The organism is Paenibacillus shenyangensis, from assembly GCF_000346635.1.
GTDB lineage: Bacteria > Bacillota > Bacilli > Paenibacillales > Paenibacillaceae > Saccharibacillus > Saccharibacillus dauci.
Map to the genome: position 1 here is coordinate 57,672 of NZ_AOIG01000017.1, position 115,343 is coordinate 173,014.

Genomic DNA, 115,343 nt, shown 5'->3' on the forward strand with positions numbered 1-115,343 from the left:
ATCCAGATGGGTGGCATAACTGGGACAAGCCTGCCAACGAACAGACGGTAGTGTATCAGGAATATGATCCAATTCATGCAGAGCAGCTGCGTAACCATCGGGTGACATGGGCAGATTGTCTGATCGATGGATCAGAAGAATGGGCGAAGGACAGGATATTTGCCGGAGATCATTTCTGGAATTTCTAAAATCGGAAAGGAAGTGCTTTATGAAAGCAGCAGACACGACGATCGCAGAAACCACACAGCAGATGATTACCAATCCGATTCTGCGCGGATTCAATCCGGATCCATGTATTTTGCGGGTAGGTGAGATGTATTATATTGTAGTCTCGTCTTTTGAATGGCTGCCTGGGGTAAGGGTATATGAATCTCGCGACTTGGTAGAGTGGACCTATTGCACAGATGTTCTGACTGATCAGGTAGACCTGAGAGGCAATCCCAAAAACTGCAGCATCTGGGCGCCACAGCTAAGCTATCGGAATGATCGGTTCTATCTGCTCTATACCGATGTCAAAAGCACCAAAAGTCCTTTCAAAGATGATCACAATTATCTGATTACAGCCCCTGATATTCGTGGCCCCTGGTCCGAGCCGGTATATCTGAACAGCAGTGGATTTGATCCTTCTCTCTTTCATGATGACGATGGACGGAAATGGCTGCTTAACGCACTCTGGGATTACCGGATCACCGAAGGTAACAAATCCAGCGGGATTGTTATCCAGGAATATGATCATGAGCAGGGCAGACTGATCGGCGAGCCTGTCAAATTGTTTGACTGTACCCCGCTCAAGAAAACGGAAGCTCCGCATATTTATAAAAAGGATGGTTATTACTATCTGATCACAGCCGAGGGAGGTACCGGCAGCGGACATTCGGTGACAGTAGCACGCTCCAGAGAACTGCTTGGTCCGTATGAAGTCGATCCACATAATCCGATGATGACCTCCAGCAGTCATCCCGACTGGCCGCTGCAATGTGCAGGACACGGGAGTCTGGTCGAGACACCTGATGGAGAATGGTATATGGCTCACCTGTGTACCCGTCCGGTAGAAGGGCAGTATGCAATCCTGGGCAGAGAGACAGCTCTGCAGCAGGTGTACTGGGATGAGCAGGGATGGCTGCGTTTGACGGGTGGTGGTCATCTGCCTCATGTGCAAATTGCTGCTCCGCGCAGCTATCATACAGACCAATCAGCGGATACAACAGCCGATTTAAGAGAAGCTAATGGAGCTACAGCATCGACGGCTGCTAGCGACCCTGCTGCACAGGAGTCACAGTGGACATTCGAAGATTCCTTTGACAGTCAACAGTTGCGACCGGAGTGGAATACCCTGCGTATTCTGGCAGATGAGAGTTGGTGTGCTCTGACGGCAAGACCTGGCTATCTACGTTTGACAGCCGGTGAGTCAATCCAGACCCTGTTCCACCATCATCTGCTTGCCTTACGCCAGCAGGACAAGCATTTCCGTGCAGAGACCGCGCTTGATTATGATCCACAACAGTATTTGCAAATGGCCGGGCTGCTGCTTTATCTAAATGAAGACAATTATCTCTATGTGTATGTGAGCCGTGAAGACCATCGCAGGGTGATCCGTCTGATGAAGTGCGCTGCCGATCAGTTCAGTCTGCTCCCGGAATATATTGTAATTCCGGATCAAGGCATGGTTCATTTGGGTGTGGAGGTCCATGAGACGCAGGCACAATTCTATTATGGCATCGGTACAGCTTCTGAGCAGCTGGACTGGCAGCCACTGTATGCGCCGGAAAATATCCATTTTTTGTCGGGCGGCTTCACAGGCAATTTTGTAGGCATTGCTGCCCATGATATGTATCAATTCAGAGGAAGTCATGCGGATTTTAGTCATTTTCGCTATCAGGGACAGGATCGGTAAAGCAGACATTTTCGCTCAATCGACTTTGCTGTCCTGAACACAAACGGTAATTGGAATTAAAATAATAGGTATTATCCATCAAGACATATCTCTGGGTATGTCTTTTTGGCGTGCTTGTATTCAGTTTGTCCATATAAGATGAACAAGGCAAATAATAAAAAGTGTAACTTTTCGTTGCCTTGAAGTGTCTTTCTTTATATACACCTGTCTGCACATGGATCAGGGCACAGTCAGGAATAGCCACACAAGGAGGAAATAGAGATGAAAATCAACCATTTGTATACGATAGGACTGTCTGCGCTGCTGCTGAGTACAGTACTTACCGCATGCAGTGAAAAAGCGTCGGCGCCAGTTCCTGCACCACCTGCAGCAGATTCCGGTACAGCCGATCCTGCAGCATCGGACAAAGAGACCGGCAACACTAGCGGGGAACAATCCGGAGAAGCTGGTATGGAAGTACAACAGAACAATAGTGAATCTGCATCTGCCGAGCGTCCACAGACCCGGACTAATGAAATGCTGATTAATGGCGAACTGAGCAAGCATCGTGCCGTGTTGACAGAGGGAGATGGTTATTCACTGTATGTATATGAGGAGCTTCAATTAAAGAATAATCGTCTATTTTTGAAATCCAATCCTGAATACTATGCCGAGATTGAAACACTTCCGGCAGACTTCAACCTGGACGAACTCCGCCAACAGGGTAAAAAGGAGCTGGCTGCAACGAGTGAAGTACGGGAATACAGCGGTGATACCATCGGAGAACCGCTGACCAATGCACCTCTGTTCCTGCAAGCGGGTAATGAAAAGCTACTGAAAAATTATGTCGTTTGGGAACCGAAGGGAGAGCAAGGTTATATTTTCCGCATGAACCAACCAGTTGGAGAAGAAGGCGGATTGTTCAACCCGCTCGCTTACGATTCTCTTGCGAGTATTCAGGCAAAATAAAAAAATAGGGCACTTTGATCTCGCTATTTGTATAGCAATTCGGAATATATAATGGGACAATTAACGGCAGAACCTATAACTTGTTCTCCGGAATGGAAGACTGTCTGCTGTTTATTTTTTCATAATGAGTAGATCTTTATCAAAGTTTATTGCCTAATCTTTTTGCTTCTGTAGGTTACAATTGCCGACGGCTGCTGCTGTTGGCTTTTTTTGTATATAAAACTATGAATTACCTCAGTTTCTGCCGATAAATACATAATGAAGTGTAAGTTTTTTCCTTGTGTTCAAAATTGTGAACGAAAAACGTCGAACCGTGAAACTTTTTGAATATTTTTGAAGGAGAGTGATTGTTTTTTGTCAGCTTTGTGGTAGTATTAAAAGCAGTTGGAGGAATGAATATGCTTACAGAGGAACGCTACAATCTGATTATAGAGCGCTTACAGGAACGTGGTATCGTCAAATTGCAGGAGCTTGTTGATGTACTTGGAGCTTCTGAATCAACGATACGACGCGATTTGATCGACCTAGAAGGACGCCAGCTGCTCAAGCGTATCCATGGGGGCGCCACACTGCTGAATCAGAAAACGCAGGAACCCGGCATGGAAGAAAAAACATTCACAAACGTTCACCAAAAGAGTATAATTGCCCGGTTGGCTGCTTATGAGATTGAAGATGGCGAATGTGTCTATCTGGATGCAGGTACTACGACCCTGGCGATGATACCTTATATTGAAGCCAAGGATGTTACCGTAGTGACCAATGGTCTGTCTCATGTCGAAGCGCTTGTCAGCAAGCGAATTCGCAGCTATCTGCTTGGCGGTATGATGAAGATTCATACCAAGGCAGTGATCGGCAGTATGGCTTTGCAAAATATAGATAACTTCCGGTTTGACAAATGTTTTCTGGGAGCAAATGGTGTAGACGCGGATATGGGCTATACAACGCCTGATCCGGAAGAAGCCATGATCAAGCGTCGTGCTCACGAACTGGCTGCTCATACGTATGTGCTTGCTGATTCGAGCAAGATCGGCGAAGTTACTTTTGCCAAACTGCTGGATCTGGATGATGCTGTACTTATTACCGAATCGGTGCCGGAACATTCGCGCCCGACCATCATGAATAAAACTAAAATAATCGAGGGATAACTATGATATACACAGTGACACTCAACCCTTCTATCGATTACATCGTGGAAGTGGACGAACTCAAGCTTGGCGATTTGAATCGTATGAAACGTGATCTGAAGCTTCCCGGCGGAAAAGGAATCAATGTATCCCGTATCCTGAATCAACTCGGTGCGGATAATACAGCGATTGGATTCCTCGGCGGATTTACCGGTCGTTATATTGAAGACAAGCTGCAGCAGGATTCCATCAAGACAGATTTTGTTACAATTGCCGACGATACACGGATCAATGTCAAGCTCAAGCACGGCGACGAAACCGAGATCAATGGTCTGGGTCCTGCTATTACAGCAGCAGAAGCAGATCAGCTGGTGAGCAAATTGTCCACTCTTACCAAAGGTGATGTGCTCGTCTTGTCCGGTAGTGTACCACCTTCACTCGGCAGCGACTTCTATGATCGTCTGATCGAAGTTTGCCATCAGGCTGGTGCCGAGTTCGTAATTGATACGACAGGCAAGGCACTGCTGGAAGCTCTGCCGCATGGTCCGCTTCTCGTGAAGCCAAATCATCATGAGCTGGCTGAACTGTTTGGCGTAACGATCAGCACTCGTGAAGAAATCGTTACCTACGGACGCAAGCTGCTGGAAGCAGGAGCCAAAAACGTACTCATTTCCATGGCAGGCGAAGGGGCCTTGTTTATCACGGCTGACAAAGTCTATCATGCCAATGTTCCCAAGGGACAGGTGAAAAACTCGGTTGGTGCAGGCGATTCGATGATCGGTGGATTTGTCGGTACGCTAGTATTGAATGGTGATCCACTGGAAGCTTTCCGTACAGGAGTAGCCTCGGGCAGTGCGACTGCATTCTCCGATGATCTGGCCGATCGTGCCAAGATTGATGAACTATTGCCACAGGTAAGTATTAACAAAGTCTAAAAAGTATTCATATTAACATCTTCCGCCGCCTGTACAGCGGCAGAGGATGATTGACATTAAGGGAGTGTACACAATGAGAATTACAGACCTGATGATCAAAGAGGTCATGATCATGGACCTGCAGGCGGTAACAAAGGAAGCTGCTATTGATGAGCTGATCGCTAGCCTGACGTCCAGCGGCCGCATTAACGATCCGATCCTGTTCAAGGAAATGATCCTGAAACGTGAAGGGGAATCCAGTACGGGTATTGGCGGAGGCATCGCAATGCCGCATGCGAAGACCAGAGCAGTAAATGAACCAACGGTTGTATTTGCCAAAAGCCCGCGTGGCGTTGATTATGAATCCCTGGACGGCGAACCGGCGCATCTGTTCTTTATGATCGCAGCTCCGGAAGGCGCAGCGAACACACATCTGCGTACACTTGCCGCATTGTCCAAGCTGCTCATTGATAGCGATTTCATTGCCCAATTGATGAATACGCAGACACCGGATGAAGTCGCTACCCTGTTCGATGAGAAGCAGGCAGAAGCCGATGCGAAAGAAGAAGCGAAAAAAGCAGCGAAGGCTGCCAAAGAGGCGGAAGCGGCCAAAGCCAGCGAACAGCAGCAAGAAAATACACGCGAGCAGCAGGCAGGTGAGATGCTGACCGGCAATGCGGCAAGCCAGCCATTCGTTGTAGCCGTTACGGCATGTCCTACCGGTATCGCGCATACCTTTATGGCAGAAGATGCACTGATCAAAAAAGCCCAGGAAATGGGCGTGGAAATACGCGTAGAAACCAACGGTTCCGAAGGCGCACAAAACGTGCTGACTGAAGATGAGATTCGTCGCGCAAGCGGTGTTATCGTAGCAGCCGATAAAAAGGTCGAGATGGATCGATTTGACGGCAAACCTGTATTGCAAAGACCGGTAAGCGACGGTATCCGCAAAACCGAAGAACTGATTACCAAAGCCATGAAAGGTGATGCGCCAACATACCGCAGCTCGGGTGGTAAATCGTCTGGCGAAGCAGGAGCATCCCAGGAGAAAACAAGCGTAGGCAGCAAAATCTACAAAGACTTGATGAATGGTATCTCCCATATGCTGCCGTTCGTTGTCGGTGGTGGTATCCTGCTGGCAATCTCCTTCCTGATCGAGCAGACAGCCGGTGAGAACAATCCACTCTTCCAACTGCTGCAGACAATCGGTGGCGGAGAAGGCGCATTCTTCTTCCTGATTCCGATTCTGGCTGGTTTTATCGCAATGAGTATTGGTGATCGTCCGGCACTCATGCCTGGTATGGTCGGCGGTCTGATGGCCGTTCACTCCAATGCCGGTTTCCTTGGCGGTCTGGCTGCCGGTTTCCTGGCTGGTTATGTAGTTATTGGTCTTCGCAAGCTGCTGGCCGGTCTGCCCAAAGCCATTGACGGATTAAAACCGATTCTGCTGTACCCTGTACTGGGTCTGTTAATTACCGGTACAATTATGTTCTATCTATTCGATCCGATCTTCGGATGGATTAACACTTGGCTTGTTGATGTACTGAACAATCTGGGAACTGGTAATGCAATTATTCTCGGTCTGATCCTGGGCGGTATGATGTCAATCGATATGGGGGGACCTTTCAACAAGGCAGCCTATGCGTTTGCTATCGGTGTATTCACTTCCAGTGGCAATACAAATGGTCTGATGATGGCTGCTGTTATGGCAGGGGGTATGGTGCCTCCACTGGCAATTGCCCTGGCTACAACCTTCTTCAAAAATAAATTCACTGAGCAAGAACGCAAATCCGGTGTAACCAACTATGTACTCGGTCTGTCCTTCATCACCGAAGGTGCGATTCCATTCGCGGCAGCTGATCCGCTGCGCGTACTGACTTCATGTATTATTGGTTCTGCTGTAGCAGGCGGTCTGACCCAGTTCTGGCATATCAATCTGCCGGCTCCACACGGTGGTATCTTCGTAGCTGCCCTGGCGAACAACGGAAGTGGCAGCAATCTCGTAGCGGCAATGTTATTCCTGCTGGCAGTTATTATCGGTGCTGTTGTCTCTGCATTGGTGCTGGGTATCTGGAAAAAATCAGTACAGCAAAAAATGACTGAAACCAAGAAAACAGCTGCATAACACTAAAAAATAAAATCTCCCATACACCAATATCCGATTGGATAAAAGGTGCCGGGAGATTTTTTTTGTTCATTTTTAAAAAGGATGTTCCCGAACCAATTCGATAAAATGGCGGGCTGCCGCAGAAAGCGGCTCTTGACTGCGTGTGCAGACAGCAATCGTATTATGCAGCTGAACGTCATCTACATACACACGGCATAATTCGCCGCGTTTGACTCTTTCTCGCACAATCACGGAAGAGACAAAGTTGGCTCCATAACCGGCAATAACCGCTTCAATCGCTTCATACAGTCCATTGAACTGCAGTGTAATACGCGGTGCTGCCAGATTATAGGTGCGGCAAAGAGACAGTAGACGCTCGCGTGTAGAGCTGCCCTGTTCCCGCATCACAAAAGGCTGCTGCATCATCTCGGCCAGTGAAATATGCCGATCGGCAAACGGATGATCCGGCGCCACGACAAACCAAAGCTCATCCCGAAAAAGCTCCTCCATATCAATCCATTCATTGGCACGTTCTGGTACACCGCCGTAGATCGCCAGATCAACCTGCACATGGGTCAGCATATGCAATGCATCGGCCGAGTTGGTCGTATGAATGGTCAATTCCACATCTTCGTACTGCCGTTTGAAACGGGATAGCCAGCCCGGCAGCAGAAAGTGCGAGGGCAGATAAGTCGCTGCCAGAGTAATCTGTCCGGCGATCCCCTGTTCGTACTGCTCACAAAACTGCTCGATCTGCTGCTCTACTGCAAACAGCCGAGCCGCCATACTGGCAATATCTTTTCCAGCAGCTGTCAGGGCAATCCCGCGACCCATCGGCTGCAGCAGCTGAAGGCGGAGTTCTTTTTCCAGCTTTTTGATCTGAGCGGTAATCGCAGGCTGACTAATATTGAGCTGTTCAGCAGCGCGCGTCACATTACCGGTAGCTGCGATAGTATGGAATAAACGAAGTGCATGCAGATTCATTGGAGATACTCCTTTCCCTGGAAGACAATTATTGAGTATAACTACAGTCGCTGATCTATTAATCATAACCTATATATATGAATAATTAATAAAGATATATTATATTCATCATTTTACAAGCGTTATGCTGGTAGTAGAGATTAGAAGCATGGCAGGGAAAATGATCGGACTACTGTCCGGGCTGCTGATCTCGATCATAACAGTATAAGGGAGCGATTATTATGAGTATTGGATATTCGACAGATCATGAACAGCAGTGGAGCGAAGTAGACCATTATGTAGAGCAGAAATTGATTCCCATCGATCCGGTGATGCAGGAGGTACTGGACAATAATCATCAGGCAGATTTGCCGCCATTTGATGTGTCTCTGGTTCAGGGTCAGTTTTTGCAGTTGTTGATTCGCATGTCCGGCGCACGTCGTATACTGGAGATTGGTACACTGGGTGGGTACAGCACGATCTGGATGGCGCGTGCACTGCCGACAGACGGTAGAATTATCACCTTGGAGCTGGATCAGCATCATGCCGATACAGCGCGGGCCAATTTTGAGCTTGCCGGTGTTACCCCGCAGATCGAACTGAGACAGGGAGATGCGCTGGAGCAGCTGGCCCGGCTGGAGGAGGAACAGGTAGAGCCGTTTGATTTTATTTTCATCGATGCGGACAAACCGAATAATCCCCATTATCTGAAATGGGCACTGCACTTTTCCCGGCGGGGTACTGTTATTTTCGGCGATAATGTGATTCGTGAAGGAGAGATTATTAATCGTCACAGCAGTGATCCGCGTATCAAAGGGGTACGGACATTTTATGATATGCTGGCAGACGAACCGCGTATTACCGCTACAGCTATACAGACGTTGGGCAGAAAGGGTTATGACGGATTTATGATTGGGATTGTTAATGAAGATGTGCAGACACCAGTAGCAGATCTTGAATACAATATAAAATAAATCGTCTCGATTCTGTTATAGTGTATACCTTTCGATTCTGCCATAATGTATGTCTTATATGCTGCTGAACATACCGATGTACGACAAAAAACAAGCACTTCCCGAATTCTCCTGTCAGATACGATGGAGAACACTGGGAGGTGCTTGTTTATGCAAAGCCGATTAGCATATAGATAATTGCATTATGCCGTAGGCTCTTCGGTCGTTTCTTCAGCCGTCTGTACCTGTGGAGCTACACGAATCATAACTGCTGTAGGCTCGGATAGAACCTCCACGCCTTCATGAAGCTGCAGATCGGATACGAGCAGGCTATCGCCAATTTCCATACCACTGATGTCCACTTCAAAGGAACTCAGCAGTTTGTCGGGCATGCAACGCGTTTCGATTTCATACAATTCCGTTTGCAAGCTGCCGCCGGCTTTGACGCCTGCCGGTTCGCCGACGAAATGAATAGTAACCATAGAATCCATGGCAGCGTTCATATTCAACTGATGGAAGTCAATGTGGATAATTTTATTAGTCAAAGCATCCCGCTGGATATTCTGAATGACCACTGGCTTATTGCCAATCTCAGGAATACTGGCATTTAGAATAGCATGTCCATTTTCCTTGATCGCAAGCAGCAGAGCTTTCTCACCGACGCTGACAGAACGACTGCCAAATTCTTTACCGTATACGATCGCCGGGATTTTGCCTTCTTTTCTCAGGTTTTTGTTCTGGGATTTCTGTTCATGTGTGCGTGTGCTTAGTTCGATTAGATTACTCAATAGGTTGCCTCCTGGCATATGTTACAAGATGGTAGTTGGTTAAAAAAATGCCCATAAAAAAGACGGATTCAGAGATGTACATCATCGTTCCAATCCGCCGTATCTAATATGTGAATAGGTATGTTTGTACGTGTATGACTTCCTTAAGCTTAACACAGGTTTCGGAATTGTCAATTTTTATTACATAGTAGGTAAAATTAATTATCTTAATTGTTTACATAATATTATAAATGATTGACTTTCCAATAAATGGATGTTACAGTTTAGAATAATAAATATTGATTTTGTTTCTATATTCTTTACACATCTTGTTTTAATTTCATATTACTATCTTCCAAGGGGAATAAAGTTTACTTTATTTCCCTTTTTATTTTGTATCGATTATTATGTCAACCGACAGCCCTGCAACATTGTACAATATTCGATCAGAGGAGGAATTAATAATGAAAAGCAATAATGGCAAACTGAATATAGGCTTTTTGGGTACAAGTCTTCCGAGAGAGTGCGGATTGGCAACATTCTCCCATGATATGATGAGCGAATTAGGCAAGTTAAAGGATTTCAACAATCCGCGGATGATTGCGGTGAACAACAGTCATTCCTATACGTATGGGGATGAAGTGATTGGACAGATTCGTCAGCAGCACGAGAGCGATTATATTCAGGCTGCTCAGCATATTAATGCCGGAGATCTGGATTTGCTGGTTATTCAGCATGAATTCGGAATCTATGGTGGAACAAGCGGAGAGTATTTGCTTCAGCTGGCTGAAGCGCTCACCATACCATTTGTCGTCATTTTCCATACTGTATTGGCAGAGCCGGACAGCAAGCAGCGTATGATCATGAACCGATTGGGGCAATTGAGCAATACGGTTGTGACCATGGCACAAAACAAGGTTGATGATCTGATTAATGTTTATGATATAGCTTCAGAAAAAATAAAAATGTATCATCATGGCGTCCCATTTGTCGATACCGGTTCTCGTAGTGAACTCAAGGAACGTTATGGTTATACAGACCGGAATGTATTATCTACGTTTGGATTTCTCAGTCCCGGCAAAGGGATCGAATATGTGATTGAAGCGATGAAAGGCGTCATTCGCAAGCATCCGGAAGCCCTCTATATTATCTGGGGCAAGACACATCCCAATATCAAACAGGAATCTGGAGAGATTTACCGCGAGAAGCTTATGAAGCTGATATCCAAATTTGGTCTGGAGCAGCATGTTCAATTTGTGGATAAGCATCTAACCCAGGAAGAAGTTGTGGAGTCACTCGTACTATCGGATATTTACCTTACACCTTATTTGGGCAAGGATCAGGCGGTAAGTGGAACGCTTGCTTATGGAGTCGGCTACGGCCGAGTAATTATTTCCACACCTTATCGGTATGCCGTAGAAATGCTAGCCGATGGTAGGGGACTATTGGCTAAGTTCCATGATAGTGCTTCACTTGAAAAACATATTATCGATGTACTGGATCAGCCGGATCTGAAAGCGGATATGGAATCGAAAACGCTTAAACTAGGAAATTCCATGAGATGGAGCGAAATCGCCAAAGCCTACTCTGTGCTGTTCCGTGAAGTCTCCCAATTGGAGCGGAGGCTGAAAGGAAGTGTCGTATAATGCAGCATTCCCTCGAACAGACATTGCCTGCTCGATATTTAATTCGTCTGACAGATGATACGGGCATTTTCCAGCATACCAAGTTTGGCATTCCTGACCGTTCCAAAGGCTATACAACCGATGACAATGCCCGAGCACTTATCGCAGCAGTGATGCTCTATACCGATCAACAAAGCGAGGAAACGGCTCGCTTGATGCGGACGTATCTGGCCTTTGTATATCATGCTCAGAATGAGGACGGGACCTTCCGCAATTTCATGGATTATAATCGAGTATTTAACGAGACTGTAGGATCGGACGATTGCCAGGGACGATGCGTCTGGGCACTGGGCTGGACTATAGCACAGCCTGAAATACCGAATGATCTTCGTAATACATGCCGTTATATGATCAATCAGGCTATTCCGCAGCTGGCCAAGCTGCGCTCACCGCGAGCGATTGCTTATGCCCTGGTAGGATTAACGACCATGCTGGAATCGACGGAATCCCTGCATTATGTTTTCCCATCGGCCGATCAGGGAGAATATGATGCCGGATTTTTGCCGAGAGCCGAAGTGGAGCAGCTGATTGAGACTATGTCGACAGGCTTGTACGATCAGTATCAGGTATATCGCGGAGAAGATTGGCACTGGTATGAGAATAGTATGACTTATGGTAATGCGATGCTGCCCTGGGCAATGTACAAAGCTTCGCAATTTTTGCGAACCCGTGACTTTGCCCACATCGCTGAAGAAAGTCTGGATTTTCTGGTCAGGATGACTATTCCGAACCGGGATTATTTCAAGCCAATTGGTAGTCACGGCTGGCTGGAGCGCGGAGATGATCCGGCACCTTATGATGAGCAACCTATTGAGGCCAGCGAGATGCTGATGGCCTGCATGGAGGCCTATCAGATTACCGGACGACAGTTATATTATGATTATGCGCTGCTCTGTTACGAATGGTTTCATGGGCGCAACTCCATTCAGACATCATTGATCGACAAGCAGACCGGCGGCTGTTATGACGGAATACACGTCTGGGGGCTAAATCTAAACCAGGGATCGGAAAATGTTGTATCGTACTGTATGGCGCATACAATAATGCATGGCAGATAGCCATTAATGCACGCGGGGAAGGCTGATATAAGGCTGATGATGAGATTGGAATGGAAGCCTAGAACCTGTCTGGAATTATTGGAATCCTATACATCTACCGGACGCAATCCACAGAAACTGCAGTTTACTGATGTAGGAGATCGAGATGTATACAATATTACGGCTCCATTCTGGAATGAAGGAGAATGGTATCTGGCTGGCAGAGTAGAACAGCGGGATTCCGAGGACTCGGAAGTGATTTTCTTTACCTGTATCGAAGATGTTTGGACACCCTGTCTTCATTTGCCCCGTTACCAGCTTCAGGATCCTTTTATTACAAAGATCGATGAAGAATGGATAATGGGCGGAGTGGAACTGTACTTTGAACCATCTGATACGGAGAAAAAGATCAGAGGATGGAAGACTATACTATATAGAGGGACAACCCTGCATCAACTGAAGCATGCCGGTTCAGGACCGTGGAATATGAAAGATATTCGTTTTATTCAGATGTACAATGGTGAAGTAGGATTATTCTCCAGACCGTTCAGTGTCGATGGACGAGTAGCGGTGATCGGTTTCAGTACTGTGGAATCGTTCGATATTCTGTGCGAGATGATTATTATTAATGCCAAGGTATTCACAGACCAATTTGTCAAAGAGGAATGGGGCGGAGCCAATGAAGTCCATCTGCTTGGTAATGGACTGCTTGGGGTGCTCGGGCATATCTCTTATATAGATGAGCAGGGAAATCGTCATTATCACTCGATGACCTTTGCTCTTAATCCATTTACCCGCGAGAAGACTAAAATCAAGATTATTGCAGTTCGGAGTGACTTTTTGCCTGGCCCGTCCAAACGTCCGGATCTGACAGATGTTATATTCAGCGGAGGACTGATCCGCCAGGGGAATCAGCGGGCAATGCTGTATGTAGGCGTTGGTGATGCTGAGGCTCACTGCATGGATATTGAAGATCCTTTCACTGAGTATGAGACTATAAACGTACAGATAAGTGATAAATCATAAGCGCTGGGCCGAAAGCACGACCTATTACTACAGTTAGCCAATAGCAGGCCGTTTCTACCGGTACTCGGGGAAACGGCCTGCTTTGATATGGATGAACGGTGGAGCGGATTAAAGAGAATATTGCTTCAGAAATTGTGTGATTTCAGTTGATTTTTTACCGCCTGATTGTTCAATCAATTTCAGATATTCCTGTAAATAAATCAGCAGTTTACTGTTTTGAATCTGGGCATTAGTTTTGCTGTCGAGGATTTTTTGATAAGCTTTTTTTGCTTCTGGATCAATCGTGAGCGTTCCATACTCGAACAGTGGTGTATTCTCTATTCCGTGAAAAACATACATTTGCCCACGGTCATACCATTCCTGCATCAGCATTCTACGATTGGAAGAAGAATACGTATTCAGGAACTTTTCCATAGCCAGTGTACGATTTAGCAATTCATCCCATCCGATGATCAGACCGGCATCCTCGCTGGTTGGCTGATCGGTTTCGGCAGCCATGATATTGATGTAATCCCGGATATCCGGTTTGATATAAGGATTGAACACCTTGAAGCTTTTATAATCTACAACTGGATGATAGGTGCCTTCTGTAACTTCCAATTTGTAGCCCATATAAGCCAGATCCGTTAGAATCAGTCGATGTTCCTTTTTCTTGACCTGGCCAGCCGCAGTGAGCATGGTCATGCCTGGTTTGGAAATCTCACTGATCGCCTGCTGCAGATTGGGCTCTATTAGCTGCTCCATAGCGGTTGTCCAGTAACGGTTGTAGGCATTTTCCAATTTGAGGACCGCCAGTGTGGCCTGGGCTGGTGTGAATTCATCGATTCGGTTCACGAGCGTCGCCCGTGCCCATCCAAGAGTAGCGGGTTTTTGTAGACGCTGTATAAATAGATTGTAAGAGGTATCCGCCTGCTTGGTCTGTTGGCTAATGGCTGCTTCTGCATGTTTTACAGGCAGAAGGGAAGGCGTAGAAGTAATCATGCTGCTACCTAGCAACGCAGACGTTAATCCAATAATAGTTAATGTACGCGGGAGTCGCTGTTTACCCGGATCTGTTGATGTTTGCTTTGAAGTATATTTCATAGATGAGCCTCCTTGGAAATGATGGTTTGTATACTTATTCAGACGCTATCCGGCTTCAAAAGTTCCAGTAGCTTTATTTCTGCACCGATTATAGACAGCTTAATAAAGAAATCGACAGTCAAATCGGTATTTCGATTTTTATTTCTTTGTAAGGCGGTTTTTAATAAGAATGAGCTCAATTTTATTAAAAATGTACAATGATGACCGTTTGTGATTGAATGTTACCGTTTGGTGGTTTGAAAAGCCCGAAAATAATCTTTTAGATCGCTTTAAAGCCTGTAAATATAAAGGCTTCCGCGGACGATATACACTATACAGATGCCCGCTATATGACGCGATAAAAAAACAAAAATAATGTTATTGACAGGTAATGAAAGCGTTATTATAATCATAATCAATCAAGGATGATCATAAATGATCAAAAGTAATCAACACGCATCTATACTACGATCAGCCTCGATACAACAGGTTATGATTATAAATGGAACGAGCAGACAGGCGGTGATGTCCCGGTGCTTTTTGAAGAAGAACGAAAGCATAAAATAGTGGAGTATTTACGTCAAAATCATCGTGCATCCGTACAAGAACTGGGTGAAGCATTTGAAGTATCCGATTCGACCGTAAGGCGCGATCTCAAGGAACTGGAAGATGCCAGATTGTTGAAAAGAACCCACGGAGGAGCGGTCTCCCTGCAAAGTGTAAACTTTGAGCCTAATATGGGAGAGAAGGAAGATTCCTACCGTGAAGAGAAAGAACGGATTGCTCGCAAAGCAGCCGAAATGGTCAACCAGGGAGACACCATATTACTGGATTCCGGCACAACCACACTGCCGCTTGCGAGAGAATTGAGACATCGGTCAGGTATTCGGGTCATTACCAATTCGGTTATTGTACTGGGGGAACTCAAGGACTGTCGCAATATCGAGCTATCGATTATCGGGGGGCTGCTAAGACCGGATACACAGGCTTTTGTAGGACCGATGGCAGAGCGTGCGCTGGATATGGTGCGAGTCGACAAAGCATTTATGGCAACCAATGGTTTGAATCTCCGAGAAGGTATTACCACGCCGAATCTGACGGAGGCAGCGATCAAACGCAAAATGATCGATATTGCCAAGCAGGTGATTCTGCTTGCTGATCACAGCAAGCTGGGTGGTATCGCTTATGCCAAGTTTGCCGATTTGACGGATATCGATTACTGCATTACTGATGGGGGAGCACCAGTACAGGTTGTAAATGAACTTCGCAGAATGGGTATGGATATGATTGTGGTCTGAGTGAGCGGTTAACAATTAATAGGTGGGCGTATAATCGATAGGTTCCATGTGTCCATGAATGATATGAACAGAAGGGGATATGAACATGAAAAAATTACTGGCTGTTACCGCTTGTCCGACAGGTATTGCCCACACGTATATGGCCGCCGAATCGCTGGCCAAAGCGGCTAGAGAACGGGATATCGAAATCAAGGTAGAGACGCGTGGTGCTGTAGGAGTAGAGAATGGGCTGACTGCCCAGGAGATTGCCGAAGCTCATGCCATTATCGTAGCCGCAGATACCGATGTGGATGAAGAACGCTTCGCAGGTAAGCCCGTGGTTCGTGTACCGGTCGCACAGGGAATCAAAATTCCGGGTGAATTGATCACACGTGCATTGAATCTGGAAGCCTCCAATGGTACCGCTCCTGCCCGTGCAGAAGAAGTGATCGGAGGCGGCAAGCAGCAGAACATGTTCTATAAGCATCTGATGAACGGCGTATCCAATATGCTGCCACTCGTTATTGCAGGTGGATTGATCATCGCATTTTCCTTCCTGTTTGCCTTTACCAAAGGTGGCGTGGATCAGGTAGAAGGTTCATTCGGAGCAGCGTTGTCTACTATTGGTGGCGCTTCCATGGGACTGATGGTTATTATCCTGTCCGGTTTCATTTCATTCTCGATTGCCGGTAAGCCGGGTCTGGCTCCTGGTCTGGTCGGTGGGGTACTCGCCAAAGATATGGGTGCAGGCTTCATCGGTGGTATTATCGCCGGTTTTATTGCTGGATATGTAGCACACTGGCTGATCAAAAATATCAAAATGCCCAAAAACTTTGAAGGTCTCAAACCAATTCTGATTGTTCCGGTATTGTCTGTTCTGATTATCGGTCTGCTGATGGTCTACGTTATTGGCGAACCAATTCAATGGATCCTGGCGCAACTGACAGCATGGCTGACCAACATGGGCGCAGGTAATGCCGTACTGCTGGGAGCAATTCTCGGAGCCATGATGGCGCTTGATATGGGTGGTCCATTTAACAAAACGGCATATACGTTTGCAGTAGGTCTGCTGGGTGCTTCGATCTTTACACCAATGGCAGCTGTAATGGCAGCAGGTATGACACCTCCGCTGGGTATCTGGCTGGCTACGCTCATTGCCAAAAATCGTTTTACCAAAGAAGAACGCCAAGCAGGCAAGGTAGCTTCCGTACTCGGTCTATCCTTTATTACCGAAGGTGCGATTCCGTTTGGAGCGGCCGATCCGATCCGGATTATCCCTTCCTTTATGGTCGGTTCGGCAGTAGCAGGTGGCTTGTCCATGCTATTTGGCTGTGGACTGCATGCACCACATGGCGGCATATTTGTACTCCTTATCCCGAATGCGATCGATAACCTGGGATACTATGTACTGTCCATTGCGATCGGTACAATTGTAACCGCGCTAATGGTACTGCTGCTCAAACGCAAAGCAACTGCATAAGCGTAAAACACACAGGCGGTCGGTATAACAAACAGCCGGCCGCTGTCCATACAAATTAGAAGCTCTTTCCCCATTCTATTCCATCATTTCAGACAAGCCGTATAATGGCTAGCCCAAAGGAGCCTAACCCGATGAATATCCGTGAACTGTTGAGCCTGGACAGTATTTTCCTCCCTTCAAATGCCACTACACGTGAAGCAGCTATTCAGCAAATGGCAGAAGGTATGCATGCTGCTGGAGCAGTTACCGATACGTCTGCTTTTGTACAAGCTGTGACAGCACGCGAGCAGCAGAGTTCGACTGGTATCGGCTTTGGTGTAGCTATTCCTCATGGCAAATCAGCAGGTGTAGCGCGTGCCGTACTCGCTTTCTCCCGTTTTGAGCAGCCACTAGAATGGGAGTCGCTGGATGACCAGCCGGCAGTGATGGCTTTTATGATCGGTGTACCCGAAGCGAATACAGGTAATGAACATTTGCAGATTCTGGTCGCTCTGTCACGCAAGTTAATCCATGACGAATTCCGTGCAGAACTGCTGAACGCTGGCAGCAAGCAGGACATTATCGATATTTTAAGCCGTCATATTGGTTGAAAAAGGGCTTCTTCGTTCTTCCCGAGACAGCATTCTGGTGATGCTGTCTTTTTCTATTTTTCTCTCTAAAGTTGGCTTGACGTTTATTCATTTAACAAGCTGTTTAATGATGCATGTAGCTGTAGACCGATTCGTTATATACATATCCAGCAAACAGCCTGTTTTGAAAAGGATGATTACATGATATACAGCTGTTATGAAAGCATTTTGGATTATGGAACAGCCGCGTATGATCAGAATAGAAAGGTGGAATATAATGAATAAATGGCAGGAGTTTCGGCAGGCTTCAAGAATGCACTTTGTTCCGTTGATGGCGATCTGTATCGTACAGGGGACACTGGCAGCCTGGGTGTGGAACGGAGAGTTTAATGTATGGATTGCATTGATTACGATGATAGGAGCCTGTGCCGCGCATATTTTCTCCATGATGATCAACGATCTATGGGATTATCGCAGCGGAGCAGACAAAGCTGCTTTTGAATCGGATGAGGCGATCTCGACGGATTCGGGTTACCTTACCTCCGGTAAATGGAGTGAGCGTAGCTATGAGATTGTCTCGTGGTGTGTACTTGCAGTTGCGCTGATCTGTGCCGTGATATTGTATATGCTCAGCGGCTGGGGAGTACTGTTACTGGGAGGTCTGGGCTGTTTTATGGCACTATTTTATGTGGTGCCCCCTGTACGGTATGGATATGTCGGCAAAGGCATGAGCGAGATGGCGCATCTGCTATCATTCGGGATTTTCCCTGTGATGGGATCGTATTACGTGCAGACAGGTTATTTTGATCCGAGATTATGGATCTTGTCGCTGCCGATGGGTATTCTGACAACATTGACCTTTTTTAATCATCACTTTTTGCATTGGAAAACAGATAAACAGGTGGGCAAACGTACACTGGTCGTTCGGTGGGGAGTGACCAAATCCTTTTATTTCTCTATTGTACTGTTGTCGCTTGCACTGCTGAGTATCATTATGTGCGCCATTTTCGGTGTGATTCCGATTTATGGTATATTGGCACTGATTGTTGCCTGGCCGCTGTGCAGAATGTACAGCGAGATGAAGGGTGAGAAGCGCAACCTGCAGAATCACCAGCGATTATTGTGGCTGTCTCTGCGGACATCGCTGCAGTTTGGCGGCTTGCTTATTCTGCTGCAGCTGATCACCTGCTGGTTTAATACCTGATTGTAAGCTTGGTATTTGGTCACGTTCGCAGCGGTGAATCCTTTTATTGCTGCTACCTTTACGAATTGTATAAATAATAAACGGCGCATTCTGCTTTTCACAGGAATGTGCCGTTTTAGCATGCGTTACCTGTAGAAGGATGTATCTAATTTTCTGATTTCGTAGCAAAGTTGGGAATTGCCATGGACATCCCTTCAAAAGTTTCTTAAAATGTATGTACAACTATTTTTAATTGTAATCTATCCAAAGAGTCATACATACAAGTAGAGCTGTTTGGAAATGTAAGCGATATCTTATTCGATTGGATAAGATACTCCTCTATTGAAATTCAAGTATATATTCAATGAATAAAATCCAAATTGATACGTTCGGAGGAATCATGGCTGCAAAATACAGACAAGTAAGAGATGAAATATTGTCCTGGATTCACTCTTCCCGATTGCTGCCGGGCAGTCGTCTGCCATCGGAACATGAGATCGCTGATCAATTCAATGTCAGCAGGCAGACAGTACGTCAGGCACTTGGAGAGCTGGTACGTGAAGGCTGGTTGAATCGGATGCAGGGAAAAGGGACATTTGTAGCCGATCCGGCAGTAAAGCCTCAGGAAGATAATCGAATTGTAGGTGTGATTACTACGTATATTTCCGATTATATATTTCCGCAGATTGTACAGGGGATTGAGACCAGACTACGCGCCGAGGGATACCGATTGCTGCTAGCAAGTACGGAGAATGATCCGGGTAAGGAACGGGAATGCCTGGAAATGATGCTGAACCACTGTCCAGCTGCATTGATTGTAGAACCGACACGCAGCGGCGAACGAAGTGCCAATCTTAATTATTTCCTGACGATGGAGAATCGCGAGATTCCCTATCTTATGATTAATGCCAGCTATGAGGAGATGGATTCTCCCTGCCTGCGTATGGATGATGAGCAAGGTGGATTCCTGGCAGCCGAGCATCTGATCGAGCTTGGTCATCGCAAGATTGCCGGCTTCTTCAAAACGGATGATATGCAGGGGGTACGGCGGATGCGTGGATTTGTAGCGGCTCACCGTAAATATGGGATTCCGCTGCAGCCTTCGCTGATCTTTACCTATACAACCGAGGACAAGCATATTGCTCCAATGGAACAGACCCGTCAGCTGATTCGGCAATCGGCACCTGATCGGGCAACCGGTTGGGTAGTGTATAACGACGAATTGGCGATTAATCTGCTGCAGATTGTCCGTGAAGCAGGATTGTCCGTACCCGATGATCTGTCACTGGTCGGATTTGATGATTCATTTCTGGCAACAGCTACAGAGGTAAAACTCACTACACTCAGCCATCCCAAACATGCACTGGGTACAGCTGCCGCGGATATGATTCTGCAGATGATGAGCGGGAACAGCAGCTGGGAAGAGAAGATTCATACTCCCGAATTGATCCAACGTGATTCTACATCAGCTCCAGCCGTTATATCCAGTTAAGCCTGATACTGTCGATGATTGATTTGGCTCCGCCAAGAAATATCGGATAAGCATTCGATTGTTGGTGTGTCATTAAATGTCCAGACAAGTAAAGCCCCGCCTGGCACCCATAATGGTGTGAAGGACGGGGCTTTCTTTTTTATCCGAACAGAAGGCTCTATAGACACCTCTGCGTATTACTGTATTTCTGCAAATTCGGGTTCGACTTCTTCTCCCAACACGCAATCAGCAAACAAAACGGATTTGGGAATGCGGAAAAACTGTTCCGTTTTCTCCTGGAATGCAGGTGATGGCAGAGTAGCCTGATGCAGCCATTTGCGGAAGGTTCCCGGATGAACACCGATCCAGTGGCTCACATCCGTAACAGACAAATCATGGACCATACATAAGCCGGTAAGAATATGATTACGCACTGGTGAGCGGGTAATTGTCCGTTTCATAAAACGGGACGGGGCTTGCTGGCAAATCACCGGGCTGTTATTGATGACCTGTTGATTGAACAGGATATGATGGGGATATCCAAGTTCCCGGCAAACTTTTTCAAGATTGGCTTTGCCCGGTAAACGGCCTTCGTAGACCCAGGCGCTAACACTGCGTGATGAGACCGATAACCGTTCCGCAAGCTCGGATAATTTAATATCCTTCACCATCAGTACAGCCAGTAAAACGCGATTGCGGACCTGGCAGCGTGTAGGTCTGCGGAATCTCTTGACGCGGACACCCTTGCCGAGGTATTTACGGTTGATCAGAGACCACGCCTCTATAAAATGTCGTTCTGGTTGATTAGGCATATTTCCTCCGATAAATAATTATTCATATTTGTGCAGGTGGTTTTATGGTCCTTTCAACATCCTACAACACCCGGACGCTTGTTTCAAGAAGACTTTTACTAAAATAATTGCCATTCTTAAAGGAAATTTAACACTTTATTTTGTCCTGGATACAAAATGACATAAACCTGAGTATTAATGTCCGACAATAAATGTTTATTGGCAGGGGAGGAGGAAAATGGATCTATTAATTGATCGTAATTAGATTGCAAAAGGTTATTCTACATTTTATTAACTGTCTGATTAATACTATCTATATCCAGTGTGAAAAAGACTAGCATCAAAGGAATTCTTACAACGTATTTTGAAGCTGATGCATAGGCAGTGTTTATTTATTCAGTTATCAGCAAATGGATTCACCATTTTAAGAAGGAGTAGAAAGTAAAGGAACCCTATAAAACAGAGGGTTCCAAGCTTCCGATCTTCAAAAAAATTCGGCAAAGTGATACAAATCTTGTCTATGCGGGTACATAAGAATAATGACCAGTAGCTCTATCGCTGGATCGATTGCACTATGTATATAGCAAATATCGTTCATAATTTAGGGAGGTCAATACTTATGAGTACTAATACGAAAATTCAAGCCGAAAAACGTGAAGCAACAAAACATTCCGCCATCCGTGAGCTTCGTGAGCAAGGGCGCACACCTGGCGTAGTATATGGACCCGATCTGGGTAGCGTACCGGTACATGTAGACAGCAAGCAGCTGCAGGCACAGGCTCGCCGCGGTGGAGCAGATATCTTCTCGCTGACAATGGACGGCGGCAAAGATGTACAGGTGCTGCTCAAGGATATTCAGCGTCAGGAAGGACGTATTCTGCATGTTGACTTTATGCAGGTATCTTCCAGCAAGTCGATCAGCATTAGTGTACCACTGGATTTCCATGGTACAGCTGCTGGTACCAAAGCAGGCGGTGTATTCCAGCATCAGACCACTGAATTGGCATTGTCTGGTCTTGCAAAAGATCTGCCAAGCATCCTGACTGTAGATATCTCCAAACTGGAAATTGGTGACAGCATTACAGCCGGTGATGTAGAACTGCCATCCGGTGTTACTCTGGATTCCAGTCCAGAAGAGATTATCGCTTCCGTAGCGGTACCACGTGTAGCCGAAGAAGATGTGGAAGCTTCCTCCGAGGAAGACGCACCAGCAGCTGAAGGCAGCGAAAGCGCCGAGTAATCGGTATCAGGTAAACAACTTGCTGCAGCTCGGTATGATCTTACCGGGAGATAACTCAATAAAGTCAATCAGGAACCTCTTTTAAAGAGGTTCCTTTTGCTGTTGTTCATCATGTTTGTCTGGTCGTATTTTATATTATTTTCTGTTTTTCTGCTGACTTTATTAGTACGCTTTTCGTTATAAAAGCATGGGTTTTTCTCTACAAAAGGATATAAAAGATTTCGTGTAATAAATCTGGGCGGAATATGATACCATAATAAAGTACATATTCCGGTGAACCGCATGCTGGAATGGAATCCCATTAGCCAAAGGAGACATTCTTGTTATGATCAAGCATATTGTATTGTTCAAATTCAAAGAAGCTTCCCCAGCCGTTATTGATACTGCCGTGTCCAAATTGCGTAATCTGGAAGGCAAAGTAGAATCCCTTCGTTCCATCGAAGTAGGGATCGATCTGATTCGCAGTGAGCGTTCCTATGATGTAGCTCTGATTACTACATTTGATGATATGGACGGACTGCAGGCTTATCAGGTTCACCCCGAGCATGTTAAAGTAATTGATTATATCGCTACGGTCAAAGAATCAACGATCGCTGTCGACTACGAATATTAAGGCGGTGCTTCACCATGTATTATGTAAATCGTGAACAGATCGAGCGTCGTATTCATGCGCTGGATGAAGTCCGTACAGCATTGACACAGGTGGCTTCAGCCTGGGATGGCAGCCTGACTTCTGGCATGGTACAGGAACGGGCACTTCATCTGGCGGTAGAATGTGTAACAGATATCGGTAGCTACTTGATCGATGGATTCATTATGCGCGATGCCAGCAGCTATGAGGATATTGTAGATATTATGCGTGACGAGAAAGTAGTAGACCCGGATACAGCTGCACAGCTGATGGAACTGGTTCGTCTGCGCCGTCCACTGGTTCAGGATTATTATGACTGGCCACGTGGTGAACTTCATGCGCTGACACCGGTAATGCCCGAGATCCTGCATACCTTTATTGGACAGGTCAGCAGCTATCTTGATCAGGAGTTGGGTACTTCCACATCGTCCTGATCTATGTGTAAATGGGTGAAATCTGCTGCTTTTATACAGTTTTAAATTTACATCCCCAGCCGGATAAGCTACAATAACGGTATTATTAAAGGGATGATGTGACCCTTGTCGCTGACAACAGCGAACAGGGTCATTTTTTATTTTGATGCAAGGGGGTCAGGGAATGAAATCCAACCAGGAGCCGTCGACCCGGCGTACAATCATGATGATTTTAAAAACCCGGGGCCCGGCGAGCGTCTCGGATCTGGCAGGGGAACTGAATATTACCGAAATGGCGGTCAGACGTCATATCCAGGCTCTGGAGCAGGAAGGAATGCTGTTGGCAGAGACAGTGAAGATTCCGACCGGAAGACCTTATCTGCGCTTTCGTCTCAGCGAGCGGGCAGAAGAGTACTTTCCGCATAATTATCATCAACTGGCGATTGATTTGCTGGATGAATTGGATGAAGAAGATATTGCCAGGGTATTCGAAGGTCGCAAACGCAAACTGTTGAGCCGTTATCAGCCGCTGATGGAACAGCAGACGCTTGGTGAGCGGGTAGCTACGCTAACGGATATTCAGCAGAACAGCGGGTATATGGCAAGTTATGAACAGACTCGGCCGGATGAATTTACAATATATGAATTTAACTGCCCGATTAACCGGGTAGCCGATCAATATAATGTTGCCTGTCACTGTGAGCAGGAGTTATTCGAGACACTGCTGGGTGCCAAAGTCACGCGTACCGAATGTATTGCCAAAGGTGGACAATGCTGCGTCTATCGTATACAGAAGTAATCATAGCCCTTTCTCCGTTTACCGGGAAAGGGCTATTTGTTATAAAATAATCGATATGTATAGTTTGCTATAGGCGCAGTAGTAGAGAATCTGCGTCTGTAATCCCTGTATGGACTGTTTTTCTGCTCCGAAAGATACAAATATGTGTACGTTTTCACAAAAGTGGGATAATTGCTGTCTCTGTGGGTAATAGAAAGCAGAGTACACTATACGAGAATGGGAGAGATAATAATGGAACAGCAAACATCGAAATTGGTATATGGCATGATCGCAGGAGCATTGATTGGCGCAGGGGTAGCAGCACTGCTGTCTCCAAAAACAGGCAGAGAAATGCGTGCAAGTCTGGTCGAACTGGCTGAACTGGTGAAAGAAAAAGGACCGGTTATGAATGAAAAAGGTCATGAAGTTACCGAAAAAGGCCGCGAAGTAGTCGAAGTAGTCAAAGAATCGATCGGTGTAGCCAAAGAATGGAAAGAGCAAATTCAGACTGCTACCGAAGAAGTGAAAACCGAATTGGCTGAATTCAAAGAGCATCAGGACGAAGACAGCAGCTCTGACAAATCTTCTAATTCCGGCTCTACAAGTGCTACTGCTTCCTCCAACAGCAATACTGGATCTTCCACACCAACAGGCGGTGCAAAAACAGGAACTACACCACCGACTGGAAGTAACAAAAGCAGCAATTTCAGCGTCTAATCCAGCAACTGAGTGACAGACATAACAATATGTATACAAAAGCGCCCATCGATCCGGTGAGGCGCTTTTGGTTTGGGAAAATTCTTAACATAAAAAAACATATGGCGTTTACATTACCAACTACTATGGTTAATTATGTAAGTAATTAAAAGTATCGGACTATACGACTGAAGGAGGTGTAATGCTGGATGAAATACAGGATTATCGCATTATTAATGGCCTTGTTCCTCTATGCATTCGTACGCATTAATGACACCGGTATCATTCACAAGTCGTATATGTATAAACAGGCTGCGGCCAGTCCTTCGTACAGCAAGTCCTCTTCTGTCGAACAGGATGGGCCGTTTTATTATCCCAAACGTCTATGGAAGCAGTTATTTGGCTCGAATTAATTGAACTGAAATGTATAAGTCTATGTGAAATAATGAAACTTTTTGATATTCAAACGTATTATATAGAAGATGTCCTTGTATCAGCTACGCTATTCGGTGTGCAGTGAGGATATCTTTTTTTATATATTACAATTTGTTTGCTATTCACATATAAGGGAGAGATACGCTTTGTCTAAATGGACCCGATTATTTTCAGCCAAACAATGGATGAATGTATTTAGAAAATTGCCCGGCTTGCTGACCTCCAAACAGCTTCCTCTGCGGGAAAAATTGCTGTTCGCCATACCGGTACTCGTATACTGGGTAATGCCTGATGTGATGCCTTTTATGCCGATCGATGATATTGGGGTTACGCTGCTCATGATGAACTGGTTCGTATCCAGAGCGGAAAGCAAGATGGCCTTGGTCGACTATACTCCGCAGCGATAAGGTCTGGTTTGTCCTTGCGTAATGCAGATGCCAGTTATACAATAGTAGTATTGTTTCCTGCCTGCTGCAGGCAAGTTGATCCCAAGGAGCTGATCTCATGAAAGTCAAAATCACCCGTAATGCTGCCAAAGTACTGAAAAAAGAAATAGACAAGCCTGAAAATGAAGGCCTGAAACTGCGCGTGTTTGTTACGCATTCTCACGGAGACCATGTACATTACGGTCTTGATCTGGGCGAGCCCCAGGCTAACGAAGAAATCGTAACTACCGATAAAGAAATTGATGTGGCTGTTGATCCTAACGAATCCTGGCTGGATGGCGTCAAAATCGACTATCTGTACACCGGAGAAGAAGGCTTTGTAATTACCAATCCTTCTAAAGGCGACCACGGTCATCATCATCACTAAGATGATCAAGAAGGGACATTTTCATGGCTAACGATATACGCGTATGTGATGAATGCAATCATATCCGTCTGAAAACGATACTACCCAAGCTTGAAAAGCTGGCACCGGATGCCGAGATCAAAATCGGCTGCAAATCCTACTGCGGACCTTGCGGCAAGCGCGCCTTTGTGTTTATCAATGGCCGCTATGTCAGCGCTCCGACCGAAGATGAAGTACTGGAGAAAGTCGCCAAGTTTGTGAAGAAGCCTTCGGCTCAAGCCTAAAGGATCGCGATTCATTCGGTTATACTCAATATGTGTACGGCAGTAAGTGATTCTGCTATTTACAGCTTAATTTGGCTGTTATGATTCAACAAAAGCCTCCATTTCTTTACTCCCGCAGGAGTAGGAAATGGAGGCTTTTGGGTTGGAATTATTTTATCAAGAAAGATTCGTCCGTTCGTAGATTAGCGCGAAAGTATCTCCGAATGGCTGTATTCGTCTGCTTATTGAGCAGCAGTATCCTTGTGGAACTGACGGATTAGATCATGCGTGATCACTTCATCCGAAATATTCAGCCGTTTCTGGGCTTCATCATAACTGTCTCGAGCACGTTCTACATCTGTCTCTTCACGAGTCTTCATGTCATAGGCAGTACCATGTTCGAAGATCCCGTCTGCCGAAGGAATATAGAATACTTTGCCATCCGTAAAAGCACCGGTACGCAGTACAACCAGTTTCTTTTCCTTGGTATCGAACATATCATTACCCATCAGGTAATACGGGCTTGCTTCTACACCAAGCAGGTGAAGGATGGATGGAGTCATATCCAGCTGTCCGGCAGGAATATCATACGTACCAGCGTGTTTACCATCCGGTAGATGAATCAGCATCGGTACCTGATTCATAAGCTGCTCCATATCCAGGTCGGTCAGCGGTTTGCCCAGGAATTCCTCCATAGGAGCTTTATCCTTAAGCGAATCGTCGTGATCGCCGTAGAACAGGAGGATCGTATTATCCCATAGCCCGGCTTTTTTCATATCCTTTTCCATCTCGCCAAGTGCGGCATCGACATAGTGCAGAGACTGAATATAGTCGCCGAAAGTCGTGCCTGTCAGATCACCCATATCCAGCTCCTGCACAGAAGCAGGCAGTGTAAACGGATGATGGCTGGACAGCGTAATCAGGAAAGAATAGAAAGGCTGCTTCTCGGCAGACATTTTCTCGATCGATTGACGGAAAAAGGACTTGTCACCCAGTGACCAGCCGAGCGGCTCGTCGATCGTAAAGTCTTCTTTGCTGTAGAAATGATCGTAACCCATATTCTGATACATAACCGAGCGGTTCCAGAAGCTTGGCTCATAGGCATGGAAGACGTAAGATCCATAGCCCTGTTTTTTCAGAATTTGTGGCAATGTATCATACTCATGATCCGCATACCGGGTAAATACAGATCCGGTTGGAAGCGGATGAAGAGACGCATTGGAAGCCATATCGGCATCGGATGTGCGGCCCTGTCCGGTCTGATGATAGTACTGGCTGTAATACATACTGCTTTTCATCAGACGATTGATATTGGGCGTAATTTCCTGGCCGTTGAATTTTTTGCCGATTACAAAATTCATAAAGGCTTCACCCTGAACAGCGATAACGTTACTGCCTTTGTAAGCACCGAATAGGGCATCATCGCCTTTTTGAGCACGGTTTTTCTGTTTGTCATCGAACCAGTCTTTGACTTCGTCTGTTGCCTGTGCTGACATCTGATTGCCATTGCCCCAGTGATCCTCGGCATACCGGTATACATCATAGCCATGAAATCCGAGCAGTCCGGTGACATTATATAGTGACATATTCCACCAGTTCCCGACGAACAGGCCTACCGCCCAGGTAGAAGTAGCGTATTTGATTGGAGCAAAAGTGAGTACCCAGCCCAGTGCGAAGATAACAGCTCCTTGGATCAGGCGTGTAACTACACGACGACTACGACTTGAAGCGTAAGCGGAATGAGCTGTATACATATTGGAGCGATAGCTATGACGGCGCCGAATACGACGCACGATCAGATAAATTCCTGCCGCCAGCAGTACTATCCAGTCTGCAAACAACCAGATATCCGAAGTATGAATAAGTTCACGGATACTGCCACCCAGCGACTCCACCTGACCAGCCTGCATCAGTACCGGAATGGTAATGAAATCCTGAAAATAGCGGAAATAGACAAGGTCTGCGAACATAAGGAAGCTTAGCAGCACATCCAGTATGATCAAGGCAGCGATACGTCCGCGTCTTGGCAGCCAGAGCGTCCAGAAGGAAGCTAGCAGCACCGAGCCCAGCGCAGTGATTTTATCGAGTGTATTCATATCAATATTTTGTACATGCAGATTGCTGTGCAGATAAATTAATTTGCCCATGATAAGGATCAAAAAGAGCAGATAGTCTATTCTGATCGGGGCAAAGGGCCACAGTAGACGCTGAATCCAGCTTTTGCGCTGTGGACGGGAAGATAGATATTCCAAAAAGATAGCCCCCTTGCTGAAAAGCCAGATATGCTGTGATTTCTTCTTACCTGGCATTTACATAATTAAAGTAAGTAAACACATAGCACAGCGGCGAACCGGGCTGCTGTATGCAGAATTCGCCGCTGTGCTATTGCGTATCGGAAGCAGGACCGGCAAGCGGTGTTTACTTCCATTTTTCCAAATTGATCTGTCGTTTACAATAAAGAGGCAGCAGCCTCTTATGCATGGCTGCGATAGTATCGACTTAAGCTAAATAAAGGCTCAAAAAGTAGTGTTGCAGGCAGCATATAAGCTGCTTGGTCAATCATAATAAATCGTCTATTAGTGTACAGCCGTTTCTTCGCGATCGGTACGAGGCGGCAATGGACCGAGATACTGCAGGAATTGACATTCGATCCGTCCATTGTACAGCTTGCGACGCTTGTCTGCCTTGCGTCCAAAGAATTGTTCAAAGTGACGTGTTGGTGTGATTACAAATACCGACCAGTCCGGCAGGTAAATCGAGGATTTGCCCAGCGCACGGATCATGGTTTCTACTTCTTTGCTCTCGCTTAGACGCTCACCATATGGCGGGTTGGTAACGATACAGCCGAATTTGCCCTGCGGCTGAATACGGGATACCGGCATAACCTTGAATTCAATCTCGTTGCCCAGTCCGGCACTTTTCGCGCATGCTTGGGCAATCTCGATCGCTTCCGGATCGATATCGCTGCCGGTCAGCTGCAGAGGAATATCATCCTTGACTGCGTCAAATGCTTCATCACGGGCTTGTTCCCACAGTTCATCGGGAATGATACTCCAGCCTTCAGATGGGAAGGTACGGCGCAGTCCGGGTGCAATATTCCAGCCAATCATGGCCGCTTCGATCAGCAGTGTACCGGAACCGCAGAATGGATCGTACAATGGACGATGCGGGCCCCAGCGACTCAGCAGAATCAGTGCAGCAGCCATGGTCTCTTTGAGTGGAGCTTCGGTGGCGTGCTTGCGGTAGCCACGCTTATGCAGTGAAGGTCCTGTTGTATCCAGAGTAATGAGTGCGGTATCTTCATACAGGGAGACATCGATGGAATACAGTGCGCCGTCTTCCTGGAACCACTCGGTACCGTAGGTCTGGGTCAGTTTGTCCACGACAGCCTTTTTCACAATCCCCTGGGAAGCGGGTACGCTGCTCAGCTGGGATTTCTGGGAACGCCCGGATACGGGGAATTCGCCGTCTTCCGGAATAAAGTCTGCCCATGGAATCGCTTTGACTCCCTCAAACAGTTCATCAAAGGTGGTTGCCGGGAATTCTCCCATTTTGATAACGATTCGGTCTGCAGTACGCAGCCAGTAATTGCATCGGCAAATATCGATAAAGTCACCGGTAAACCGGACACGCCCATTTTCGGTACGAGTATCGTCATAACCAAGCAATTTTAATTCACGTGCTACGACAGCCTCGATACCCATCGGGCAGGTCGCAATCAGTTCAAGCTGTTTCATTATATATATTCAACTCCTATAGCTTTCACAATTCAACTTGTGAGTTCGGTCTCAAAACCATACAATCTAGTATAGGTGAATGCCGGTATACTTACAAACGTTTCTCCAAAATTTGGGGGAATTTATTTATTCATCGGCAAAATGAATTTTGACAGTCTGCAGGCTCTGAATACAGTATCGGCAGACACAGACGAAAGATTAGGATTGAAGGAGTTAGATAAGAGATGACAGACAAAAATGTAATAGGTGCAGAAGAATATATGGAGCAGCTGATCGAGGAAGATGAGCTGCTATTGCAGATCAAGCAGACGATCCGTGAGAAAGGCATGCCCGAGGTGTCGGTGGTACCCGGTTATGGCAGACTGCTGACCATGCTGATCCAGTTATCCGGAGCCAAACGGGTGCTGGAGATCGGTGCGCTTGGCGGATATAGCGGGGTATGCATGGCTCGTGGACTGGGCGAAGAGGGAAGGATCGTATCTCTGGAGCTGCAGCCAGCTTATGCCCAGCTGGCTCATGAAAATCTGCGTCTGGCCGGCTACGGCGATCAGGTAGAGTACCGGGTTGGCGAGGCGATGAAGAGTCTGGAGCAATTGAAAGAGGAAGGGCAGCGCTTCGATTTCTTTTTTATAGATGCGGATAAACTGAATTACCTGAATTATCTGGATTACGCGATTGAACTCGCCAATCCCGGCGCCGTTATTGCCGGGGATAATCTGCTGCTGCGTGGCAGAACACTCAATTTGGATAGAAATGGACCTGCTATACAGGCCGTACGTGAATTTAACCGCCGCATCGTATCCGATCCGCGCCTGACCGGTACGCTGCTGCCGGCTTATGATGGATTGGCATTGGCACGGGTTAAAGGCTGACATTGGTTTTTGAGCAGGCTACTGCGTATAGTGGCATAAGTGTATAAGTGCTTTGTTGATCGGCTGTTTTTGGATACTGAAGAGGTATATCAATATCCGTTACGGAATAGGATTAGGTCACGTCCTCCGGTGGAGCCAGGGAATCCGCGATGGGAGAAAAGGTAGATTACCTGGCTCCAGGGTCGTCCTTTGACCCAATTCCCATTCCTTCACTCTGATGTGGTATTGATAAAAATGTAGTGTTTAGTAAAAAGAGGCTGTACCATCCTGATTATAGGATCGTACAGCCTCTTTTTACTTTATAGAGATCGGGAACATGCCAAAAAATAAAATTCTGGTATATCCACAATTTTAAGCAGAGCGATGATGCTTGTCGGCAGTTGGGCGGGTATACAGCTTGGTTCGTACCCATAACATATTGAGCAGCAGCATGATCCCTGACATAATAAACAATCCCTCGATACCGATAAATCCTGCCAGTACACCACCCATAACAGAGCCAGTCATATTGCCGAGGGCAGTCGTACTGCTGTTAAAGCCAAATGCACGACTCTCCATGCCATCCGGCGTATAGTAGCGGATCAGCGAATTGACGCTTGGCAGCAGACCACCCATACATAATCCCATCAGGAAACGCACGGCAATGAGCTGGCCGACGTTCTGCACAAAAGCCTGCGGGATCAGCATTAGCCCGGCACCAATCAGGGAAAAGGTAAGTACCCTATGTGCTCCATACTTGTCGCTGACCTTTCCGAGTATAGGTGCCATGAGCATATTCGACAGACCGGTGACGGCGCTGACCAGACCTGACCAAAAAGCAAGATTCTCTATCGAACCCTGCAATTTCTGTACATACAGAGGCAGCAGGGTCATCGGACTGATCATGGCGAACTGCAGCAGCAGAGTGACAGTGAACAGAGCGGGCAGCTGCGGTGTCAGGCTCAGCTCACGCAGACCGGATAATACCGATACTTTGGGCATCTGTGCAGCAGCAGAACGGTCGAACTTCTCTCTAACGAGGAACAGAGCCAGCAGACTCGCCATAAAAATACAAGCACCTGTAATGTAGAAAATATAACGGAAACCGACAGTGTCTGCCATGATACCACCGATAAGCGGTCCGAGAATGCTGCCGGCTACGGTGCCGGATTGACTAATTCCCATCGCAAAGCCCATTTTTTCCTTGGGGGTATTACTGGAGATCAGGGAGGTGGATGCCGGATTGAAACCCGAGATCGTCCCGTTGATCAGACGCAGTACGAGTAAATGCCATGCCTGCGTAGCAAAACCCATGGCTGTAAAAACAATCGCCATCCCGAACCCCGAACGCAGTAGCATGACTTTGCGTCCGTACTGGTCGGATAATTTACCCCAGAGCGGCTGGAAAATAAACGAGGTGACAAAGTTGGCCGCGAAGATTACTCCGGACCAGATTGCAATCTGATGCTCACCCTGTACGCCAATGTCCTGCGACAGGTAGAGAGCAATAAAAGGAACGATCATTGTCGTCCCGGCGTTAACAAGAAATTGGCCGAACCATAGCACCATTAAATTGATCTGCCAGGACTCCAATTTTGATTTTGAAAAGCGCATCCTGTTTCACTTCCTTAAAAAAGTCCATTCTATTAGTATACTATATGTTATACCCACTAGATTGTTATTGTAGCAGATAAACAGGAAAAACAAAACACGTTTTCATCTAGTGAAACAGGAAATGCCATTTTATTTATTCGCTTCACATCCTTCGTCTGTCCAGCCCCGTTCATAGGATTGTCATTGGATATTCATAGTAGGGAGGTTGTTACCTCTCCCGAAAAAGCGCATAATTAACTTGTGAGTATTTTTATTGCGGAAAATAATTTGAATGCGTTTGGCACAACATAAGTCAAGCCCATTTACTGACGCGGAGGACCCATTCATGACTTATAATGACTCCTTCATACGCGCCTGTCGCAAACAGGATATCGACCGTCTGCCGGTCTGGTATATGAGACAGGCAGGGCGCTATGATCCGGACTATCAGAAAATCAAAGAAAAATACAGCCTGCTGGAAATTTGCCAGCAGCCTGAACTGGCTGCCGAAGTGACCTTGATGCCTGTTCGCAAGCTTGGGGTCGATGCGGCTATTTTATATTCGGATATTATGAATCCGGTGGCTTCGATCGGTATCGATTTTGATATCGTCAAAAATATCGGACCTGTTATTGATAACCCGATTCGTACTGCAGCTGATGTGGAGCGTCTGCGTCCCATTAATGTAGAGCGCGATCTGTCCCATGTACTGGAGACGATCCGTATTCTGGATCGTGAGCTGGATGTGCCGTTGATTACTTTTGCCGGAGCACCGTTTACGATTGCCAGTTACCTGATCGAAGGGAGACCTTCGAAGAGCTATATTCGTACCAAGACGATGATGTACAGCGAGCCCGAATTGTGGCATAGTCTGATGCGCAAGCTGGGCGATATGGTAGCCACCTATCTGCGCAAACATGTCGAGAATGGAGGCAAAGCCTTCCAGCTGTTTGATAGCTGGGTTGGAGCGCTCTCTCCGGCTGATTTCCGTACTTATGTATTGCCGACGATTCGTTATATTTTTGACGAACTGCGTGATCTGGACGTACCGAAGATCTATTTCCCGGGTGTGAGTTCAGGTGAACTGCTGCCTGAGCTGAATGGTCTGCCTGTTGATGTGATTGGACTCGACTGGCGGGTATCGATTAACGAAGGACGCCGCAGGCTGGGTGGCAATTATGCCGTACAGGGGAATCTGGATCCTTATGTGCTGACAGGTCCGTCCGAACTGATTCATCAGCATGCCAAGCGAATTATTGATGAAGGATTGCAGGAGCCCGGTTATATCTTTAACCTGGGTCATGGACTGTTCCCGGAAGCTTCCATTGATAAATTAAAAGAATTGACTGACTATGTGCATGAGTATTCTGCACAGGTTCTGCAGCAGCGTACAACATCCAAATAATCGTTTATTACTTTGACTGAGGTGATTTGTAATGGCAAACAAGAAAATTGGTGTTCTCGTAATGTCCTATGGTACTCCGGCAAGTCTGGAGGACGTAGAAGCTTATTATACGCATATCCGTCGCGGCAATGCGCCTAGCCCGGAGCAATTAAAAGAATTGAAAGATCGTTATGAAGCGATTGTCGGCGGAGTATTCCCGCTGCGAGAAAATACGGATAATCAGGTAGCCGGTATGCAGCGTGCACTGAATGAACTGGCTTCTGGTTCCGATGTGGAATTTGTATGCTATCAAGGTCTTAAGCACGCGTTCCCATTTATCGAAGACGGTGTAGAGCAGATGGTACAGGATGGTATTACAGAAGCAATCGGTATCGTACTGGCACCGCATTATTCCACGATGAGTGTAGGTACGTATATCAAGCGTGCCAAACAGACAGCCGAGGAGCATCATCTGAATATCTCGTTTATCGAGAGTTATCATATGCATCCCAAACTGATCGAGACACTGTCCAATCGTGTCAATGCGAAGCTGGAGCTGTTTGAAGAAGCTGGGGCTACACGTGATCAGGTACGCGTACTGTTTAGCGCTCACAGTCTGCCCGAGCGCATCCTGAGCATGGGTGATCCGTATCGCGACCAGCTGCTGGAGACTTCTGCAGCAATTGCGGAACGTGCCAATGTTCCATCCTGGCAGTTCACCTGGCAAAGTGCCGGTCGTACAGCCGAGCCTTGGCTGGGACCGGATGTGCTGGATACGATGCAGGAACTGCGTGAACAGCAGGTCGAGTACGTACTGGTCGCTCCAATCGGATTCGTTTCCGACCATCTGGAGGTTCTGTATGATCTCGATATCGAAGCCCAGGAGTTGGCGCAAGAGATTGATATGCGTCTGATGCGTATTGATTCCCTGAATACAGACCCGTTATACATGGAGCTGCTGGCTGACGAAGTACTCCGTAAATACAAAGAGGTGCATGTCTAATGACTTCATCTGAACGTCGTATTGCAGTTATAGGCGGCGGGATTACGGGTCTGAGTGCCGCTTTTTATATGCGCAAGTTCTTTGCGGAGCAGGAATTGACGCCACAGATTACGATTATAGAGCAGTCCGGTTCACTCGGTGGCAAGGTGCATACGCTGCATCGTGACGGATTTGTAATTGAAAAAGGGCCCGATTCCTATCTGGCCCGTAAGACAGCCATGACCGAATTGGCTGAAGAGGTAGGCTTGGGAGACGATCTGGTCACGACCAATCCGAATGCCAAAAAAACCTATATCCTGCATGATGGCAAGCTTCATCCGATGCCATCGGGTCTTGTACTTGGCATCCCGACCGAGCTGCGTCCCTTTATGGAAAGTGACCTGATCTCGATGGATGGCAAGATCCGCGCACTGGAAGATTTCCTGCTGCCGCCCAAAATGGATGGAGAAGATGAGTCATTGGGTGACTTTATCGAACGTCGTCTTGGCAAGGAAGTACTGGAAAATGTAACCGAGCCGCTGCTGGCAGGCATTTACGCAGGGGATACACGCAAACTCAGCCTGCAGGCTACCTTCCCGCAATTTGGTGCGGTAGAGCGCGAGTATGGCAGTCTGATCAAAGGCATGAATACCGGACGCAAACCGGTAGAGACTCATACAGGAACCAAGAAAAGTGCCTTTTATACTTTTCGCGGCGGTCTGCAGAGTCTAACCGAACGTCTGGAGCAGTCGCTGAGCGATTCAGTGCAGCTGAAGCTGAATACGGGTGCAGAGTCTATCAACTATCAGGATGGACTGTATACGATCACTCTGAGCGATGGTAGTACACTCGAAGCGGAACATGTAATTATTACGGTTCCTACTTTTGCAGCGGCGCCACTGCTGAAGCCACACACGGATACATCTGCACTGGACCGGATTAACTATGTATCGGTAGCGAATGTGGTAATGGCTTTTGACCGCAAGGATATAGAGACCGAATATGATGGTTCCGGATTCCTCGTACCACGCAAGGAAGGACGCACGATTACAGCATGTACCTGGACCTCCACCAAATGGCTGCATACCAGCCCGGATGATCGGGTACTGATGCGCTTTTATGTGGGGCGTGCAGGCGATGAGGAAATCGTCGATGAGAGCGACGAAGAGATTACACGGCGTGTACTGCGCGATATGAAGGAACTGATGGGGATTGAAGCAACGCCGATCTTTACGGAGATTACACGTCTGCATCGTTCTATGCCGCAGTATCCTGTTGGACATATGAAAGATATTGCCCAGCTGCGTGCAGAGCTGGCAGAGCAGCGCCCGGGCTTGATACTACTGGGTGCCGGATATGATGGAGTCGGACTACCTGATTGTATTCGTACTGCCCGGGATGCGGCAGCTGCAGAAGCGCAGCGTGCTGTACAATTACCGGACGGTGTTCGTTAAACCGAATTCCATTTCGTAAAGTGTATAAGTAATCACGGATCAGACAAATGATGTATGACAGGTATACCAGATACATCACAATGATTTATAGAACTCAATCAATAATCAATCAAAAGCCCTTCACGTCTGGTGGAGGGCTTTTGTGCATGTTTACAATAAACTGGACATATATCTTGTATCTTTTCCCAAATAAGTACGAGTGATCTATGAAGACTGCATTATCGGTGGATACGCTATTCTTTCCGCCTGTAAGTGTAACCTGCTATAATAGACAGGACGTATAATTAAAGGAGTATTCTATGTATACCACGAGATCAGAACAATCCCGTCAACACAGACTGGATGCCAAAAGGCGGCGCAGACGCCGGATTCGGCTATGGATTATGCTGAATACCGGGCTCGCACTTGCGATTGTCCTGGTCGGAGCGTATTACTTGCATGTTGCACAGCCAAAGGGACAGCAGACTGCTGCGATTTCACCAGCAGCTGATCAGCCAGCCAGACTGGCTGCACCAGGCATTTCAGATCATACCGCAACAGAAGATAGACCGAGTTCCGATGAAAATACAGACAATCAAAGCGAGACGGATTCTGCGGATAGCAGTGAAGCATCTCAGGATTCGACGACAGATTCGACTGCAAAAGATTCCCAGCCTTCCGAATCTGCAGAGGATGATTCTGCGCCGACTGAAACAGAACCTGCGCAGAATCCATCTTCTCAGGCCCAGCCGGATCAGCTGTCAGCAGAGCCTTCAGCCGATCTGCAGCCTGCAACTCCTGCTGCACCATCCGGACAGACCGTAACGATGAGCTTTGGCGGAGACGTCATGTTCTCGGGTAAAGTCGGTGAACTACTGGCTCAAAAAGGGTATGATTATCCGTATGAGTATGTACGCAAGCTGTTCGCATCCGATGATCTGTCCGTAGTGAATCTGGAGACGCCGGTGACGGATTCGGCGACGACCGCTGCAGATAAAACGTACGCGTTCAAATCGTCGCCACAGGCGCTTCCGCATATGGCCGAAGCCGGAATTGATGCCGTGAATCTGGCCAACAATCATATTCTGGATCAGGGAATTACCGGTCTGCAGGATACAATCAGACAGCTGGATAGCAGCGGCATCGCTTATGTCGGTGCCGGCAATGACAGCAAGCGTGCCTATGAGCCGGTGTATTTTCAGCGTAAAGGGATCAAAATCGCGCTGCTCGGTTTCAGTCGTGTTATTCCGGAGACCAGTTGGAACGCCGGAGCCAACCAGCCTGGCGTAGCTACGGCCTATGATGCTTCTGCTGCAGAAGCATCTATCCAGGAAGCCCATCGTCAAGCCGATCTGGTAGTCGTTATTGCTCACTGGGGCGTCGAACGCTCGGATACGACAGTTGCACATCAGAACGATCTGGCGCATCGCTTTGTCGATGCCGGAGCCGATCTGGTCATCGGAGGGCATCCACATGTGCTGCAGGGACTGGAGCAGTACAAAGGCAAATGGATTGCTTACAGTACCGGTAATTTTATTTTCACCCATTCCCTGACGGAAAAGACCTGGGATACCGCTGTATTCCAGGCCAGATGCACGGTCAAAGGAGATTGCAGCATGCAGGTCATTCCGTATACTGCGAATCTGGGTCAGCCGGTACCGATGGCGGAAGATCAGGGACAAGCGCTGCTGCGAAGATTACAGACACTGTCCGGTACGATTCAATTTGATATCAAAGGCAATGCCATTTCATAATCTGCGTGATCGAACCAATTCATATACAGAGGAGAATGTTCAATGACCGCTATTCAAAACGTATACTGTGTAGGCCGTAATTATCGTCTTCATGCAGAGGAACTGGGCAATGAGGTTCCAACCTCACCCATGATCTTTTTGAAGCCTTCCCATGCTGCCGTGAAGCTGGAGGATGCCGAGCTGAAGCTTCCTTTTAATCAGGGAGGCATTCATTATGAAGCAGAACTGGTTGTACGAATCGGACAAGATTACGAGCCGGGCATGACAGCCGATCAGCTCGTAAATGGTCTGGCACTGGGGATCGACTTTACCCTGCGTGATGTACAGACTGTACTGAAACAAAAAGGCCATCCATGGACTGCAGCCAAAGGGTTCAAAAATTCTGCGCCGGTAACGGAGTTTATCCCGTTTCCAGATCAGGAAGCATGGCTGAATCAGGAGTTTGCACTGCTACAAAATGGTCAGCAGGTGCAGTTGGGTTCTACACGGAATATGATTTTTTCACTGGATACGATTATTGCTCATATCGGTGATACGTACGGTCTGGCAGCCGGCGATATTATTTTCACCGGCACACCGGAAGGTGTGGGGCCTACAGCAGCCGGTGACACATTTGAACTGATCTACGCGGGGAATTCCATGGGAACCTGCCGCATCACGGATTAATGATGGATTGGTTGATTGGTTTAGTCTGTGCCGGACTGCTTGCGGCGCTTGGTTATCATAAGCACTGGTTATCCGCATCAGGAGCAATAGCTGCGACTATTATGGGAACGATCTATTACGGAGCCGGCAATTTATTCTGGTTCGGCCTGCTGATTTTATTTTTTATCAGCGGCAGTGTATTATCCCGAATGAAACGTGAGCGTAAACGAAGTATGGAACAGGATTATGCCAAAGGTTCACGCCGGGATGCCGGGCAGGTATTTGCCAATGGAGGCCTGGGCATGCTGCTCTGTATCGGTAATGCCATCTGGCCCCATCCGGGCTGGACACTTGGTTTTATAGGCATTATGGCAACTGTGACGGCCGATACCTGGGCAACCGAGATTGGTAGCCTCAGCCGTAAACCGCCTCGTTCCGTGCTAAATGGACGTGTACTGGAGCCGGGCGCTTCCGGTGGAGTCTCATTTCGCGGGACGACAGCGGCGGCTCTGGCGGGCTTTATTATCGGTCTGGCGGCCTGGTTGTTCACGCTGGTATCACCACTTCCTGCTGCGAGCAGCATGGCAGCGGGGACAGCATCGATTGCTGACGGGTGGTTGATGCTGGCAGCAGGTCTTGTAGGTGGTCTGGTAGGTTGTTTTGCCGATTCGTATCTGGGAGCGACCATACAGCTAATGTACCGCTGCACGGTATGCGGCAAGCAGGTAGAGACTACCGTTCACTGTGGTCAGCCTACGATACATGCACGAGGCTGGCGCTGGATGAACAATGATATGGTGAATGCAGTCAGTTCCATTGTTGGTGGGGCGGCTGCACTGTTATTTTTAATTTAGCTTAAGCTTGCACCGGGTAGGATTAAGCGGTAGATAGAGGAGGTGGGCGGATGAGCGGCACAACAGGAGACAAATTGGAATTAATATTGGACGCTGCCTATGAACTTTTCGGATTGGACGGTTTTTATGAGACGAAAATTTCAGACATCGCGCATCGAGCCGGAATTGCCAAAGGAACCGTATATTTATACTTTAAAAGCAAAGAGGAATTATGTCTGGCTGTAACCCGGCGTGATTGCGAGTATTTCCTGGAGAAGCTTCAGGACGCGCTGCAGCACTGCCGGCAGCTGGCAGACAAACTGCATGTGATCGCAGCTCATCATACAACGTATCATTTTGAACGGAGGAAATATACCAAGCTGGTATTCCGCGCACCAAATAATGATCCGGAATTGATGGAGTATATGCGTAATTTTATTTTCCGTTACATGGATATTGTGCAGCAGGTGCTGATCGAAGCGAATGTACAGCAGCCACGCTGGTGTGCCGAATCATATATCGGAATGCTGGACCGGGTCAAGATGGATATTATGTTCAATCCCGAATTTACGGAACAGGAACTGCATGAACGCACTTCATTTGTAGCAGGACTGTTTCTGGAAGGATGTACACAGCAGATTAATAAGCAAGATCAATTAGCGGGACAACGTTCCCAAGAAGGTGAGTCCGAATGAATATATTGACGGTAGAAGCGCTAAGCAAAAGCTTTGGCGATAAAATATTATTTGATCAAGCATCTTTTGGAATGGAAGATCGGGACAAGATCGGTATTATCGGTGTAAATGGTACAGGGAAATCTACTTTTCTCAAAATCATCGCCGGATTGGAAGAGCCCGATAGTGGTAATGTCGTTGTTAATAATAGCGTACGCATCCGCTATCTGGCTCAGAATCCGCCGTATGACCCCAATGCAACCGTTCTGCGCCAGGTATTCGAAGGTGGCGGAGAAGAGCTACAGACAGTCAGTGCTTATATGAATGTAATGGAGCAGCTGGACCTGCATCCCGAAGATACAGAAGTACAGAACCATTTGGTACGTATCAGTCAGGATATGGATCGACTGGATGCCTGGTCACTGGAAAGTGAAGCCAAAAATGTGTTGTCCAAGCTCGGAATTAGTCGCTATGATGCTCTGATGGGTACATTGTCCGGCGGTCAGCGCAAACGGGTTGCTCTCGCTTCTGCACTGATTCAGCCAGCCGAACTGCTGATTCTCGATGAGCCGACCAACCATATCGATCATGATTCGGTCACCTGGCTGGAACAATATTTGCAAAAACGCCGTGGTGCATTGCTAATGATCACGCATGATCGTTACTTCCTCGACCGTGTGGCAACAGTGATGCTGGAGCTGGATCATGGACAGCTGTACCGGTATGAAGCGAACTATTCCCGCTATCTGGAGCTCAAAGCAGATCGGGAAGAGCGCGAAGCAGCAGCCGAAGACAAGCGTCAGAATCTGTTCCGTCGTGAGCTCGCCTGGATTCGCCGCGGCGCCAAAGCACGTACTACCAAGCAAAAAGCCCGTATTGATCGTTTTGAGCAGATCAAGAACGATGCACCCGGACGTCGTGATGATAATATGCAGGTATCGACAGTCTCTTCTCGACTGGGCAAGCAGATTGTCGAACTGGAACATGTATCCCTCACTCTGGGAGGACGCGAACTGATTCATGATCTGAGCTATCATGCGGTACCTGGTGACCGGATCGGTATTGTCGGCCCCAACGGACGAGGCAAGTCGACGCTGCTTAACCTGATTTCCGGCCGTTTGACTCCGAGCAGTGGCAGCGTAATTGCCGGTCAGACTGTCAAATTCGGCTACTTTACCCAGGAGCATCAGGAAATGGATGAATCCATGCGGGTTATCGAATACATCAAGGAAGTCGCAGAGGTAGTCAGTACATCGGACGGCAGTTCAGTGACCGCTTCCCAGATGCTGGAACGCTTCCTGTTCACGCCTTCTGCCCAGTGGACTCCGATTGCCAAGCTGTCCGGTGGCGAGAAGCGCAGACTGTATCTGCTGCGCGTATTAATGGGGGCACCCAATGTGCTGCTATTGGATGAGCCTACCAATGATCTGGATATTACTACACTCACTGTACTGGAAGATTACCTGGATGATTTCCCGGGCGTCGTGCTGGTTGTATCTCACGATCGTTATTTCCTGGATCGTACCTGCGACAAAATTTTTGCTTTTGAAGGACAGGGTGTAGTCAGTATTCATGCCGGTAACTACAGCGAGTATGAAGAACGTACAGCCCATCTGGCCAAAATGGATGCCTGGAATGACCAAGCTGGCCCATCAACCGCTGTTTCTGCTAAAAATAGCAACTCTGCAGCTGCAAATGATAGCGCTGATTCGGGCAAACGCAGCTCTTCCCGCGACAAGATCAAGTTCAGTTACAAAGAACAGCGCGAGTACGAGCAGATCGACAGCATGATCGAAGCAGCCGAGCAGAACCTGAGCCGCATCACAACAGAAATGGAAGCTTCTTTCAGTGATTCGGGACGTCTGCAGGAACTCATGAATGAACAGACAGCTGCTGAGCAGGAAATGGAGCGTCTGATGGAGCGCTGGACCTATCTAAATGAACTTGCCGAGAAGATCGAACAGCAGGGATAATTAGTTGGCGGCATATGGCATACAAGCGAAAATAGATTATTAATAACCAAAGCCCCCTGGGATCTGCCTACCCCTCTCTTTTAGAGAAGCTGCAGATTCCAGGGGGCTTTATTGTATCTTTTAAGAAGATAAGCCTATAGCCTGATTAAATGTACGATTAAGCCGTAATATAAGCTCCCAGCAAGCGCGCCGTATTGATAACTGCGTCACTGTGTGTACGCTCCATGGAATGCGAAGCATGCACACCTGGACCAATCAGTGCCGCGCGGATATTGTTGCCGGCACGCAGGGCAGCCGAAGCATCCGATCCATAATGAGGATACACATCCAGGGCAAATGGAATCTGTTCTGCGCGTGCGAGTTCGGCCAGCTTGCCGGTCATATGATAATCATAAGGACCCGTTGCATCTTTGACACAGATGGAGACATCAGTTTCTTTGCAGCTGAGGTCATCACCGATACAACCCATATCAACCGCGATCATTTCATCAATTTCACCCGGGATATAAGCGGCACCATGACCCACTTCTTCATAGTTGGAAATAAGGATCTGTACGCGATGAACCGGCTTCCAGTTATGAGTATGTGCCGATTCCAGCAGTCCGAACAATGCAGCTACACTGGCTTTATCATCCAGATGACGGGACTTCACATATCCACTTGAAGTCATAACCGGACGCGCATCAAAAGAAATATAATCACCGACCATAATACCCAGGTTTTCTACATCTTCTTTGGAAGATACCAGTTCATCAATGCGTACTTCCATATTCTCTTCCGTGCGTTTATGCTGATCGGCATTATCATATACATGAACCGATGGCTTGGTCGTCAGAATAGTGCCGGTATACGTTTTGCCGCTGCGGGTATGGATCGTACAGTATTCATTCTCAATACTGTTCATATTGAACCCACCTACGATACTCAGACGGATCGTACCGCTGGATTTGATGGATCGTACCATAGCGCCCAGTGTATCCACATGACCGCTAAGACCGATAGTACGGGAGGAGTCGTGACCCTCCAGCGTAATGATCAGACCGCCCTTGTGATTGAGGGAAGTGGACGCGCCTAGTTTGTCAGCTTCTTCGCGCAGTCGCTCAATCAGATGATGAGTATAGCCGGTAGGGCTTGGAGTCGATAGTAATTCATGCAGCAGGGATAATACATATTCGCGATTGATAGTAATAGACATGGGAGATCTCCTTTTTTGCATCAATTATTTATGTTGATATTATGTGAAAAAAATAGATAAAGTCATTGTCATGAAAAATCCACTTGCATTCCGGCGCAGGTATAGACCGCCGGCAAGCAAGTGGATTTTTCCATACAGTGAAATACAGCTGGATTATAATTTGCGTTCGGAGAAATCAGATGAAGAACCATCTGTCTTGTCGTACATCGTATCAAAGTTCACATCACTGGCAGCTGTACGATTGCTTGTTGCGGAAGTGCTGCTCAGCTCGGTAACCTGAGCCTGAAGCGACTTGATCTGACGCTGCAGACGATACTGACGATAGATACCGTAAAAGCCTACAATCAGACCACCTACCAGTGCACAGCCAAGGATCAGCAGGATCAGAGGAACCTGTACCATGTCGAATAACAGATTGACCTGTACCGGATCTACGTTAATTACGGCAAATACCGCAATAATCAGCGCAAAAATTAGTCCCAAAATTAAAAGCCATTGAAATTTCATTGTAATACCCCCCTTGAGATCGTTCTAAGGTCAGTAAACACCCTATTCACTTATATAAAGTATTCGAACCTGACATAAACATCTCCTGCTTGTTTTATTTTGCACCATTAAAAAGGATACGAATAAAAAGCTGGAAATAGATCACTTTCAGGGGGAGGAAGCATCTTACTTCGCCAATTCTTCCATTTCGCTGACCAGTTTCTCAAAGACACTCATCGCTTCACGAATCGGCTCCGGTGTAGACATATCTACGCCAGCTTTGGTCAGGATGTTGATAGAATAGTCACTGCCACCGCTTTTCAGGAAGCCCAGATAGCGATCAACAGCAGGCTGTCCTTCTTCCAGAATCTGTTTGGAGAAGCTGGTTGCAGCCGAGAATCCTGTAGCGTATTTGTATACATAGAAACTGTTGTAGAAATGGGGGATACGTGCCCATTCCATTTCAATATCCTGATCCACGGTCATACCTTCACCATGGTACTTCACGTTCAGATCATAGTAGATTTTGGACAGTTCCTGCGGAGTCAGTGCATCTCCAGCTTCAGCCCGTGCATGAACCAGCATTTCGAATTCCGCAAACATCGTCTGACGGAATACCGTAGTCCGGAACTGATCAGCATAATAGGTCAGCAGGTACATTTTTTCTTTTGGATCGGTGGATTTCTTGAGCAGATAATCCATGAGCAGTGCTTCATTGGTTGTCGAAGCTACTTCTGCCAGGAAAATCGTATACTGCGCATCACGATAGGAGAGCGCATTGTCAGAGTAATACGAGTGCAGCGCATGACCCATTTCGTGAGCCAGTGTGAACATGCTGTTCAGATTATCCTTATGGTTGAGCAGTACATACGGATGAGTACCATAAGCGCCCCAGCTGTAAGCACCGGTGCGTTTACCTTCGTTTTCGTAGACATCAATCCAGCCTTCGTTATAGCCTTTATTCAGGGAAGAGAGATAGTCTTCACCAAGCGGCTTAAGCCCTTCAGCTACGATCGCTTTGGCTTCATCGTACGTAATATCCATTTTGAATTCTTCTACCAGTGGAGCGAACAGATCATACATATGCAGCTCATCTACACCAAGCAGCTTTTTGCGCAGCGCCATATAGCGATGCATAATCGGCAGACCTTCATGAATCGTATCAATCAGGTTGGTATAGACTTCTTTTGGAATATTATCACCATAAAGTGACATTTCCAGTACGGAAGGATACTTGCGTACGGTAGAATAGAAGATGTTTTTGTTTACATTGGCGCTCAGTGTAGCAGCGATTGTGTTTTTTTGACGAGCGTAGGTGGAGTAGACAGCTTTGAAGGCACGTTCGCGTACTTCGCGATGCGGGCTCTCCAGAAACTGGATATACCGGCCATGCGTCAATTCCACTTCATTGCCATTTTCATCAATGATATTCGGGAATTTCAGATCTGCATTGTTCAGCATACCAAAAATGGTCTGTGGTGCCTGTGACAGGTTACCAACCTGAGCGAGCAGTGCTTCTTCAGCTTGTGTCAGTACATGGGCTTTCTCGCGTTTCATCTCTTGCAGCGTAAAACGATAAGGTTCCAGTTCGGGAGCATTCAGCAGCTCATCCAGCTTGTCGTCGGACAGACCCAGAATCTCCGGTGTTACAAAGGATAGAGCCTGACTGGCATCTACACTCAGTTTTTTGGCTTTTTGGGTCAGCGCCTGATATGTAGGATTGGCTGTATCTTCATCCTGATGCATATGGGCATAGACATATAACCGTTCGACCTGAAGAGAGACCCGGTCTTCCAGTTCAAAAGCGGATTTGACTGCTTCTGCCGTGTTCAGTTTACCCTGCAGCTGCTCGGCTTCGGGCAGCATGGATTTTACTTCGTCATAAGTCTGGTCCCAGGCCTGTTGGTCTGCGAACATATCGTTCAGGTTCCAGCAATTTTCCGGTGAGACTTCAGAGCGTTTGAGTACTTCCTGCATAAGTAATTCCTCCTCAGATCGTTGTTGTAATGTAATATTATGTGTTGTGTTATAGCATGTTCATCACGTTCATGTCTTCTAAATAATGAAATGTGCATATTCTTATTTACCCGGATTGGCGGCCATCAATAATCCCCAGATCATCAGGAAAAAAGCCAGCAGCAGCATCACAATGGCGAAAATCGCCAGCCAGCGCTTGAACTGCGGCGGAATACTATTCTTATAAGCAATCAATACAAATCCTTGCACGAAAGCAAGGATAATAAAAATAACGATAGCAGTATAATTCATCCGGCGAATCAGACCTCCCGGAAGGCGTTCATCAGTTCTTCCCATTCCGCTTCATTATCGAATTTTTCTTTGGGAAAACGATCGCTTGCCCATTGCATCATCTCCGGACGGCTGATGAATTTATGTGTTTCTTCGCCCCATTCATCGGAGATTTCACGGAGGATCAGTTCACGTCCGTTTACCTCTACAGTCATCATGTTCCAGTTATCTTTTTTGTAAATCTGATGTTTTTTGATCATTTCATTAGCTCCCTGTTCTTTTGCTAAAATCATACCCTTTGCCCCCGGGAATTGCAAATCAAAACGCTTTAACTTCGTTGCATTTTGAAATCGTTTGCGATATAATACAGACATGCGTCATAGATGGCGCTATTTCTAGGAGGTTGTTTACGTGAAAGGTACAGTTAAATGGTTCAACGCAGAAAAAGGTTTCGGTTTCATCGAAGTTGAAGGTAGCGAAGATGTATTCGTACACTTCTCTGCAATTCAAGGCGACGGCTTCAAAACTTTGGACGAAGGCCAAGCAGTAGAGTTCGATATTACTGAAGGTAACCGTGGTCCTCAAGCAGCTAACGTTGTAAAATTATAAGACTGATATCCGTTAGCGGATCACTTATACATTGAACATCTTAGATTAGTCATCCATATGTTAGTTACAGCACAAGACTCCTTGTTCGCAAGGAGCTTGTGCTTTTTTTGTGCCCAAAATCTTGTATACATAATATATTACCGAAAAGTAACTAGAAGCCGGTTGAGGAAAAAGTAAGAATAGGCTTATTCTTGATGAGCCTTTTCTCAAAATCTACGGAACTTACGCATTCCTTACTATGCAATTTGATTTTATTAAATCCTCAAATAAATGTTGCAAAGATAGTGCTTACGGGTCAGTACAAGTAAAGACAACGGTGTACCAAAGTCATGGACTCATGCCGTATCTTCATTTGTAAGCAAGGAGGCCAATGTAATGGATTCGAAGGATCAAGCATCCGCCATGTTGTCGCCAAATATGATTGTACCCCGAGGTGTTAAAGAGACAGGTTCTATCTTTGAATGGTACAGCCAGATGCGTGGACAAGCGCCAATTCATTATGATGAAGAAAGACGAAGCTGGGATGTGTTCCTCTATGATGATGTACATCGGGTCATGTCCGATTATAAATCGTTCAGCTCACAGACCCGGCGGGGAATGAGTGGGCAGGATTCCGATATGCTGTTAATGATGGACCCACCCAAGCACAAAAAATATCGTTCTATTGTGAATAAGGCTTTTACACCAAAAGCGGTAGAAGCAATGGGACCTCGTATTGCCGAGATCACCCATAAGTTGCTTGATCGTGTAGACTCAGATGCAGGTATGGATATAATCCGTGATCTGTCTTTTCCACTGCCCGTGATAGTTATTGCCGAGCTGCTGGGTGTAAGGGAGGAAGATCGCGAGCTATTTAAAGGTTGGTCAGATACGCTGGTCGAAGGATTTAGTGGCATGGAAGAAACTCCGCAGCAGCTGGCAGCACGCAAAAATCAGGCATCCCGTGAGCTGTATGGTTATTTTATGAAGGTTATTGAGCAGCGGCGGCAAGAACCACAGCAGGATTTGGTTTCTGCACTGCTTACTGCCGAGGTAGAAGGAGAGAAGTTGGACTTGCCTCATTTACTCAGCTTCTGTTTGCTGCTGCTCGTGGCCGGAAATGAGACAACCACCAATTTAATCGGGAATACCATTATTTGTTTGACTGAAGAACCGGGACGCTGGCGCCAGCTGGTGGACAACCCTAGCTTACTGGATCAGGCGATAGAAGAATCGCTGCGTTATCGCTCTCCTATACAGGGTATGGTGCGCAAAGCCATTGCCGATGTAGAACTGGGCGGTCAGATGATTCGCAAAGATCAGCTAATTACAGCCTGGATGGGATCAGCCAACCGGGATGAGCACAAGTTTGAACAGGCTGGACAGTTCCGGATCGATCGTCATCCCAATCCTCATATGGCTTTTGGAATGGGGGTGCATTTCTGCCTGGGTGCTCCTTTGGCCCGTCTGGAAGCACGAACTGCCTTAAATGTACTCCTGGACCATTTTCCGAATCTGCATACCCAGCAGGGACAATCGCTGAGGCTGCTGCCGAGCCCCATGGTATATGGTGTACAACAACTGCCTGTCAGATTCTGAACAGGAAAATATTACTAAATTGTTAAGGATACCATGCTGCTCTGCTGTAGACAGAAGCAGTATGGTATCCTTGCATCTGCTTTGATGACGAGGACTACTAATTACACATAAGGATATTTTTCCATGGAAATGGATTGATATTGCAAAAAAATAGAGAATTATGTACAGTGTAACGTCAAATTCACATTTGGAGTATATTGTTGCTTAATTCGATTTTCTCATCATGGCTCCTTGCAAAAGCAACTAATCTGAATAGTTATTGTTAACTTTTCCTGTGAAAAATGTGGGTTTGATTATCGTTCCCCACAAGCCCTGTAAAAAGGAGGAAAATGACGGGAAAAGCTGGTTTGGCGCAGTGTGACGAAACGGGTTGCCACGTTGTGGGAGTAAATAATATGATGTATGATAATGGAGATAGGTTCAACAGACAACCATGTGGAGGCAGCCCATTGAATGATATGATGCAAAGTCGTTACCCGTTTCCCCGCAATGCCATCTCACTGATGAAGCGGGTCTATAAGTATGGTTTGCCGGAGGTACGCCAGGAGCTGGACGTTTGGCGCAATATGGCAGAACGTATGCCGGACGAGGAACTCAGGAAACAGGCGCTTGCAAGTATCGCTACCAAGCAGTTTCACTGTGAAGGGGGAGCCATCTATGCGGTGGCTAACATATCCCAGCGTCATATTCTGCTTCCGTTGATCGTCGCGTTTCAGACCATTAGTGATTATCTTGATAATCTGTGTGATCGCAGTACATCAATGGATCCGGATGACTTTCGTCTTCTGCATCAGTCGATGCTGGACGCAGTTACACCGGATGCACAGCCAGTGAATTATTACAGGCTGCGTAGTGAGCAGGAGGATGGAGGCTATCTGGAAGCGCTGGTGACAACCTGCCAGCAGAACATACGCAAGCTTCCTGATTATGATGCTGTATTTCCTTACGTACGTGATCTGGTAGGATTATATTGTGACTTGCAGGTGCACAAGCATATTGCTCCTGAGCTAAGAGAATCTGCCCTGCTTAACTGGTGGGAAGAGAACAAATACCGTACTCCTCATTTGCAATGGAATGAATTTGCTGCTGCGACAGGATCGACTCTGGGTGTGTTTATGCTGTTTCTTGCCGCAAGCGGCTTCGGTTTGGATGATACAGGTGCCAAGCAGGTTTATTCCGCTTACTTCCCGCATGTATGCTGTCTGCATATTATGCTGGATTATGTGATTGACCAGGAAGAGGATCGCCGTGGTGGTGACCTGAACTTCTGCAATTATTATGATTCGCCGGATACGATGTATGAACGGATTGAACAGATTGTAGATTGGGCACGCCGGGATGTGAACAGTATTCCGGGAACTTCTTTTCATCGCATGATTATCGAAGGATTGGTAGCCTTGTATTTATCGGATCCCAAAGTGAGTGAGCAGCAGGAAGTGCGAACCGTCTCCAGGCGTCTCATGCGTAAAGGCCCGTTAACGCGTGTCTTTTTCATGGTGAATAGCCGCTGGATTCGTAAGTATATGTATGAACATTAACAAGGGGGACATCACAATGTCAGCAGTAGAATCAGCAGTCAAAAAAATCGCAGTATTAACAAGTGGAGGAGACTCCCAGGGTATGAACGCAGCCGTACGTGCCGTTGTACGCAGCGGTCTGTATTATGGTCTTGAAGTATGCGGTATTCAACGTGGTTACCAAGGCCTGCTGAATGAAGATATTTTCCCGATGGATCTGCGCAGTGTAGGCGATATTATCCAGCGTGGTGGTACGATTCTGCAATCGGCACGATGTAAAGAATTCATGACACTCGAAGGCCAGCAAAAAGGTGCGGATATCCTGCGCAAGCATGGTATTGAAGGTCTGATCGTTATCGGTGGTGACGGTTCTTATCAAGGTGCCAACAAGCTAAGCAAGCAGGGCATCAATACGATGGGACTGCCGGGTACAATCGATAACGATATCTCGTTTACCGATTATACAATCGGCTTTGATACATCGGTTGGCGTAGTAGTTGATGCAATCAACAAACTTCGTGATACGATGTCTTCCCACGAACGTGTATCCATCGTTGAAGTTATGGGACGTCATTGCGGCGATATCGCATTGCATGCAGGTCTTGCTTCTGGAGCGGAATCCATTCTGGTACCGGAAGTTCCTTTTGATCTCAAAGAAATTGCGGATCGCATGCATCACAACTTTGCCTGCGGTAAACGCCACAGTATCATTATCGTGGCCGAGGGTGCCGGACGCGGGGAAGATGTAGCAGAGCAGCTGCATCTGCAGTATCCGAATCTGGAACCACGCGTAACCGTACTTGGACATATCCAGCGCGGCGGAACACCAACACCGCGTGACCGTAACCTTGCGAGTCTTCTCGGTGACTTTGCAGTGCGCAAGCTGATCGAAGGCGAGTCCGACAAAGCCTGCGGCGTTATCAAAGGTGAACTCGTACTGACTGATATCGACAAGGTAGTTAACAGCAAAAAAGAATTCGATCATGCAACGTATGAGCTTGCTCTGCGCCTGTCCCAATAATAATCAAGATAGCCTGGATTATGTTTTATTGTGTACCGGCTAGACAGGGATCGATCATAGAAGATAGATACAGCCTGCCCGTTTTTCGGAAGCAGGCTGTATGTATTTCTTCCTCTAACAGTGATTATTATTACATACAAGTCTATTTTGAGTATCGTTTCTGCAAGAAATTGTAATTTAACGGTAATTATTTTGCTTAAAAGTTAGAAGATAGCAGCAAATTATTGTACTATAAGATAGAAGGATGTATTACATCTTAAACTTACTTACTCAGGATGAAGAGAAACCGTAAAGGGGGATACCACACATTGGCGAGAGAAAAAGGAGCGAAAGGAAAGGAGAGCCGTTTACGTCTTTTACATGCAGCGGCCAAACAATTTGCAACTCATGGATTTTACACGACAAAGGTCAGCTCAATTGTAGCAGAGGCTAAGTTATCTCAGCCTGCGTTTTATCTGTATTTCGAAAGCAAGGATGCCGTATTTGAAGAACTGGTAGAGATGTTCCGTTCCAGACTGCAAGCTGTGATTAATGACAGTCAGCTGCCGGAGCAGAATGGAGCCAAGCATAGTGCACTCGATCAACTGTGTCATACCCTGCAATCGATGTTTGAGTATTTTTACAGCCATCCCGATCTGACTCGTATCGGATTCTATCTGTCTCCGGATGCGAATGATATCAAGCTGGAGTTGGTACAGGGAATCGAGAAAATGCTACGGCACGAACAGCAGAATTCCAATTTCGCAAGTGATATCCCCATGAACCTGGTCTCCGAATGCCTGGTGGGTACGATTGAGCGTATTGTATTTACACAGCTGCTGCCAGGTCAGATTACACCGGAAGAGCTAGCTGTTAATATCGTACGTCTGTATGTATCCGGTCTGGCTCGGAATCAGAGTAAAGTATAGTTTTCAGGAGGAATTACTTTCATGATTACAGTCGGTTTGACAGGCTGGGGAGACCATGATTCGCTCTATTTGACGAAAGAGGCTTCCAAACACAAATTACCCACATACAGCAACCTCTTCCCGGCCGTAGAAGTGGATAGCTCTTTTTATGCCATTCAATCCCGGCGTAATATGGAAAAATGGACGGAGGAAACTCCGGACTCATTTCGTTTTCTGGTCAAAGCGTATCAAGGAATGACGGGCCATACCCGTGGCAAGATTCCCTATGATTCGGAAGAAGAGATGTTCGAAGCTTTTCGTTTGTCGATCAGTACAATGGCAAAAGCAAATAAGCTGATGGCAGCACTGTTTCAGTTTCCACCGTGGTTTGATTGCACGAAGGAAAATGTTAACACTCTGCGTCGTATCCGTGAGCGCATGGGAGAATATCCATGTGCGCTTGAATTTCGTCATCAGAGCTGGTTTACTTCCCAAATGCATGACCGGACGCTGAACTTTATGCGTCAGGAGAAATGGATTCACAGTGTATGTGATGAACCGCAGGCTGGTATAGGATCTGTACCGATCGTTGAAGCAGCAACCGATCGTCGTCTGACGGTAGTACGCATGCATGGCCGCAATATCTCCGGCTGGAATTCTGCTGGGCAGCCCAATTGGCGTGAAGTCCGTTATCTGTATCGTTATAATGAGGAAGAACTGGCAGAATGGGCAGCGCGGCTGCAGCGTCTGGAACAGCAATCCGAAGAAGTATGCATTATTTTCAACAATAACTCGGGTGGAGATGCTGCAGATAATGCCAGACAGCTCATGCATATGTTGGGACAACAATTGCCGGAAATTCCTTATGAGAAACAGCCCGAAGCAGAGCAACTGGATCTATTCGATTTATAGGAAATATGTAGAGGTCTAGGTTGATGGAATAAATATTCAAATTAATGATTAAATATTCATATGGCGAATGTCTATTCCAATTTTAAATGGATAAGCTTTGCTCATAGCGTACAGGTCAGCTATGGTAATCAAAGTATTATCAAAAATAAAAAAGCACTCTTCCTCAGGGAATAGTGCTTTTTTGCTAATGCTTGGCAAGACGGTAGAACTTGCGCTGTACCCACAACAAACGGGATAGCAGAGTTACAGCTCCAACAGCAAGCCCGATACTCAGTCCGACCCAGTATCCATAAGCAGCCAGACTTGTATAATTGGCGATCCAGTAACCAACTGGCAGACCGATGACCCAGTACGACAGAAACGTCAGGAAGAAGGCAGGATTCACATCCTTGTATCCCCGAAGTGCACCCTGCACCGGTGTGGCAATAGCATCGGACAGCTGATAGAAGCTGGCATAAATCATAAAGTGGGCAATTAACTCAATCAGCACCGGATCGGAAGAATAGAGCGCCGATATCGGATAGCGAAAAGCCAGCAAAATGACTGCTGTACATACCGACAGCAGCACCGCGGTACCAATTCCAAGCAGACTGTATTGCCGTGCATCTCTCAGTCGTCCTGCGCCTACTTCGTAACCGACCAGAATTGTCAGAGCTGTACAGATACTCAGTGGAAGCATATACAACGTGGAAGCGAAATTCTGTGCTGCCTGATGGGCTGCGATCGTTAATGTATCATACCGACTCATGAGCAGGGTAACACCGGCGAAGATCGCTGTCTCAAAAAAGATCGCAAACCCCATCGGAACACCCAACCTCAGAATTTCTATCCATTTTTGTCCGGATGGACGGTGATATCGGCTGAAGATGCGATCGTCACGGAAAGGAGCGGCTAATATGACAACCAGTACCGCAATCAGAAATACGCACCAGTATGTAATTGCCGAGGCCACACCTGCACCAACTCCGCCGAGCTTTGGAAATCCGAATTTACCAAAAATCAGCAAATAATTTAGTCCCACATTAATAGGCAACGAGCAGAGTGTAATTAGCATAGAAATGCGGGTCTGACCGAGCGCATCGATATAACTTCGCAGCACTGTATAACCAAATAGCGGCACAATCCCTGCCGACAATGCGATCAGAAAATGAAGTGCGACTTCATGAACCCGGGATTCCAGACTCATTGCACTGAGTATCGGTTGTACGGTCAGAATACCAATGATTAATATGACCAGAGATACCAGTACTGATAACAAGAGTGCCTGGTATACACTGAAACTGATCTTCGCACGCTGATTGGACCCTACCAGCTGCGACACAATAGGAGTGACAGCAACGAGTATGCCGCTGAGTCCTGCCTGAATGGGCACCCACAGGCTGGAACCAATCGCTACTCCGGCCAAATCCTGTGCACTGGCATGACCGGACATATTGGTATCAAAAAACGTCATCAGGGAAAGTGCAATCTGGGTAACCAGTACTGGGAACAGAATTTTGAGAAACTGGCCATATTTTTGCGACCACGTAGCAGTAGGTATCATTTTCACAAACCTCATTCAATAGAATTAATAAAGCATCCTCTCAGGTAAACATAAGAAATCCCCCTGCTACAGGGATCCTGTTTCAAGGATGCTTTGCAGCAGGGGGAAAGCTATTTATTTTGCGGTGTTAGAAATTGGCGTTTGAGGTATAACGGTTAGTAGCATTCCAGAGTAGATATTCATCCACACCCATTTCTTTCATGGCGCGAATCTGTTCATCCACTTCTTTTTTGCCATACTGGATATAGTGTCCGCCACCGAGCCAGCTGGCGGTGAAGTCCTGAATCCATGGACGGATAATCGGCTTTTGCTCACCCAATGGGTCCAATTTTTTCAGTGTATCCTTCATGGAACCTTTGATAGTGATATACGGATTTTTGTCCGGATCATTAACACCATACCAGCCGGTGCTGTAATGACTTGGATAAACCATCGGGCTGATTACATCCACATTCTCGGAGATTTTGGCAAAATCCTGTCCAATACCTTCAGCAGCAGGTACGGAAGCCGCATAACCGAAGATATCTACTGATACCCGGACACCCAGAGGAGCAAGTTCTTTGCGTGCATACTGAACGAATTCAGCAATGACATCAACGCGGGACTTATCGTCCTTCTCGAACTTCAATTCATTTTCATGATTTTCGAAGCCTTCTGGGAAGCGTACGTAGTCAAACTGGATTTCTTTGAATCCTTTGGCAGCTGCTTCTTTGGCGAGAGCGATATTATAATCCCATACTTCTTTTTTGTATGGATTCACAAAGTTGTCTCCCTTGCCATTGCTCCATACCTGGCCGTTACTTTTGACAAAGGACAGCTCAGGATGCTTTTTGGCAAGTACAGAATCCTTGAAGACAACAATACGTGCGATTGGATAGACATCATGTTTTTTGAGACGGGTCATCAGTTTGTCGATATCACCGATAAACTTTTGCGGACTACCCATCTTTTTGAGTTCTGGATTTTCAGTTTTGTACGTTATGTATCCGGCATCATCTTTGAGATCGATAACCATGGCATTCAGCTCTGTTTTGTCCAGCAGATCCAGCAGGGTAGTCATGCGGGAGCCGCCTGCACTATAAGCAGTTACATAGACGCCTTTAACTTTTGGAGCATTCGTCTGCGGGTCGATTTTGGCAGGGGGATTATCTGCATCTACCTGTGTACTATGCATCTGACCCTGAATGGCCACCCGGTTCATGATTGATTCCAGTGAAGCGTGTTGATTGGTTCCTTGTGTTTGAGCTGCCTGGTCGCCACCAAAAGTGGAGGAGGCAGCCAGCATAAGCGCCCAGAAAATATTCATGTAATTAACCCTCATCTCTTATGTATAATCGTGACAGTATCCAAAAACACTTTAAGTATAACGCATCAAAACACCATGATAAAGCCAACTTTGGAAATGACTTCCGGGTAACTTTTAGGCAGGTGAACAGCCCGGTTCATTTTCCCTTGATGCGTTTTGCTTAAAGTATTCCATTCAAGATATTTAAACAGGAGAGCTCCTAGTTAAACAGCCGAAAAACAAATAATGGTATTCTTCTCCAAAACAGAAAAACCGCCTTTGCCCGGCGCATATAGCGACATGAGCAAAAGCGGCATTTTATTGTAAAAATTGTTGATCCTGGTTCTCGCATATACTGTACTGGATAATCTCCATAGCATCATTGGGTTCCAGAATACGCAGCCCGTCGCGCAGAACAATAAGTGAATTGAGTTCCTGCTGTTTCAGGGAAGGCATCATATCCGGAAAACACTTCATGACAATTTGTGACAATTTGACTGTTTCCACTTCCACAATAATCATCCTTTCCTATCCTGGAATCACTTCGCTTAATACATGTACGAATTATTCGAACAGAAACTTAGGAAAAGCATGGTTGTTCATCAAGGATCAGGGACAGGACACAAACTTCAAAATCAGGTATGATGCAGCGGCGTGTACTGATTTTACTATATATAACGACAAAAAGCGACTTTCAGTGAATAGCAAACGCGAACTCTTCCGAAAATATCAGCTTTTCCGGAATGAACCCATGATGCCCACAGTCTCTACCATATTCACAAATGCATTCGGGTCGGTCTCTTTAATAATGCGGCGCAGCTCGGCCAGCTCATAGCGGGTAGTAACCGTCATCAACATATCCTTTGGCGTATGAGAGAAGGCGCCTTCCGCTTTGATCATGGTAACGCCGCGCTGCAGTGGCATCAGCTTCTCCAGCAGCAGTTCCGTATGATTGGATACGATAAACAGAGTGATCTTGATATGATGGACGTAAATAAGGTCCAACACCTTGCCTCCAATATAAATGGATACCATGGATGCAAGCGCAATATTCCAATCATTCGCCAGATATCCCATCGCCAGAATAACGAGACCGTTCAAGCCGACGATTACATTACCGACCGGGAAATCACGATACCGGGTAATAATAGAACCCAAAATATCGAATCCGCCGGATGAACCACCTACTCGGAAGGAAATGCCTACCCCTATACCGATCAATACACCACCAAATACCGAGGATATCAACAGATCGGTTGCAGCAGCCCGAATAGGGATAATAGTCATTAACCACGTTGTTGCGGCTACAGACACAATACTGAGAAAAATATATCTTTTTCCAAGCAGGAACCAGCCAGCTATCAGAAGAGGTATATTGTAGACAAAGTAGAGCATGCTGATATTAAAAGGTGTAAAATAACCGGTTAACATAGCAAGTCCTGATACCCCTCCGCTTAGCAGTTGGTGAGGAATCAGGAACAGGTTGAACGCAGCAGCTGTAAAAACGGAGCCAAGGATGACTACCAGCAGCGGCATTATTTTTTTCGACATTGAAGTTCACTCCTAGTGTTAGTTAGTTATGGAAAGTGTGCGTAACCATTTATGGGAAGTTTCTTTCGCAAAAGTAATTATATTATGATTCAGCTAGGCATAACCCTGTATTTTGTGATATAATGAATTAGATATTCTTGAGTAGGGATGTTTTGCTGAATGAAGTTCAGATTATTTTATAAATGCAAGACGGGTTTATTTCATCATAGAGAGTATTGAATAACTCTTTATTTAAAAAATCATTACTCCAGATGCTCTGGCAGTGAACGGATTATTCAATATCAACACCAGATAACGGGATATGGTGGTCTGTGAGACCTCCTGATAAGCAGCTAATATGCTACTCAATTGCTACTTAAGAATACAAACAAGTTAGTGGATTGTCCACCATCATAGAAGGAGTTTGAATATTTTGACTAAATTTGTAGACTTTGGGTTAGGCGAAAATGTATTAAAAGCGGTTATGGAACTTGGATTTGAGGAAGCAACTCCGATTCAATCCCAAGCCATTCCGATTGCGATGAGCGGAAGAGACTTGATCGGTCAAGCACAGACCGGTACGGGTAAAACAGCAGCATTCAGTATTCCTATTATTAACAAGATCGAACGTTCGGAAGAAAAAATCGTTGCTCTGGTTATGGCTCCAACTCGTGAGCTTGCTATCCAGGTAGCAGAAGAAATCGAAAAACTGGCACGTTTCAAAGGCATTCGTTCCCTGCCAATCTATGGCGGACAGGAAATTGGTCGTCAGATTCGTGCTCTGAAAAAGAAACCTCAAATCATTATCGGTACACCTGGTCGTTTGCTTGACCATATCAACCGCAAAACAATCAAGCTGGAAGATGTACAGCACGTAATTTTGGATGAAGCAGATGAAATGCTGGATATGGGTTTCATGGAAGACATTCAGTCTATCCTGAAACAAGTACCGGAAGAGCGTCAAACAATGCTATTCTCTGCTACAATGCCGGCTAACATTCAGCGTCTGGCGAGCCAGTTCCTGAAAAATCCGGAGCATGTATCCGTAATTCCAAAACAAGTAAGTGCACCACTGATCGATCAATCGTATATCGAAGTGAACGAACGTCAGAAATTTGATGCCCTGTCCCGTTTGCTGGACATGGAATCTCCTGAACTGGCTATCGTATTCGGACGTACAAAACGCCGCGTAGACGAACTGTCCGAAGCTCTGCAAAAACGTGGATATTCTGCAGACGGTCTGCATGGTGACCTGTCCCAGAACCAGCGTGATAACGTTATGCGCAAATTCCGCGACGGCAGCATCGATGTACTGGTAGCTACAGACGTAGCAGCGCGTGGCCTGGACGTATCCGGCGTTACTCACGTTGTGAACTTTGACTTGCCACAAGATCCGGAGAGCTATGTTCACCGTATCGGTCGTACAGGACGTGCAGGTAAAGAAGGTGCAGCTTATTCCTTCGTAACTCCACGTGAGCTGGATCATCTGCACTTTATCGAGCGTATTACCCGCCACAAAATCACTCGCAAACCACTGCCTTCTCTGGCAGAAGCGATTGAGGGTAAACAACGCATCACAGCTGAGCGCCTGCTGGAACTGGTTCAAGATGACACTGCTCCTCTGAACGAGTACAAAGGCATCGCAATCCAATTGCTGGAAAGCTATGATTCCGTTAACCTGCTGGCAGCTTCTATCAAGCTCCTGACAGGCGACAAAAAAGATGCACAGGTTGATCTGACACCAGAAGATCCAATTCGTGCAAAACGTCGTAAACCAGATGTTCGCTCCGGCGGACGCAAACCATCCGGCAGCTACAACCGTAGCGGCGGTGGATACAAAGGTAACAATAGCAGCAGTGGTGGCAGCCGTGGAGGATACGGCAGCGGCGGCGGTGGTTACAAAGGCGGAAGCCGTGACAACGCTGGAAGCAGCAGCCGTGAAGGTGGACGCGATTACTCTCGTGACCGCAAACCACGCAGCAATAATGGCGGAAGCAGCGAAGGACGTCGTCCTTCTACAACCAAACGCCCTGATTCTTTCGAATAATTAATTATTGATTTATTGAAATAATAGATACAAAAAGAGAGCCGGCTTTTACAGCTGGCTCTTTTTTATATATGATAAGGATATAAAAGTCATACATAGAATAGCAGCGTATGCAGGTCAGAGAAGAAGCAAAGCAAGATTGAGTGATATCTATACTGGTATTCTCATGGAGTCTTGGGTTATATTTAATATAGTTACGACCAGAGATAGCGGCTTTTATCATGCCGGTACGCATAAGAGGGGGAAGATGACGTGGAATTTAGAGGGGTAATGGGTGGTCTTTACAGGTTGTCAGAGTGGGTTATGCGTCTGGCGGGAAGCAACCTGTTATGGGTAATTTGTTCTTCACCGTTTTTGTTCTTTTTATTTTTCAGATTTCAATTTATGCAAATTGGTGCCAGTCAAAATGATATCCTTCAGACCAATTGGCTATTGGGAATAGTGACACCGTTTACATTATTTCCGGCTACAGCGGCTTTGTTTACTGTTGTACGCAAGTGGGTGATGGGTGAAGGAGATGTATCTGTACTTAAGACTTTCTTTAGAGGATACAAGGATAATTACAAGCAAAGTATGATTGGCGGTATTCTTTATACATTGCTTTTTGTAGTGATGTATGTGGATTATACCGTATATATGAATCAATTCCCGAAGCTGCAGCTATTGGGGATCATTATGCTGATTTTCCTGCTGGTATTATTTGTATCACTGTTTAACTTCTTCTCCATGATTGCTCATTACCATATGAGCCTCAAAGATATTATCAAAAATGCTGTATTGCTGTCGATTGTTCGTCCATTCCGATTATTTTCTACATTGATTGGTACCGTAGCACTTTTATTCATCGGAACCAAGTACCCGGTACTGTATATTTTCTTCCTGGCCTCGGCTATAGCCTGGTTCGCTTTCTTTAACTTCTATGGTGTATTCCTGAAAATGCAGGAGCAATCCGAAAAGCAGGCTGCTGCCGAAAAAGAGAAAGAATTGCAGGCTGATGAGCAGCTGGTAATTGGAGATGAAGCTCCATCCGTACAGGCAGAACGTCTGAATATTGATGAAGTCTCCCAGTCTTCCATGGACGAAGATGTGAAGAAGAAACTGGTTGATGAAGCAGAAGTAACAGAGGACCAAACGAAAAAAGGAAGAATATAGAAATCGACTTTACAAACGTCGGCACGAAGTTTATAATAAATTTACATCCTGCAATGCACGCCTCGATTTCTCGTTGTTTTGAACCAATGATGATGTCTCGGGAGATTCAAATCTAATTGTTGCTGACCGGCCCTATCCATTGGATGTGGGGACTTCAAATACAATTGTGCGATCACCCACCTGCTTAGCAGGTTCGAAGACAATGTTATCGGACGGCATATGCGGGACTTATCTTTATTTTAGCAAGAGGCAGGTGCCGACGTGATGTCGACAGATTTTTACAGAGAAACGCTCTGAATAAGGATTCATTCGAATCTATTAATCAGAGCGTTTTTCGTTTGCGCTTACATAATATTAGTTTTATTATTTCCGTACTAATGATACACTTAGATAAAGATAGGCCTGTATATGCAAAGGAGGAAAAGTCTTGTCATTAAAGAGAACGTTAGTGGGCATTATACGCAGTCAGGAAGGCACCGGTGACCGTGCCAAAGATCCTGAAATGAAAACAAGATATTATAATTTATCCCGCGAACGTGCATGGGAAGAAGTCTCTTCAACACTCAAAAAAATCCCCGGTTACAAAGTACTGCATGAAGTATCCAGTGTAGGGGAGATAACCTTGGAACGTCGTTCTGGTCTGGGACGGGTGATGGATATTACCGTTTCTATCATTTCGATAAGTCCGGTACGTACTGCGATTGATATTCACTCGGCATCACGCGGATCACTCGGGGATCTGGGTGCCAACTACCGAAATATCATAACTTTGTTTAATTCATTGGAGAAAAAGCTGTCCCAGTATCGGGTAGTGGAATAATTACACATAGACGGTCTTGATAGGTACATGTATCAAAGCAGCTTGAATGCGGATACATAATCTTTGATGGTACACTGCGTATTTATAGTAGGATGGAGTCATGTATAAAAGGTGATTAACCCGGTGTATAAGGTTGATATAATAATGGATAGGCATTTATATATTCATTGAACCAGTAGATTGTATCAAGCGAACAGATGATGCCGGGCGGATCTCTTTTACGGGATTGCCGTCTATCATTTATGGATATCTGCACAGCAAAGAGCAGCTTCTCTAAGAGAGGCTGCTCTTTGTGATTATCATTCTATTCAATGCCATTAAAGGACTTCGACGTATTTACATTAACCCAGCAGTTTTTTGACAGCATCGATAGCCTGATCATAATCCGGATGATGGCTCATTTCAGGCAGATATTCTACGTATTGAATAATATCATTCTGATCCAGGACAAAAATCGCCCGCATATCAATCACAAACTCTTTGATCAGTACGCCATAAGCTTTGCCAAACGAGTTATCACGATAGTCGGATAGTGTAACAACGCGGTCTACACCGGCAGCACCGCACCAGCGTGCTTGTGCAAAAGGCAGATCGGCACTCACGGTAAGCACGACGACCTCTTCGCCCAGTTCGGAAGCAGCTTCATTAAAGCGACGAGTCTGCGCATCACATACACCTGTGTCCAGAGAAGGGACTACACTGATCAATTTGATTTTGCCGGCAAAGTCCGATAGACTTGCCTGTTCCAGCAAGCTTTTGCTGAGGGTAAAGGAAGGAGCGGAATCGCCCACTTTCAGTTCGGGTCCCACCAGTGTAATCGGGCTGCCTTTGAAGGTAGCAATACCTGTACGTTCCTGAGTCATTGTTATAGACCTCCTAATAAAATGTAGATCGGCGTAAATATGCCGTCTATTTTCGCAATCATAGTCAGAATTTATTATAATTGAGTATATAGTATAAATCAAAATAATAGCCTGCCTATCGGCATAAAGGAGAAATTATGTTATTTGTACGTTATGAAAACTGGAAAAGCTTTTTACGGTTCTATCCGTTAACAACGTTATTGCTGCTTGCCAATGTAGTTGTCTTTATTCTGATGACGATCAATGGCGGCTCACGTACTACAGCGACTCTTGTAGAATACGGTGCATTAACCAATATTCCAGGCTATGATCAGTGGTGGAGAACGATCACAGCTATGTTTGTGCATATTGGTTTTGATCATCTGCTGTTTAACAGCTTTGGATTGATTGTATTCGCGCCTCCTCTGGAACGCCTGCTCGGTACATGGCGTTATGGAATACTGTACTTTCTTAGTGGAATTATCGGTAATGTAATTAGTCTGGAGCTGTACCGTCAGTCGATGGAAGGTCACCTGGCAGCAGGAGCATCCGGAGCCATCTATGGAATTTATGGAGCATTCCTGTATATTGCGCTATTCCAGCGTAATATGATTGATCGCGCTTCTCGACAGACCATCTATACTATTCTTGGGTTGGGACTGATCTATACATTTATAGTACCAGGCATCGGAATCTGGGCACATGTAGGCGGACTCATTACCGGATTCTTCGTCTATGGTCTACTGCTCAGACTCAGTGGACTGCGCAAAAGGTGGGATCGGATTTTTGCCCGTCCGTCAATTCAGGAAGAGCTTCACAACAAGGATCAGAATCTATAAAAGAATAATTAAGAATAAACAAGCGGCATCTATTCAACATCATCACCTCAAAAGTGAACACAAAAAAGCCTTCCTACATTAAAAGTAGGAAGGCTTTTGGTATTCTTGACTGTAAATTATTAATCGGATTGCGATAAACCTTAAAGATCTTCTATTTAGCAAGATACAAGTATTACAGAATGTCTGTAGGTTGAATTAATCGCGATTGCCGAAGAACAGGAACAGAAAACGTGCAAGCTCCAATACGGATAGCAATGCAGCAGCAACATAAGTCAGTGCAGCAGCATTCAATACTTTACCCACACTGCGTTCTTCCTCATGGTTAACGTAACCTTCGCTTACCATAATATCGCGAGCCCGGTTGCTGGCGTTAAACTCAACTGGCAGTGTCACGAGTTGGAACGCTACAGCAGCGGAGAAGAAGATAATACCCAGTCCAAACAGATTCATCGAACTGAAGATCAGACCAGCCATCAGCATCAGCGGTGCAATACCTGAAGCAAAGTTAACCACAGGGAACATCCGGTGACGCAGCGCCAGCATCGGATAATGCTCCTTGTGCTGAATCGCATGGCCGATCTCGTGACAGGCAACGGCTATCGAAGAGATGCTGTTACCGTAATAGACCGGCTCGGACAGACGTACAACACGATGAACCGGATCATAGTGGTCTGTAAGTGCTCCCTGTACAGGTTCAATCGGGACGTCATAGAGACCATTGCTGTCCAGCATATGACGAGCAGCATCATAACCGGTCATTCCGCGCATGCTGGGAACTTCAGCATATTTATTAAATGTTCCCTTGACTCTAAATTGAGCCCAGATGGTCAAGCCAAAGGCGGCCAATGTTAATACCAAAAATAATACAGACATATCTCATTCCTCCATATTAATGTAGAACGGATTACATCAAGCCTGAGCCCTGTCCAAGCAGGAACTTCAGCGCTTCGATGCAAGCAGCACTCTGAGGAATCAAATTAACGAAAGCACGTTTGGCCTGATTGGGCTTCATTTGTTGAAGTAATGGCTCCAGTTCACGCACCTCACGCTGCAGCTGCAGCATATGCAGCTCAAGCTCTGTTAGGCGCTGGGTCACCTGTTCTTCATCTGTCACCCGGTCCCAAGCGTTTAGTTTTTCCCTGATTTCCTCAAGGGTGTACTTGTCCTTCTTTAACTTTGTAATACGTTCTAATCGTGATAAGGTTTCAAAACCATAGAGTCTATAGTTTTTTAAGGAACGGCTTTCCGGTTCGATCAAGCCGAGCTTTGTATAATAATCTACGGTTCGTTCACTTAGACCAGCGATTTTCGCCAGTTCTCCAATGCGGTACAATTTCATATTCCCAACGTATCCACCCCCGTTTGTGGTCATGTAAACGAGGATTCAACACTGCTGAATCCTAATGCCTATATTACAGGAAATCAAACCATACAGTCAAACGTAATACTTAGTGAAACATACCCTGTAAATACAAGCAGGAAACAGCAATTTGCTCGTCTCAAACGACATATAAAACTAATGATATAAATGTATATTCAATAACTTATATATAAGATAACAGAAATGGCTTAAAAGCAGCTGAAACCTAACTAAATAAAAGGTGAAAATTAAAGTCTTTAATTCCTTTAATGAGGTTATTATGGTATTGGATGGATATTATTATAGAAGTTATTTACCAAAACTATAAATAATGATGGAAGATTTACAAAAGTATTTTCATGATTTTGAAAATTAACTCTTGTCATCGATGTTTCAATCTGATTATAATGACATTAAGGATTTCACGATATGTGAAGTAACATTACATAAGGGAGTGGGTTAAATGAGAAAAAAATGGGCCGTTATGGGGTTAGCGGCATCAGCCCTTCTTGCGTTTCCGTTTAGTGCTTTTGCAGCGGAGGAAGTTACAGCAGAGCAGGTATCCATGAATCTGGACACATTTTTCGTCTTTGTCGCTTTTGCTCTGGTAATGTTTATGCAAGCCGGATTTGCACTGCTTGAAGCAGGATCGGTACGGATGAAAAACGCCGGACACGTAGCCGGCAAGACCATTCTGACGCTGGGGATTGCTTTGATCGGGTTCTGGGCTTTCGGATTTGGACTTGGTTTCGGAGACGGTAACGGATTTTTCGGGTATCAGGGATTCTTCCTGAACGGCGAAGAGATGAAGAGTCTTTACGGTGCATTGTCCGGACTGGATATTCCCATTTCCATGATGTTTTTGTTCCACCTGGCTTTTGCGGCAGTGTCGCTGTCGATCGCGTTTGGCGGATTTGCTGAACGTGCCAAGCTGAGTGTATATATCGTTTTCGGATTTTTGTTTACTATTGTTATCTATCCTATTATTGCTCACTGGGTATGGGGCGGCGGATGGCTGGCTACCATGGGCATGCAGGATTATGCCGGCTCAACGGTCGTTCACTTGACTGGTGCGACAGCAGGCCTGGCAGCCACTATTCTCCTCAAACCTCGTCTTGGTAAATACAACAAAGAAGGCAAACCTAACATCATCCCGGGACATAATCAGGTATTGTCAGTTGTCGGTGTATTTATCCTCTGGTTTGGCTGGATGGGCTTCAATCCAGGTAGTGCATTGTCTCCGAATGGCGGATTCTTCACTTATGTAGCATTAACAACAAATCTGGCGGCAGCGGCAGGCGGTGTAGCTGCACTGCTCATCTCATGGGTCGTACTGGGCAAAGCGGATATTCCAAGCATGCTCAATGGTGTACTGGCAGCACTGGTAGCCATCACCGGTTCCTGTGCGTTCGTAGATGTATGGGCTTCGGTCGTTATTGGTCTGGTCGCTGGTGTAGTCACATTCTTCACAGCGCAGTGGTTTGAAAAAGCAGGTGTGGATGATCCGATCTATGCATTCTCTGTACACGGTATTGCCGGTATGTGGGGAGCGATCTCCACAGGTCTGTTCGCTACTCCTGAGCTGGTCGAACAAACAGGCGTTGGTGCACCCGGCTTATTCTATGGTGGCGGTTTCCACCAATTGGGCGTACAGCTGCTGGGTATGGTAGGAACATTCGCATTTGTACTGGTACTGTCGCTCGTTATTCTGGGAATTATGAAGGCACTCGGCGGTATTCGTGTTACGGAAGAAGAAGAAATGATGGGTCTGGATATCAGCGAACATGGTTCTTATGGATACCCTGAGCAAATGAAGGCACTGGGTGAAGTGGATCGCAGAAAAGCAGGTAACTGATTCCATTATCTTCATATAATAGAGTCTTCACAAATAAGAAGCAGAACATCATAGAATACAGATGCTGGGAGATGAAGCCGATGAAGGAGTCATTTCTCGATCTTCCCCTGCCGGATCTCATGAACAGTGATTCGATAGAAACGTTAAGGAATAAGCGTATCCTGGTGCAGCGTCAGCTTTATCAGTCGTTACCGCAAGCGGATATTCGCAGTTGGGTGAAGACGGTAAATGAGATGCATGATTATGTCATGCAGCAGGCAGTCATCATATGTGAGCAGCAATTAATCGAGGCGGGCTATGGTCCGCCTCCTGTTGCTTATTCTTTTATCGTTTTTGGCAGTGCAGGAAGATGCGAGCAGACGCTTTGGAGCGATCAGGATAATGGACTGATTATCAGCGATGAGGAGCATGAGGGCAAAGAACGATACTTTACAGAGTTTGGAAAAAGGCTCGCTGACATTCTGGAACAAGCAGGCTATGAGAAATGCCGGGGTAAGGTCATGTGTTCGGAACCGATGTGGCGTAAAACACTGAGTGAATGGCATACACAAATGGATGACTGGCGGGCAGATCTCAGCTGGGAGCCGGTGCGTAACTGGATTATCGCTTCCGATATGCGTCACATGTATGGTGATAAGCAACTGGCTGTAAGCTGGAAAGAATACTTTTATGAAGGCATTCGGGAGACGCCAGCGCTGGCTGCAGCTGTACTGCGTAATACAGTCAGGCACAAGGCTACGCTCAATGTGCTGGGTCAGATTGTTCCAGAGCGGTTTGGAGAACATGCAGGTGATTTTGATGTGAAGTATGGTATCTATATTCCACTTGTAAATGCCTCCCGCTGTCTATCGATTCAGCATGGCATTTATGAATCGTCTACATTGAAAAGACTGGAACGGCTGATTCAGCTGGAAGCGGCATCGCTTGCACTGCTGGAGATGATGCAGGAGGCTTTTTTGACATCGCTGCGTATGCGTAATTCTACTCCGGTACGGGAGCTGGATGGACTGTACGTGAGCAGTGGGTTCATGCTGCAAAAAGATTGGCGGCAGCGGCCATTTTTCCATGAATTAAGAGAAAGTCTGGGAACAGTAAAGAAAGCTCATCGTGTACTACAGCGACAATTACGCTTTCTGGAGAGGAGAGGCTTATGAAAGAACCTGCGAAAACCGGAAGTGGCTTTTGGCGGAGTTTGCGCAGCGGTGGAGTGCCGTCTGCGATTGCTTCTGTCTTTGGTGCACCTTCTGCCCAGCAGATGGCTTTTATACGTTCTCTGTCACGTGAGCAGCGTCGCACGGAAGTACTTCATTTACCGCTCAACCGCTTGGAGACCGTCGTGTTCGATCTGGAGACGACGGGATTTCATGCGCAGCATGGGGATGAGATTTTATCATTCGGCGCAGTGAAATTGATCGGGGATGAGCAGGTGGATGAATTTTACACACTGGTGAATCCCAAAATAGCGGTACCGGATAATATTACAGAATTAACAGGTATTACGCAGGAAATGACGGATCAGGCGCCTGCGCTCATCGATGGGCTGCATGATTTTATGGCATTTGCCGGCAGATCGGTATTGATTGCGCATGGTACCGGACATGACAAGGCATTTCTGAATGCTGCTTTATGGAAAACGTCCAAGATTCAATTGACTCACCGCATACTGGATACGATGATGATTGCCAGATGGCTCAAGCCTTCACTTGATAGTTACGGATTAGATGAAGTTCTGGAAGAGGCGGAGATTCCGGTGACGGTACGCCATCATGCGCTGGAAGATGCGAAAATGACGGCTTCCCTATGGAAAGAATATCTTCGTCTAATGCGTCACAAGCAGGTGGAGACGCTAGAAGATCTATATGCGTATCTTTGTAACTTCTGACGTCATCAGGTATAGGTATAGGTATAGGTATAGGTATAGGTATAGGTATAAGTAGAGGAAGTAGAGGTATTTTGGAATAAGCTACGATGCTAAATAGGTGTGACTTTAAATAGTATGCAGACTGGAAGCTTACCCGATATGCAGAATAGCAGGTAATAATGCATAAGACATCGGTTGTTGAGCATCAATGTTGCTGAAAGATGAGGAGCGTCTGGCTACCTGATAAGAGCCTATATATAGTTCCGGAAGTGAGCTAATGTCACATATGGAATGAATAGCGCAACTTGATGTTGTAGAAATTGGAATCGCGCAGGGTTGCGAATTGGTAATAGGCGGATGAATGTTTACCAGTTCTATTCCTTGTGCAGATTCCGCTCTTTCGGTAGATGCTAGATATTTCTCTGACAAAGGCGCAGGCGAACCGATCAAATACGCCGAGATCATGGATGCAAATTCCGGCAACTGCTCTGTGTCGGTAATAGAAGGGATCGGTGCTGTAAGCGGATGGGAGTGGAAAATACCGATTAAGTTGTTATTTTGGAAGCAATAAGGAATCCATTCTTCGGGTGCAAAGGAAAAATGATGCAGCGGGTCAGGTGCGACGTTGCGTAATCCATGGTACGAGTGGATATGCATACCGCCCGCTGCTTTTTTACCAAGCAGTACTCCGCAGACTTCGGTAGCAGGTGAAGAAACCATATGTGCTGCAATCTGCTCCAGGGCAGAGGAAGCGAGATGAATGGTAGGATTCTTTTCCTTGCTCAACAAGTCTGCCATGCGTATTACCCTCTCTACTTGGACTCTCTGTATAACAGGGAGTCTCTTTTTATTTACTTAGATTTATGTACTTAGATTTGTTTGACCAAATTTATGTATACAAATTTATGTAATCAAATAGCTGGTGTACAATCAGTTCAGCCTATGGCATGGCCTGACCAGAAAAAAGATCCCGATGCCTTCTTGCGTTTCGCTATAGCAGCGGTCTAAGCATTATTGTCCGCGATCTATAGTTATTATGCAAGTAATCAGGCAAAGAGATCTTTTGGATAATAAAAAATAATGAAATGCTAATATGGAGTACTATAACACTATGAAGCGTTACAGTGTATGGCTAGCAAGAAAAGCTCATCAGTGATTTACAATCCCATGTGCAGCCGATTCCTGATGATCGCTCTGATCCGGCAGCTGCTGACCAAGCAGGGCATAACGAATACTGTCAACAAGCGCTTCCCAGCTGGCTTCGATAACGTTGGCAGAGACTCCAACCGTGCTCCATGTGGTCTGCAGATTCTGTGACTCGATCAGGACGCGAACTTTGGAAGCTGTAGCATCGGCGTCGTCCAGTACACGAACTTTGTAGTCGGACAGATGCATTTCGCGCAGACTCGGGTAATATTCGACCAGTGCTTTGCGCAGTGCGTTATCCAGTGCATTGACCGGTCCATTGCCTTCGGCAGCAGTATAGACGCTTTCTCCACCAATCCGTAATTTGACGAATGCTTCCGATACGACGGCAGATCCGGCATTTTTCTCCACCAGCATTTTAAAGGATTCAAATACAAACAGTTCTTTGAACTCGCCATTGGCTTCGCGCAACAGCAGTTCTAGGGAAGCATCGGCGCCTTCGAATTGATAACCCTGATGCTCCAGATCCTTGATTTTGCCAATGATCTGACGGGTCTCTTCATTCTCTGGATCAAGCTCCAAATTCATTTCTCTGGCTTTGGACAGTATATTGCTCTGACCGGCAAGTTCCGAGACCAAAATACGTTGTTTGTTGCCAACCTGTTCAGGTTCGATATGTTCATACGTACGGGAATCACGCAAAATGGCGGAGACGTGAATGCCACCCTTATGGGCAAACGCAGCATTGCCGACATACGGCTGATTGACTGGCATATGCACATTGGCGATCTCGCTGATATAACGTGCCGTGTTGGTCAACTGACCGATCTGTTCCGGAGTGATACAGGAATAATCCATTTTGAGCTGCAGATTAGGAATGATGGAGCAGAGATTAGCATTACCGCAGCGCTCACCATAACCATTCATCGTGCCCTGTACCTGACGTGCTCCTGCCTGTATGGCACTGAGCGTATTGGCTACTGCCAATTCACAGTCGTTGTGGGTATGAATACCAAGTGAAGCCCCATCCAGCTCGGCAGTCAATCTGGATACGATCTCATACACTTCATGCGGAAGTGTGCCACCATTCGTATCGCATAGGGTTAGCCAATCTGCACCTGCTGCATGAGCGGCGCGCAGTACGGATACAGCATATTCGGGGTTATTTTTATACCCGTCAAAAAAATGTTCGGCATCAAAAATCAGTTCCATATGCTGCTGCTTGAGATAAGCGACAGAGTCGGCAATCATCGCCAGATTCTCCTCCAGCGTTGTCTGCAGTGCCGTATGAACATGAAAGTCCCAGGATTTGCCGACCAGTGTTGCGGCCTGGGCGCCAGATTCAACCATACGCTGCAAATTGGCATCATCATGTGCTGAACTGCCTTTGCGGCGTGTGCTGCCAAAAGCGGTGATCTTGGCATTCAGTCCCAGTGTCTGTACACGCTTGAAAAATTCAATATCCTTACCATTGCTGCCCGGAATACCACCTTCGATGTAGTGTACACCGAGTTCATCAAGTTTTTTGGCGATTTTCAGCTTGTCGTCGGCAGAGAGGCTGATGCCTTCGCCCTGGGTGCCGTCGCGAAGCGTCGTATCGAAAATCGATATAGATGTGGACATGATATGGAATCCCCCTTGTATTGGACCAAGATTCAAAAACATTTTATTGCGGGTGTCAGAGATGCCTTATTTTTTAGTATAATTCGTTATTATAGCATTGGATATATGTCAGGTATACGATAATTTTGCTGAATATACAGCTTATACACGGCGATCCAAAAGAATGGAGGCACAAATATGAAAGTAGCAATCGAGAAAGTAGAACAAAGTGGCAAGGAATATACAATACAGTATCAGCTGGAAAAGCCGCTGCCGTTTGATCTGCATGATATTGTCATGCTGCAGGCCGGTGATTATGTCGTAGGCAGTGTGCGTCAGCTGGATGCAGAACAGATTACGCTTTATATTAGTGAGGAAGAATTAACATGGGGAGATCAGACGATTATTCAACTGGCTTTTTCACCCACTGTTTCTATTCGCGGCAGCAAAGAGATCATTGCCGAGCTGGGGCATTTTCCTGATTTTGAAGAAGGAATTATTACCGGATACGAGATCGGCAAGGATCGGGTCGAGCTAACAGTTCAACTGGCAGAACCTCTATCAGACCATGAAGTGAAGCTTACTTTCATGGAGGCGTTTGATATCGAATTCTCTCCGCCGGATGCGCGTCTTAATGTGATCTCGGAAGTCGATTTCCGCTATGATGGCACCGATATGGTAGTGGATATTGAAGCGGCGCAGGGATTATCCGGCAGCTTTTTCTGCGGCGGTATCCAGGCGGAACTGGTACAGAAGGATAACTAGACGAGCTGGGAACAAGCCGTTGCTGCAACCCCAAAAGTTGCTGAGAGCAGCGGCTGTTGCTTGTCTATGAATAGAGCTGATCTAGGAATTGTGGATTTGGCTTTATGGCAACGTAGAGATGTAATAGACTAATGTATCAGGATATAATTCTTTTAAATGAAAGTGAAGATCAAAGATATACCCGAAGTGAGGAGGTCGGCATGATGTCCAGACCAAAAAGAGAATTATCCCAGCAGGTACAAGTATGCATCAACAAATTATACAAGCAGCAAAACAGCAAATGGATCCGGCTGATCCGGCGTTCCGGAGAGATTGCGGCTATCCCTTACTTGACGCCTTTTCTGGAATCACCAGAGCTGGAATTACAAACGGCTGCCGAAAATACAATCAGTGATCTGCTGAAGCATTGTCCTCCATCCGATCTGGTATGGTTAAGTGAGAAGATGCGTGAATATCTTCCATACGGGTTCACAGAGAATGCCAGTCAGTGGGTTCATCTGACTGCAGAAAATATAAAAAAGTGGCCGGCCACCGTACATCCGGTCAAGATTATTATGGCCAGTTTCCATTGGAATGGTTATGTGCGCGAAGAAGCTCTAAAACGGATTATCCAGTTTCATGATGGATCGGAAATTCCTTTTTTGTTGATCCGGATGAATGATTGGGTATCTCCGATCCGATTTCATACGTACAAAGCATTAAAGCAGCGTATACATACGCATAATGCAGGCGCCTTTATCCGCAATATTACACTGGTTAAGCGTCTGGAAAGCTGCGGTAGAGACCGTTATGAGGCTTTGACCGAATCGATATACGACCTGCTGCGTCAATCGGAATGCCTGTCGGAACTGGAGCAGGGAACGATATCGACAGACCGGGATATCCGGCGTTTTTGTCTGCAGATGGCATTGGAATCAAGAGCAGCCGTGCCGGTAGAAGTGCTGGAAAAAGCGCTGTACGACCGGGATGCTTCCATACGACTGTGGGCAGCAAGAAAGACAGGTAATGTATTATCCGGCTCAGATTTGCAAAAAATCCTTTTGCTGATGGTACAGGATTCGTTTCCTTCCGTAAGGCGTGAAGCACTGGAACTGATGGCACATCATTTTCCTGAACAGGCTATTCCTTTTTTGAGAGAAGGGCTGCTGGATCGCAATGCCGTGATCCGGGAAATTGCACGCAGACATTTAGCGCTAAGCGAATCCATATCGTATGCGGAGTTCTATATGGATAAGATCTGGTCCGATAATGAAAAACATCTTGCAGCAGCATTATATGGTCTGGGAGAGACAGGACAGCGAGCAGATGCTGAAATTATCGCGGAATATATGCATTATCCGGCAATACATGTCAGGAAGGCAGTTGTCCACAGTCTGGCACGTCTGGATGCAGATACATACCAGGAACTGCTGTGGCAGTCATTGCTGGACAGTCAGCCAGGAATATCCAGAGAAGCAGTACAAGCTTTTCAAAGACATGCTTATTTGCTGGAAAAAGATGAATTGGTACATGGTATTGTAAACAGCGACTGTGTGCACGTACAGCGTAACATGCTGCGTCTGCTGCCGGCTTTTGGAGGATGGCAGCATCTGGAGAGTCTGCTGGATATTATGGCTGGAACCCGAACAAGCTGGATTCAGCAGGCAAGCATTCATCAGTTAAATAACTGGACGCATGTCTCAGGCCGTTCCTATCGCAGCCGATTAACGTCGGAACAGGAGCAGGTAATGCTGAACAAGCTGGAATCCTGCGCAATCATTCTGGAATCCAAACAGGTTCATATGCTGCGCTGGCTGATTACTTCATGACAGGATAAGGGAGAATAACAGGATGGAAGACTATTTCAATAAATACCGACTGGAGCCCCAGCAGGGAGAAATATTACGCACGATCGAGATTAACCATGCAGAAATTATGGCACTCAACAAAATGATCATGTTTCTCAAATTTGAATGTACCGATCCGGAAGCGGGGTTATATGCAGGCAGCGCTTCATTGAATAGTCTGCTTGGCAAGGTGCTGGAAATACACCCTTTCCGCGAGAGTCAACAGGAATTCCTGATGACACCGAATCCGCGTATCGCCGGTATAGTCATGGATCAACTGGAACGTGCAGACCTGCTGGAACGAACTTCATCCGCTCGGCGCAGTAACGAGTTGAAACGGATTATTATGGAAGCCATGATATACCCATATGCTTACGACGAACAATTGATGCAACGGGAATACTACGAGCCACTCCTGCCCGACAGTGGAGTGCAAACAGGCGAGCAGTGGATCGAGCAGATCGTCGGTATCATGTACAAGGAGCCATATGTACAGCAGATTCATAGCAAATGGGGCCGTCTGCCGCTTGCGATACGTAATCTACTGCTATTGATCGATTATGATACCGAGCTGCAAATGAATGGCTTGCTTACAGCATTGGATAACTTTGATATGCGTCGTCAGTCTGAGCAGTTGATTACTGCGCTTCAGGATGCCGGGTTACGACAGGAGGCCGTTTTGATTGAAGAGCTCAATCTACAGCGCACCCTTGAGCAAGACAGGGATGCAGCAGGCAACCTGACGGAAGTATTTGCTGCAAAACTGCAAACCGCCGAGCGGATGATACAGTTGGACGAGCACTCGCAGCTGTATGAGTGTATGTATGAATATGCGGAGCAAGCTATGCAAAGCTGGAGACAAGAATAACTGCCAAAGTTGATTGTCAGATAGCTATTCTTTTTTTATAATAAAATAGAACGTTTGTACGCATGTGATCCGCAGGATGCCGGTCAGCAGAAGGAGGGAAGCGATGAACGGAAATAAAGCCTACTATCCGGCGCGCGGTAGAGTGATTCTGCATGTGGATATGAATGCCTTTTACTGTTCGGTGCATGCCGCCGAAGAGCCGGACAAGTATAAAGGAAAGCCGACAGCGGTAGCCGGCAGTGTCGAGCAGCGTAAGGGTATCGTCGTTACCGCTTCCTATGAAGCCCGCGGACGTGGAGTGAAGACGGGTATGCTGGTCGGTCAGGCGCTGCAAAAATGTCCGAATATCATCGTGATTCGACCGGACTTTCACCTGTACCGCAAATATTCATCTGCATTTATGAATATTGCTTACAGCTATACACCGCTACTGCAGGCAACTTCTATTGATGAATGTTATCTGGATATTACAGGCTCCAGCCAGTTCGGTACCCCGCTAGAGATTGCAGCGGATATGCAGCGGCGTATCCAGGATGAACTGGGACTTCCCTGCTCGGTGGGGATTGCACCGAACAAACTACTGGCCAAGATGGCTTCGGATATGAAAAAGCCCAACGGAATCTCTATTCTCCGTATTCGGGATGTGCCTCGTCTGTTATGGGATCAGCCATGTGGACAATTATTCGGCATCGGCAGCAAGACAGCGGCCAAATTGCGGGAGATGGGTATTCGTACAATTGGACAACTGGCTGCTGCCGATGAAGCAAGACTCAAGGCGAGGTTCGGCATTCAGGGGAGCTGGCTCAAACAGGCTGCCAATGGAACCGATCATTCTCTTGTCGAGCCTGATCACGAACCAAACAAGTCGATTGGTCATACGACGACCTTGCCGGCGGATATTCAGGATCAGGAAGATATACGCCGGGTGATGCTGAATCTGAGCGACCAGGTGTGCCGGAGGATGAGGCGTCAGAAGCTGATGTCACGAACGGTGCAGATTACAATCCGCACACCGGATATGAAGACCATTACCCGTTCCAAGGCGTTGTCTGTACCCACAGAGACTACCGAAGAAGTGTATCATGAAGCCTGTGCACTATATGACAGGCATTGGGCGGGCAAAGGGCCGGTTCGTCTGCTCGGGGTTACCTTACAAAATCTGCTGCCGCGTGATGAAGCTGCTGTGCAGCTGGATCTGTTCGATTATGAGCGTCAGCCGCAAAAAGAACAGCTGAATGAGGTCATCGACCAGCTGCGTAACAAATTTGGTGAGAGCGCCCTGCTGACCGCCGGGATGCTCGGTAATGATCCTTCCGTGTTGATTCGCAATCACAAGATCAGAGGAACTTCGCTGCAGCGGGATGGACAGCGTTTTACGCAGGAAGAGGAACCTATGTAAAAGCGATCGTTTGGCTGGGCGGCTTAAAGGGTAAAATTTAACATGACGCACTTCTGATTTTAGAACAATTAGATGTTCATAATTGGAAAACAGCTGGTAATACATTTGAAATTCTCGAAGGTTTATATTATATTTTGTTTATATGTACAGACCGGGGTCCGATATAAAGACTACTGGAAAGCATGGATAGGAGGAATACAGATGAGTAAATATACTTGGGTTGATAAGGATACATGCATTGCTTGCGGTGCTTGTGGAGCTACAGCACCTGACATTTATGATTACGATGATGAAGGTCTGGCTGAAGTTATCTTCGATGGCGACAACAATCGCGGCGTAATGGCTATCCCTGACGATATGTTCGAAGATATGCAGGATGCATGCGATGGCTGCCCTACCGATTCGATTCATATCGAAGATGCTCCATTTAACAAAGAAGCCTAATTTCTCTAGGGAAAATGGCTTTGCTCAAACGCTCTGTTCACCGCGTTGGTGGACAGGGCGTTTTTTGTGCAAATCATGCGATCTAAATTGATTCGCCAGCCCTATGCCAAATAAGCAGAATTGTCCGATATAGAAGATAATAGGCATACTCTGTGCAGAGAATAATACATAATCTGATATTCCAAAGAAGGGAGAGTCGGAAGCCATTCCGGGGATGGATCAATGAAAAACTTACTGTATTTGAAGCGCTATGTCAAAATGCATCCGAATAACCGGATGGGCTGGTACCTGCTGGGCAAAGAATACGAGGCGGATGGACAGGTCGGCAAAGCCAACTACTGTTATAACCGGGCTGGTGATATTTACGAAGCTTTTGAACATAGCAAAGTACCAGCGGATGTACTCAAGGATTACGAAGCCAAAGTTATGGAAATGGCTCATAAACGTGAACAAAAAATACGACGCTGGCGCTATAGTCTGCTGGGAGTCGCTCTGCTGTTCCTGATTATGATGCGCTCGGTAGCTGCTCCAAATGACCAGACTCTGCTTGCGGCAAAGGATCAACCCAATAAATCGGATGTAACTGCCAATAGTGTGGGTACGGATAAATCGCAGCAGGAAAAGCCTCTTTTTCATTCGCCTCTTGCCTTTACAGCCATGGAACTGTCGTATGGAAGTGACGAGACAGGAGATGCGGTTGCCCGTTATATGAAGCAGCAGGCGCAGCGAAGTGCACCTGATACAGCGGTAGTGCTGGGTATGCAAAAGGTAGATAAATGGCTGCTCTGGAAGCCCGAACTGCCGGTAATGTACACTTTGGCAGAAGGCGATAATGCTGGACAGACCCTTGTTCAATCCTATGATGCCAAAAACTGCCAGTGCAAGCCTGGACAGCTGCGACACTACCAAAAAGAAGCCAAAGCATGGATGCAGCAACAGGAGCAGCTGGCTGCGATGCAAACTGCTATTTCCCATTATCAAACAGCCAAGGGAGCATTACCTGCTCAGCCCCATCAATTGGAGGCGGATTTCCCGGGCAACTGGTTGTCCGGCAGCACAGAGACGATGAACCAGACTTTTACAGCTTTGAAAGCACTGCACAGCAGCGGCCAACTGCCTGCTGAAGCAGCTGCAGGTAAAGATAGCGAAGCCGCGCAAATTATGGCTTCTACGCTGGGTGGACATCCTTATTTCAAGCAACCGCTTGAGATTATCGTAGACAAGAAAAAGCATCGTCTTGCTGTAGCCAGTGGATCGGTACTGCTGCGCAACTATGAAGTAGGACTTGGCGGGGCAAGAACACCGGAAGGTACATTTAACATTTCCATTAAAGTCATGAATCCAAATGGCAAATCAGATGGGGATTTTGGCAGTCGTGGCATGCAGCTATCCGATAGTCACTATGCGATTCACGGTACGAATGAACCGGATAGTATCGGGATGGATGAATCACTTGGCTGTGTAAGGATGGATCAGGCGGATGTAGAGGAGTTATTCGATATGATACCGCTTGGAACCAAAGTGACTATTGCCAATGATGTACTGCCCGGTAAGGTCTGGGTCCCGGAGAAGCGTTTTGAGACCAATAAAAGTCAGAATCAGACAGATCCGAATACGATCTATCACTGGCTGGATTAAATAAACCGCTATCAAACGTGTACAACGAATGAACATAAACAGCAATCGGGAAGCGGTCTTCTTAAAACGAGAAGATCGCTTTTCTTTTGACCCGGAACAGGATAAACTGTTATAGAGATCAAATCTGCAGGCTGGCCGGACAAGGCCTTGCAGGATACGCATCGAGGCGGTTTGCCAATGCCAGGAACGGAGTGAATGCAACTTGTTATATCGTAACATTTTCAAACCCGTATTGTTTCGGATGGACCCGGAAAAAGCGCATCATCTTGTAATCGGCGGACTGGGCGCAGGCGTGCGTATTCCCGGTACGCTGGCAGCCATGAATTCGATGTATGGCATTACCAGTACACCCGATATGACGACAGAGCTGTTCGGGATTACATTCCCCGGACCTGTCGGTCTGGCAGCTGGTCTGGACAAAAATGCCCAGGCAGTACCCGGGTTATCGGCATCGGGTTTTGGATTTATGGAAGTAGGCACGGTTACACCCCAGCCCCAGCCGGGTAATGAACAGCCACGCCTGTTTCGTCTGCCATCTGATCGGGCGCTGGTTAACCGGATGGGATTCAACAACGAAGGTGCAGACGCAATGGCAGCAAGATTGCAGGAACTGAATGCCCGTCCGATTCCGATTGCTGTGAATATCGGCAAAAATAAAGTGACGCCGAATGAGCAGGCAGCATCGGATTATGAATCCTGTATTCGTACCCTGTATCCGTATGCTGATTTCTTTGTGGTTAATATCAGTTCACCGAATACGCCGGATCTGCGCAACCTCCAGCATGGTAATGAGCTGAAGGAACTGCTTGCTGCCGTCATGGCAGAAATGAAGCATCAGGAGCAGCAGCATGGTTCAGCCAAGCCTGTGTTGGTGAAGATTGCACCAGATGTGAGCAGTGCCGAACTGGAATACATGGTAGATACTATTCAGTCCAGTGGAGCAGCAGGTCTGATTGCGACGAACACGACCCTGTCGAGAGAAGGATTAACCCATCCGGATGCGGGACAGGCAGGCGGCCTCAGCGGACGGCCATTGACGGAGCGTTCCACCGAGATTATTGCCAGCGTTTATCGCCAGACTGGCGGCAAACTACCGATTATTGGCTGTGGAGGTATTTTCTCCAGTCAGGATGCCTATGACAAGATCAAGGCAGGATCGAGCTTGGTAGAGATTTATACTTCGTTTATCTATGAAGGTCCTCAGGTGACCCGTGAGCTGCATAACGGTATCCGTGAGCTTATGAAGCGTGACGGCTTCACACATATCTCGGAAGCGGTTGGGGCAGACCACCGCTAATCCACCCCCTAATACATGTAAATTCGAAAGAATGAGGTCATAGACTGAGGAGGCATGAAGATGGATGACAGAGACTGGGAATTATTCTTGCTTCCCTATGAACAAGCGGTTGAAGAATTAAAGGTGAAATTCAAAACTATGCGCGCCGAACTCAAAAAGAGGGAAGAATACGCACCGATCGAGTTTGTCACCGGACGGGTCAAAAAAATATCCAGCATTCTGGATAAAGCCAAACGTCTGGACGTTCCGATGACTGAGCTTGAGACAGGAATTGAGGATATCGCAGGCATCCGGATTATGTGCCAGTTTGTGGAGGATATCCGCTGGGTTGCACAGTATATTCGTGCCCGCAAGGATCTGACTGTTCTTTATGAAAAAGACTATATTACCAACTTCAAGGATAGCGGCTACCGCAGCTTCCATATGATCGCCGAGTATCCGGTACAGACTGCCTTCGGTCAAAAAATCGTACTGGCAGAGATTCAGATCCGTACACTGGCGATGAATTTCTGGGCGACGATTGAGCATTCCCTGAATTATAAATACCGTCAGAGTCTGCCGACACCGATTCGCAACCGACTCAAAACGGCAGCCGAAGCAGCGATGATTCTGGATAATGAAATGTCCAGTATTCGCGAGGACATTCTGGATGCCCAGCGGAGCTTCGAAGATGATGCCAGCATTGTACAGCGAGTACTGACCGATATTCATCGTCTGTATTTCCATCATATGATTACAGAGGCAATCGAGAGTCAGGACAAGTTCAATGCATTGTGGCAAAACAAGGACTTTGAAGGATTGCGTCAGTTGGCGGATGATGTCAAGCGTATGCGCAAGGCTGCTTCACGAACGATTGAAGAGGAAAATCATGAGCACTGAATTTGAACCTCTGTATGTGGCTTATCTGGTGTATTTTAACCGGGATCGTGATTATTTTGAGTGTCATGAGGTGTTGGAAGAGCTCTGGCTGGATAAAGGTAGAGAGCCTGTCTATCAAGGGCTGCTTCAGGTAGCAGTCGGACTGTATCATTTCCGTAATGGGACGATTCATCCTACGTATAATAAGCTTAGCGGCGCCCTGAAAATGCTGCAAAGCAGCTACCGCAAGCTGGCTCCATATCCTCCACAGATGCTTGGGATTAATATGCAAAAGCTGCTGGATGATGTGCAGCTGTATATTCAAAAGCTGGAGCGTTATGATGAGGAACCGTTTACCTTTTATGACCTGGATATCCAGATTGTCGATCCACAGCTGCGTCAGGCTGTCGAAGAAGCATCACATACGATTCCGGTGAATACTCCGCAGCGTACCGGATACGAGCGCGGACCCAAAGCCAAGTGACTCCAAATTGGCAACTGGCAGTACTTACATTAGATAGCCTTAAAATTAAAGATAAGAATACAAACAAATATGTACTATTTGATGCATTTGCCACCTGCCCAGTTAAGCTTGCCCATCTAGGGCAGGCTTTTTGTTTTGTCGCCGCAGGATGCACGAAATATGCTAAAATATAGCTTGTTCCAAACCACTACGTTATTTACCTCGAAGGAGCCTATAATCTTATGTCAGTACAATTACCGCCGCAATTTGTGCAGCGGATGCAGGATTTGCTTGGTGATGAATTCCAGTCTTTTATGGATAGTTATGAGCAGTCTCCACGTGCAGGACTGCGTGTAAATACATTGAAAATTTCAAATGAGCAGTTTAAGGAGAAATCCCCGTTCGAACTGCGATCCATCCCTTGGTGTCCTACCGGTTACTATGTAGATGCTGCTGCACGTCCAGGCAAGCATCCATATTATTATGCAGGCCTCTATTATATACAGGAGCCGAGTGCGATGAGTCCGGTTGAAGCACTGGATGTGCAGCCCGGTGACCGAGTACTGGATCTGTGTGCTGCCCCGGGTGGCAAGTCTACACAGATCGCTGCAGCACTGCAGGGTCAGGGTCTGCTGGTCACCAATGATCTTAGTGCAGAACGTACACGTGCACTCGCCAAAAATATGGAGTTATACGGGGTTCGCAATGCCGTAATTCTCAATGAATCGCCAGATACGATCGCTACGCGATTTGGCGGCTTCTTTGACAAGATTCTGGTGGATGCTCCTTGCTCCGGAGAAGGCATGTTCCGCAAAGACGATGATGCTGCGCGTCAGTGGCTAAATCATTCTGTTGAGCGCTGCTCCATTATGCAGCGTGATATTTTGCAGACGGTAGCGACGATGCTCGCACCCGGCGGACGGATTGTATATTCCACCTGTACCTTTGCACCGGAGGAGAATGAACGCAGTATCGCTGTATTTCTGGATCGGCATCCGGACTTCAGTGTCACCCTGCCTGCTCATGCAGAGCATTTCCGCCCTGGGCGCAGTGAATGGGCACACCAGGTAGAGCAGGAGATTCAGCAGGGAGATACCGTATTGTCTGCTATCGCTGCAGAAGGATATACACCACTATCCGAAAAGTCCATTGCACAGACAGAGCGGACTGTACGACTATGGCCGCATCTGCTGGAGGGAGAAGGTCACTATATCGCTGTACTGGATCATCAGGCAGTACGTGATCCCGAATACGTACCTGCAGAGCCGCCGTTGATAGCGACCTCATACAAAGAACGTCCGCAGCGTCATATGGCTTCCAGACCCGATCAGCGGACCGATAAGAAAGCAGAACGGCGCGCCGATCGGATAGAGCGCCGAAACCTGACAGAATCCAGAGGCCAATCCTCAAAATCGTCACGAACTACCTCCAGCAGTCGCACTCCGGTACCTGAAGAGATCGAACCTTTGCAATTATGGAAGGAATTCAGCGGACAAGAGCTCAACGGAGAATGGAATACACAAAATATGATTACCTTTGGTCAGAATCTATACCGGGCGCCGATTGACGAGAATCGTCTCCAGGGACTCAAAGTCATTCGCCCGGGCTGGTATCTCGGTTCCTGCAAAAATGGACGATTTACCCCTGGACATGCGCTCGCGGCGGCACTTATGCCTGCAGAGGCCAGACGAAGACTCAATCTGAGTGCTGATTCTCCCGAAGCCATATCCTATCTCAAAGGCGAGACACTGTCGGTACCGGCAGAACGCATCGAATGTGATGAACGTGTATCGCCGCGTGGCTATGTACTTGTATGCATTGACGGCTGCTCGGCAGGCTGGGGCAAATGGCAGCAGGGAGACACACTCAAAAACGAATACCCGGCAGGATGGAGATGGATCTAAATTATGAGTACACCCGTAAAGAAGCAGCGTCTGGATAAAATACTGGGCAATCTTGGCTATGGTACACGCAGTGAATTGAAGCGTGCAGCCAAACAGGGTCGTGTGAGCGTTAATGACAAAGTAATCAAAGACAGCGGACTGCAGGTTGATCCGTATCAGGATCGCATCGAATTTGACGGCGAACCAATTATGTACCGTGAGTATATCTATCTGATGATGAACAAGCCGCAAGGCGTGATCTCGGCGACCGAAGATCGGCGCGACCGGACGGTAGTGGATCTGCTGGATGTAGAGTATCAGGTATTTCAGCCTTTTCCGGTAGGGCGTCTGGACAAGGATACCGAAGGGCTGCTGCTGATTACCAATGATGGACAGCTCGCTCACGATCTGCTGTCGCCGCGCAAACATGTGCCCAAAACCTATGAAGCGAATGTGCTGGGAGAAGTGACGGACGAAGATATCGAGGCTTTCCGTCTGGGAGTTACGCTGGATGACGGATACGAGACTCTGCCGGCAGAACTGCGTATTCTGGAACATACGCCTTCACCAGAAGGTACAGTATCGCTGATTCAGCTCACTATTTCCGAAGGCAAGTTCCATCAGGTCAAGCGGATGTTCGAATCGGTAGGCAAAAAGGTCATTTACCTGAAACGCCTCTCCATGGGAGCGCTGGAGCTTGATCCTGCACTGCCGCTTGGCGAGTATCGCGAATTGACAGCAGACGAACTGCAATCTATAGGCCGAAAAGAAGATACAGCACAATAAACAATCATTTATTCCGCATTTTACATTTGACAAATAGGCAGGTGGATCAATGAATTATCGATTAATTGCTCTGGATATGGACGGCACGCTGCTGGACAGCAACCACGAGATCTCCCCCCGAACGGCTGCAGCGCTTCAAGAAGTAGCTGCGCAGGGAACCGAGATTGTATTTTGCACCGGACGTACTCCGGTTAACTCCATTCCTTATATGGAGCAGCTGGGACTGCATGAGGAAGGTTATGTGATCGTGCATAATGGTGCAGCTACCGTGCATACAGGTACCCGCAAAGTAATTCACGAGTTTCCGCTGGATACGGCGGCACTGGATCAATATATGAACTACTGTCGCCAGCACCATATTCACTTTGATATCAATACAGCATTTGAGATCTATGTCGATTCGCCTGAAAATATGCAGGCAGCGGCACAGGAGATGTATGCCAAATTCCAGAGCTTCGAGCTGAAGCCGCAGCTGCTGCCCGCTTGGGAAGAGCTGTCCTCTCCCGTGCTGAAATTAAGTGCATTTGCTACACCAGAACAGCTGGATGATGCTTATAAAGAGTGGAACCTCTGGACGCCAGAATTTAATATTTTGCGAAGTGGAGAATTCTTCATTGATCTGATGCATCCCGGTGCTTCCAAAGGGGGCGCACTACAGGTACTAGCTGAGAGCCGCAGGATAGCACCTGCAGAGATTATGGCGATCGGCAACTACTATAATGATTTGTCGATGATGCAGTATGCGGGTCTTGGCATTGCGGTAGATAATTCGCCGCTGGAAGTCAAAGCGGCTGCTGACGAAATTACAAGGTCCAATGACGACGATGGCGTCTATTATATGCTGAAAAAATATGCCGGAGTGACCTGCTGATCCAACGAGCAACCTAGAAGATTCGGCTGATATCCTTTGGATCGCCGATCGCGGTACCTGGATATAGCAATAACTGTATAACGTTTCACAAGAAGCCGCTCATGAATTTGAGCGGTTTTATGATGTTGGTCTGTTCCGATACATGATACAATCTTGTAGTATAGAGTCAGACTTGATGATCAGCATGGATATGTTGATATAATAAAATGACGAGTATGGGAAAGGAGGAATATTCTTGAGATTGCTGCAGGCCCTATTTTTTCCTCCTGAGCAACCGGGAGGCGTCTCATCCATGATTCCCTATTTGCAGGAGCGTTTTAGCTCTGCGCGCTGGGAGATGGAGATTTTCTCTTTACCCAAACGGATACGCAACAAGGGCAAGGATGACGTCGTTTTTGAGACGTTCGATTGGACGCAGTATGGCGCAAGCCCTGTCGTTCAGAAATATATCCAGACTTATCGTGATTATCGCTGGTGGGCGCAGCTGCGGCTGAATAAACCCTATGATCTGATTCACTCCCATCATCCGCTGGTCGGTCTGGTTATGCGGGAGGTGTTCCCGGAGACACCTATTGTGCAGACTGTACACTCCAGTTATGAACGCGAACTGCTGCTAAACGGCAAAATTGCCGAAGGCAGTATGGAGCAGCAGTTCCTCACTTCCCTGTACCGGGAACTGGAGTATCGCACAGATCGTCTGATGACCGTGTCTTATTCATTCCGATCCTACCTGTCTGCTTATGTAGAGTACCCCGAGCGGATTGAGGTGCTGCCGAACGGATTCGATGAAAAACGCTTTAAGCCTGTGCCGCACGAAAATGAAGTACCACAGCTGATGACCGTCTGTCGTCTGGTGCCTGCCAAAGGACTCGATACGCTGCTCAAAGCATGTGCGATTCTCAAGCAGCGCGGTCATAATTATGTACTGCATATTATCGGGGATGGACCAAGCCGAACCGAGCTGGAGCAGATGGCTCAGCAGCTGGATATTTACGAAGATACGATTTTCTATGGATATACGCTTCATCCGGAAGAATTTATGCCGTTTTTTGATATTTTCGTGCTGCCTTCCCGGGCGGAAGCATTTGGTTCCGTCTTTGCCGAAGCTGCGCTCTGCTGGCTGGCTCTGGTCGGAACGAATGTAGGCGGAATTGCCGAACAGATCGAAGACGGAGTCAATGGCCTACTGGTACCTCCGGATCAGGAACAGCTGCTGGCCGATGCGCTGGAGAAAGTAATCAATGATCCTTCGTATCGTTACGAGCTGGCCCGTACCGGCTGGGAGAAAGCCAAAAATCAGTATTCCCTCACCCATGTAGTCAATGAGCTCAAAAGACTGTACCTGGAATACCTGACAGACAATCCATTTCATTCGGTGTCTGATCTAACGATGCAGCAGTCGGATAACGATTGAACATAAGAGTAAGAGTAGTAGTAAGAGTCTGGAAAAGAAACAGGAATTTTGCCTGCTTTGCCATTTTTGCTGCCGGGAGAGCATAATTACACTAAATCCATGCTACAGATTACCCTAACGCATGATATAATCGGCTGTATGCGTAAGACAAGGACAGCAGATTTACGATAAATAAGTATATTGCAGTAAATCTGCTGCTGAACTGGCAAATAGTCAACAATGATAACGGAATACTGAGGCAGCACAAGCCATCAGAATACCAGTGATGGAGGACAACTAATGGAAGAACTCAAACAACGAATTTTGGCAGAAGCAACCGTACTATCCCATGATGTATTGAAGCTGGATGCACTGCTGAATCAGCAGGTAGATCCACAGCTGACGATGCGTATGGGACAGGAGTTTGCAGAATTGTACCGCTCCGAGCAGATTACCCGCGTGGTAACCGTGGAATCATCAGGTATTCCCGTAGCTTTTGCGACAGCATACGAGCTGGGGGTTCCCCTTGTATTTGCCCGTCGTAAAAAGACACTGCTTGCAGATCCGGATGCACTGGTCGAGCGTGTTCCTTCTTTTACCAAAGGGATCGTAACGGATATTGTATTGTCCCAGCAGTTTATTACTGCCGAAGATCGCATTCTGTTTATCGATGATATTATCGCGAACGGAGATGCTGCTCGCGGATTGGTCAAAATTATTCAGCGATCCGGGGCGACACTGGTTGGTGTAGGTATCGTGATCGAGAAAAGTTTCCAAAATGGAGCACAATCGATTCGTGAACAGGGTATCCGTCTGGAGTCGCTGGTCAAGATTGCTTCGCTGGATGAAGGAAAAATCACTTTCGCCTAATATAAGGAACTTGTGTTTAAACCTTTTATTTTGGTTTATCTTATTTTATGGACATTGATAGCCGATAGTGTAAGTATGGCCCCAGGGTATAACATGAACTTGACAATTTGGGATATCCTTTAACTGAAAACTTGATATTCTCTTTTCAAATGGGGTATTAATGTCTTATAATAAAGATATGTTAGGGAGGGGAGGCAGACTAATGAGCAAAGAGCCGATCACTGAAGAGTTTTTTATCAATAAACTGGCCGCCGCAAAAGTACACTTCGAGCGTGCTTTGGATTGTAAGCACACTGAATTTGATGACCTGTATCCCTATATGATTGAACATCCACAGTTTTTCTGGTACAAACGTTATGTAGCATGGTCTGAATTGCTGACCATTGTGAATCTGTGTCAGGAGCTGGACTTTAACTGGGAATCGCAATTCTCCGGTCACCAGGTAGAGTACGTGAACGAGCGTGTGATGTCCGCGAAAGTGCTTGATTATTGGTTCGAGAAAAACGATTCCAAAGAACACGCACAGCGCTAATCATAGCAGGAAGTCATTCAACAAGCATTCAGACCTAAATGATATCATTTAGGTCTTTTTTTGTAGAAGTTTGGAAATTACAGTATTATTGCAGATAAAGAAGGTGAAAATAATGATGCCAGAAGAAGAACTGGATGGATACCGTCAATCAGGAGAGAAAGTCCGTGTCATACGTGATGGTATACGAGAGAACGATGTACGCGGTATAGTGATCGCTTGGGATGATGAACATGTACTGATTCGTAGACCGAATCGTAATGTCGCCAAGCTGAGTCGCAGCTATATTATTCAGCCATCCAAAGATCCGCGTATTGATCCACTTGAGCCGTCTCAAGCGCCAGAGAGCGAACAGGAATAACCTAACCATAATCCTATAAATAAAAAGCCATCTGTATTGGACCTAAAGTCCTGCAGATGGCTTTTGTGTATTAGGGAAGAACCGGCTGGAGTACAGCATCCATCGCAGTTCATGATAGCGCATATAATAAAAAGGGACAGATATATATAGTAAAGGATAGATTCTATTTATAGATATAAACGTGTACTTTCTATACTCAGGTTCCTGTGCGATATGGCGTATAGCCGTAATAACGTGCAGGTTCGCGTACACGAGCGGGATTATAGGGTGCAACAGGTCTGTCATCAGCAGGGGCCGAAGAAGATTCAGCAGCTGGAGTCAGTCCCAGATAAGCACGCATGCGCTCTGCAGCTTCCTGACGAAACTCTGTCGAAGGAAGCTGGAAGGTGCCATGATGGCCCTTGCAGAGGATCTGGGCTTCTACGATACTCTCGGATTGATTGACTTCATACAAGCGTAGATTCTGCTTGCGCAGATCACGTCGTACCTCCGATAGCAGCAGGTTGGCGCGGTCAGCCGCACTACGGATGACTTCACGGTACAGCCCTGGGGCGCTGAGTTGATCACTTTCTTCGAGAGCACGTGTGTCATGATCAAATTTCTTTTGGATATAAACAAGCAGCAGATAGCTTTTTACGAGGGAACGCTCTTCTTCAGATAAAAAGACAGCCATTCATGTCACCACCTTATGAGAACTTATGTTCTTATTGTAGCGAACATGGGGATATTTGGCAAGAGAAAGTTGTTATAAACAGACATTTTCTTCGGAAAATAAATCAAAAAATAAATTTGAAGAACAATTACATCAAATATATGGAAAATAATCAAAAAGTGCACCCTGTTTGAAGAAAGATTCAGTAGATTCGGGAAAGATAACTGGCTGGATTCAATTGATTCTTCGACCAGCCAGTTACTATAATTGTTCTCTCAACACTTCCATAATGTTATGTTTACACCTGAAATTGAAAGTGATGAAGTTTTTCAAGCTGGACAAAATGGCTATTTGATTTTGGGTAAATAACTATTTTAAATCTCTTATCAAGATAATGTTATTTTTAACGAAAAGTAGTTGTTCAGGATTTGCATTTCTTGTAGAATCGGACAGCGAATTACCTATTTTTATTGTGCAAACGTATGCGCATAATTAATAAAATTTATTCTTTTATTCGTAATTCCATATTTTTACATAATAAAAATTAAAACAAGTCATAACAGAAGAAGCCCGTAATCATGCGGATCAGATTCATTTCCGGAATGATTACGGGCTTTTTGTTTGTATGAAGAGTGTATTAAAAGTGTTATTACGTAAATAAATATATGAATTAGACAACAAAAACAGATCTTTTGGAATAGACGACATATTTGCAATCGATTCTGAAGCGAAACAGGCAAGGTACATAATAATAAGGTTTTGTCCAAATTGTGACATGGATAAATATAAGTTCCATATCCTCAACAAATTGCAATATATCGTATTTTTGCAGGGGATTATATGTTGAAAATGTCACGCAAATTTTACATTGACCGTCATAATAAAAGTAACTATAGTTAATTATTGTAAATAATTCAATTACTATACATATATTTTGGATAGTGTCCTCAGTTGGATGCTTTGTCTGTTCGCTCGATATGGAGAAATTCAAACTCGACCTGACAACCATATCCCTGAGGACTGCATGCATATACTCCGCACTGGAAAGGAGTCTGATCACTTATATCGTCAAATAGATGCGCGATTCGTATCTGATGCCATTCTGTTGATTCGGGAGTGTGGCCTTCTTGTTCTGCATATTCGACCGTGTAATCACCTGCAACTCGTGTAATTCTGAACAGCAGCTCGGTAAATCCAGCCTGGAAGTTCTGGGTCGACCAGTCAGAGTAGCCATTATTGGTTACAACGACTCCGAGTTTGGCATGACCTTCAGTCTCGAATTCAACAGAAGTTTTGAGCCAGCAGTGTTCGGAGAAGCGGATCATTAATCCGGCCTGATCATACTGGTGCACCGGATATGTACGAACTCTGGTAGTGACTGTCATATCACCAGACACTTCTGCAAACAAAAAGTGTCCGTTATCGACCCGAAATCCATAATGGGTCTTTTGCCAGAAATCCGTTTCTGCGAGAGGTTTGAACGAGAGTACCTGTTTGTCCGATGCGACTTCCCATTCCTGGGGAGGGCAATGCCATTGCAATCGTTCATCAATGGTCTGTCCTGTGAAATTTTCCAATACGTTTTTCATCATCATACCTACTCCTTTACTGGATAAAATGGGGAACAGCCGCATAGACGCTGTTCGCTAGTTCATTATGTGTAAATAAAATGGAAATATCAAGTTCATCAAGATATTTTTGGAAGGGTGATGAGATTATGAAACGGATTTTCAGACTAAGCTGTGCCTTTTACTTTTTGATAGGAATTACCAGCGTTATGCTGGGGGCACTGCTGCCGGTCATTCTGCCTCATTATGGGCGGGATTATAGCGATGGAGGTACACTTCTTTTTCTGCAATTTATCGGATTTCTGGCAGGAGTATTAATCTCGCCATCGCTCTCTGCCGGAATTGGACGCAAAAGACTGCTTATCGTCGCTATTGCCGCTATTACAATTGCTTATACCGTCATGGGTACGATGCCATCCTGGGCATTAATGGTAGTTATGACCATATTCGTAGGCTTTGGCTCCGGGATTATCGAATCTTCTATCGGTGCATTCACAATTGAATTTGCAGAGGAGCAAAAAGCAGTAGCTATGACCAAGCTGGATGTATATTTTGGCGTCGGTTCGATGCTGCTGCCTGCACTTGCCAGCCTGTACATCTATCTGAATGTCTGGAACCTGTCATTTTATACGGTAGCGCTGGCGACCTTTGTCCTGCTGCTGTTCTGGCTGCGTATGCCGGCGGATAGTTCGGCACATTTGCATCAGGATCAGCAAAAAGATACTGGAGCTTCTGCTGGCAAGCCGCGTTATACCGGTGCCCAGCTGAAACTGCTTTCCATTTTTGTACTGTTCTTCTTTGTCTATATGGGAATCGAGCTGGGGATGATGAACTTCCTGCCATCTATTCTGATTGAAAGTATCTCGATCAGCGATTCGGCAGCGTCACTCAGCGTAACCTTTTTCTGGGGTGCGATTACGATCGGCAGATTATTTGTCGGACGCATGGCCGAGACGATGAGTTATGTGCCTTTCCTGATTGGCAGTGCGCTCGGTTCCATGGTACTGATCAGTGCTCTGGCATTGTTTACCAGTCCGATTATGATGTATCTGCTGATCTTCGGAGTCGGGTTGTTCATATCCGGGCTATTCTCGATTGGGCTGGTATTTGCAAATACGCTGATGCCGGGTATGGTGGAGCGCACGACCAGTACACTGATTGCTGCGGGAGGAATCGGAGGTTCGGTTCTGCAGTATGTGATTGGCTGGAGTATGGATCGCTGGTCATTTGGACCGACACTATGGATCTTCGCTCTATTCGCACTGATTCTGCTGATCAGTATCATTATTGTACAGCAGCTCAAGTCAGCGGATTCGTCTCTGCGTGCGGGTATCGAGTCTAAATATTAATGATCGGCCTTATTTCTAAATACAGCGTGGATGCGTACCGTCCATAAATGGGTTCGATGATAAATAAAACATGCTGCAGATTGATATCTATCATCTATTTCTGCAAAGGAGGTGATGCCTGCTTTTCCAGCACAAGGGTAGGAGTCCATGGCAATAGCATGTCTGGCGTAGTTGTCCTGACAGATCTGTCTATCGGATAGTTCCACTATCTATAGATCGATCTATCTAAATTATTTTCTTTTAACAACCAGTTAACAATTTCCTTGATCAAAGAATCGCATGACTAGCGTTGCCCAGATCCGATTGCAATTACATTTATCCGGAGGGATTATACATGTCAACTACTACTGAAAGCCGATTTTCGATTGGAAAAGGAATCCGTTTAATTGATGATGCAGGAAACGAATATCTGGACGGTGTGTCCGGTACGTTTAACCTGTCACTGGGGTACAATCACCCGTATGTTGTTGAGAAAATACAGGAGCAGGTAGGGAATCTGACACATATGTCCTCGTCATTTACCGAACCATATGTAGATGAAGTACTGTCCCTGTTGCTGCAGGAAGCGCCAAATGGCATTGATGCAGGCTGGATGCGTGATATTACCGGTTCAACAGCCAATGAATGTGCAACCAAAATTGCACAAAAATATACCGGTGATACGGATATTGTCAGTCTGTTCTATTCCCATCATGGACAAACCCAGTTTGCAACAGGTATATCGGGGAATGCATTCCGTCGCAAAGGATTCCCAAATTCCTCTGTACCCAATTCGCTGCATGTACCTGTACCTTATTGCTACAGATGTCCGTTCCAGAGCGATCCGGATCATTGTGCGATGCAATGTATCGAAGCATTGTCCGATCAATTGGAATTTGGCGGTTCCGGCTCTACAGCCTGCATGATTATCGAACCGATTCTGGGCAATGGCGGCAATATTATTCCACCAATGGAATACTTCAAGCAGCTGCGTAAACTGTGCGATGAACATGAGATGATCCTGATTGCCGATGAAGTGCAGACGGGCGTGGGTCGTACCGGGGAGATGTTCGCGAGTACGCTGTTCGATATCAAGCCGGATATTATTACACTGGCCAAAGGACTCGGCGGAATCGGTGTACCGGTCGCTGCTGTTCTGATGCAATCCCGTCTGAATGTGCTGGAAAAGCATGAGCACTCCTTTACCTCGGGCAGCAATATGATCTCGCTGACCGCTGCCAAATCAACAATGGAAGTCGTATCGGCTCCAGGATTCCTGGAAAGTGTACGCAGCAAGGGCGAACTGCTCGGCAATCTGCTAAATCCGCTCGCAGAACTATATCCGGATACGATCGGTGAAGCACGCGGCGTCGGTCTGATGTGGGGACTGGAAATTCAGGATGCAGATGGAGCGCCGGATTCCCGCAAAGCCAATGCCATTATCGACATGGCCTTCAAGGAAGAGAATCTGATTCTCCGTGGTTCCCGTTATGGATTCGGTAATGTGGTCAAAGTTCGTCCATCACTGACTGTGACCGAAGATGAGCTTGTGGAAATTGTTGGCCGTCTGGAACGCGTACTACAAAAAATGGGTTAACCAAGGAGGATTAATCATGTTATCACTTGTCTATCGTTCTGCCTGGGATGTTGCACTGGAAGAAAGACCACGTCCGATGATTACCGGCGACCATGATGTACTGGTGCGTATTCACGCGACTGGTGTCTGTGGTACGGATCTGGGAATTATTAGCGGCAAATACCATGCCAAATCTTCTATTATTCTCGGTCATGAATCTGCCGGTGAAGTGATAGAAGTAGGAACGCGTGTAAGTACGCTACAGCCGGGAGATCGCGTCGTTATTGATCCGACGTATTACTGCGGACAATGTTCCATGTGCCGTACAGGTCGACAGAATCACTGTCTTCACAAAAGTACAACCGAGACCGGCGTAAGCAGTGACGGTACATTTACCGATTATTACGTCACCGAAGATCGCTTCCTGTACAAACTTGCCGATCATGTCAGCTACGAGGAAGCGACCATGACCGAACCGCTGAGCTGCATGTTGACTGGGATTAACCAGATCAATCTGCTGCCCAATTTCCGTACGATCATTCTGGGTGCCGGTCCGATCGGAATGCTGTACAGCTATGCACTGGCTTCCAAAGGAATTACCGGCAGTATCGTTGATATTTCGGAAGAACGGATGCGTTTGGCAGCTTCGATTGCTCCGGAACGCTGGACTACATATTCATCTTTTGAAGGAGCGCTCGCTGCTATATCACCAGAGGATCATCAGGTGGATCTGGTAGTGGATACTACAGGTGTAATAGGGACGCAGATCTTGTCCAATCTGGCTCATGGCGGTTATCTAATGTTGGTAGGTCTGCGTGATGGAGTGAGCAGCTTCAATCCCAAAGAAGTCGTGGATCGCAGTCTCAAGATCATCGGTTCTATCGACTCACTTGGTACTTTTGCTACAGCTCACTATATGATCGAACAGGGATTGGTACCAGCGCGTAGGCTGATTACACATACGTATCCGCTGGAATCCTACAAAGAAGCTTTTCAGACCCTGGGCTGTGATCTTAATGATGGTACGCTTACTTCATCCTCCAGTGCGATTAAGGTAGTATTGCAATCCTGCTAATTGCTGCCGAATAATGGTTAAAAGCTTGTAGAGAAGACTATTTTATTTGCAATGGAGGAATGAAGATGACCATTAACCCGAACCAAGCTGCTGTGAATGTTGTATCTTCTGCAGCTGGCATAGAGCCGACTGATTGGCAGCGTGAACCGGTAGAAGGTTTTATTTTCGATATGGACGGGGTGCTGATTGACAGCGAGCCGATCTATTTTGAAATCGAAAAAAGTACATTCATTCACTTCGGTGCCAATGTGGAAGAAGAAGAGCATCATACGTACGTAGGTGTGACGCTGGCATCTATGTTTGAACAGGTACAGCAGAAGCATCTGCTCGATTGTACCGTAGAGCAAATGCTGGAATTCCATGTGAAGCATGTCATGGATGTGATTCGTGAACATCCAGAGCTGCAGCCTTTTAACGGTCTGACGGATTGGCTGGACTGGCTGAAGCAATCCGGTATACCGATGGTGGTTGCTTCATCATCTCCACGTGCACTGATTGAATTGATTCTGGAAAGACTGGATATCCGCCGCTTTTTTGAGGGAATGATTAGCGGGGAAGAAGTAGCACATGGCAAACCGGCACCGGATATTTTCCTGCGAGCAGCCGAAATTCTGGGTGTAGCACCAGAACGCTGCATGGTTATCGAAGATTCCCGTAACGGTGTGCGGGCTGCCAAGTCTGCCGGTATGCGCTGCATCGGACATCAGAATCCAGGTTCCGGTAATCAGAATCTGGGCGAAGCGGATGTGGTTATTCATAGTTATGCCGAGTTATGGGAGCTACGTGACCAGCTGCCGGTCGCTGCTACCAAATAAACAGGTTATCCTGATCATTCACTATTCCGAATAATATATGCTGTTATTGCGACTGCCTGATAGAGAACATCCGACGATTCTTTATCGGGCAGAGTGCAATAATCAACAGTGGGATAAGTATACGAATGAAGAGAAGGGAAACGGAAGAGTTATTGTTTGGATCCTATGCATTTACATCAGGATGGGATCTGTTATCAAGTTAGTCTCCTATTTTTCTATATATTTCTGTATATTATATTTCTCTATATTAATAGAAGGAAAAATAAAATTTGACGCTTGCTAACTAATATGCTATTCTATTTCTTGTGGCCGGGAAATAGAAATATGGAACGGTAACATTACATTATGCGGTCGTGGCGGAATTGGCAGACGCGCACGGTTCAGGTCCGTGTGGGCTTACCCCCGTGGAGGTTCGAGTCCTCTCGACCGCATCTATTTTTTACTCGAAAAGGTCTCATTCCTAAGTGAATGAGGCCTTTTTATTATATTAGAATTAGACGGGAAATATGATTTTACCCATATCGTTCTTAAATCCGACAAGGAATGACTGTTAAGCGCCCGGTACTTCTGGTGAATAGATATAGAAGCCTATTTATTCGCGAAAGCCAGCCATGTCAATGCGGGCCAGCCAGCTGAGTATACAGGCTCAGAACACATAAATGCAAAAGACAGCGGGTAGAAGCTCATGTTGATTTCTTACCCGGCTCGGCAAATTGGCAGAACGAACGGGTACATAGCGGATCAATGGTCTTCATTCATGTGCTGCTGCATCAGGCACATGATCCACTACAGGTTGGAGAGGAGCAACAGATCATGACAGAACGCGTATTTATTAGTCCCGGCAAATATGTACAAGGCAGAAATGTTATCCAAAAAACAGGTGAATATGTAAAAGCATTAAATGGAGATAAGTCCATTGTTATCGCCGATGATATTGTATGGGATATTGCAGGTAACCAGGTACTGGAAAGTCTGGATCAGTCATCGGTTAGCTACGTCAAAGCAGTCTTCAACGGCGAAGCATCGACCAATGAGATCAATCGTCTGGTAGAGATTGGCCGGGAGAACCAAGCAACGATTGTAATTGGAGTAGGCGGCGGCAAAACGCTGGATACTGCCAAGGCAGTCAGCGATACCCTAGGCGGCTATACTGTGATCATTCCGACTACAGCTTCTACAGATGCACCAACTAGCGCATTATCCGTTATTTATTCGGATGAAGGTATATTCGAAAGTTACAAATTTTATAATAAAAATCCGGATCTGATTCTGGTAGATACCAAGATTATCGCGAGTGCACCACCACGCTTCCTGTCTTCCGGTATTGCGGATGCACTGGCAACCTGGGTAGAGGCACGTGCCGTTATCGAAGCGCGGGCTACAACGATGGCTGGCGGATTGCCTACTCTAGCTGCCGAAGCTATTGCACGTAAATGTGAAGAGACGCTGTTTGACTTTGGTCTGCTGGCTTATGAGTCGGTACAGCGTAAAGTAGTAACACCAGCGGTAGAAGCAGTCGTAGAAGCGAATACATTGCTAAGTGGTCTGGGCTTTGAAAGTGGTGGTCTGGCAGGAGCGCATGCGATTCATAACGGCTTCACTGTACTCGAAGGTGATATTCACCATATGACACATGGGGAGAAAGTGGCTTTTGGTACATTGACTCAATTGGCGCTCGAGAAACGCCCTATTCAGGAGATTGAGCGTTATATCGCATTTTATATTAGTCTGGAGCTCCCAGTTACGCTGGAAGACCTCAAAATCGCTAACGTATCTGATGAAGATCTGTACCGTGTAGCACAGGCAGCGACCAAGCCCGGTGAGACATCGCATAATCTGCCATTCAAAGTGACAGCAGATGACGTCAAGGATGCTATTATCGCAGCGGATCAATACTCTCACGCATACAAAGCCAAAAAAGGACTGTAATCACAGCGAATCTTATATATTTCAATGCAGTCAGGCTTCTTCAGGAACCTGCCGGTGATTATCAACCGGCAGGTTCTTTTACCCTAACAACGAATAGATTATAGCAGATGGAATCATGCATGTTATTCTGCGGAAAATATCCTGATCTTGCTGCAGATTCTGCTTCCCAACTGGCTTGCTTTCTGGTAGTCTTGTACCTTGGGAGTGACTCTGTACATACTCGAAAAGAGCCCGGAAAAGAATCAAAAGCAATCTTTTGGCATCGGCTCTATATATACAGAATCTGGCGAGAGACAATCTGCAAAAATACCTGCATGCTCCTTATTATGAATTTTTACAAAAATCCGCTATAAATAAGGTTCTTTTACAAAAGGAATATGTTATAAAGGTAGAGAGATAACTGTATAGCTGATAATATGCACGGTAGCTGTCCGGATAAGAATCCAGACCCTGCAGACGCCGCATATTGTCAAGCTGCTTCAGATCTCCAAGTGTCGCTCAGACCCAGATCAAGGAGCCGGATATCAGGAGGCTTCCGAAAGTACAGGTTCACGTTAGGATGCCGACAAGAACAGCAGGAATGGTATTGTAAATGTTGAACAAGGTAAGGTGTGGATAATGAGAGTGTATATGAAAACAGTGATTTTAAACGGTGAAGATTTCTCGACGATTGAAGAGCTGCACCGCACGCTTCAACAGGTGCTGGATCTGCCGGATCATTATGGTGGCAATCTGGATGCGCTGTGGGACAGTCTGACCGGTGGTGTAGAGCTGCCGCTTCAGATCGAGTGGCTCAACTATGAACGTAGCCGCGAACTGCTGGGTCCATATGCCGAACAGGTATTGGATCTAATGGAAGAAGTGCAGGGAGAAGGCAATGGCTTCCGGGTATGGCTCCAGAGTGATGCGGTCATGCTATAAGGATAGAGAGCGGAATAATACTCCTGTTGATCGGAGAAGTGAACCGGTAACAGATATAAATAAGCTGCACACTGGCGATGGCCGGGTGCAGCTTTTTGTTTGTTCATGTATGGACAGAACCTATCGTTACTGCGGAATATTGCCACCGGCAATGCGATCACCGGAATTGCCGGAAGGATCGCTTTTCTGGTCGTCTTCATCGGCATGAATAATCAAGGATGCACCCAGAATAGAATGCTCATCACCCTTGGTCAGGCTGGCGTCTGCAAGCTTCATTTCTACTTTGGCCGTACCATCGGCTGCTACTTCCAGATTCTGAAAATCGCCTAGATGGAGGCCACTTGGATTAAGATGACCATGTTCCTTACCTGCCGGATTGAAATGGGAACCGGCGGTAGCAAAGTCATTATTTTTGATTGGCGATTGATGGACATGGAACCCGTGCTTGCCTGCCGGAAGGTTAGAGACATTAATCTGTGCAAGTACACCGTCTTCCTGTTGGGTCAAAGTAATCGTACCAATCGATTTCCCTTTCGCGTCCATCATCTGTACTACCGGCTGACCTACCGAGATGGTTGATGTAGGACTATCCCAGTAAATACTATGTCCCATTAGTTCACTCATATGTCGGATCGGAACATATGTCGTCCCACTATATACAAATGATTGTGGTACCATAGTTCCCTGGTTATCAAAAGTAGCCGAAGTCTGCCGCGCTTCACCATTCATGTAAAAATTCAGTGGCTCCGTGTTAGGCGTAACCTGCATATCGGCAGCATAAGTAATTCCCGAGAAAAATACAGCACCGCCCAAAAACGAGAATAACAGATGCTTTTTGCCAAACGATTTGGTCATATAATAGTTCCCTCCCTGAATGATTGGAATAGATGAGACTCTATTCATGTTTACCCTGTATATACATGCAGAAGCAGTAGAATTGAAAACGTTTTATTATTTATTGAATATTTCAGAATGGATATGTAAGGAAATGAGTATTAAATATGTAGTACATAAAATACAATGAACCTTTGCTTAAAAGGTGATATATATAAATTTTTACAAATATAGTGATTAAAATTGAAGATTTCTCCAAATGGATATGTTATAACTGGGAAGTGGGTATTTGCTACCTATAATATGAATTATTATTTTAAGGTAGCAAACATTCCCAAACATTATGATCTACATAGGAGGATGTACGTATGAAAAAGTTCTGGTCCACTGCACTACTTGCTATGATGTTGACAGTTGTCTTCTTTACCGGTTCTCAGGCAACACCTGCTCTGCAGGCACAAAAGGCTTCGGCTGCCAGCTGTGCGATTATCAACACCTTTACAGGTGTAGCTAACTATCTGTCTGCTAACGGCAAATTACCATGCAATTTTATTACCAAATCCCAGGCAGGTTCACTGGGTTGGGTGTCTTCCAAAGGTAATCTGGCTGAAGTAGCTCCAGGGAAAAGCATCGGCGGCGATGTGTTCAGCAACCGCGAAGGTCTGTTGCCTACAGCAAGCGGACGCACATGGCGTGAGGCGGATATCAACTATGTATCGGGCTTCCGCAATTCGGACCGTATTCTGTACTCCAGTGATGGACTGATCTACAAAACGACAGATCATTATGCTAGCTTCACGCGTATGAAATAAGGAATCCTCAACACTGTACCGTCATCCTGCGATCCGGCGTTGCTGCGAGGATGCAGAATGACGGTACAGTAATGTTATAATCGTATACATAAAAGAAGGATATCTATTACATAATAGATAAAAGGGAGGCCTAAAATATGAGAACAGTATGGATCAACGGAGAAGATTTCTCGACTATTCAGGAACTGCATGAGCAGCTGAAGAGCAAGCTGGAATTACCCGAATTTTATGGCGGCAATCTTGATGCCCTGTGGGACTGTCTGACCGGAATGATTGAACTGCCGCTGGAACTGCGTTGGGTGAATTATGGAATTAGCCATGACCGGATGGGTGATCAGGCAGAGCGGGTACGAAGTCTGCTGGAAGAGGTGCAAGAGGAAGGGACCGGGTTCCGTGTCGTAGTAGAGGATGATGTACCGGATCGATAAATCCTATCGATGTATTCGTGGACACGATAATAGTCAAACTTTGACTATACTATATAGGTTACAAAGGAGCCAATAATAGCAAATGATTTTGAAGAATAATCAAATACAGATTCAATTTCAAATTAACGGCTATCAATATGAGGAAGCAGAAGATTTTTATGATGATTGGCTGATGGTTTCACTGCATATTCAGACCGACAATGGAACAGTATGGTCGCAGGAAGCTCCCTATTTAATGACAACAGAATTGCAGACCATGCGTAGGTGGTTTGCTTCTTTATTAATAGAAAGAAGTTTATATACTACTTTGTATTTTATAGAACCCGAGATGGAATGGAACTATACCGAGCAGCAGGTTCTCGAATTGACATTAAGTCATGCTGCCTATCCTGTTTCTATTATGAATAATTCTGAAGCATATGGGGAGGCAACATTTACTTTTAAACTTACATATGCAGATTTACATTCTATAGTCTCAAGCATCGATTATATGTTACAGCAATTTCCTCAGAGAGTAGCGAGATAGTGTGATATTAGAGTTTGGTTTTAAAGAAATTCAGCTAGGAATATACAGGTGAAAAAGAGCGATAATAGGAGAAAAGCTCTTTTTTATCATAATTAAGTGAAAAATTTCACAATAGGTGATATATATCACATCCATATACCTAAGGAATTTGTATAATCAAAAAAGAAACAGTTCATTTTTAATTTAAAAAGTGAAATATTTCGACGAGAACAAGCAATTTCAGGGGGAATGGATATGTTTACTGAAGGCGTACAGAATATTATAGAAACTGCCGTGAAGAAAAAAGAAAAAATGAATGAAAGTATTGTGCGTTACTTTGCATCTGCAATGTTGGCTGGGGCTTATGTGGGGATCGGGATTATTCTGATTTTCTCTATCGGTGCACCACTGGCAGCGATTCATTCGCCGCTGCAATCTATTGTAATGGGGATGTCGTTCGGTATTGCTCTGACACTCGTAATTTTCGCAGGTTCCGAGCTGTTCACAGGTAATAATATGTTTTTCACGATGAGTACACTGGCTCGGCGCACTACGATGGGCGATCTGGGCAAGAACTGGGTGCTCGTATTTATCGGTAATCTGGTCGGGGCGATCGTCCTGAGCCTGCTTGTATATGGTACCGGATTGTTCCAACAGATTGGTGCGGATCATCTCATTTTCAAAGCGGCAGCTGCCAAAATGTCTCTGCCAGTCTCGATGCTATTCTTCCGTGGTATTCTCTGTAACTGGCTAGTCTGTCTGGCGATCTGGATGGCTGCTCGTGCCAAAGACGACATTTCCAAGCTGGTCCTGATCTGGTGGTGTCTGTATGCCTTTATCGCCAGTGGTTATGAGCATAGTGTAGCAAATATGACGCTGCTCACAACTGCACTGCTGCTGCCTGGTCACCCGGATACAATTACGGTAGCAGGCTGGGTGCACAATATGATTCCGGTAACGCTTGGTAATATTGTAGGTGGTGCTGTATTTGTGGGAATGGCATACTGGTTCATTTCGCCGGTTCGTCGTCAAAAACAGGCAAATGCAACTAAAGCAAAAACCGAGACTCCAGCTCAGAAAAGCGCAGTATAAGTAACATTTACAGAAAAAATAAATTAAAATGAATACGAAAATACAAACAGCGTACAGAGATACACGTAGCATAACGTGAATCTGTACGCTGTTTGTATTTTCGCAGGAATGGCATTATGATGATCGGCAGCTAATCGCATCATACCGGCTTGTTATTTCTATTATTATAGAAGGGACACTAATCTTGAGAGTTTTCGATTAACTATAGTTCAAGGTAAAACCCGAACAGGTCTAATTATTGTATAGATGTCCACAGTACCCAGCCCAGTCGTAACCAGTATGCATCTTTATCCTGCGCCATATAACTATATCCCCAGTCACCTGACACATTCCAAAAAGCAGAGTTGTTGTTATCGTTATTCGGATGGGATTGATCCAGATTGTATTGCTGCTTCAGACGATCTTGCGTAGATGTATTGATACGGCTGGCAGAGACAGTAGAGGATGAAAGTACACAAATAGAAATAAATAGTACACAGATAATGAGCAGTATAGAGAATTTGGATCTGCTGAGTATGGCTAATCTTTTCATAGCATGTTCTGTCTCCTTTCATTAATATCTAATATTCCATCTTACAGCTGGAAGTTATCAAATATGTACTCAGATCTACAGCTGTAAAGGCTGTATTATACTCCTAGTATTCAAGTACATATAATAAAGTTAAATATCTTATCGATCAACTAGCGTATACAGAGGAATAGAAGGGGAAATTTAATTATAAAGGAGCAGGATAGTAGTGGAAAAGGAAAACAGGGTGTCATTATGGATCGGCCAAGCAGCGTCGGAAGAGCAGCTGGAGGAAATACTGGAATTTTCCTACGAAAAAGATGGAGAAATAGAGCTACCGATATTTGCGCAAGCTTTTAACATCGAGCATTTTGACGATGATTTCCGTGAAGCTTTTATACTGGAGATACCTATACAACATTGGACTATTGCTTTGCAGGATATATCGTACAGCGAATTACTGCTGCCTGCATTTATACGCTGGCTGCCGGAACCATCCAGCGCAGAACAGCAAAAAGTAAACGCAGTGATATTGCTGTATCATTTCGATTATAAAGGAACGATTCGGAAGCGCAGTATTGCCGGACAAACGTGGACCTATATAGGTTCAGTGGACTGCGAAATGTTGTAGACAGACAGCTGCTTAGGATATGATAATGGGATGTGCAGCCGTTAGCATCCAGGGTGATGGCTGTACCAAATACAGCATGTCTATACACAGGAGGAATTATGTCCAAGAAATTGTCCAGTATTATCGTGTTGGTGATTGCAGCTGTTCTGCTGCTGTTTGGAGCAGGTGACAGGCTCGGTTTTTTGACGGGGGAACAAAATCAGAAGCATACACCTAGTGTTCAGCAATCCGGCGAACGTTCGGAGTCAAACTCAAACTCAAACGCTTCTACTTCTTCCGCTCAGAAGAGCTGTTCAGCGATCAATACATTTGATGGGGTCGCCGATTATCTTCGTCAGCATAACGAGCTGCCCTGCAATTATATAACGAAAAAAGAAGCTGAAAAGCTAGGTTGGGATGCCGGTAAAGGCAATCTGGATAAAGTGGCTCCGGGTAAAAGTATCGGCGGCGATGTATTCGGTAACCGTGAAGGATTACTGCCACGTGCTTCCGGCCGCAAATGGCATGAAGCGGACATTAATTATACTTCCGGCTTCCGTGGAGCTGACCGGATTCTGTATTCGACAGATGGGTTGATCTACAAAACGACCAATCACTACAAGTCATTTCAGCAGATGAAGTAGGCATAATTTTCAATAAGTGAATATAACAGTCAGATAGCGCATTCACATGTGATGCTTTCTGGCTGTATATTTAAAATGAGGAGGAAGTTATGGAATTTGAATATCATCTTACAGTCAACGATTTGAGTGTGGAAGAAAAGAAAGCATTTATCAATACCTGCAATGAACAAGGAGTAAAACCAGTTATAATCCTATTGGATCATGGAGAATATATCCATCAGCCAATGGTAACTGGATGGGTTGAGCGGAGTAGCTTCCAGGAAGCACGTGAAGATATAGATCGGATCGCTATGCAATTTCAGCAGAGCGGATTTACTATTGTCCGTACCAAAGTAGAGATTCCACCTATAGATGATCGGTACTTTGATCATCCGGTCACTGCTTATTCTATTCCTTATTTTGAATGGCATGGCAAAGTACATACCGAAGATCTGGCACAACTCAAGCAGTTATGTGAAGCAGATGGTGGTCATATTTCCCGCAACTCACTCAATACCAACGGCAAAATACGATTTGTCACCGTACGCGATTATGAGAGCGGTGCCACATTCCGTACCCGGGTGAATCATATCAAGGACATTTTACACCATCACGGAATTGAATTACTCAAGGAGCAATATGAGCTATGTATCTATGACAGCAGAGAAGAACTGGACAAAGGATGGATCGAAATGGGGGAAAGAGCATGATTAATGATAATAATGAAGAGATCGATTATGAAATACGGCAGCTGCTTGCAGTAGAAGGCCTTCTGAGAAGAGCTGCGCTTGTAGATATGCCGTTTATTCTGAAAGGAAGTCTGCTTACAAGACAGTATTTGAGCAATCGTGATATCCGTAATGTAGAAGATATCGATTTTCTGTATGCTGGGAAAATTGAACAGGCGGAACAGGCCAGCCGGATTTTCACCGATTGGATGATCCAGGTGACTGAACTGGATTTGAATGATGGTGTGACTTTCCGAAGTTTCCGGGAGAATGCATTCTGGAGGAGTATTGATTACGCGATGGTGGATGACTTTCCGACGGTTAATACCGATATTGCCTATTCTTTAACAGAAGAAAGAGAAGAGGGTGACTGGTACAATGAGATCCAGCTGGATATCTCTTTTAATCTGGAGATGGCGGTTGAACCTGTAGGACTGGAGTATGATCCGATTCAGGGAGACAGCTTCTATCTGTCATTGACGGTGCCTCTGGGTGTTCAGGTAGCCTGGAAGCTGCATCAGACGATTGTAAGAGCAAGATTTAAGGATCTGTACGATCTGCAGTACTTATTGTCTCATCCTTCTTATGATCAGCAGGCGCTTGAGTTAACAATGCATACGCTTATGGAAGAATGCTGCCTGAATCCTTCGATTACCAAAAAAGATATGCATAAAGTACTGGTTGGAGATTTGCACTATTTATATCCAGAGGTGAGTAAAAACTATGATATCTGGCGTTACAAAGGGGAGCAGGAACCAGAAATTTATTTTGCAGAGACAGTAGTAAGACTGCGGGAAATCATGAATCAAGTTGGCATCAATGAGCAGACATTTGCACAATTGCCAGACCTGTCTGGAGAGTAATATTGATGGTTATAATGTGCATCAAAGGATTCATTGGCTAATATGGATGTGAGGATTGATTCGGACGAGTTCCTGAATGAATTTGTTTTTTTGCTCGGGAGAGATCAGGATGTTCTGGGTGTTGTACCTGATTTCCAGACGTTCAAGAGACAGTGCAGGACTGGAGATGATCTGATGAGAGGGTTGTATGCTGTGAATATGCTAGATAGGGATGTTCCAGCGAAAAGGACCTGAGCGGATAATCAGCGTATCTTGATCAATACGGTAGTTCGTACCTGTCCATATCCATAATACGAAAGCAACCACAAGAAGAGGTATAATCATCGTTAGAACATGCTTGGTCCACAGGTTGAGACAGGCTAGACCACACATAGTTACAATAATCAGGCAGAACATAACAGCAGAGATTCGATCCCTTTTACTGGTAAAGGTATGCACTTTATTTACTCCTCTCTGATATCGATTGGTTCCTTCCTCGTGACCTATTGAACAAACTACAGAAAATTATGGCACTTAGCTTCCGGAAGGATGAGGACGGATATAGTTAAGTGTTGGAGCCTGCAGCGGTTTTTTCTCATACTGCATATCATAAAAGTGGTCGATTTGGATGATCTGCATCATATCCGGCGTAGTGCGAATATCATGTTCTTCCCCGCCGTCTTGAATAACAATGCCGTGATTGGTTACACCAATCACTTGATAGATGCCTTCGATTTGCTGGATGCTACTGTAGTAAATGAATGTCAACGCAATTACAGTTACCACGCCTATAATGGTAATTCGCAGTAATCTGGATCTCATGATAGTACACCTCTTTATGTTTGAATTGGAATTTGTAAACGGATACTTGTGCTTGTCAACAGGTACATTTAAAATAACAGACCTGAGCTACAAATTCCATCATTTCCCGGTTAGACTACTGGTAAAGGAGGAGTATATATGCGTCAAAATATTTATGATAACCCGGAGTTTTTTGAATATTATCAGCGATTACGCAATACAGGGATTACATACAATGATTTTATAGAACAGCCTGCCCTAATGGGAATGTTGCCCGAGCTTCAGGGCAAAACGATACTGGATATGGGATGTGGCTCCGGTCAATTGGCTGCTTATATGATTGGTCAGGGAGCAGCACATGTTACGGGTGCAGATATCTCGGCCAAAATGCTTAACCAGGCACCGGAGCATCCACAGGTGCGGTATATTCATGGGCCGATGGAAGAGCTGGATTTTGCTCCGGCATCCTTTGATCTGATTGTCAGCTCGCTCGCTTTTCATTATGTGGAAGATTATGATGCACTGATGAGCCGGATTGCAGGCTGGCTGCGTCCGGGCGGATATCTGGTATTTTCTACAGAGCATCCGGTAACAACTGCTAAGCTGGATATGGATGGCTGGATCGAGGATCATGAAGGTAAGCGGCTGTACTATGCACTGGATAACTATGCAGAAGAAGGCATTCGCCATACCCACTGGGTAGTAGATGATGTGATCAAATATCATCGTACTTTGTCTACTCTGCTCAATGGTATGATTCGCCATGGATTGCAGATTGAGCAGGTAAACGAGCCTGAACCGATCCCGGGCGCGACCGAAAAGATGCCCAAGCTTGTGAATGAGTGGCGTAAGCCGTCTTTTATTATTTTCAAAGCAGTCAAGCGGGGATAAAGAAGACGATTGATTACAGTAAGAATTTGGGGAAGCTGTAGAAGCAGCTTCCTTTTTAATATGGAAAAATAAAAAAACGCTTTATGCCATTGAATAGTCCTATATATACAGAGCGATACACAAAAGCGTTCTGTAGCAGTAATTGTATCCATGTACATAGTAACATCATCAGACAATAGGAAAGGGGTATCCTGTGGAAGAGAAAGAATGGGCAGCCGCTGCCTGTAATGGAGATGAAGAAGCATACTACCGATTGGTATCAATGCACCGCCGTCGTTTGTATGGTATTGCCTACGGCTATATGCGCAGCGAAGGAGACGCTCTGGAAATGCTGCAGGAGATGACCTGCCGAGGATTGATTAAATGTCATAAGTTGCGCGATCCCAGTGCATTTATACCATGGCTAATTCGCATTCTGATTCATTGCTGCATGGATGAACTAAAGCGTCGCAAACGCAGCATTCATTTGACCGAACATCATATGGCAGATCAGATTACCGAAATGAAAGAAGAAGATCGACTGGATCTGGAGAAAGCACTGGACCGGCTCAAGCCTAATTATCGTCATGTTCTCATCTTGAAATATTATGATGATATGACCGTAACGGAGATTGCCCGCGTATTGGAACGATCCGAAGGAACAATCAAAACCTGGATTCATCAGGGACTCAAGCAGATTCGGAACAAAATGTATCTCGGAGGTGAACTGTGGCATGAACGAACAAAATGATCAGAACCTGCAAAATCACGCTGGAAAAATAAAGAGCCAAGCTGAACAAATAGATGATCAACGGTTGGATAGTGCCATTCGTGCTGGCATTCATCAGGCACATCAGCAACGATCTCACCGCAAGCGAGTGCTTCGTCCGTTATTAGGAGCTGCCGCCGCATTGATCATATTGCTTGGAGCAGGAACAATAGCGGTTGTTGGCCAGGAACAAGCCTCGGAGAAAGTAATGAGGGAAATGAATAGTGGGGAAGTTCCTGAATATGTGAGCGATCTGAATCGGCTGGATATGTTTCGCTATACGCTTCAGCCCGCGATAGAACACGGATTGTATCAGCCCCTCAATCAGAAATTAACGCAAGGGAATTATAAAATACAGCTGGATGGTGTTGTAGCAGACAGCCAGCGTGTCATTATACTGTATACCATTGAGAATACTACCCATCAGCGTATCCGTATTGGTAATAATGTCTCGACAGCTCTGATGAATCCCGAACAGAGCATGGTGATTGGCAGCTATTATAATAATTTCTCAATGTCGGGCAGCAATAACAATATTAACCAAGGAGCTTTTGTTTTTGATTTCACAAAAGGAAATGAGGTTCCGTCCAGGATGGTACTGTCTCTTGAAGTATCCAATGGCAGTACAGGAACGGATTTTGAATATATTCGTATGCCATTTGCAATAGATCCTTCTCGTTATAAAGGTATGGAGCGTATAGAGCAACTTCATCGTACGTATGCTTTTCAGGATTATTCCGTACAATTGAGTGAACTTCGGCAGACACCGCTTCGTACCGAACTTGATTACACAATGAAGCCTCGTGGTGGAAGAAATTTGAATGATGTAGGAGTAGATTTACAGGTTAATGAACCTAATGGCTTGGGGCATATACCGCTTTTGCAGGAAGATGGCAGTTACTACAAAGATGGCGATACTACACATTTGCTTTCTTATTACACCAGTACTTATTTTGAAAAAGATCAATCATTGTGGATAAATTTTGCCAGAATCAAAATTAGTCAGCCGGAACCATTCACATTAACTATAGATACCCGGCAAAAGAAAATTATTAATTCATCCGATACCCGAACACGGATCAAGTCTATTACGAAAGATACAGATAAACAGAAAATCCGAATTGGACTGACTTATCCTTCGATAGATCCATATGACGATCGTAATTTTATAGCGATGGATACGTTTACGGATGCTTCGGGAAAAAGCTACAAGTTGCAGCAACAGCAGCTTCACGAAGGAGCAGAGTATAAAGGCTACGAGATTTCGATAGACAGCACGGAGAAGTATCATCAGCCGCTTACCTTTAAAATGTTGAATGATCCAAGCAGCATTATCTATCCGGATCATCCATTTAAAGAGCAAATAAGATAAACGAGCGTTCAGTATACATGAATAAAGATAAAAAGGCTGCTTGTCCAAGCCCACCAGGGAAAGGAAGCAGCCTTTTTATTTTGTGGATCTCTAGATATCTGTAGAGGGAAGATACCATCTGCTTACACAATGCGTTTACGAATCCAACCGGAAATCAAATCCGTCAGCACTACCAGAATAATGATTCCCAATAAAATCACACCTACACGATTCCAGTTGCGCATCTGCAGTGCAAACAGCAGCGGTGTACCGATTCCGCCTGCACCGACCAGACCGAGTGTAGTAGCCGAGCGCATGTTAATTTCGAAACGGTATAGTGAATAAGACAAGAATTGTGGAATGACCTGCGGCAGTACAGCAAACCATAGTACCTGTAGCTTACTTGCTCCGGCGGCAGTCAGTGCTTCGGAAGGGCCGGGATCAATCGTCTCAATCGATTCAGAGTACAACTTGGCGAGCATACCGATCGAATGGACACCCAGCGCCAGTACACCAGCAAATGAACCGGGACCGACTGCTTTGATAAACAGAATGGCTACAATCATCTCGGGAAATACGCGAATAACGCTCAGCACTACTTTACCCGTACCTGAAATGGTGCGCAGACGGCTCACATTGGCAGCAGCCCAGAAAGCAAAGGGGATACACAGAAAAGCAGATACAAATGTACCGAGAATTGAAATGATCAGCGTATCCAGCAGTCCGCGCAGCAGATCCTCACCTTCAGGATCATAGACATAATCCCAGTCCGGATGAGCAAAGCCGTCGATGATGGAGAGGGATACACTTTTGGCAGTAGACTGGACGCCTTCAAAATTCAGCCCATTAAATGCCCACAGGTAAACGGCAATCAGCAGTATAATCCACACCCAGGGACGTATACGATACCAGAGCGGTTTGGTTGTTAATGTATTCATAGCAGTTTCCTCCGTAATACTGTACTGCCATAGTCAATCACAAGCACAATGACCAGTGTCAGTAAAATAATAATCGCTGCCCGGTCATACCGGAACAACCCAAGCGACCGATCCAGCAGCAGACCAATCCCGCCTGCCCCGACCAGACCGAGTACGGAAGCAGCACGTACATTTACTTCAAAAGCATACAGCAGATAGGACATATAATGAGGCATCGCCTGGGGAAGAACGCCAAAGACGATTAATTGGATTTTATTCGCACCTACAGCAGTCATCGCTTCCAGCGGACCCGGATCGATGGATTCAATGGCCTCAAAGGTCAGCTTGGCAATCAATCCAAACGAAAAGAACATAATAGCCAGCATTCCGGCAAAGGGACCAATCCCAAAAATCGCAACAAAAATAGCTGCAAACAGCAGATCGGGAACCGTACGAACCAGATTCAGAATCAGACGAACCGGTACGGATACCGCACGGTTGGGCATTACATTATATGCACAGAGCAGCGCAAACGGAATCGCCAGGATACCACCCAGCATCGTACCAACCAGAGCAATCTGGATCGTCTCGACCATCGGTTTCCAGATGGTTGGCAGATAACTCCAGTCTGGTGGCACCATCTCGGCCAGCAGTGTCCCCATCTGCGGAAGACCGACGATAAGCTGGTAGGGAGTGACGTCTGTCTGAATCGCACATACCACAATCAATACGACAAAAAAGATCCAGGTCAGATAACGTTTGTATCGCTGCGGAGCTTCGATAGTAGCGGCCTTCATGATTTCACTCCATCGGTACGAGCCGGAGCAGGATCCGGAATGACCGTCACAATATCTTCACCCGGTGGATGATCACCGAGTACTTCATCACGATGAATAGAGCGTCCGTAAATATGGGAAAATACTTCATCGGTCGCTTCTTCCGGTGTACCATCAAATACGACTTCGCCTGCCCGCAGTCCGATAATCCGGGTCGCATACTGACGTGCCAGATCGATAAAATGCAGATTGATGATCGTCGTAATATTCAGATCCCGGTTAATGCGCTGCAGATCATCCATAACCTGGCGGGTCGTCAAGGGGTCCAGTGAAGCGACTGGCTCATCCGCCAGAATGATCTGCGGCTGCTGTGCCAGCGCGCGGGCGATAGAGACACGCTGCTGCTGACCACCAGACAGCTGATCTGCACGGCTGTAAGCTTTATCACGGATATTGACGCGTTCCAGTGCATCCATCGCCAGTTCGGTATCTTCAGCCGGGAACATACCGAGTACCGTACGAAGTGTAGAATGGTGACCGACACGTCCGGATAATACATTGCGCAGCACAGTAGAGCGTTTGACCAGATTGAAGCTCTGGAAGATCATACCGATCCCGCGGCGAATCCGGCGTAGTCCACTGCCGGATGCCTCGGTGATCGATTGTCCGTTAATCTGGATATCGCCTTCGGTAATATCATGCAGTCGATTAATCGAGCGTAGCAGTGTGGATTTGCCGGCGCCGGACAGACCGACGATAACGACCATTTCGCCTTGATGGATAGTCAGGTTAATATTGTTCAAGCCCCGGGTACCATTGGGGTAGACTTTGGAGACATTATGGAATTCAATCATGGGAGACCCACTTTCTATTAGGAAATTACAATAGACAGCACCGTCCGCAAAATAAGGACGGTGCTGCCTTAAAGTGTGAATGCACGGATCAGTAAAATAACGTGAACTTATGAGTAAATAACAGAAGTACAGAAAGATTCGTCTAATGAATTACTTGGTCGCCTGACCTACAGCTTCGGCGTATTTGCGTACCGGCTCGAAGTTTTTGTCATCGCCTTTTTCGTAACCTACATGAGTGTAGATTTCTTCGATGATTTTCTGACCTTCAGGATCATTGCCAATATCGATAAATGCCTGACTGATCTTGTCGCGCCATGCTTGATCCATATCGGAACGTACGCTGATCGTATCATTCGGGATCGGAGCGGTGTAATGCAGTACACGTGTCTGTTCGAAAACGTCCGGTACATCTTTTTTCACAGTGTTACGGGCATCCTGGAATATAGCGACAGCATCGACTTGTCCGTTCAACAGAGCCATAACAGCAGCGTCATGACCTTTGATAGTTACACCTTGTACATCCGTATCAGGATCAACGCCGGCTGCTTTAAGCTCGGCGGCCGGGAATACATAACCTGCAGATGACGTTACATCCTGCCAACCCATTTTTTTGCCTTTCAGATCCGCGAGGGATTTGATAGGAGAGTCTTTTTTGACGATAATCATGGCTTTATAAAAATTGACTTTGTCTGTTGTCGGTTGACCGGTCTCGTCATTGACACCGTAGCGCTGTGCCTGCAGCAGCAGATCTGCTGCTTTACGATTGTCGTGTGCCAGTACATAAGCATTTGGAGGCAGGAATCCTACATCGACCTGCTTGGAAGCCATGGCTTCAACGATTGTGTTGTAATCCGGAGATACGGTAACCTTTATCGGAATACCCAGTTTGTCGCCGAGCAATTTTTCCAGCGGTTTGGCTTTGGCTTCGAGGGTCTCTGCATTCTGGGAAGGAACGAACTGTACTTTCAGTTCCTTGGGTACAAAGCTGGTGCTGCCTGCGGAATTACCGGAACTGGCGGATGACGAACTATTGGTGCCACAGGCCGTCAGACCAGCAGCCAGGGCAATAGTCATGCCCAGTGCGAATACTTTTTTAAACAACTTGATTTCCCCCTAGGATGTGATTATGTACTTTATTGTGCCTGTTCCCGCGTCATACTTTTATTCGGGGAATAAGGTCACAAACGAAATGTTAACAGCCAAGGATCAAACGCAGTGTCGATCTATGTTACTGAAAAGTAAAATGAATCCGAAGTGTTAAATGCAGAATTTACACTGTTCTAATATTGGTGTGATAGAGTGAATCGGAAATGCGTCCGGGATGCTTGCGGCAATTGCAGCAAAGGCACATCTTGGGATTTCAATGAACAATTGTATAGAAGGGAACTACCTAATTTATGAAAGAATCAGTAAGGAACAAGGCGAATATAGAGGACAATTATCATAACGAGGATATGGAAGATTCAGCTGAACGCTACCAGCTTCGGCTAATGGCGACAACCGATCTGCATGTGGCACTAACCGGTTACGATTACTATCGAAATACAGACACGGGTGAAATGGGATTATCACACACCGCGATGCTGATCCATCAGGCACGCGAAGAGGTAGCCAATCATCTGCTGCTGGATAACGGTGATATTATCCAGGGAAATCCGATTGGTGATTATGCAGCCTCCAGCCTGTTCTGGCAGCATCCAGCAAGCCAACAAGAGGAGCAACAGGTAACGGATGCATTATTTGCTGCCAGTTCAGATACGGATACTAATCGCAATACTACAGGCGTACATCCCATGATCGAACTGATGAATCTGCTGCAGTATGATGCTGCCACTGTCGGCAATCATGAATTCAATTATGGATTGGATTATCTGGAACAATGTCTGAATGGAGCGCAGTTTCCCTATACCAATGCCAATGTATATCGGATCTCGGACGAACAGCCCGATGCGCCTCTGCTTCAGCCATATCTAATCCTGCCGCGTGAACTCAAGGGAGCAAATGGAGAATCGGCCATATTGAATATTGGTATTATCGGACTGGTTCCTCCGCAAATTCTGAACTGGGACAAAGGACATCTGGAAGGATACGTGCGTGTACAGGATATGGTCGAGACGACAGAAGCCATGGTTCCCCAGCTGCAAGCTGCAGGAGCCGATATTATCGTGCTGCTCGCTCATACCGGATATATCGAAGAGAATGATCCGTCGATTTCAGAAAATGCAGTTCTGCCGCTCAGCCAGATCAATGGTGTGGATGCACTTATTTTTGGACATGCACACAAGCTGTATCCAAGCGAGGAATTTGCCGGACGACCTGGTGTGAATCTGGAAAAGGGTATAATCCATGGTGTGCCTGCCGTAGAACCGGGAGTATGGGGCAGCCATCTGGGTATTATTGATCTGGAACTGCAGTATATGGCTGGTAAATGGAGTGTGGTAGAAGGGCATGGCATGCTTCGTTCGGTAGCGGATGATCTAACAGATACTGCTGCAGATATGCTGCTGCAGGAAGCTGCACAAACTGCACATGAACGTACGCTGGATTATATCCGAACACCGGTAGGATATACTTCAGAACCGCTATACAGCTATTTTGCACTGATTATGGACAATCCGGTTGTACAGATTATTAATGATGCCCAGCTCGGGTATACGCGTGAAATGTTGCTGAATACGGAATATGTGGATATTCCACTATTATCAGCTGCTTCTGCTTTTAAAACAGGTGGACGTTACGGTTCGGGTCATTATACGGATATTTCACCTGGAGAGTTGACATTGCAGCATATCTCGGATATTTACAGCTATGCCAATACCCTATGCGCAGTACGGTTAAATGGCGATGAACTAAAAGAATGGCTTGAATGGTCCGCGGGGTTATTTAATACGATTGATCTACATGGAGCAGCAGAGCAGGAATTGATTAACCCAGCTTTTTCACCATTTAACTTTGATGTGATTGACGGGGTTAGTTATCGAATCGATATTTCCTGTCCGGCACGTTATGATGCTTCCGGACAGCTTGTGCAGCCGGATCATCACCGAATCCGGTATTTGTGCTATCAGGGAGTTCCTGTTACGAATGATATGGAATTTATTATCGTTACCAATCAATATCGCGCCTATACAACGATTCTTGCCAACCCGGATGGGGGGCGAATCGTAATCGATGCTCCACTAGAGAATCGCGATGTGGTAACAGCATATGTCAGACAGCATGGAACGATCGCTCCACAGGCAGACCATAACTGGTCCATTACACTCGGAACGCAGGAACAATATCCAGCACATAGTATGAATGTACAACTCGAAGATCAGGTGCAGGAGACCAGACCTGATTCGTCGATTATTGCCGTATTCTCTTCCGCAGCGGCAGCTGAGGTATGGGTAGACCAATATCCGCAGCTGTCTGTTATTGCATCTGGAGCAGGCGGATTCACACGATATGGAATCCGTTTGAATGTATAATCTGTTTGAATCTGGTGCAGTTGATATTACGCCTTTACTGATAGGATGGCATAATCGTTTCTCCATTTCCCGGGTAATGATGATCAGGATAAGACAATATGGGTATTAAGGTAGAATATACCCTGCTTATTCCTATCTATCATTTATCAAAAAGGAGAGGCGATCCATGTCACAATCATTCACCTGGGATATCGCGCTGCAGGATGGACAGCATCAGGCGCTGCGACTTCAGTTTGATACACAGCGCGAGCTGCAAAAGTTTATGATGACTCTTACTGTCGAACAGATGATCAATGCACTTGTCTATGATCCGGACCAGCGCAGCATGGATGGGAAAACCTATCTGTATCATTTCCTGTAAGCTGCATAATCCGCAGAATGTACCAGATTACTATTTGATAATTATCCACTATTTATAATGGAATATGCACAATAAGAATGAGGAGGATGCTGACAATGGAAATGTTGTTTCGGTATAACTGGCAGGTTCGTCAGGAATGGTTGGACTGGTGCAGTGAATTGCCTATAGTAGAGCTAAAGCTGCAGCGTACAGGCGGAGTAGGCAGTATTCTGAAGACACTGACTCATATTGTCGATGTAGAGTATAGCTGGATTTGTGACTTGCAGGGCAAATCTGATCAAAGTGAATTATTCCAATCGGTGGATTCGCTTGAACAGATTAGTACTCTATCCAAACGGTTTCGACCGGAGATCAGCGATTATGTGTCAGAATGGAAGCCGGAGATGGAACAGCATATACTGCACGCGGTGGGCAAAGATGGCAGACCCGAGCAATATACATATGGAGAAGTCATGCGCCATGTGATCGCTCATGAGATTCATCATATAGGTCAAATGTCGGTATGGTCACGTGAGCTGGACAGAGAACCGGTATCGGCCAATCTGATTCGACGGGGCTTGGCCTGATTTGTCCAATGGATACAGCAATAAAAGGCATAACCGTGCAATCTCGGGTATGTCTTTTTTCATATCTAATAGTGTTGCAAATCATTGGTTCCTATTAAAATCCCGATCCCAGACCACAACTTTATAGGCGAAAAGGAGTACATACTAACAGAAAACAGAATAGAAGTAGCTGTCTGAATCACATAAAAAGACAGTACGGAAACAAGCGATAGATTGCAGTATTACCTTGATTCCGTTAAGCTTCGACCTCTATAATAGATAGTGCTGCATTTATCGGCTGCATGAGCATAAGAATAATGCTACTTTGGACTCGGGAGGATTTTATCATTATGTTATTCAAATCAAAAGGCAACAAGCTTGCGATGATTACCAAGCTGGCTGTTGTCGGCGCATTAACCGTATCGATCGGATCAGCTTCATACTCTATGCCGCAGGTACAAGCGGCAGCCAGTGAAAAGCCTGCTGTTATTACGATAGCCGGTCAGGAAATCAACTGGTCGACAGCACCATTCGTAATGAATGGCACAACTATGGTACCGCTGCGTGAAGCAGCCAGTGCACTCGGAGCAAAAGCTACCTGGGATGCACCGACCCGTTCGGTAGTGATGTACAGCAATGGAGATACCATTGTACATACACCGAATACAGCAGTGATCACATTGGACGGATATACGATACAAATGCCGGAACCATCCCGGAACGTGAACGGAACGATGATGGTACCTGCACGTTTTCTGGCAGATGCTTTTAAAGCCAAGCTCACCCTGAATTCTACACCGGAACTGGCAACAATCAATCTGACGCCGGATCAGGCAACAG

The 115,343-nt window shown here is 46.1% G+C and carries 115 protein-coding genes, 1 tRNA gene and 1 other RNA gene (2 of these 117 cut by a window edge); 85 read left to right on the forward strand and 32 right to left on the reverse strand.

Translation table 11 applies throughout. From position 1 onward, the window contains the following. From H065_RS0114455 to H065_RS0114480, 6 genes are all read left to right on the forward strand, one after another. Positions 1–188 carry the final stretch of a pectinesterase family protein gene (locus H065_RS0114455; protein WP_017813792.1) on the forward strand. Its footprint begins 934 nt before the window's first position, so the window shows 188 of its 1,122 coding nt (coding positions 935–1,122); its start codon lies off the left edge, out of view; the stop codon is at positions 186–188. A 20-nt stretch (positions 189–208) separates the two neighbouring features. Beyond that, entirely contained in the window at positions 209–1,894 is a 1,686-nt protein-coding gene (locus tag H065_RS0114460; RefSeq protein ID WP_017813793.1) for a glycoside hydrolase family 43 protein, read from the forward strand. 261 nt (positions 1,895–2,155) lie between these two features. Then, positions 2,156–2,842 (forward strand): DUF8580 domain-containing lipoprotein, encoded by a 687-nt coding sequence (locus H065_RS25995; protein ID WP_017813794.1) that lies wholly within the window; start codon positions 2,156–2,158, stop codon positions 2,840–2,842. 398 nt (positions 2,843–3,240) lie between these two features. Next, positions 3,241–3,987 carry a DeoR/GlpR family DNA-binding transcription regulator gene (locus H065_RS0114470; protein WP_026136244.1) on the forward strand — a complete coding sequence of 249 codons (747 nt, stop codon included), beginning with the start codon at positions 3,241–3,243 and terminating at the stop codon, positions 3,985–3,987. 2 nt (positions 3,988–3,989) lie between these two features. Then, positions 3,990–4,901 (forward strand): 1-phosphofructokinase, encoded by a 912-nt coding sequence (gene pfkB / locus H065_RS0114475; RefSeq protein ID WP_017813796.1) that lies wholly within the window; start codon positions 3,990–3,992, stop codon positions 4,899–4,901. A 73-nt stretch (positions 4,902–4,974) separates the two neighbouring features. After that, a complete protein-coding gene (locus H065_RS0114480; protein ID WP_017813797.1) occupies positions 4,975–7,005 on the forward strand; it encodes a PTS fructose transporter subunit IIABC in 2,031 nt (676 codons plus the stop codon). A gap of 75 nt (positions 7,006–7,080) precedes the next feature. Here the strand turns inward: H065_RS0114480 and H065_RS0114485 are convergent, their stop codons facing one another. Continuing rightward, positions 7,081–7,971 carry a LysR family transcriptional regulator gene (locus tag H065_RS0114485; protein ID WP_017813798.1) on the reverse strand — a complete coding sequence of 297 codons (891 nt, stop codon included), beginning with the start codon at positions 7,969–7,971 and terminating at the stop codon, positions 7,081–7,083. 221 nt (positions 7,972–8,192) lie between these two features. Here H065_RS0114485 and H065_RS0114490 point away from each other — a divergent pair, with 221 nt between their 5' ends. Further along, complete coding sequence (locus H065_RS0114490) at positions 8,193–8,924, forward strand: O-methyltransferase (protein WP_017813799.1); 732 nt, start codon at positions 8,193–8,195, stop codon at positions 8,922–8,924. A 182-nt stretch (positions 8,925–9,106) separates the two neighbouring features. Here the strand turns inward: H065_RS0114490 and H065_RS26000 are convergent, their stop codons facing one another. After that, positions 9,107–9,691: a 50S ribosomal protein L25 gene (locus H065_RS26000; RefSeq protein WP_017813800.1), complete on the reverse strand. Its 585-nt coding sequence runs from the start codon at positions 9,689–9,691 to the stop codon at positions 9,107–9,109. Between the two features lie 443 nt (positions 9,692–10,134). Between H065_RS26000 and H065_RS0114500 the strand changes: the two genes are divergently transcribed. Genes H065_RS0114500 through H065_RS0114510 form a run of 3 tightly spaced genes read left to right on the forward strand, consistent with a single transcriptional unit; the run spans position 10,135 to position 13,418 of the window. After that, on the forward strand, positions 10,135–11,316 hold the full coding sequence (locus H065_RS0114500; RefSeq protein ID WP_017813801.1) for a glycosyltransferase family 4 protein: 1,182 nt from the start codon (positions 10,135–10,137) through the stop codon (positions 11,314–11,316). Next, positions 11,316–12,413, forward strand: a complete 1,098-nt coding sequence (locus tag H065_RS0114505) for a hypothetical protein (protein WP_017813802.1) — start codon at positions 11,316–11,318, stop codon at positions 12,411–12,413. The genes H065_RS0114500 and H065_RS0114505 overlap by 1 nt, the downstream gene beginning before the upstream one ends. Before the next feature lie 36 nt (positions 12,414–12,449). Then, the gene (locus H065_RS0114510) at positions 12,450–13,418 is read left to right on the forward strand and encodes a DUF1861 family protein (protein WP_017813803.1); all 969 of its coding nucleotides are present in this window, start codon (positions 12,450–12,452) and stop codon (positions 13,416–13,418) included. 108 nt (positions 13,419–13,526) lie between these two features. On the opposite strand, the gene H065_RS0114515 is transcribed toward H065_RS0114510, so the two are convergent. Further along, entirely contained in the window at positions 13,527–14,501 is a 975-nt protein-coding gene (locus H065_RS0114515; protein WP_017813804.1) for a hypothetical protein, read from the reverse strand. A gap of 512 nt (positions 14,502–15,013) precedes the next feature. Between H065_RS0114515 and H065_RS0114520 the strand changes: the two genes are divergently transcribed. The 5 genes from H065_RS0114520 to H065_RS0114540 all read left to right on the forward strand — a co-directional run bounded on the left by H065_RS0114520 (position 15,014) and on the right by H065_RS0114540 (position 20,481). After that, positions 15,014–15,778, forward strand: a complete 765-nt coding sequence (locus tag H065_RS0114520; RefSeq protein WP_017813805.1) for a DeoR/GlpR family DNA-binding transcription regulator — start codon at positions 15,014–15,016, stop codon at positions 15,776–15,778. An 85-nt stretch (positions 15,779–15,863) separates the two neighbouring features. Then, the gene (locus tag H065_RS0114525) at positions 15,864–17,237 is read left to right on the forward strand and encodes a PTS fructose transporter subunit IIC (RefSeq protein ID WP_017813806.1); all 1,374 of its coding nucleotides are present in this window, start codon (positions 15,864–15,866) and stop codon (positions 17,235–17,237) included. 131 nt (positions 17,238–17,368) lie between these two features. Continuing rightward, the gene (locus tag H065_RS0114530; protein ID WP_017813807.1) at positions 17,369–17,827 is read left to right on the forward strand and encodes a PTS sugar transporter subunit IIA; all 459 of its coding nucleotides are present in this window, start codon (positions 17,369–17,371) and stop codon (positions 17,825–17,827) included. 256 nt (positions 17,828–18,083) lie between these two features. Further along, positions 18,084–19,010: a prenyltransferase gene (locus H065_RS0114535; protein WP_017813808.1), complete on the forward strand. Its 927-nt coding sequence runs from the start codon at positions 18,084–18,086 to the stop codon at positions 19,008–19,010. A 379-nt stretch (positions 19,011–19,389) separates the two neighbouring features. Next, positions 19,390–20,481, forward strand: a complete 1,092-nt coding sequence (locus H065_RS0114540) for a GntR family transcriptional regulator (protein ID WP_017813809.1) — start codon at positions 19,390–19,392, stop codon at positions 20,479–20,481. A 176-nt stretch (positions 20,482–20,657) separates the two neighbouring features. Here the strand turns inward: H065_RS0114540 and H065_RS0114545 are convergent, their stop codons facing one another. Continuing rightward, the gene (locus H065_RS0114545) at positions 20,658–21,272 is read right to left on the reverse strand and encodes a hypothetical protein (RefSeq protein WP_017813810.1); all 615 of its coding nucleotides are present in this window, start codon (positions 21,270–21,272) and stop codon (positions 20,658–20,660) included. A 598-nt stretch (positions 21,273–21,870) separates the two neighbouring features. On the opposite strand from H065_RS0114545, the gene H065_RS0114550 reads away from it, so the two are divergent. The 9 genes from H065_RS0114550 to H065_RS0114590 all read left to right on the forward strand — a co-directional run bounded on the left by H065_RS0114550 (position 21,871) and on the right by H065_RS0114590 (position 26,520). Beyond that, positions 21,871–22,491: a 50S ribosomal protein L25 gene (locus H065_RS0114550; protein ID WP_017813811.1), complete on the forward strand. Its 621-nt coding sequence runs from the start codon at positions 21,871–21,873 to the stop codon at positions 22,489–22,491. Between the two features lie 325 nt (positions 22,492–22,816). Beyond that, positions 22,817–23,104, forward strand: a complete 288-nt coding sequence (locus H065_RS0114555; RefSeq protein ID WP_017813812.1) for a Dabb family protein — start codon at positions 22,817–22,819, stop codon at positions 23,102–23,104. A 14-nt stretch (positions 23,105–23,118) separates the two neighbouring features. Beyond that, positions 23,119–23,556, forward strand: a complete 438-nt coding sequence (locus tag H065_RS0114560; RefSeq protein WP_017813813.1) for a DUF86 domain-containing protein — start codon at positions 23,119–23,121, stop codon at positions 23,554–23,556. A 163-nt stretch (positions 23,557–23,719) separates the two neighbouring features. Then, a complete protein-coding gene (locus H065_RS0114565) occupies positions 23,720–24,334 on the forward strand; it encodes a helix-turn-helix transcriptional regulator (protein WP_017813814.1) in 615 nt (204 codons plus the stop codon). Between the two features lie 231 nt (positions 24,335–24,565). Beyond that, positions 24,566–25,030 (forward strand): YtxH domain-containing protein, encoded by a 465-nt coding sequence (locus tag H065_RS27410; protein WP_017813815.1) that lies wholly within the window; start codon positions 24,566–24,568, stop codon positions 25,028–25,030. A gap of 188 nt (positions 25,031–25,218) precedes the next feature. Further along, a complete protein-coding gene (locus H065_RS0114575; RefSeq protein WP_017813816.1) occupies positions 25,219–25,422 on the forward strand; it encodes a hypothetical protein in 204 nt (67 codons plus the stop codon). Positions 25,423–25,629: 207 nt separating this feature from the next. Further along, on the forward strand, positions 25,630–25,851 hold the full coding sequence (locus H065_RS0114580) for a hypothetical protein (protein ID WP_046225698.1): 222 nt from the start codon (positions 25,630–25,632) through the stop codon (positions 25,849–25,851). Positions 25,852–25,948: 97 nt separating this feature from the next. Further along, positions 25,949–26,257 carry a HesB/IscA family protein gene (locus H065_RS0114585; RefSeq protein ID WP_017813818.1) on the forward strand — a complete coding sequence of 103 codons (309 nt, stop codon included), beginning with the start codon at positions 25,949–25,951 and terminating at the stop codon, positions 26,255–26,257. A gap of 23 nt (positions 26,258–26,280) precedes the next feature. Next, positions 26,281–26,520: a YuzB family protein gene (locus tag H065_RS0114590; RefSeq protein WP_017813819.1), complete on the forward strand. Its 240-nt coding sequence runs from the start codon at positions 26,281–26,283 to the stop codon at positions 26,518–26,520. A 221-nt stretch (positions 26,521–26,741) separates the two neighbouring features. Here the strand turns inward: H065_RS0114590 and H065_RS0114595 are convergent, their stop codons facing one another. Beyond that, positions 26,742–28,751: an LTA synthase family protein gene (locus tag H065_RS0114595; RefSeq protein ID WP_017813820.1), complete on the reverse strand. Its 2,010-nt coding sequence runs from the start codon at positions 28,749–28,751 to the stop codon at positions 26,742–26,744. Positions 28,752–29,075: 324 nt separating this feature from the next. Beyond that, complete coding sequence (locus H065_RS0114600; RefSeq protein ID WP_017813821.1) at positions 29,076–30,236, reverse strand: THUMP domain-containing class I SAM-dependent RNA methyltransferase; 1,161 nt, start codon at positions 30,234–30,236, stop codon at positions 29,076–29,078. Positions 30,237–30,460: 224 nt separating this feature from the next. Between H065_RS0114600 and H065_RS0114605 the strand changes: the two genes are divergently transcribed. Next, on the forward strand, positions 30,461–31,108 hold the full coding sequence (locus H065_RS0114605; RefSeq protein WP_017813822.1) for an O-methyltransferase: 648 nt from the start codon (positions 30,461–30,463) through the stop codon (positions 31,106–31,108). Between the two features lie 351 nt (positions 31,109–31,459). Here H065_RS0114605 and H065_RS0114610 read toward each other — a convergent pair whose 3' ends face one another. Next, the gene (locus tag H065_RS0114610; RefSeq protein WP_017813823.1) at positions 31,460–32,701 is read right to left on the reverse strand and encodes an MFS transporter; all 1,242 of its coding nucleotides are present in this window, start codon (positions 32,699–32,701) and stop codon (positions 31,460–31,462) included. Positions 32,702–33,026: 325 nt separating this feature from the next. Here H065_RS0114610 and hemE point away from each other — a divergent pair, with 325 nt between their 5' ends. From hemE to H065_RS0114655, 8 genes are all read left to right on the forward strand, one after another. Then, positions 33,027–34,085, forward strand: a complete 1,059-nt coding sequence (gene hemE, locus H065_RS0114620) for a uroporphyrinogen decarboxylase (RefSeq protein ID WP_017813825.1) — start codon at positions 33,027–33,029, stop codon at positions 34,083–34,085. 31 nt (positions 34,086–34,116) lie between these two features. After that, on the forward strand, positions 34,117–35,067 hold the full coding sequence (gene hemH, locus H065_RS0114625) for a ferrochelatase (RefSeq protein ID WP_017813826.1): 951 nt from the start codon (positions 34,117–34,119) through the stop codon (positions 35,065–35,067). Beyond that, entirely contained in the window at positions 35,067–36,500 is a 1,434-nt protein-coding gene (gene hemY, locus H065_RS0114630; protein ID WP_017813827.1) for a protoporphyrinogen oxidase, read from the forward strand. Before hemH ends, hemY begins: the two co-directional genes overlap by 1 nt. A 299-nt stretch (positions 36,501–36,799) precedes the next feature. After that, positions 36,800–38,233, forward strand: a complete 1,434-nt coding sequence (locus H065_RS0114635; RefSeq protein ID WP_017813828.1) for a CapA family protein — start codon at positions 36,800–36,802, stop codon at positions 38,231–38,233. A 42-nt stretch (positions 38,234–38,275) separates the two neighbouring features. Further along, complete coding sequence (locus H065_RS0114640) at positions 38,276–38,899, forward strand: fumarylacetoacetate hydrolase family protein (protein WP_017813829.1); 624 nt, start codon at positions 38,276–38,278, stop codon at positions 38,897–38,899. A 2-nt stretch (positions 38,900–38,901) separates the two neighbouring features. Beyond that, positions 38,902–39,732: a DUF92 domain-containing protein gene (locus H065_RS0114645; protein WP_026136246.1), complete on the forward strand. Its 831-nt coding sequence runs from the start codon at positions 38,902–38,904 to the stop codon at positions 39,730–39,732. A gap of 50 nt (positions 39,733–39,782) precedes the next feature. Beyond that, positions 39,783–40,406 carry a TetR/AcrR family transcriptional regulator gene (locus H065_RS0114650; protein ID WP_017813831.1) on the forward strand — a complete coding sequence of 208 codons (624 nt, stop codon included), beginning with the start codon at positions 39,783–39,785 and terminating at the stop codon, positions 40,404–40,406. After that, positions 40,403–42,358, forward strand: coding sequence for an ABC-F family ATP-binding cassette domain-containing protein (locus tag H065_RS0114655; protein ID WP_017813832.1), 1,956 nt, complete (start codon positions 40,403–40,405; stop codon positions 42,356–42,358). Before H065_RS0114650 ends, H065_RS0114655 begins: the two co-directional genes overlap by 4 nt. Positions 42,359–42,515: 157 nt before the next feature. Here the strand turns inward: H065_RS0114655 and H065_RS0114660 are convergent, their stop codons facing one another. The 5 genes from H065_RS0114660 to H065_RS0114680 form a co-directional block, all read right to left on the reverse strand. After that, entirely contained in the window at positions 42,516–43,553 is a 1,038-nt protein-coding gene (locus H065_RS0114660) for a M42 family metallopeptidase (protein WP_017813833.1), read from the reverse strand. A gap of 153 nt (positions 43,554–43,706) precedes the next feature. After that, positions 43,707–44,060, reverse strand: a complete 354-nt coding sequence (locus tag H065_RS0114665) for a LapA family protein (RefSeq protein ID WP_017813834.1) — start codon at positions 44,058–44,060, stop codon at positions 43,707–43,709. Between the two features lie 165 nt (positions 44,061–44,225). After that, positions 44,226–46,016 (reverse strand): oligoendopeptidase F, encoded by a 1,791-nt coding sequence (gene pepF, locus H065_RS0114670; protein WP_017813835.1) that lies wholly within the window; start codon positions 46,014–46,016, stop codon positions 44,226–44,228. 102 nt (positions 46,017–46,118) lie between these two features. Then, the gene (locus H065_RS0114675; RefSeq protein ID WP_238557965.1) at positions 46,119–46,352 is read right to left on the reverse strand and encodes a hypothetical protein; all 234 of its coding nucleotides are present in this window, start codon (positions 46,350–46,352) and stop codon (positions 46,119–46,121) included. After that, entirely contained in the window at positions 46,316–46,546 is a 231-nt protein-coding gene (locus H065_RS0114680; protein WP_026136247.1) for a hypothetical protein, read from the reverse strand. The genes H065_RS0114675 and H065_RS0114680 overlap by 37 nt, the downstream gene beginning before the upstream one ends. Before the next feature lie 151 nt (positions 46,547–46,697). Between H065_RS0114680 and H065_RS0114685 the strand changes: the two genes are divergently transcribed. The 6 genes from H065_RS0114685 to H065_RS0114710 all read left to right on the forward strand — a co-directional run bounded on the left by H065_RS0114685 (position 46,698) and on the right by H065_RS0114710 (position 52,810). Further along, entirely contained in the window at positions 46,698–46,895 is a 198-nt protein-coding gene (locus H065_RS0114685; RefSeq protein ID WP_017813838.1) for a cold shock domain-containing protein, read from the forward strand. A gap of 375 nt (positions 46,896–47,270) precedes the next feature. Then, a complete protein-coding gene (locus H065_RS0114690; protein WP_017813839.1) occupies positions 47,271–48,473 on the forward strand; it encodes a cytochrome P450 in 1,203 nt (400 codons plus the stop codon). A 449-nt stretch (positions 48,474–48,922) separates the two neighbouring features. Beyond that, entirely contained in the window at positions 48,923–50,011 is a 1,089-nt protein-coding gene (locus H065_RS0114695; protein ID WP_017813840.1) for a tetraprenyl-beta-curcumene synthase family protein, read from the forward strand. 16 nt (positions 50,012–50,027) lie between these two features. After that, on the forward strand, positions 50,028–51,011 hold the full coding sequence (gene pfkA / locus H065_RS0114700) for a 6-phosphofructokinase (RefSeq protein WP_017813841.1): 984 nt from the start codon (positions 50,028–50,030) through the stop codon (positions 51,009–51,011). A 308-nt stretch (positions 51,012–51,319) separates the two neighbouring features. Next, positions 51,320–51,919 carry a TetR/AcrR family transcriptional regulator gene (locus H065_RS0114705; RefSeq protein ID WP_017813842.1) on the forward strand — a complete coding sequence of 200 codons (600 nt, stop codon included), beginning with the start codon at positions 51,320–51,322 and terminating at the stop codon, positions 51,917–51,919. Positions 51,920–51,940: 21 nt separating this feature from the next. Next, the gene (locus H065_RS0114710) at positions 51,941–52,810 is read left to right on the forward strand and encodes a DUF72 domain-containing protein (protein ID WP_017813843.1); all 870 of its coding nucleotides are present in this window, start codon (positions 51,941–51,943) and stop codon (positions 52,808–52,810) included. 184 nt (positions 52,811–52,994) lie between these two features. Here the strand turns inward: H065_RS0114710 and H065_RS0114715 are convergent, their stop codons facing one another. From H065_RS0114715 to H065_RS0114730, 4 genes are all read right to left on the reverse strand, one after another. Next, positions 52,995–54,353, reverse strand: coding sequence for an MATE family efflux transporter (locus H065_RS0114715; protein WP_017813844.1), 1,359 nt, complete (start codon positions 54,351–54,353; stop codon positions 52,995–52,997). 127 nt (positions 54,354–54,480) lie between these two features. After that, positions 54,481–55,659, reverse strand: a complete 1,179-nt coding sequence (locus H065_RS0114720) for a putative glycoside hydrolase (protein WP_017813845.1) — start codon at positions 55,657–55,659, stop codon at positions 54,481–54,483. Between the two features lie 297 nt (positions 55,660–55,956). Further along, entirely contained in the window at positions 55,957–56,160 is a 204-nt protein-coding gene (locus H065_RS0114725) for a hypothetical protein (RefSeq protein ID WP_017813846.1), read from the reverse strand. Between the two features lie 207 nt (positions 56,161–56,367). Further along, positions 56,368–57,189, reverse strand: a complete 822-nt coding sequence (locus H065_RS0114730) for a YitT family protein (protein ID WP_017813847.1) — start codon at positions 57,187–57,189, stop codon at positions 56,368–56,370. A gap of 412 nt (positions 57,190–57,601) precedes the next feature. Between H065_RS0114730 and cshA the strand changes: the two genes are divergently transcribed. From cshA to H065_RS0114745, 4 genes are all read left to right on the forward strand, one after another. Continuing rightward, positions 57,602–59,215 carry a degradosome RNA helicase CshA gene (gene cshA / locus H065_RS0114735; RefSeq protein WP_017813848.1) on the forward strand — a complete coding sequence of 538 codons (1,614 nt, stop codon included), beginning with the start codon at positions 57,602–57,604 and terminating at the stop codon, positions 59,213–59,215. A 252-nt stretch (positions 59,216–59,467) separates the two neighbouring features. Then, positions 59,468–60,367 (forward strand): YesL family protein, encoded by a 900-nt coding sequence (locus H065_RS26010; RefSeq protein WP_081604139.1) that lies wholly within the window; start codon positions 59,468–59,470, stop codon positions 60,365–60,367. Positions 60,368–60,409: 42 nt separating this feature from the next. After that, a non-coding RNA gene (ssrS, locus tag H065_RS27415) (6S RNA) lies at positions 60,410–60,599 on the forward strand. 195 nt (positions 60,600–60,794) lie between these two features. Beyond that, a complete protein-coding gene (locus tag H065_RS0114745) occupies positions 60,795–61,187 on the forward strand; it encodes a DUF1499 domain-containing protein (protein ID WP_026136249.1) in 393 nt (130 codons plus the stop codon). Positions 61,188–61,528: 341 nt separating this feature from the next. Here the strand turns inward: H065_RS0114745 and tpx are convergent, their stop codons facing one another. Then, entirely contained in the window at positions 61,529–62,050 is a 522-nt protein-coding gene (gene tpx, locus H065_RS0114750; RefSeq protein ID WP_017813851.1) for a thiol peroxidase, read from the reverse strand. A gap of 137 nt (positions 62,051–62,187) precedes the next feature. Here tpx and H065_RS0114755 point away from each other — a divergent pair, with 137 nt between their 5' ends. Continuing rightward, positions 62,188–62,868: a rhomboid family intramembrane serine protease gene (locus tag H065_RS0114755; protein WP_017813852.1), complete on the forward strand. Its 681-nt coding sequence runs from the start codon at positions 62,188–62,190 to the stop codon at positions 62,866–62,868. A gap of 195 nt (positions 62,869–63,063) precedes the next feature. On the opposite strand, the gene H065_RS0114760 is transcribed toward H065_RS0114755, so the two are convergent. Beyond that, positions 63,064–63,741, reverse strand: coding sequence for a zinc metallopeptidase (locus tag H065_RS0114760; protein WP_017813853.1), 678 nt, complete (start codon positions 63,739–63,741; stop codon positions 63,064–63,066). A 31-nt stretch (positions 63,742–63,772) separates the two neighbouring features. Beyond that, positions 63,773–64,207 carry a MerR family transcriptional regulator gene (locus H065_RS0114765; protein WP_017813854.1) on the reverse strand — a complete coding sequence of 145 codons (435 nt, stop codon included), beginning with the start codon at positions 64,205–64,207 and terminating at the stop codon, positions 63,773–63,775. A 484-nt stretch (positions 64,208–64,691) separates the two neighbouring features. Here H065_RS0114765 and H065_RS0114770 point away from each other — a divergent pair, with 484 nt between their 5' ends. From H065_RS0114770 to H065_RS0114780, 3 genes are all read left to right on the forward strand, one after another. Then, on the forward strand, positions 64,692–66,083 hold the full coding sequence (locus H065_RS0114770) for an ammonium transporter (RefSeq protein WP_017813855.1): 1,392 nt from the start codon (positions 64,692–64,694) through the stop codon (positions 66,081–66,083). 80 nt (positions 66,084–66,163) lie between these two features. Further along, on the forward strand, positions 66,164–67,237 hold the full coding sequence (locus H065_RS0114775; RefSeq protein ID WP_017813856.1) for a DUF294 nucleotidyltransferase-like domain-containing protein: 1,074 nt from the start codon (positions 66,164–66,166) through the stop codon (positions 67,235–67,237). Continuing rightward, positions 67,234–67,965, forward strand: a complete 732-nt coding sequence (locus H065_RS0114780) for an exonuclease domain-containing protein (RefSeq protein WP_017813857.1) — start codon at positions 67,234–67,236, stop codon at positions 67,963–67,965. The genes H065_RS0114775 and H065_RS0114780 overlap by 4 nt, the downstream gene beginning before the upstream one ends. Positions 67,966–68,094: 129 nt before the next feature. Here the strand turns inward: H065_RS0114780 and H065_RS0114785 are convergent, their stop codons facing one another. Both H065_RS0114785 and cimA read right to left on the reverse strand, forming a co-directional pair. Next, positions 68,095–68,742 (reverse strand): Mov34/MPN/PAD-1 family protein, encoded by a 648-nt coding sequence (locus H065_RS0114785; protein ID WP_017813858.1) that lies wholly within the window; start codon positions 68,740–68,742, stop codon positions 68,095–68,097. 351 nt (positions 68,743–69,093) lie between these two features. Then, positions 69,094–70,713: a citramalate synthase gene (gene cimA, locus H065_RS0114790; protein WP_017813859.1), complete on the reverse strand. Its 1,620-nt coding sequence runs from the start codon at positions 70,711–70,713 to the stop codon at positions 69,094–69,096. Between the two features lie 177 nt (positions 70,714–70,890). Here cimA and H065_RS0114795 point away from each other — a divergent pair, with 177 nt between their 5' ends. From H065_RS0114795 to H065_RS0114870, 16 genes are all read left to right on the forward strand, one after another. Next, entirely contained in the window at positions 70,891–71,457 is a 567-nt protein-coding gene (locus H065_RS0114795; protein WP_017813860.1) for an Imm50 family immunity protein, read from the forward strand. 200 nt (positions 71,458–71,657) lie between these two features. Further along, positions 71,658–73,265 (forward strand): HEAT repeat domain-containing protein, encoded by a 1,608-nt coding sequence (locus tag H065_RS0114800; protein ID WP_193746781.1) that lies wholly within the window; start codon positions 71,658–71,660, stop codon positions 73,263–73,265. A 22-nt stretch (positions 73,266–73,287) separates the two neighbouring features. Further along, entirely contained in the window at positions 73,288–74,151 is an 864-nt protein-coding gene (locus H065_RS0114805) for a hypothetical protein (RefSeq protein WP_017813862.1), read from the forward strand. Positions 74,152–74,254: 103 nt separating this feature from the next. Beyond that, positions 74,255–75,550, forward strand: a complete 1,296-nt coding sequence (locus H065_RS0114810; RefSeq protein ID WP_017813863.1) for a DNA polymerase IV — start codon at positions 74,255–74,257, stop codon at positions 75,548–75,550. Between the two features lie 201 nt (positions 75,551–75,751). After that, a complete protein-coding gene (locus H065_RS0114815) occupies positions 75,752–75,994 on the forward strand; it encodes a ferredoxin (RefSeq protein ID WP_017813864.1) in 243 nt (80 codons plus the stop codon). Between the two features lie 222 nt (positions 75,995–76,216). After that, complete coding sequence (locus H065_RS0114820) at positions 76,217–77,632, forward strand: L,D-transpeptidase (protein ID WP_017813865.1); 1,416 nt, start codon at positions 76,217–76,219, stop codon at positions 77,630–77,632. Positions 77,633–77,834: 202 nt separating this feature from the next. Beyond that, a complete protein-coding gene (locus H065_RS0114825) occupies positions 77,835–78,929 on the forward strand; it encodes a quinone-dependent dihydroorotate dehydrogenase (protein WP_017813866.1) in 1,095 nt (364 codons plus the stop codon). Between the two features lie 60 nt (positions 78,930–78,989). Then, a complete protein-coding gene (yjbM, locus tag H065_RS0114830; protein ID WP_017813867.1) occupies positions 78,990–79,808 on the forward strand; it encodes a GTP diphosphokinase in 819 nt (272 codons plus the stop codon). Then, positions 79,798–80,271, forward strand: a complete 474-nt coding sequence (locus tag H065_RS0114835; protein WP_017813868.1) for a DUF309 domain-containing protein — start codon at positions 79,798–79,800, stop codon at positions 80,269–80,271. Before yjbM ends, H065_RS0114835 begins: the two co-directional genes overlap by 11 nt. A gap of 221 nt (positions 80,272–80,492) precedes the next feature. After that, positions 80,493–82,154 carry an RsmB/NOP family class I SAM-dependent RNA methyltransferase gene (locus tag H065_RS0114840; protein ID WP_017813869.1) on the forward strand — a complete coding sequence of 554 codons (1,662 nt, stop codon included), beginning with the start codon at positions 80,493–80,495 and terminating at the stop codon, positions 82,152–82,154. A gap of 3 nt (positions 82,155–82,157) precedes the next feature. After that, on the forward strand, positions 82,158–82,919 hold the full coding sequence (locus H065_RS0114845) for a pseudouridine synthase (protein WP_017813870.1): 762 nt from the start codon (positions 82,158–82,160) through the stop codon (positions 82,917–82,919). A gap of 49 nt (positions 82,920–82,968) precedes the next feature. After that, positions 82,969–83,790: a Cof-type HAD-IIB family hydrolase gene (locus H065_RS0114850; protein ID WP_017813871.1), complete on the forward strand. Its 822-nt coding sequence runs from the start codon at positions 82,969–82,971 to the stop codon at positions 83,788–83,790. A 235-nt stretch (positions 83,791–84,025) separates the two neighbouring features. Further along, positions 84,026–85,204, forward strand: coding sequence for a glycosyltransferase family 4 protein (locus H065_RS0114855; RefSeq protein WP_017813872.1), 1,179 nt, complete (start codon positions 84,026–84,028; stop codon positions 85,202–85,204). Positions 85,205–85,483: 279 nt separating this feature from the next. Next, a complete protein-coding gene (locus H065_RS0114860) occupies positions 85,484–86,053 on the forward strand; it encodes a xanthine phosphoribosyltransferase (RefSeq protein WP_017813873.1) in 570 nt (189 codons plus the stop codon). 202 nt (positions 86,054–86,255) lie between these two features. Then, a complete protein-coding gene (locus H065_RS0114865) occupies positions 86,256–86,585 on the forward strand; it encodes a hypothetical protein (protein ID WP_017813874.1) in 330 nt (109 codons plus the stop codon). A gap of 112 nt (positions 86,586–86,697) precedes the next feature. Then, on the forward strand, positions 86,698–86,943 hold the full coding sequence (locus tag H065_RS0114870; protein ID WP_026136252.1) for a hypothetical protein: 246 nt from the start codon (positions 86,698–86,700) through the stop codon (positions 86,941–86,943). Positions 86,944–87,139: 196 nt separating this feature from the next. Here the strand turns inward: H065_RS0114870 and H065_RS26015 are convergent, their stop codons facing one another. Together H065_RS26015 and H065_RS0114880 are read right to left on the reverse strand one after the other, a co-directional pair. Next, the gene (locus tag H065_RS26015; protein ID WP_017813876.1) at positions 87,140–87,616 is read right to left on the reverse strand and encodes a YhjD family protein; all 477 of its coding nucleotides are present in this window, start codon (positions 87,614–87,616) and stop codon (positions 87,140–87,142) included. 926 nt (positions 87,617–88,542) lie between these two features. Next, on the reverse strand, positions 88,543–89,190 hold the full coding sequence (locus H065_RS0114880; protein ID WP_051058733.1) for a DUF1349 domain-containing protein: 648 nt from the start codon (positions 89,188–89,190) through the stop codon (positions 88,543–88,545). 122 nt (positions 89,191–89,312) lie between these two features. Between H065_RS0114880 and H065_RS0114885 the strand changes: the two genes are divergently transcribed. From H065_RS0114885 to H065_RS0114915, 7 genes are all read left to right on the forward strand, one after another. Further along, positions 89,313–90,512: an MFS transporter gene (locus tag H065_RS0114885; RefSeq protein WP_026136254.1), complete on the forward strand. Its 1,200-nt coding sequence runs from the start codon at positions 89,313–89,315 to the stop codon at positions 90,510–90,512. Positions 90,513–90,846: 334 nt separating this feature from the next. Beyond that, the gene (locus H065_RS0114890) at positions 90,847–92,088 is read left to right on the forward strand and encodes an aspartate aminotransferase family protein (RefSeq protein ID WP_017813879.1); all 1,242 of its coding nucleotides are present in this window, start codon (positions 90,847–90,849) and stop codon (positions 92,086–92,088) included. 16 nt (positions 92,089–92,104) lie between these two features. Further along, a complete protein-coding gene (locus tag H065_RS0114895; RefSeq protein ID WP_017813880.1) occupies positions 92,105–93,142 on the forward strand; it encodes a zinc-dependent alcohol dehydrogenase in 1,038 nt (345 codons plus the stop codon). A gap of 65 nt (positions 93,143–93,207) precedes the next feature. Then, positions 93,208–93,957: an HAD family hydrolase gene (locus tag H065_RS0114900; RefSeq protein WP_017813881.1), complete on the forward strand. Its 750-nt coding sequence runs from the start codon at positions 93,208–93,210 to the stop codon at positions 93,955–93,957. A 347-nt stretch (positions 93,958–94,304) separates the two neighbouring features. Next, positions 94,305–94,388, forward strand: a tRNA-Leu gene (locus tag H065_RS0114905). A gap of 382 nt (positions 94,389–94,770) precedes the next feature. After that, entirely contained in the window at positions 94,771–95,886 is a 1,116-nt protein-coding gene (locus tag H065_RS0114910) for a glycerol dehydrogenase (RefSeq protein ID WP_026136256.1), read from the forward strand. A 630-nt stretch (positions 95,887–96,516) separates the two neighbouring features. After that, positions 96,517–96,807, forward strand: coding sequence for a barstar family protein (locus H065_RS0114915; RefSeq protein ID WP_026136257.1), 291 nt, complete (start codon positions 96,517–96,519; stop codon positions 96,805–96,807). Between the two features lie 126 nt (positions 96,808–96,933). Here the strand turns inward: H065_RS0114915 and H065_RS0114920 are convergent, their stop codons facing one another. Further along, positions 96,934–97,662, reverse strand: coding sequence for a superoxide dismutase family protein (locus H065_RS0114920; RefSeq protein WP_017813884.1), 729 nt, complete (start codon positions 97,660–97,662; stop codon positions 96,934–96,936). 347 nt (positions 97,663–98,009) lie between these two features. On the opposite strand from H065_RS0114920, the gene H065_RS0114925 reads away from it, so the two are divergent. From H065_RS0114925 to H065_RS0114940, 4 genes are all read left to right on the forward strand, one after another. After that, positions 98,010–98,453 (forward strand): ribonuclease, encoded by a 444-nt coding sequence (locus H065_RS0114925; RefSeq protein WP_017813885.1) that lies wholly within the window; start codon positions 98,010–98,012, stop codon positions 98,451–98,453. Between the two features lie 137 nt (positions 98,454–98,590). Further along, positions 98,591–98,881: a barstar family protein gene (locus H065_RS0114930; RefSeq protein WP_017813886.1), complete on the forward strand. Its 291-nt coding sequence runs from the start codon at positions 98,591–98,593 to the stop codon at positions 98,879–98,881. Positions 98,882–98,969: 88 nt separating this feature from the next. Further along, on the forward strand, positions 98,970–99,407 hold the full coding sequence (locus tag H065_RS0114935; RefSeq protein WP_238557966.1) for a WapI family immunity protein: 438 nt from the start codon (positions 98,970–98,972) through the stop codon (positions 99,405–99,407). A 234-nt stretch (positions 99,408–99,641) separates the two neighbouring features. Further along, complete coding sequence (locus tag H065_RS0114940; protein WP_017813888.1) at positions 99,642–100,478, forward strand: formate/nitrite transporter family protein; 837 nt, start codon at positions 99,642–99,644, stop codon at positions 100,476–100,478. Between the two features lie 235 nt (positions 100,479–100,713). On the opposite strand, the gene H065_RS0114945 is transcribed toward H065_RS0114940, so the two are convergent. Then, positions 100,714–101,010, reverse strand: coding sequence for a hypothetical protein (locus H065_RS0114945; protein WP_017813889.1), 297 nt, complete (start codon positions 101,008–101,010; stop codon positions 100,714–100,716). A 205-nt stretch (positions 101,011–101,215) separates the two neighbouring features. Here H065_RS0114945 and H065_RS0114950 point away from each other — a divergent pair, with 205 nt between their 5' ends. The 4 genes from H065_RS0114950 to H065_RS0114965 all read left to right on the forward strand — a co-directional run bounded on the left by H065_RS0114950 (position 101,216) and on the right by H065_RS0114965 (position 103,810). Beyond that, positions 101,216–101,617 (forward strand): immunity 22 family protein, encoded by a 402-nt coding sequence (locus H065_RS0114950; protein WP_017813890.1) that lies wholly within the window; start codon positions 101,216–101,218, stop codon positions 101,615–101,617. Between the two features lie 98 nt (positions 101,618–101,715). Next, positions 101,716–102,240: a ribonuclease domain-containing protein gene (locus H065_RS28520; RefSeq protein WP_017813891.1), complete on the forward strand. Its 525-nt coding sequence runs from the start codon at positions 101,716–101,718 to the stop codon at positions 102,238–102,240. Between the two features lie 89 nt (positions 102,241–102,329). Beyond that, positions 102,330–102,929 carry a hypothetical protein gene (locus tag H065_RS0114960; RefSeq protein ID WP_017813892.1) on the forward strand — a complete coding sequence of 200 codons (600 nt, stop codon included), beginning with the start codon at positions 102,330–102,332 and terminating at the stop codon, positions 102,927–102,929. Beyond that, on the forward strand, positions 102,926–103,810 hold the full coding sequence (locus H065_RS0114965) for a nucleotidyl transferase AbiEii/AbiGii toxin family protein (RefSeq protein ID WP_017813893.1): 885 nt from the start codon (positions 102,926–102,928) through the stop codon (positions 103,808–103,810). The genes H065_RS0114960 and H065_RS0114965 overlap by 4 nt, the downstream gene beginning before the upstream one ends. Positions 103,811–103,840: 30 nt before the next feature. Here the strand turns inward: H065_RS0114965 and H065_RS28575 are convergent, their stop codons facing one another. From H065_RS28575 to H065_RS0114975, 3 genes are all read right to left on the reverse strand, one after another. Further along, positions 103,841–104,008 carry a PH domain-containing protein gene (locus H065_RS28575; protein WP_081604145.1) on the reverse strand — a complete coding sequence of 56 codons (168 nt, stop codon included), beginning with the start codon at positions 104,006–104,008 and terminating at the stop codon, positions 103,841–103,843. A gap of 3 nt (positions 104,009–104,011) precedes the next feature. Beyond that, entirely contained in the window at positions 104,012–104,206 is a 195-nt protein-coding gene (locus H065_RS28615; RefSeq protein ID WP_504180659.1) for a PH domain-containing protein, read from the reverse strand. Between the two features lie 117 nt (positions 104,207–104,323). Beyond that, a complete protein-coding gene (locus H065_RS0114975) occupies positions 104,324–104,611 on the reverse strand; it encodes a hypothetical protein (RefSeq protein ID WP_017813895.1) in 288 nt (95 codons plus the stop codon). A gap of 138 nt (positions 104,612–104,749) precedes the next feature. On the opposite strand from H065_RS0114975, the gene H065_RS0114980 reads away from it, so the two are divergent. The 3 genes from H065_RS0114980 to H065_RS0114990 all read left to right on the forward strand — a co-directional run bounded on the left by H065_RS0114980 (position 104,750) and on the right by H065_RS0114990 (position 107,601). Continuing rightward, positions 104,750–105,481: a class I SAM-dependent methyltransferase gene (locus tag H065_RS0114980; RefSeq protein WP_017813896.1), complete on the forward strand. Its 732-nt coding sequence runs from the start codon at positions 104,750–104,752 to the stop codon at positions 105,479–105,481. 193 nt (positions 105,482–105,674) lie between these two features. Then, positions 105,675–106,211 (forward strand): sigma-70 family RNA polymerase sigma factor, encoded by a 537-nt coding sequence (locus tag H065_RS0114985; RefSeq protein ID WP_017813897.1) that lies wholly within the window; start codon positions 105,675–105,677, stop codon positions 106,209–106,211. Further along, entirely contained in the window at positions 106,195–107,601 is a 1,407-nt protein-coding gene (locus H065_RS0114990; protein ID WP_017813898.1) for a DUF4179 domain-containing protein, read from the forward strand. The genes H065_RS0114985 and H065_RS0114990 overlap by 17 nt, the downstream gene beginning before the upstream one ends. Before the next feature lie 122 nt (positions 107,602–107,723). Here H065_RS0114990 and phnE (H065_RS0114995) read toward each other — a convergent pair whose 3' ends face one another. The 4 genes from phnE (H065_RS0114995) to H065_RS0115010 all read right to left on the reverse strand — a co-directional run bounded on the left by phnE (H065_RS0114995) (position 107,724) and on the right by H065_RS0115010 (position 111,228). Then, positions 107,724–108,518, reverse strand: coding sequence for a phosphonate ABC transporter, permease protein PhnE (gene phnE, locus H065_RS0114995; protein ID WP_017813899.1), 795 nt, complete (start codon positions 108,516–108,518; stop codon positions 107,724–107,726). Next, complete coding sequence (gene phnE / locus H065_RS0115000; RefSeq protein WP_017813900.1) at positions 108,515–109,294, reverse strand: phosphonate ABC transporter, permease protein PhnE; 780 nt, start codon at positions 109,292–109,294, stop codon at positions 108,515–108,517. Before phnE (H065_RS0115000) ends, phnE (H065_RS0114995) begins: the two co-directional genes overlap by 4 nt. Continuing rightward, positions 109,291–110,127 carry a phosphonate ABC transporter ATP-binding protein gene (gene phnC, locus H065_RS0115005; protein WP_017813901.1) on the reverse strand — a complete coding sequence of 279 codons (837 nt, stop codon included), beginning with the start codon at positions 110,125–110,127 and terminating at the stop codon, positions 109,291–109,293. Before phnC ends, phnE (H065_RS0115000) begins: the two co-directional genes overlap by 4 nt. A 150-nt stretch (positions 110,128–110,277) precedes the next feature. Further along, positions 110,278–111,228 (reverse strand): phosphate/phosphite/phosphonate ABC transporter substrate-binding protein, encoded by a 951-nt coding sequence (locus H065_RS0115010; protein ID WP_017813902.1) that lies wholly within the window; start codon positions 111,226–111,228, stop codon positions 110,278–110,280. Between the two features lie 296 nt (positions 111,229–111,524). Between H065_RS0115010 and H065_RS0115015 the strand changes: the two genes are divergently transcribed. The 4 genes from H065_RS0115015 to H065_RS0115030 form a co-directional block, all read left to right on the forward strand. Next, positions 111,525–113,597 (forward strand): bifunctional 2',3'-cyclic-nucleotide 2'-phosphodiesterase/3'-nucleotidase, encoded by a 2,073-nt coding sequence (locus tag H065_RS0115015; protein ID WP_017813903.1) that lies wholly within the window; start codon positions 111,525–111,527, stop codon positions 113,595–113,597. A 166-nt stretch (positions 113,598–113,763) separates the two neighbouring features. Further along, positions 113,764–113,958, forward strand: coding sequence for a hypothetical protein (locus H065_RS0115020; protein WP_017813904.1), 195 nt, complete (start codon positions 113,764–113,766; stop codon positions 113,956–113,958). A gap of 95 nt (positions 113,959–114,053) precedes the next feature. Further along, complete coding sequence (locus H065_RS0115025; protein ID WP_017813905.1) at positions 114,054–114,524, forward strand: DinB family protein; 471 nt, start codon at positions 114,054–114,056, stop codon at positions 114,522–114,524. A gap of 329 nt (positions 114,525–114,853) precedes the next feature. Continuing rightward, on the forward strand, positions 114,854–115,343 hold the 5' portion of the coding sequence (locus H065_RS0115030) for a serine hydrolase domain-containing protein (RefSeq protein WP_017813906.1). 953 nt of this gene lie beyond the right edge of the window; 490 of the gene's 1,443 nt are visible here — the first part of the coding sequence; it begins with the start codon at positions 114,854–114,856; its stop codon lies off the right edge, out of view.

Coding starts and splice junctions, on each gene's coding strand:
- H065_RS0114765 (WP_017813854.1), bottom strand. CDS start 64,207: ATGAAATTGTACCGCATTGGAGAACTGGCGAAAATCGCTGGTCTAAGT.
- H065_RS0114645 (WP_026136246.1), top strand. CDS start 38,902: ATGGATTGGTTGATTGGTTTAGTCTGTGCCGGACTGCTTGCGGCGCTT.
- H065_RS0114550 (WP_017813811.1), top strand. CDS start 21,871: ATGAGTACTAATACGAAAATTCAAGCCGAAAAACGTGAAGCAACAAAA.
- H065_RS0114555 (WP_017813812.1), top strand. CDS start 22,817: ATGATCAAGCATATTGTATTGTTCAAATTCAAAGAAGCTTCCCCAGCC.
- hemY (WP_017813827.1), top strand. CDS start 35,067: ATGACTTCATCTGAACGTCGTATTGCAGTTATAGGCGGCGGGATTACG.
- yjbM (WP_017813867.1), top strand. CDS start 78,990: ATGGATGACAGAGACTGGGAATTATTCTTGCTTCCCTATGAACAAGCG.
- H065_RS0114660 (WP_017813833.1), bottom strand. CDS start 43,553: ATGTCTATTACTATCAATCGCGAATATGTATTATCCCTGCTGCATGAA.
- H065_RS0114865 (WP_017813874.1), top strand. CDS start 86,256: ATGAGCAAAGAGCCGATCACTGAAGAGTTTTTTATCAATAAACTGGCC.
- H065_RS0114840 (WP_017813869.1), top strand. CDS start 80,493: ATGTCAGTACAATTACCGCCGCAATTTGTGCAGCGGATGCAGGATTTG.
- H065_RS0114965 (WP_017813893.1), top strand. CDS start 102,926: ATGATTAATGATAATAATGAAGAGATCGATTATGAAATACGGCAGCTG.
- H065_RS0114540 (WP_017813809.1), top strand. CDS start 19,390: ATGGCTGCAAAATACAGACAAGTAAGAGATGAAATATTGTCCTGGATT.
- H065_RS0114680 (WP_026136247.1), bottom strand. CDS start 46,546: ATGATCAAAAAACATCAGATTTACAAAAAAGATAACTGGAACATGATG.
- phnE (WP_017813900.1), bottom strand. CDS start 109,294: ATGAAGGCCGCTACTATCGAAGCTCCGCAGCGATACAAACGTTATCTG.
- H065_RS28520 (WP_017813891.1), top strand. CDS start 101,716: ATGTCCAAGAAATTGTCCAGTATTATCGTGTTGGTGATTGCAGCTGTT.
- H065_RS0114930 (WP_017813886.1), top strand. CDS start 98,591: ATGAGAACAGTATGGATCAACGGAGAAGATTTCTCGACTATTCAGGAA.
- tpx (WP_017813851.1), bottom strand. CDS start 62,050: ATGACTCAGGAACGTACAGGTATTGCTACCTTCAAAGGCAGCCCGATT.
- H065_RS0114815 (WP_017813864.1), top strand. CDS start 75,752: ATGAGTAAATATACTTGGGTTGATAAGGATACATGCATTGCTTGCGGT.
- H065_RS0114530 (WP_017813807.1), top strand. CDS start 17,369: ATGAATATCCGTGAACTGTTGAGCCTGGACAGTATTTTCCTCCCTTCA.
- H065_RS0114940 (WP_017813888.1), top strand. CDS start 99,642: ATGTTTACTGAAGGCGTACAGAATATTATAGAAACTGCCGTGAAGAAA.
- H065_RS0114720 (WP_017813845.1), bottom strand. CDS start 55,659: ATGAATATTTTCTGGGCGCTTATGCTGGCTGCCTCCTCCACTTTTGGT.
- H065_RS0114890 (WP_017813879.1), top strand. CDS start 90,847: ATGTCAACTACTACTGAAAGCCGATTTTCGATTGGAAAAGGAATCCGT.
- H065_RS0114515 (WP_017813804.1), bottom strand. CDS start 14,501: ATGAAATATACTTCAAAGCAAACATCAACAGATCCGGGTAAACAGCGA.
- H065_RS0114760 (WP_017813853.1), bottom strand. CDS start 63,741: ATGTCTGTATTATTTTTGGTATTAACATTGGCCGCCTTTGGCTTGACC.
- H065_RS0114805 (WP_017813862.1), top strand. CDS start 73,288: ATGGAAGACTATTTCAATAAATACCGACTGGAGCCCCAGCAGGGAGAA.
- H065_RS0114480 (WP_017813797.1), top strand. CDS start 4,975: ATGAGAATTACAGACCTGATGATCAAAGAGGTCATGATCATGGACCTG.
- H065_RS0114925 (WP_017813885.1), top strand. CDS start 98,010: ATGAAAAAGTTCTGGTCCACTGCACTACTTGCTATGATGTTGACAGTT.
- H065_RS0114505 (WP_017813802.1), top strand. CDS start 11,316: ATGCAGCATTCCCTCGAACAGACATTGCCTGCTCGATATTTAATTCGT.
- cimA (WP_017813859.1), bottom strand. CDS start 70,713: ATGTCCACATCTATATCGATTTTCGATACGACGCTTCGCGACGGCACC.
- H065_RS0114895 (WP_017813880.1), top strand. CDS start 92,105: ATGTTATCACTTGTCTATCGTTCTGCCTGGGATGTTGCACTGGAAGAA.
- H065_RS0114755 (WP_017813852.1), top strand. CDS start 62,188: ATGTTATTTGTACGTTATGAAAACTGGAAAAGCTTTTTACGGTTCTAT.
- H065_RS0114665 (WP_017813834.1), bottom strand. CDS start 44,060: ATGAAATTTCAATGGCTTTTAATTTTGGGACTAATTTTTGCGCTGATT.
- H065_RS0114580 (WP_046225698.1), top strand. CDS start 25,630: ATGAATGTATTTAGAAAATTGCCCGGCTTGCTGACCTCCAAACAGCTT.
- pfkB (WP_017813796.1), top strand. CDS start 3,990: ATGATATACACAGTGACACTCAACCCTTCTATCGATTACATCGTGGAA.
- H065_RS0114850 (WP_017813871.1), top strand. CDS start 82,969: ATGAATTATCGATTAATTGCTCTGGATATGGACGGCACGCTGCTGGAC.
- H065_RS0114565 (WP_017813814.1), top strand. CDS start 23,720: ATGAAATCCAACCAGGAGCCGTCGACCCGGCGTACAATCATGATGATT.
- H065_RS0114510 (WP_017813803.1), top strand. CDS start 12,450: ATGATGAGATTGGAATGGAAGCCTAGAACCTGTCTGGAATTATTGGAA.
- H065_RS0115025 (WP_017813905.1), top strand. CDS start 114,054: ATGGAAATGTTGTTTCGGTATAACTGGCAGGTTCGTCAGGAATGGTTG.
- H065_RS0115020 (WP_017813904.1), top strand. CDS start 113,764: ATGTCACAATCATTCACCTGGGATATCGCGCTGCAGGATGGACAGCAT.
- H065_RS0114775 (WP_017813856.1), top strand. CDS start 66,164: ATGAAGGAGTCATTTCTCGATCTTCCCCTGCCGGATCTCATGAACAGT.
- H065_RS0114675 (WP_238557965.1), bottom strand. CDS start 46,352: ATGGGAAGAACTGATGAACGCCTTCCGGGAGGTCTGATTCGCCGGATG.
- H065_RS0114715 (WP_017813844.1), bottom strand. CDS start 54,353: ATGATACCTACTGCTACGTGGTCGCAAAAATATGGCCAGTTTCTCAAA.
- H065_RS0114640 (WP_017813829.1), top strand. CDS start 38,276: ATGACCGCTATTCAAAACGTATACTGTGTAGGCCGTAATTATCGTCTT.
- H065_RS0114990 (WP_017813898.1), top strand. CDS start 106,195: ATGAACGAACAAAATGATCAGAACCTGCAAAATCACGCTGGAAAAATA.
- phnE (WP_017813899.1), bottom strand. CDS start 108,518: ATGAATACATTAACAACCAAACCGCTCTGGTATCGTATACGTCCCTGG.
- H065_RS0114800 (WP_193746781.1), top strand. CDS start 71,658: ATGATGTCCAGACCAAAAAGAGAATTATCCCAGCAGGTACAAGTATGC.
- H065_RS0114945 (WP_017813889.1), bottom strand. CDS start 101,010: ATGAAAAGATTAGCCATACTCAGCAGATCCAAATTCTCTATACTGCTC.
- H065_RS0114980 (WP_017813896.1), top strand. CDS start 104,750: ATGCGTCAAAATATTTATGATAACCCGGAGTTTTTTGAATATTATCAG.
- H065_RS0114585 (WP_017813818.1), top strand. CDS start 25,949: ATGAAAGTCAAAATCACCCGTAATGCTGCCAAAGTACTGAAAAAAGAA.
- H065_RS0114785 (WP_017813858.1), bottom strand. CDS start 68,742: ATGGCAGACTTGTTGAGCAAGGAAAAGAATCCTACCATTCATCTCGCT.
- H065_RS0114725 (WP_017813846.1), bottom strand. CDS start 56,160: ATGATTATTGTGGAAGTGGAAACAGTCAAATTGTCACAAATTGTCATG.
- H065_RS0114635 (WP_017813828.1), top strand. CDS start 36,800: ATGTATACCACGAGATCAGAACAATCCCGTCAACACAGACTGGATGCC.
- H065_RS0114780 (WP_017813857.1), top strand. CDS start 67,234: ATGAAAGAACCTGCGAAAACCGGAAGTGGCTTTTGGCGGAGTTTGCGC.
- H065_RS0114500 (WP_017813801.1), top strand. CDS start 10,135: ATGAAAAGCAATAATGGCAAACTGAATATAGGCTTTTTGGGTACAAGT.
- H065_RS0114545 (WP_017813810.1), bottom strand. CDS start 21,272: ATGCCTAATCAACCAGAACGACATTTTATAGAGGCGTGGTCTCTGATC.
- H065_RS0114820 (WP_017813865.1), top strand. CDS start 76,217: ATGAAAAACTTACTGTATTTGAAGCGCTATGTCAAAATGCATCCGAAT.
- H065_RS0114770 (WP_017813855.1), top strand. CDS start 64,692: ATGAGAAAAAAATGGGCCGTTATGGGGTTAGCGGCATCAGCCCTTCTT.
- H065_RS0114885 (WP_026136254.1), top strand. CDS start 89,313: ATGAAACGGATTTTCAGACTAAGCTGTGCCTTTTACTTTTTGATAGGA.
- H065_RS0114870 (WP_026136252.1), top strand. CDS start 86,698: ATGATGCCAGAAGAAGAACTGGATGGATACCGTCAATCAGGAGAGAAA.
- H065_RS0114690 (WP_017813839.1), top strand. CDS start 47,271: ATGGATTCGAAGGATCAAGCATCCGCCATGTTGTCGCCAAATATGATT.
- pfkA (WP_017813841.1), top strand. CDS start 50,028: ATGTCAGCAGTAGAATCAGCAGTCAAAAAAATCGCAGTATTAACAAGT.
- pepF (WP_017813835.1), bottom strand. CDS start 46,016: ATGCAGGAAGTACTCAAACGCTCTGAAGTCTCACCGGAAAATTGCTGG.
- H065_RS0114900 (WP_017813881.1), top strand. CDS start 93,208: ATGACCATTAACCCGAACCAAGCTGCTGTGAATGTTGTATCTTCTGCA.
- H065_RS0114605 (WP_017813822.1), top strand. CDS start 30,461: ATGACAGACAAAAATGTAATAGGTGCAGAAGAATATATGGAGCAGCTG.
- H065_RS0114575 (WP_017813816.1), top strand. CDS start 25,219: ATGAAATACAGGATTATCGCATTATTAATGGCCTTGTTCCTCTATGCA.
- H065_RS0114535 (WP_017813808.1), top strand. CDS start 18,084: ATGAATAAATGGCAGGAGTTTCGGCAGGCTTCAAGAATGCACTTTGTT.
- H065_RS0114655 (WP_017813832.1), top strand. CDS start 40,403: ATGAATATATTGACGGTAGAAGCGCTAAGCAAAAGCTTTGGCGATAAA.
- phnC (WP_017813901.1), bottom strand. CDS start 110,127: ATGATTGAATTCCATAATGTCTCCAAAGTCTACCCCAATGGTACCCGG.
- H065_RS0114880 (WP_051058733.1), bottom strand. CDS start 89,190: ATGATGATGAAAAACGTATTGGAAAATTTCACAGGACAGACCATTGAT.
- H065_RS25995 (WP_017813794.1), top strand. CDS start 2,156: ATGAAAATCAACCATTTGTATACGATAGGACTGTCTGCGCTGCTGCTG.
- hemH (WP_017813826.1), top strand. CDS start 34,117: ATGGCAAACAAGAAAATTGGTGTTCTCGTAATGTCCTATGGTACTCCG.
- H065_RS0114975 (WP_017813895.1), bottom strand. CDS start 104,611: ATGAGATCCAGATTACTGCGAATTACCATTATAGGCGTGGTAACTGTA.
- H065_RS0114960 (WP_017813892.1), top strand. CDS start 102,330: ATGGAATTTGAATATCATCTTACAGTCAACGATTTGAGTGTGGAAGAA.
- H065_RS0114730 (WP_017813847.1), bottom strand. CDS start 57,189: ATGTCGAAAAAAATAATGCCGCTGCTGGTAGTCATCCTTGGCTCCGTT.
- H065_RS0114525 (WP_017813806.1), top strand. CDS start 15,864: ATGAAAAAATTACTGGCTGTTACCGCTTGTCCGACAGGTATTGCCCAC.
- H065_RS0114910 (WP_026136256.1), top strand. CDS start 94,771: ATGACAGAACGCGTATTTATTAGTCCCGGCAAATATGTACAAGGCAGA.
- H065_RS0114600 (WP_017813821.1), bottom strand. CDS start 30,236: ATGAAACAGCTTGAACTGATTGCGACCTGCCCGATGGGTATCGAGGCT.
- H065_RS0114860 (WP_017813873.1), top strand. CDS start 85,484: ATGGAAGAACTCAAACAACGAATTTTGGCAGAAGCAACCGTACTATCC.
- H065_RS27410 (WP_017813815.1), top strand. CDS start 24,566: ATGGAACAGCAAACATCGAAATTGGTATATGGCATGATCGCAGGAGCA.
- H065_RS0114650 (WP_017813831.1), top strand. CDS start 39,783: ATGAGCGGCACAACAGGAGACAAATTGGAATTAATATTGGACGCTGCC.
- H065_RS0114915 (WP_026136257.1), top strand. CDS start 96,517: ATGAAAACAGTGATTTTAAACGGTGAAGATTTCTCGACGATTGAAGAG.
- H065_RS0114460 (WP_017813793.1), top strand. CDS start 209: ATGAAAGCAGCAGACACGACGATCGCAGAAACCACACAGCAGATGATT.
- H065_RS0115015 (WP_017813903.1), top strand. CDS start 111,525: ATGAAAGAATCAGTAAGGAACAAGGCGAATATAGAGGACAATTATCAT.
- H065_RS0114485 (WP_017813798.1), bottom strand. CDS start 7,971: ATGAATCTGCATGCACTTCGTTTATTCCATACTATCGCAGCTACCGGT.
- H065_RS0114795 (WP_017813860.1), top strand. CDS start 70,891: ATGAAAGTAGCAATCGAGAAAGTAGAACAAAGTGGCAAGGAATATACA.
- H065_RS0114470 (WP_026136244.1), top strand. CDS start 3,241: ATGCTTACAGAGGAACGCTACAATCTGATTATAGAGCGCTTACAGGAA.
- hemE (WP_017813825.1), top strand. CDS start 33,027: ATGACTTATAATGACTCCTTCATACGCGCCTGTCGCAAACAGGATATC.
- H065_RS0114710 (WP_017813843.1), top strand. CDS start 51,941: ATGATTACAGTCGGTTTGACAGGCTGGGGAGACCATGATTCGCTCTAT.
- H065_RS26015 (WP_017813876.1), bottom strand. CDS start 87,616: ATGGCTGTCTTTTTATCTGAAGAAGAGCGTTCCCTCGTAAAAAGCTAT.
- H065_RS0114610 (WP_017813823.1), bottom strand. CDS start 32,701: ATGCGCTTTTCAAAATCAAAATTGGAGTCCTGGCAGATCAATTTAATG.
- H065_RS0114835 (WP_017813868.1), top strand. CDS start 79,798: ATGAGCACTGAATTTGAACCTCTGTATGTGGCTTATCTGGTGTATTTT.
- H065_RS0114845 (WP_017813870.1), top strand. CDS start 82,158: ATGAGTACACCCGTAAAGAAGCAGCGTCTGGATAAAATACTGGGCAAT.
- H065_RS0114560 (WP_017813813.1), top strand. CDS start 23,119: ATGTATTATGTAAATCGTGAACAGATCGAGCGTCGTATTCATGCGCTG.
- H065_RS28615 (WP_504180659.1), bottom strand. CDS start 104,206: ATGTTCTGCCTGATTATTGTAACTATGTGTGGTCTAGCCTGTCTCAAC.
- H065_RS0114810 (WP_017813863.1), top strand. CDS start 74,255: ATGAACGGAAATAAAGCCTACTATCCGGCGCGCGGTAGAGTGATTCTG.
- H065_RS0114920 (WP_017813884.1), bottom strand. CDS start 97,662: ATGACCAAATCGTTTGGCAAAAAGCATCTGTTATTCTCGTTTTTGGGC.
- H065_RS0114590 (WP_017813819.1), top strand. CDS start 26,281: ATGGCTAACGATATACGCGTATGTGATGAATGCAATCATATCCGTCTG.
- H065_RS0114490 (WP_017813799.1), top strand. CDS start 8,193: ATGAGTATTGGATATTCGACAGATCATGAACAGCAGTGGAGCGAAGTA.